This is a genomic window from Bacillus sp. FSL E2-8868 (genome assembly GCF_038005505.1).
In the GTDB taxonomy this organism is placed as follows: Bacteria; Bacillota; Bacilli; order Bacillales; family Bacillaceae_G; genus Bacillus_A; species Bacillus_A mycoides.
The window spans coordinates 1901933-2017275 of the sequence record NZ_JBBOTI010000001.1 but is presented as its reverse complement, the minus strand read 5'-3'; the positions used below and the strand labels follow the sequence as shown (position 1 = coordinate 2017275).

General features: G+C 33.1%; 126 protein-coding genes, 4 pseudogenes and 2 riboswitches (2 of these 132 running past the window's edge). Of the genes and pseudogenes, 27 read left to right on the top strand and 103 right to left on the bottom strand.

Features of this window, described 5'->3' with window-relative positions; translation table 11 throughout:
* From NSS74_RS10595 to NSS74_RS10575, 5 genes are all read right to left on the bottom strand, one after another.
* Window positions 1–344, bottom strand: partial view of a zinc-binding dehydrogenase gene (locus NSS74_RS10595; RefSeq protein ID WP_098636598.1) — the 5' end (the start) only. The gene continues 646 nt to the left of window position 1, outside the view; the window shows 344 of its 990 coding nt (coding positions 1–344); the start codon lies at window positions 342–344; its stop codon lies off the left edge, out of view.
* A gap of 145 nt (window positions 345–489) precedes the next feature.
* Window positions 490–1908, bottom strand: a complete 1419-nt coding sequence (locus tag NSS74_RS10590) for a HAMP domain-containing histidine kinase (protein WP_061690136.1) — start codon at window positions 1906–1908, stop codon at window positions 490–492.
* Entirely contained in the window at window positions 1905–2579 is a 675-nt protein-coding gene (locus tag NSS74_RS10585) for a response regulator transcription factor (protein ID WP_002032425.1), read from the bottom strand. The genes NSS74_RS10590 and NSS74_RS10585 overlap by 4 nt, the downstream gene beginning before the upstream one ends.
* Before the next feature lie 12 nt (window positions 2580–2591).
* Window positions 2592–3122, bottom strand: a complete 531-nt coding sequence (locus NSS74_RS10580) for a hypothetical protein (protein ID WP_061690135.1) — start codon at window positions 3120–3122, stop codon at window positions 2592–2594.
* A gap of 108 nt (window positions 3123–3230) precedes the next feature.
* Complete coding sequence (locus NSS74_RS10575; RefSeq protein ID WP_149190570.1) at window positions 3231–3749, bottom strand: GrpB family protein; 519 nt, start codon at window positions 3747–3749, stop codon at window positions 3231–3233.
* A gap of 126 nt (window positions 3750–3875) precedes the next feature.
* On the opposite strand from NSS74_RS10575, the gene NSS74_RS10570 reads away from it, so the two are divergent.
* Together NSS74_RS10570 and NSS74_RS10565 are read left to right on the top strand one after the other, a co-directional pair.
* Complete coding sequence (locus NSS74_RS10570; protein ID WP_340813518.1) at window positions 3876–4757, top strand: serine/threonine protein kinase; 882 nt, start codon at window positions 3876–3878, stop codon at window positions 4755–4757.
* 46 nt (window positions 4758–4803) lie between these two features.
* A complete protein-coding gene (locus NSS74_RS10565) occupies window positions 4804–6123 on the top strand; it encodes a sensor histidine kinase (RefSeq protein ID WP_002141985.1) in 1320 nt (439 codons plus the stop codon).
* Window positions 6124–6222: 99 nt separating this feature from the next.
* Here NSS74_RS10565 and NSS74_RS10560 read toward each other — a convergent pair whose 3' ends face one another.
* From NSS74_RS10560 to NSS74_RS10545, 4 genes are all read right to left on the bottom strand, one after another.
* A complete protein-coding gene (locus NSS74_RS10560; protein ID WP_000007808.1) occupies window positions 6223–6321 on the bottom strand; it encodes a YjcZ family sporulation protein in 99 nt (32 codons plus the stop codon).
* Between the two features lie 135 nt (window positions 6322–6456).
* Window positions 6457–7257, bottom strand: coding sequence for an energy-coupling factor transporter transmembrane component T family protein (locus NSS74_RS10555; protein ID WP_002189766.1), 801 nt, complete (start codon window positions 7255–7257; stop codon window positions 6457–6459).
* Window positions 7250–8950 carry an ABC transporter ATP-binding protein gene (locus tag NSS74_RS10550; RefSeq protein WP_061690132.1) on the bottom strand — a complete coding sequence of 567 codons (1701 nt, stop codon included), beginning with the start codon at window positions 8948–8950 and terminating at the stop codon, window positions 7250–7252. Before NSS74_RS10550 ends, NSS74_RS10555 begins: the two co-directional genes overlap by 8 nt.
* A 10-nt stretch (window positions 8951–8960) precedes the next feature.
* The gene (locus NSS74_RS10545; RefSeq protein WP_061690131.1) at window positions 8961–9509 is read right to left on the bottom strand and encodes an ECF-type riboflavin transporter substrate-binding protein; all 549 of its coding nucleotides are present in this window, start codon (window positions 9507–9509) and stop codon (window positions 8961–8963) included.
* A gap of 139 nt (window positions 9510–9648) precedes the next feature.
* Window positions 9649–9764: riboswitch (SAM riboswitch) on the bottom strand.
* Window positions 9765–9914: 150 nt separating this feature from the next.
* Here NSS74_RS10545 and NSS74_RS10540 point away from each other — a divergent pair.
* Window positions 9915–10598 (top strand): aspartate/glutamate racemase family protein, encoded by a 684-nt coding sequence (locus tag NSS74_RS10540; protein WP_080449973.1) that lies wholly within the window; start codon window positions 9915–9917, stop codon window positions 10596–10598.
* A gap of 49 nt (window positions 10599–10647) precedes the next feature.
* On the opposite strand, the gene NSS74_RS10535 is transcribed toward NSS74_RS10540, so the two are convergent.
* From NSS74_RS10535 to NSS74_RS10505, 7 genes are all read right to left on the bottom strand, one after another.
* Window positions 10648–11826, bottom strand: a complete 1179-nt coding sequence (locus tag NSS74_RS10535) for a macrolide family glycosyltransferase (RefSeq protein WP_340813516.1) — start codon at window positions 11824–11826, stop codon at window positions 10648–10650.
* A 255-nt stretch (window positions 11827–12081) separates the two neighbouring features.
* Window positions 12082–12612, bottom strand: a complete 531-nt coding sequence (gene lepB, locus NSS74_RS10530) for a signal peptidase I (RefSeq protein WP_002013161.1) — start codon at window positions 12610–12612, stop codon at window positions 12082–12084.
* Window positions 12613–12704: 92 nt separating this feature from the next.
* Window positions 12705–14831: a peptidoglycan D,D-transpeptidase FtsI family protein gene (locus NSS74_RS10525; protein WP_002141994.1), complete on the bottom strand. Its 2127-nt coding sequence runs from the start codon at window positions 14829–14831 to the stop codon at window positions 12705–12707.
* Between the two features lie 219 nt (window positions 14832–15050).
* Window positions 15051–16838: an ATP-binding protein gene (locus tag NSS74_RS10520; RefSeq protein WP_002141995.1), complete on the bottom strand. Its 1788-nt coding sequence runs from the start codon at window positions 16836–16838 to the stop codon at window positions 15051–15053.
* A gap of 353 nt (window positions 16839–17191) precedes the next feature.
* Entirely contained in the window at window positions 17192–18043 is an 852-nt protein-coding gene (locus tag NSS74_RS10515; protein WP_002065648.1) for a Cof-type HAD-IIB family hydrolase, read from the bottom strand.
* A gap of 177 nt (window positions 18044–18220) precedes the next feature.
* Window positions 18221–18799, bottom strand: a complete 579-nt coding sequence (locus tag NSS74_RS10510) for a cysteine dioxygenase family protein (RefSeq protein WP_340813514.1) — start codon at window positions 18797–18799, stop codon at window positions 18221–18223.
* Window positions 18800–18913: 114 nt separating this feature from the next.
* A complete protein-coding gene (locus NSS74_RS10505; RefSeq protein ID WP_002165690.1) occupies window positions 18914–20128 on the bottom strand; it encodes a cytochrome P450 in 1215 nt (404 codons plus the stop codon).
* Between the two features lie 140 nt (window positions 20129–20268).
* Here NSS74_RS10505 and NSS74_RS10500 point away from each other — a divergent pair, with 140 nt between their 5' ends.
* Window positions 20269–20766, top strand: coding sequence for a PadR family transcriptional regulator (locus tag NSS74_RS10500; RefSeq protein ID WP_002141998.1), 498 nt, complete (start codon window positions 20269–20271; stop codon window positions 20764–20766).
* A gap of 102 nt (window positions 20767–20868) precedes the next feature.
* Here NSS74_RS10500 and NSS74_RS10495 read toward each other — a convergent pair whose 3' ends face one another.
* The 6 genes from NSS74_RS10495 to NSS74_RS10470 form a co-directional block, all read right to left on the bottom strand.
* Complete coding sequence (locus NSS74_RS10495) at window positions 20869–21024, bottom strand: DUF1540 domain-containing protein (protein WP_000046089.1); 156 nt, start codon at window positions 21022–21024, stop codon at window positions 20869–20871.
* A 70-nt stretch (window positions 21025–21094) separates the two neighbouring features.
* Complete coding sequence (locus NSS74_RS10490) at window positions 21095–21727, bottom strand: Vat family streptogramin A O-acetyltransferase (protein WP_078203303.1); 633 nt, start codon at window positions 21725–21727, stop codon at window positions 21095–21097.
* The gene (locus NSS74_RS10485; RefSeq protein WP_340813513.1) at window positions 21717–23000 is read right to left on the bottom strand and encodes an MFS transporter; all 1284 of its coding nucleotides are present in this window, start codon (window positions 22998–23000) and stop codon (window positions 21717–21719) included. Before NSS74_RS10485 ends, NSS74_RS10490 begins: the two co-directional genes overlap by 11 nt.
* 267 nt (window positions 23001–23267) lie before the next feature.
* Window positions 23268–24503, bottom strand: a complete 1236-nt coding sequence (locus tag NSS74_RS10480; RefSeq protein WP_061675033.1) for a cytochrome P450 family protein — start codon at window positions 24501–24503, stop codon at window positions 23268–23270.
* Between the two features lie 160 nt (window positions 24504–24663).
* Window positions 24664–25068, bottom strand: coding sequence for a hypothetical protein (locus NSS74_RS10475; RefSeq protein WP_002032464.1), 405 nt, complete (start codon window positions 25066–25068; stop codon window positions 24664–24666).
* A 145-nt stretch (window positions 25069–25213) separates the two neighbouring features.
* Complete coding sequence (locus NSS74_RS10470; RefSeq protein ID WP_061690123.1) at window positions 25214–26218, bottom strand: DUF1835 domain-containing protein; 1005 nt, start codon at window positions 26216–26218, stop codon at window positions 25214–25216.
* Window positions 26219–26516: 298 nt separating this feature from the next.
* On the opposite strand from NSS74_RS10470, the gene NSS74_RS10465 reads away from it, so the two are divergent.
* Complete coding sequence (locus NSS74_RS10465; RefSeq protein ID WP_002142003.1) at window positions 26517–26720, top strand: hypothetical protein; 204 nt, start codon at window positions 26517–26519, stop codon at window positions 26718–26720.
* A 352-nt stretch (window positions 26721–27072) separates the two neighbouring features.
* Here the strand turns inward: NSS74_RS10465 and NSS74_RS10460 are convergent, their stop codons facing one another.
* The gene (locus tag NSS74_RS10460; protein WP_002085220.1) at window positions 27073–27276 is read right to left on the bottom strand and encodes a hypothetical protein; all 204 of its coding nucleotides are present in this window, start codon (window positions 27274–27276) and stop codon (window positions 27073–27075) included.
* 629 nt (window positions 27277–27905) lie between these two features.
* On the opposite strand from NSS74_RS10460, the gene NSS74_RS10455 reads away from it, so the two are divergent.
* Window positions 27906–28097, top strand: a complete 192-nt coding sequence (locus tag NSS74_RS10455; RefSeq protein ID WP_002070042.1) for a hypothetical protein — start codon at window positions 27906–27908, stop codon at window positions 28095–28097.
* A 598-nt stretch (window positions 28098–28695) separates the two neighbouring features.
* On the opposite strand, the pseudogene NSS74_RS10450 reads toward NSS74_RS10455, so the two are convergent.
* The 9 genes and pseudogenes from NSS74_RS10450 to NSS74_RS10410 all read right to left on the bottom strand — a co-directional run.
* A pseudogene (locus NSS74_RS10450) lies at window positions 28696–28986 on the bottom strand (homoserine dehydrogenase); the annotation flags it as partial.
* 70 nt (window positions 28987–29056) lie between these two features.
* Entirely contained in the window at window positions 29057–29473 is a 417-nt protein-coding gene (locus NSS74_RS10445) for a DUF3995 domain-containing protein (protein ID WP_149190574.1), read from the bottom strand.
* Between the two features lie 145 nt (window positions 29474–29618).
* Window positions 29619–30386, bottom strand: a complete 768-nt coding sequence (locus NSS74_RS10440) for a DUF3959 family protein (RefSeq protein WP_149190575.1) — start codon at window positions 30384–30386, stop codon at window positions 29619–29621.
* 210 nt (window positions 30387–30596) lie between these two features.
* On the bottom strand, window positions 30597–32978 hold the full coding sequence (locus tag NSS74_RS10435) for a pPIWI_RE module domain-containing protein (protein WP_340813512.1): 2382 nt from the start codon (window positions 32976–32978) through the stop codon (window positions 30597–30599).
* A 347-nt stretch (window positions 32979–33325) separates the two neighbouring features.
* The gene (gene tenA / locus NSS74_RS10430; RefSeq protein ID WP_002032475.1) at window positions 33326–34012 is read right to left on the bottom strand and encodes a thiaminase II; all 687 of its coding nucleotides are present in this window, start codon (window positions 34010–34012) and stop codon (window positions 33326–33328) included.
* A 124-nt stretch (window positions 34013–34136) separates the two neighbouring features.
* A riboswitch (TPP riboswitch) is annotated at window positions 34137–34242 on the bottom strand.
* 73 nt (window positions 34243–34315) lie between these two features.
* On the bottom strand, window positions 34316–35230 hold the full coding sequence (gene ddlB / locus NSS74_RS10425) for a D-alanine--D-alanine ligase (RefSeq protein ID WP_002013134.1): 915 nt from the start codon (window positions 35228–35230) through the stop codon (window positions 34316–34318).
* A gap of 4 nt (window positions 35231–35234) precedes the next feature.
* On the bottom strand, window positions 35235–36683 hold the full coding sequence (gene pdxR / locus NSS74_RS10420; RefSeq protein WP_137056957.1) for a MocR-like pyridoxine biosynthesis transcription factor PdxR: 1449 nt from the start codon (window positions 36681–36683) through the stop codon (window positions 35235–35237).
* Window positions 36684–36779: 96 nt separating this feature from the next.
* Window positions 36780–37805, bottom strand: a complete 1026-nt coding sequence (locus tag NSS74_RS10415; protein ID WP_012261038.1) for a homoserine dehydrogenase — start codon at window positions 37803–37805, stop codon at window positions 36780–36782.
* 89 nt (window positions 37806–37894) lie between these two features.
* A complete protein-coding gene (locus NSS74_RS10410; RefSeq protein WP_002085203.1) occupies window positions 37895–39136 on the bottom strand; it encodes an esterase/lipase family protein in 1242 nt (413 codons plus the stop codon).
* Between the two features lie 278 nt (window positions 39137–39414).
* Here NSS74_RS10410 and NSS74_RS10405 point away from each other — a divergent pair, with 278 nt between their 5' ends.
* On the top strand, window positions 39415–39756 hold the full coding sequence (locus tag NSS74_RS10405; protein ID WP_061689489.1) for a DUF3914 domain-containing protein: 342 nt from the start codon (window positions 39415–39417) through the stop codon (window positions 39754–39756).
* Between the two features lie 75 nt (window positions 39757–39831).
* Here the strand turns inward: NSS74_RS10405 and NSS74_RS10400 are convergent, their stop codons facing one another.
* From NSS74_RS10400 to abc-f, 6 genes are all read right to left on the bottom strand, one after another.
* Window positions 39832–40503 carry a lipoprotein BA_5634 family protein gene (locus NSS74_RS10400; RefSeq protein ID WP_061689490.1) on the bottom strand — a complete coding sequence of 224 codons (672 nt, stop codon included), beginning with the start codon at window positions 40501–40503 and terminating at the stop codon, window positions 39832–39834.
* A gap of 68 nt (window positions 40504–40571) precedes the next feature.
* A complete protein-coding gene (locus tag NSS74_RS10395) occupies window positions 40572–42506 on the bottom strand; it encodes an ABC transporter permease (protein WP_061689491.1) in 1935 nt (644 codons plus the stop codon).
* Window positions 42481–43251 carry an ABC transporter ATP-binding protein gene (locus NSS74_RS10390; RefSeq protein WP_002013124.1) on the bottom strand — a complete coding sequence of 257 codons (771 nt, stop codon included), beginning with the start codon at window positions 43249–43251 and terminating at the stop codon, window positions 42481–42483. The genes NSS74_RS10395 and NSS74_RS10390 overlap by 26 nt, the downstream gene beginning before the upstream one ends.
* Before the next feature lie 320 nt (window positions 43252–43571).
* The gene (locus NSS74_RS10385; protein WP_049772868.1) at window positions 43572–44066 is read right to left on the bottom strand and encodes a DUF3267 domain-containing protein; all 495 of its coding nucleotides are present in this window, start codon (window positions 44064–44066) and stop codon (window positions 43572–43574) included.
* A gap of 433 nt (window positions 44067–44499) precedes the next feature.
* Window positions 44500–45093 (bottom strand): GNAT family N-acetyltransferase, encoded by a 594-nt coding sequence (locus tag NSS74_RS10380; protein ID WP_340813511.1) that lies wholly within the window; start codon window positions 45091–45093, stop codon window positions 44500–44502.
* Between the two features lie 20 nt (window positions 45094–45113).
* The gene (gene abc-f / locus NSS74_RS10375; protein WP_002136649.1) at window positions 45114–46742 is read right to left on the bottom strand and encodes a ribosomal protection-like ABC-F family protein; all 1629 of its coding nucleotides are present in this window, start codon (window positions 46740–46742) and stop codon (window positions 45114–45116) included.
* A 511-nt stretch (window positions 46743–47253) separates the two neighbouring features.
* Between abc-f and NSS74_RS10370 the strand changes: the two genes are divergently transcribed.
* A complete protein-coding gene (locus NSS74_RS10370; RefSeq protein ID WP_215601108.1) occupies window positions 47254–48243 on the top strand; it encodes an aldo/keto reductase family protein in 990 nt (329 codons plus the stop codon).
* 77 nt (window positions 48244–48320) lie between these two features.
* On the opposite strand, the gene NSS74_RS10365 is transcribed toward NSS74_RS10370, so the two are convergent.
* The 3 genes and pseudogenes from NSS74_RS10365 to NSS74_RS27940 form a co-directional block, all read right to left on the bottom strand.
* The gene (locus NSS74_RS10365) at window positions 48321–49220 is read right to left on the bottom strand and encodes a LysR substrate-binding domain-containing protein (RefSeq protein WP_215586378.1); all 900 of its coding nucleotides are present in this window, start codon (window positions 49218–49220) and stop codon (window positions 48321–48323) included.
* A gap of 345 nt (window positions 49221–49565) precedes the next feature.
* Window positions 49566–49814, bottom strand: a pseudogene (locus NSS74_RS10360) (RNA-guided endonuclease TnpB family protein); the annotation flags it as partial.
* Window position 49815: 1 nt separating this feature from the next.
* A pseudogene (locus NSS74_RS27940) lies at window positions 49816–49896 on the bottom strand (IS200/IS605 family transposase); the annotation flags it as partial.
* 366 nt (window positions 49897–50262) lie between these two features.
* On the opposite strand from NSS74_RS27940, the gene NSS74_RS10355 reads away from it, so the two are divergent.
* A complete protein-coding gene (locus NSS74_RS10355) occupies window positions 50263–50889 on the top strand; it encodes a DUF6518 family protein (RefSeq protein ID WP_215586379.1) in 627 nt (208 codons plus the stop codon).
* A 367-nt stretch (window positions 50890–51256) separates the two neighbouring features.
* Here NSS74_RS10355 and NSS74_RS10350 read toward each other — a convergent pair whose 3' ends face one another.
* From NSS74_RS10350 to NSS74_RS10340, 3 genes are all read right to left on the bottom strand, one after another.
* Window positions 51257–52240, bottom strand: a complete 984-nt coding sequence (locus NSS74_RS10350) for a sensor histidine kinase (protein WP_002189808.1) — start codon at window positions 52238–52240, stop codon at window positions 51257–51259.
* A complete protein-coding gene (locus tag NSS74_RS10345) occupies window positions 52237–52944 on the bottom strand; it encodes a response regulator transcription factor (RefSeq protein ID WP_002127681.1) in 708 nt (235 codons plus the stop codon). The genes NSS74_RS10350 and NSS74_RS10345 overlap by 4 nt, the downstream gene beginning before the upstream one ends.
* Before the next feature lie 166 nt (window positions 52945–53110).
* Window positions 53111–53980, bottom strand: coding sequence for an acetamidase/formamidase family protein (locus NSS74_RS10340; protein WP_340813508.1), 870 nt, complete (start codon window positions 53978–53980; stop codon window positions 53111–53113).
* A gap of 159 nt (window positions 53981–54139) precedes the next feature.
* Between NSS74_RS10340 and NSS74_RS10335 the strand changes: the two genes are divergently transcribed.
* On the top strand, window positions 54140–54568 hold the full coding sequence (locus NSS74_RS10335) for a cell wall hydrolase (protein ID WP_340813507.1): 429 nt from the start codon (window positions 54140–54142) through the stop codon (window positions 54566–54568).
* 73 nt (window positions 54569–54641) lie between these two features.
* On the opposite strand, the gene NSS74_RS10330 is transcribed toward NSS74_RS10335, so the two are convergent.
* Window positions 54642–55568 (bottom strand): NADP-dependent oxidoreductase, encoded by a 927-nt coding sequence (locus NSS74_RS10330; protein WP_061689498.1) that lies wholly within the window; start codon window positions 55566–55568, stop codon window positions 54642–54644.
* A gap of 236 nt (window positions 55569–55804) precedes the next feature.
* Here NSS74_RS10330 and NSS74_RS10325 point away from each other — a divergent pair, with 236 nt between their 5' ends.
* Window positions 55805–56662, top strand: coding sequence for an alpha/beta fold hydrolase (locus tag NSS74_RS10325; protein WP_061689499.1), 858 nt, complete (start codon window positions 55805–55807; stop codon window positions 56660–56662).
* A 280-nt stretch (window positions 56663–56942) separates the two neighbouring features.
* Here NSS74_RS10325 and NSS74_RS10320 read toward each other — a convergent pair whose 3' ends face one another.
* Together NSS74_RS10320 and NSS74_RS10315 are read right to left on the bottom strand one after the other, a co-directional pair.
* Window positions 56943–57278 carry a hypothetical protein gene (locus NSS74_RS10320; protein ID WP_098635764.1) on the bottom strand — a complete coding sequence of 112 codons (336 nt, stop codon included), beginning with the start codon at window positions 57276–57278 and terminating at the stop codon, window positions 56943–56945.
* Window positions 57279–57289: 11 nt separating this feature from the next.
* Window positions 57290–58459, bottom strand: a complete 1170-nt coding sequence (locus NSS74_RS10315) for a ParM/StbA family protein (RefSeq protein ID WP_002013097.1) — start codon at window positions 58457–58459, stop codon at window positions 57290–57292.
* Between the two features lie 209 nt (window positions 58460–58668).
* Here NSS74_RS10315 and NSS74_RS10310 point away from each other — a divergent pair, with 209 nt between their 5' ends.
* Window positions 58669–59073 carry a hypothetical protein gene (locus tag NSS74_RS10310; RefSeq protein WP_012261049.1) on the top strand — a complete coding sequence of 135 codons (405 nt, stop codon included), beginning with the start codon at window positions 58669–58671 and terminating at the stop codon, window positions 59071–59073.
* Window positions 59074–59115: 42 nt separating this feature from the next.
* Here NSS74_RS10310 and NSS74_RS10305 read toward each other — a convergent pair whose 3' ends face one another.
* From NSS74_RS10305 to sleB, 6 genes are all read right to left on the bottom strand, one after another.
* Window positions 59116–59652: a DUF1697 domain-containing protein gene (locus tag NSS74_RS10305; RefSeq protein WP_002013095.1), complete on the bottom strand. Its 537-nt coding sequence runs from the start codon at window positions 59650–59652 to the stop codon at window positions 59116–59118.
* Window positions 59653–59816: 164 nt separating this feature from the next.
* Window positions 59817–60314: a GNAT family N-acetyltransferase gene (locus NSS74_RS10300; protein WP_033709200.1), complete on the bottom strand. Its 498-nt coding sequence runs from the start codon at window positions 60312–60314 to the stop codon at window positions 59817–59819.
* A gap of 27 nt (window positions 60315–60341) precedes the next feature.
* A complete protein-coding gene (locus tag NSS74_RS10295) occupies window positions 60342–60698 on the bottom strand; it encodes a hypothetical protein (protein ID WP_002085167.1) in 357 nt (118 codons plus the stop codon).
* Window positions 60699–60802: 104 nt separating this feature from the next.
* Window positions 60803–61399, bottom strand: coding sequence for a YhcN/YlaJ family sporulation lipoprotein (locus tag NSS74_RS10290; RefSeq protein WP_002085166.1), 597 nt, complete (start codon window positions 61397–61399; stop codon window positions 60803–60805).
* Window positions 61400–61425: 26 nt separating this feature from the next.
* Window positions 61426–62766, bottom strand: a complete 1341-nt coding sequence (gene ypeB / locus NSS74_RS10285) for a germination protein YpeB (protein ID WP_002142029.1) — start codon at window positions 62764–62766, stop codon at window positions 61426–61428.
* A gap of 15 nt (window positions 62767–62781) precedes the next feature.
* Complete coding sequence (sleB, locus tag NSS74_RS10280) at window positions 62782–63561, bottom strand: spore cortex-lytic enzyme (protein ID WP_002013086.1); 780 nt, start codon at window positions 63559–63561, stop codon at window positions 62782–62784.
* A 145-nt stretch (window positions 63562–63706) separates the two neighbouring features.
* Between sleB and NSS74_RS10275 the strand changes: the two genes are divergently transcribed.
* Window positions 63707–64039, top strand: coding sequence for a DUF3889 domain-containing protein (locus NSS74_RS10275; RefSeq protein WP_060751411.1), 333 nt, complete (start codon window positions 63707–63709; stop codon window positions 64037–64039).
* Between the two features lie 56 nt (window positions 64040–64095).
* Here NSS74_RS10275 and NSS74_RS10270 read toward each other — a convergent pair whose 3' ends face one another.
* The 5 genes from NSS74_RS10270 to kynU all read right to left on the bottom strand — a co-directional run bounded on the left by NSS74_RS10270 (window position 64096) and on the right by kynU (window position 68585).
* Window positions 64096–64731 carry a Pr6Pr family membrane protein gene (locus NSS74_RS10270; protein WP_002142034.1) on the bottom strand — a complete coding sequence of 212 codons (636 nt, stop codon included), beginning with the start codon at window positions 64729–64731 and terminating at the stop codon, window positions 64096–64098.
* A gap of 20 nt (window positions 64732–64751) precedes the next feature.
* The gene (locus tag NSS74_RS10265) at window positions 64752–65669 is read right to left on the bottom strand and encodes a serine hydrolase domain-containing protein (RefSeq protein ID WP_340813502.1); all 918 of its coding nucleotides are present in this window, start codon (window positions 65667–65669) and stop codon (window positions 64752–64754) included.
* A gap of 124 nt (window positions 65670–65793) precedes the next feature.
* On the bottom strand, window positions 65794–66633 hold the full coding sequence (gene kynA / locus NSS74_RS10260; RefSeq protein WP_000661975.1) for a tryptophan 2,3-dioxygenase: 840 nt from the start codon (window positions 66631–66633) through the stop codon (window positions 65794–65796).
* A gap of 33 nt (window positions 66634–66666) precedes the next feature.
* Window positions 66667–67296 (bottom strand): arylformamidase, encoded by a 630-nt coding sequence (kynB, locus tag NSS74_RS10255; RefSeq protein WP_002065849.1) that lies wholly within the window; start codon window positions 67294–67296, stop codon window positions 66667–66669.
* Between the two features lie 2 nt (window positions 67297–67298).
* Entirely contained in the window at window positions 67299–68585 is a 1287-nt protein-coding gene (kynU, locus tag NSS74_RS10250) for a kynureninase (RefSeq protein WP_340813500.1), read from the bottom strand.
* A gap of 159 nt (window positions 68586–68744) precedes the next feature.
* On the opposite strand from kynU, the gene NSS74_RS10245 reads away from it, so the two are divergent.
* Window positions 68745–69356, top strand: coding sequence for a TetR/AcrR family transcriptional regulator (locus tag NSS74_RS10245; RefSeq protein WP_002136674.1), 612 nt, complete (start codon window positions 68745–68747; stop codon window positions 69354–69356).
* Window positions 69357–69403: 47 nt separating this feature from the next.
* On the opposite strand, the gene NSS74_RS10240 is transcribed toward NSS74_RS10245, so the two are convergent.
* The 6 genes from NSS74_RS10240 to NSS74_RS10215 form a co-directional block, all read right to left on the bottom strand.
* On the bottom strand, window positions 69404–69643 hold the full coding sequence (locus NSS74_RS10240) for a DUF3953 domain-containing protein (protein WP_002165667.1): 240 nt from the start codon (window positions 69641–69643) through the stop codon (window positions 69404–69406).
* A gap of 22 nt (window positions 69644–69665) precedes the next feature.
* A complete protein-coding gene (locus NSS74_RS10235; RefSeq protein ID WP_000873838.1) occupies window positions 69666–69911 on the bottom strand; it encodes a DUF3977 family protein in 246 nt (81 codons plus the stop codon).
* 115 nt (window positions 69912–70026) lie between these two features.
* On the bottom strand, window positions 70027–71877 hold the full coding sequence (locus NSS74_RS10230; RefSeq protein ID WP_340813498.1) for a sigma-54-dependent Fis family transcriptional regulator: 1851 nt from the start codon (window positions 71875–71877) through the stop codon (window positions 70027–70029).
* 314 nt (window positions 71878–72191) lie between these two features.
* Window positions 72192–72530: an NIPSNAP family protein gene (locus NSS74_RS10225; protein WP_002127705.1), complete on the bottom strand. Its 339-nt coding sequence runs from the start codon at window positions 72528–72530 to the stop codon at window positions 72192–72194.
* Window positions 72503–73099: a GNAT family N-acetyltransferase gene (locus NSS74_RS10220; RefSeq protein ID WP_340813496.1), complete on the bottom strand. Its 597-nt coding sequence runs from the start codon at window positions 73097–73099 to the stop codon at window positions 72503–72505. Before NSS74_RS10220 ends, NSS74_RS10225 begins: the two co-directional genes overlap by 28 nt.
* Window positions 73100–73112: 13 nt before the next feature.
* Entirely contained in the window at window positions 73113–73883 is a 771-nt protein-coding gene (locus tag NSS74_RS10215; protein WP_340813493.1) for a DeoR/GlpR family DNA-binding transcription regulator, read from the bottom strand.
* A 251-nt stretch (window positions 73884–74134) separates the two neighbouring features.
* Between NSS74_RS10215 and NSS74_RS10210 the strand changes: the two genes are divergently transcribed.
* On the top strand, window positions 74135–74626 hold the full coding sequence (locus NSS74_RS10210) for a hypothetical protein (RefSeq protein ID WP_088033627.1): 492 nt from the start codon (window positions 74135–74137) through the stop codon (window positions 74624–74626).
* A 50-nt stretch (window positions 74627–74676) separates the two neighbouring features.
* On the opposite strand, the gene NSS74_RS10205 is transcribed toward NSS74_RS10210, so the two are convergent.
* Window positions 74677–75333 (bottom strand): DUF4085 family protein, encoded by a 657-nt coding sequence (locus tag NSS74_RS10205; protein WP_340813491.1) that lies wholly within the window; start codon window positions 75331–75333, stop codon window positions 74677–74679.
* A 220-nt stretch (window positions 75334–75553) separates the two neighbouring features.
* Between NSS74_RS10205 and NSS74_RS10200 the strand changes: the two genes are divergently transcribed.
* Window positions 75554–76147, top strand: a complete 594-nt coding sequence (locus tag NSS74_RS10200; RefSeq protein ID WP_000914428.1) for a hypothetical protein — start codon at window positions 75554–75556, stop codon at window positions 76145–76147.
* Window positions 76148–76315: 168 nt separating this feature from the next.
* Here NSS74_RS10200 and lpdA read toward each other — a convergent pair whose 3' ends face one another.
* From lpdA to NSS74_RS10165, 7 genes are all read right to left on the bottom strand, one after another.
* Complete coding sequence (gene lpdA / locus NSS74_RS10195; protein WP_016101291.1) at window positions 76316–77695, bottom strand: dihydrolipoyl dehydrogenase; 1380 nt, start codon at window positions 77693–77695, stop codon at window positions 76316–76318.
* Between the two features lie 15 nt (window positions 77696–77710).
* Window positions 77711–78910 (bottom strand): dihydrolipoamide acetyltransferase family protein, encoded by a 1200-nt coding sequence (locus tag NSS74_RS10190; protein WP_340813488.1) that lies wholly within the window; start codon window positions 78908–78910, stop codon window positions 77711–77713.
* Window positions 78911–78937: 27 nt separating this feature from the next.
* A complete protein-coding gene (gene acoB, locus NSS74_RS10185; protein ID WP_340813486.1) occupies window positions 78938–79972 on the bottom strand; it encodes an acetoin:2,6-dichlorophenolindophenol oxidoreductase subunit beta in 1035 nt (344 codons plus the stop codon).
* Between the two features lie 17 nt (window positions 79973–79989).
* Complete coding sequence (acoA, locus tag NSS74_RS10180) at window positions 79990–80988, bottom strand: acetoin:2,6-dichlorophenolindophenol oxidoreductase subunit alpha (protein WP_215600467.1); 999 nt, start codon at window positions 80986–80988, stop codon at window positions 79990–79992.
* Window positions 80989–81157: 169 nt separating this feature from the next.
* Window positions 81158–81637, bottom strand: a complete 480-nt coding sequence (locus NSS74_RS10175) for a DinB family protein (RefSeq protein ID WP_215600468.1) — start codon at window positions 81635–81637, stop codon at window positions 81158–81160.
* A gap of 41 nt (window positions 81638–81678) precedes the next feature.
* On the bottom strand, window positions 81679–82875 hold the full coding sequence (locus NSS74_RS10170) for an MFS transporter (protein ID WP_215600469.1): 1197 nt from the start codon (window positions 82873–82875) through the stop codon (window positions 81679–81681).
* Between the two features lie 123 nt (window positions 82876–82998).
* Window positions 82999–83958, bottom strand: coding sequence for a helix-turn-helix domain-containing protein (locus NSS74_RS10165; RefSeq protein ID WP_215600470.1), 960 nt, complete (start codon window positions 83956–83958; stop codon window positions 82999–83001).
* Between the two features lie 136 nt (window positions 83959–84094).
* Between NSS74_RS10165 and NSS74_RS10160 the strand changes: the two genes are divergently transcribed.
* Together NSS74_RS10160 and NSS74_RS10155 are read left to right on the top strand one after the other, a co-directional pair.
* On the top strand, window positions 84095–84940 hold the full coding sequence (locus NSS74_RS10160) for an oxidoreductase (protein WP_207192355.1): 846 nt from the start codon (window positions 84095–84097) through the stop codon (window positions 84938–84940).
* A 41-nt stretch (window positions 84941–84981) separates the two neighbouring features.
* A complete protein-coding gene (locus tag NSS74_RS10155; RefSeq protein WP_002200267.1) occupies window positions 84982–85491 on the top strand; it encodes a GrpB family protein in 510 nt (169 codons plus the stop codon).
* Between the two features lie 108 nt (window positions 85492–85599).
* Here the strand turns inward: NSS74_RS10155 and NSS74_RS10150 are convergent, their stop codons facing one another.
* From NSS74_RS10150 to NSS74_RS10130, 5 genes are all read right to left on the bottom strand, one after another.
* On the bottom strand, window positions 85600–85983 hold the full coding sequence (locus NSS74_RS10150; RefSeq protein WP_340813480.1) for a DUF4181 domain-containing protein: 384 nt from the start codon (window positions 85981–85983) through the stop codon (window positions 85600–85602).
* A gap of 165 nt (window positions 85984–86148) precedes the next feature.
* Entirely contained in the window at window positions 86149–86466 is a 318-nt protein-coding gene (locus tag NSS74_RS10145; RefSeq protein ID WP_080448074.1) for a DUF4181 domain-containing protein, read from the bottom strand.
* A 63-nt stretch (window positions 86467–86529) separates the two neighbouring features.
* A complete protein-coding gene (locus NSS74_RS10140; RefSeq protein WP_201052268.1) occupies window positions 86530–87372 on the bottom strand; it encodes a PP2C family serine/threonine-protein phosphatase in 843 nt (280 codons plus the stop codon).
* On the bottom strand, window positions 87350–87841 hold the full coding sequence (locus NSS74_RS10135; protein ID WP_201053641.1) for an HIT family protein: 492 nt from the start codon (window positions 87839–87841) through the stop codon (window positions 87350–87352). The genes NSS74_RS10140 and NSS74_RS10135 overlap by 23 nt, the downstream gene beginning before the upstream one ends.
* A 104-nt stretch (window positions 87842–87945) precedes the next feature.
* Window positions 87946–88119, bottom strand: a complete 174-nt coding sequence (locus tag NSS74_RS10130; protein ID WP_002127725.1) for a hypothetical protein — start codon at window positions 88117–88119, stop codon at window positions 87946–87948.
* 215 nt (window positions 88120–88334) lie between these two features.
* Between NSS74_RS10130 and NSS74_RS10125 the strand changes: the two genes are divergently transcribed.
* Entirely contained in the window at window positions 88335–88571 is a 237-nt protein-coding gene (locus NSS74_RS10125) for a hypothetical protein (RefSeq protein ID WP_061674237.1), read from the top strand.
* Between the two features lie 47 nt (window positions 88572–88618).
* Here NSS74_RS10125 and NSS74_RS10120 read toward each other — a convergent pair whose 3' ends face one another.
* Together NSS74_RS10120 and NSS74_RS10115 are read right to left on the bottom strand one after the other, a co-directional pair.
* Window positions 88619–89455: an ABC transporter permease gene (locus NSS74_RS10120; RefSeq protein ID WP_002127727.1), complete on the bottom strand. Its 837-nt coding sequence runs from the start codon at window positions 89453–89455 to the stop codon at window positions 88619–88621.
* Window positions 89448–90653 (bottom strand): quaternary amine ABC transporter ATP-binding protein, encoded by a 1206-nt coding sequence (locus tag NSS74_RS10115; protein ID WP_340813478.1) that lies wholly within the window; start codon window positions 90651–90653, stop codon window positions 89448–89450. The genes NSS74_RS10120 and NSS74_RS10115 overlap by 8 nt, the downstream gene beginning before the upstream one ends.
* Window positions 90654–90826: 173 nt before the next feature.
* Between NSS74_RS10115 and NSS74_RS10110 the strand changes: the two genes are divergently transcribed.
* Complete coding sequence (locus NSS74_RS10110) at window positions 90827–91684, top strand: glycine betaine ABC transporter substrate-binding protein (RefSeq protein WP_002085124.1); 858 nt, start codon at window positions 90827–90829, stop codon at window positions 91682–91684.
* Between the two features lie 53 nt (window positions 91685–91737).
* Here the strand turns inward: NSS74_RS10110 and clpP are convergent, their stop codons facing one another.
* Both clpP and NSS74_RS10100 read right to left on the bottom strand, forming a co-directional pair.
* Window positions 91738–92319 carry an ATP-dependent Clp endopeptidase proteolytic subunit ClpP gene (clpP, locus tag NSS74_RS10105; RefSeq protein ID WP_016101280.1) on the bottom strand — a complete coding sequence of 194 codons (582 nt, stop codon included), beginning with the start codon at window positions 92317–92319 and terminating at the stop codon, window positions 91738–91740.
* A 20-nt stretch (window positions 92320–92339) separates the two neighbouring features.
* Entirely contained in the window at window positions 92340–93026 is a 687-nt protein-coding gene (locus tag NSS74_RS10100) for an RNA polymerase subunit sigma-70 (protein WP_088039528.1), read from the bottom strand.
* 143 nt (window positions 93027–93169) lie between these two features.
* On the opposite strand from NSS74_RS10100, the gene NSS74_RS10095 reads away from it, so the two are divergent.
* The 3 genes from NSS74_RS10095 to NSS74_RS10085 all read left to right on the top strand — a co-directional run bounded on the left by NSS74_RS10095 (window position 93170) and on the right by NSS74_RS10085 (window position 94697).
* Window positions 93170–93490, top strand: a complete 321-nt coding sequence (locus tag NSS74_RS10095) for a 2Fe-2S iron-sulfur cluster-binding protein (protein WP_002189833.1) — start codon at window positions 93170–93172, stop codon at window positions 93488–93490.
* Window positions 93491–93494: 4 nt separating this feature from the next.
* Complete coding sequence (rpiA, locus tag NSS74_RS10090; RefSeq protein WP_002136714.1) at window positions 93495–94157, top strand: ribose 5-phosphate isomerase A; 663 nt, start codon at window positions 93495–93497, stop codon at window positions 94155–94157.
* Window positions 94158–94262: 105 nt separating this feature from the next.
* The gene (locus tag NSS74_RS10085) at window positions 94263–94697 is read left to right on the top strand and encodes a GNAT family N-acetyltransferase (protein ID WP_098635744.1); all 435 of its coding nucleotides are present in this window, start codon (window positions 94263–94265) and stop codon (window positions 94695–94697) included.
* A 212-nt stretch (window positions 94698–94909) separates the two neighbouring features.
* Here the strand turns inward: NSS74_RS10085 and NSS74_RS10080 are convergent, their stop codons facing one another.
* The 17 genes from NSS74_RS10080 to NSS74_RS10000 form a co-directional block, all read right to left on the bottom strand.
* Window positions 94910–96277, bottom strand: a complete 1368-nt coding sequence (locus NSS74_RS10080; RefSeq protein WP_215600471.1) for a lytic polysaccharide monooxygenase — start codon at window positions 96275–96277, stop codon at window positions 94910–94912.
* Between the two features lie 438 nt (window positions 96278–96715).
* Window positions 96716–97276 (bottom strand): phosphatase, encoded by a 561-nt coding sequence (locus NSS74_RS10075; protein WP_215601128.1) that lies wholly within the window; start codon window positions 97274–97276, stop codon window positions 96716–96718.
* Window positions 97277–97352: 76 nt separating this feature from the next.
* On the bottom strand, window positions 97353–98549 hold the full coding sequence (locus NSS74_RS10070) for a macrolide family glycosyltransferase (RefSeq protein ID WP_215600472.1): 1197 nt from the start codon (window positions 98547–98549) through the stop codon (window positions 97353–97355).
* A 92-nt stretch (window positions 98550–98641) separates the two neighbouring features.
* Window positions 98642–99319, bottom strand: coding sequence for a formylglycine-generating enzyme family protein (locus NSS74_RS10065; RefSeq protein WP_016091526.1), 678 nt, complete (start codon window positions 99317–99319; stop codon window positions 98642–98644).
* Window positions 99320–99377: 58 nt separating this feature from the next.
* Window positions 99378–99884: a DNA topology modulation protein gene (locus NSS74_RS10060; RefSeq protein ID WP_016091527.1), complete on the bottom strand. Its 507-nt coding sequence runs from the start codon at window positions 99882–99884 to the stop codon at window positions 99378–99380.
* Window positions 99885–99905: 21 nt separating this feature from the next.
* A complete protein-coding gene (locus NSS74_RS10055) occupies window positions 99906–100292 on the bottom strand; it encodes a ribosomal maturation YjgA family protein (protein ID WP_002136723.1) in 387 nt (128 codons plus the stop codon).
* A gap of 92 nt (window positions 100293–100384) precedes the next feature.
* Window positions 100385–100738, bottom strand: coding sequence for an MmcQ/YjbR family DNA-binding protein (locus NSS74_RS10050; protein WP_016091529.1), 354 nt, complete (start codon window positions 100736–100738; stop codon window positions 100385–100387).
* 15 nt (window positions 100739–100753) lie between these two features.
* Window positions 100754–101158 carry a GNAT family N-acetyltransferase gene (locus NSS74_RS10045; RefSeq protein WP_215600473.1) on the bottom strand — a complete coding sequence of 135 codons (405 nt, stop codon included), beginning with the start codon at window positions 101156–101158 and terminating at the stop codon, window positions 100754–100756.
* A 33-nt stretch (window positions 101159–101191) separates the two neighbouring features.
* Window positions 101192–101608 (bottom strand): GNAT family N-acetyltransferase, encoded by a 417-nt coding sequence (locus NSS74_RS10040; RefSeq protein ID WP_002136725.1) that lies wholly within the window; start codon window positions 101606–101608, stop codon window positions 101192–101194.
* Window positions 101609–101640: 32 nt separating this feature from the next.
* Window positions 101641–102012: a hypothetical protein gene (locus NSS74_RS10035; protein ID WP_002136727.1), complete on the bottom strand. Its 372-nt coding sequence runs from the start codon at window positions 102010–102012 to the stop codon at window positions 101641–101643.
* Window positions 102009–102785: a serine hydrolase gene (locus NSS74_RS10030; protein ID WP_201052281.1), complete on the bottom strand. Its 777-nt coding sequence runs from the start codon at window positions 102783–102785 to the stop codon at window positions 102009–102011. Before NSS74_RS10030 ends, NSS74_RS10035 begins: the two co-directional genes overlap by 4 nt.
* Window positions 102786–102969: 184 nt before the next feature.
* Entirely contained in the window at window positions 102970–103482 is a 513-nt protein-coding gene (locus NSS74_RS10025) for a GNAT family N-acetyltransferase (protein WP_215600474.1), read from the bottom strand.
* A gap of 78 nt (window positions 103483–103560) precedes the next feature.
* A complete protein-coding gene (locus tag NSS74_RS10020; RefSeq protein ID WP_215600475.1) occupies window positions 103561–104562 on the bottom strand; it encodes an HAAS signaling domain-containing protein in 1002 nt (333 codons plus the stop codon).
* Window positions 104549–104896 (bottom strand): PadR family transcriptional regulator, encoded by a 348-nt coding sequence (locus NSS74_RS10015; protein ID WP_002085093.1) that lies wholly within the window; start codon window positions 104894–104896, stop codon window positions 104549–104551. Before NSS74_RS10015 ends, NSS74_RS10020 begins: the two co-directional genes overlap by 14 nt.
* A gap of 168 nt (window positions 104897–105064) precedes the next feature.
* Window positions 105065–105397, bottom strand: a complete 333-nt coding sequence (locus NSS74_RS10010) for a DUF952 domain-containing protein (protein ID WP_215600476.1) — start codon at window positions 105395–105397, stop codon at window positions 105065–105067.
* A 74-nt stretch (window positions 105398–105471) separates the two neighbouring features.
* Window positions 105472–107547 carry a HelD family protein gene (locus NSS74_RS10005; protein ID WP_215600477.1) on the bottom strand — a complete coding sequence of 692 codons (2076 nt, stop codon included), beginning with the start codon at window positions 107545–107547 and terminating at the stop codon, window positions 105472–105474.
* Between the two features lie 232 nt (window positions 107548–107779).
* Entirely contained in the window at window positions 107780–108067 is a 288-nt protein-coding gene (locus tag NSS74_RS10000) for a hypothetical protein (RefSeq protein ID WP_016101269.1), read from the bottom strand.
* A 335-nt stretch (window positions 108068–108402) separates the two neighbouring features.
* Between NSS74_RS10000 and NSS74_RS27935 the strand changes: the two are divergent.
* Window positions 108403–108549, top strand: a pseudogene (locus NSS74_RS27935) (IS4 family transposase); the annotation flags it as partial.
* Window positions 108550–108628: 79 nt separating this feature from the next.
* Here NSS74_RS27935 and NSS74_RS09995 read toward each other — a convergent pair.
* The 3 genes from NSS74_RS09995 to recQ all read right to left on the bottom strand — a co-directional run bounded on the left by NSS74_RS09995 (window position 108629) and on the right by recQ (window position 112075).
* Window positions 108629–109366, bottom strand: coding sequence for a class I SAM-dependent methyltransferase (locus NSS74_RS09995; protein WP_215600478.1), 738 nt, complete (start codon window positions 109364–109366; stop codon window positions 108629–108631).
* A 182-nt stretch (window positions 109367–109548) separates the two neighbouring features.
* On the bottom strand, window positions 109549–109932 hold the full coding sequence (locus tag NSS74_RS09990; RefSeq protein ID WP_002085085.1) for a gamma-glutamylcyclotransferase family protein: 384 nt from the start codon (window positions 109930–109932) through the stop codon (window positions 109549–109551).
* A gap of 25 nt (window positions 109933–109957) precedes the next feature.
* On the bottom strand, window positions 109958–112075 hold the full coding sequence (gene recQ / locus NSS74_RS09985) for a DNA helicase RecQ (RefSeq protein WP_215600479.1): 2118 nt from the start codon (window positions 112073–112075) through the stop codon (window positions 109958–109960).
* Between the two features lie 1090 nt (window positions 112076–113165).
* Here recQ and NSS74_RS09980 point away from each other — a divergent pair.
* From NSS74_RS09980 to NSS74_RS09970, 3 genes are all read left to right on the top strand, one after another.
* On the top strand, window positions 113166–113789 hold the full coding sequence (locus NSS74_RS09980; protein ID WP_215600480.1) for an acetylglutamate kinase: 624 nt from the start codon (window positions 113166–113168) through the stop codon (window positions 113787–113789).
* A gap of 129 nt (window positions 113790–113918) precedes the next feature.
* The gene (locus NSS74_RS09975) at window positions 113919–114275 is read left to right on the top strand and encodes a hypothetical protein (RefSeq protein ID WP_000606233.1); all 357 of its coding nucleotides are present in this window, start codon (window positions 113919–113921) and stop codon (window positions 114273–114275) included.
* Between the two features lie 137 nt (window positions 114276–114412).
* Window positions 114413–114865, top strand: coding sequence for a hypothetical protein (locus NSS74_RS09970; protein ID WP_002142080.1), 453 nt, complete (start codon window positions 114413–114415; stop codon window positions 114863–114865).
* Between the two features lie 51 nt (window positions 114866–114916).
* On the opposite strand, the gene NSS74_RS09965 is transcribed toward NSS74_RS09970, so the two are convergent.
* Window positions 114917–115102 (bottom strand): hypothetical protein, encoded by a 186-nt coding sequence (locus NSS74_RS09965; protein WP_002085081.1) that lies wholly within the window; start codon window positions 115100–115102, stop codon window positions 114917–114919.
* Between the two features lie 132 nt (window positions 115103–115234).
* Window positions 115235–115343, bottom strand: the 3' end of a protein-coding gene (locus tag NSS74_RS09960; protein WP_016101265.1) for a DUF6884 domain-containing protein. Its footprint extends 341 nt past the window's final position; 109 of the gene's 450 nt are visible here — the last part of the coding sequence; its start codon lies off the right edge, out of view — the gene reads right to left on this strand; the stop codon is at window positions 115235–115237.

Genomic DNA, 115343 nt, shown 5'->3' with positions numbered 1-115343 from the left:
TATTCAGCAAATGTTCCATCTGTTGGTCCACCTAGTACTTCAGGTAACTCTGGTATTTCATGAGTATTATTCCATCCAATACTAGGGTTAATAATAACCTCGGTATGTAGTGAAATATTTGAAACTCCTTCTCCTAGTTCTATAACAATACCTGCACCATCTGACCCTAAAACTAATGGTAGTTCCATTTCTTTTCTATTATTCATTATAAATAAATCACGATGATTTAAACCTGCTGCTTTTAATTTCACTTTAACCTCTCCAATATTAGGAGTTATCTCAGGTGATAATTTATATTCTAAACCTTCTAATCCTTTTTTATGTTGATGTACAATAGCTTTCATTAATTATTCCCCCTTAATCCTTTCAATTTACTTTAAATGTCGAAATAAATAAAATAATTTGATTGCTAAGCATCAAAAAAGGAGGAAATACAAAATGTATTCCTCCTTTTAAAGAGTATTTTCAAAAATAATTTTTTACCTTTAACTATTCATGTGTAGTATCCGGAAATGTAATTGTAACAATTGTTCCTTCGTTTTCTTTACTCTCTAATTGAATAGCTCCGTTATATTTTTCTACAAGCCTTTTTGCAATTGATAAACCTAGCCCATTTCCACCTTGTTTTCGGCTTCTCGCTTTATCAACTCTATAAAAACGGTTAAGAACAAATGGTAAATCAGCTTCAGGTATTCCTGTTCCATGATCTATTATGCGGATTTTAATTTTTCCTGACCGCATACTTGATTCAATGCAAATATACTTATTAGCTCCTTTTGTATATTTCACTGCATTATCCATTACAATAATAATTATTTGTTCTAAGTAAGATGATGGTATTGAAACATACGCTTCATCTGCATCCAATTTCATATCAAATTGAAAGTCAGTTTGCAGTACTGCAAAGTTTTGTGTAACTTGTTTTAATACGCTATTAACATGGACTCGTTCAGCTACTATTGGATGTATCTGTTCTGATTCAGCCCTTGATAGCTCTAGCAATTCTGAAACTAATTTATTTAATCGATCTACTTCTTTTAAACTGGATTGAAGAGATTTATCCAATATAGCTGGATCATTTTTCCCCCATCGATTCAGCATTGATAAGTGCCCTTGAATAATTGTTAATGGTGTTCTTAATTCATGCGATGCGTCTTCTACAAACTGTTTTTGCTGTGTAAAAGAAGTTTCCACTTCATCCATCATTTCATTAAAAAGAATCGATAATTTTGCGAGTTCATCATTATTTTCTCGTACTGGAACTCTTTCATTTAGTCCGTTTTTCTTAATACGCTTCATCGTATCCGTTATGTTTTGAACACTTGATAAAAGCTTTTTCGTTATAAGTATTCCGCCTAAAAAACTAAACACTAATCCACATATCCCTGCAAAGACCATTACCACTAAGATAATTTTTAATAAATGATCAAATGTCTCTAAGTTTTTCGTAAGTTCAATAGTTCCCGTGAATTTTTTTGTTTGAATTGGTATGCGCTCAACTAATATTCGATCTTCTATATGTCTTTTTATTAAGGATTCATCTTGGGTAACCTGTTTTGGTTTTATCCAAGCTTCATTAAAATCTCGAGAAACAGTAACAATGGGCTTTCCATCATTTCCGATAATACGAATCATTTGATGTTTATCAATCATATTATTTAGAAATTCTTTACTATTTTCAAATGTTTTGCTCGAGAGCGTTTCGTTTTTATCTTGAAAATATGCCGCTATTTCTGTCAATTGTCTGTTTATTTGTTTCTGTTCATAATCTATAGTCCACTTATTAATTACAATGAATTGTAACGTGCTATACAAAATAAACAAAATGAATACTAGTGTAGTGGACCAAAGTGTTAATTTCCACTTTATAGGTAAATTTCGAATTCGGTGCACAATGTTTTTTATCATTTCATTATATATCCAGCACCGCGAACTGTTTGGATATACTCCTCCTTATCCACACTATGTAACTTATTACGTAAATAACGAACATACACATCGACTATATTTGTCTCAACCATTGCATCATATCCCCATACTTGGTCCAGTAAAATATCACGGGTAAGAACTCGATTAATATTTTTCATAAACATAAGCAGTAGCTCGAATTCTTTATTTGTAAGTTCAATTTCTTCATTTCCTTTAGTTATAGTTCGAGATTCAATCTGAAGCTGTAGATCTTTAAACGAAAGAAATGATGCGTGCTTTTGCTCTGTATTTTCTTCTCTCCTAAAAATCACTCTCATACGTGCTAAAAGTTCTTCAATTGCAAACGGTTTTGGAAGATAATCATCAGCTCCACTATCTAACCCTGTCACACGGTCCATAATACTATCACGAGCAGTCAACATAATAATAGGTGTACTTTTAGTTGCTCTTAGTCGACGACATACTTCCAGTCCGTTTAATCCTGGTAACATTAAATCAAGTAATATGAGATCGTAATTCTTTTCAAGTGCTGCTTCTAATCCCTTTCTTCCATCAAGTTGTATATCTACTATATATCCTTCATACTTTAATTCTAATTCTAAAAAATCTGCTAAGCTTTCCTCATCCTCAATAATTAGTATATGTTGCAACGATACTTCCTCCTATACGATTAAATGAATAAGTAATTCTATTCCGAATATAATTGCAACGATTTGATGTGTTTTTCGATACATTATCAATTTCGTTTTCTTATTAGTTTGTTGTAAAACAAATCCCGCAATCCCTAATGCTATTAAGGTTAAAAGAGAAAATATACCACTGTATACTAGCATAATATGCCGACTTCCTTTTATTAAAAAGTAAACACCGTGAGTAGTCGCAACAGCTATTACAGCGTATCCAATTAATACGTGAAAATGTTTTATAAAAAGATATAGCTCTTTAATTATTTTAAATCTGTGAATATGTTTCTTCTTTAAAAATAACCATATATGACGTAAGAACCATAATGATGCAGCTATAATTACCCCGTATTCACCTAAAGAACCTAATTTCTTATTTAGCCATTGTACATTTAATACATTCCCGTACAAAACATTAATAAATAGCAATTCTACACTACAAACAATAATAGTAATACCGATTATTTTAACATATATATGGAAATATTTATTTCTAAGTATTTTCTCCATTTTATATAATCTCCTTTTGACTCAAAGCTCTATAATCAGCAGTGTATCAAGTAAAAGAGAGAATAACATGAGAGAAAGATTAAAATAAAATGAGAATCTGCAAACTACTTATATTTTATTTATCTCCTTTTTGGCCAATTCTAATATGTTGCAAATAAACGGTGCTTTTGCATTTGTATATGAAACACGATCAAAAGGATATGTAGCAGCAAGCATCTCTTTTAATTTTCTATATTCTTCACGTGCCCACTCATGATTTATTAGAAAGTCTCGAAATAAAAGGTTGTTCCTCCATTCCTCGCTATTATAAATATAAACATGTAAATGGTGGGTACCAGCTCTCCATTTACCTTTCCTAAAAAAACGCCAATTAGGTATTTTTTTAGGAACATATTCATAGCCAATTTCTTCTAGGGCTTCCCTCCAATTTTCGGTAATTTGTAAATTTGTTACGCCGATCATCATATCAATAAGAGGTTTAGCCCCTAACCCTTCTACAGCTGTGCTTCCGATATGTTCAATAGCAATAATTTCTTCATGGAGTAACGGCACAAGTTTATTTTTTTCATTTAAAAACTCTGTATGCCAATATTGTTGGTACGGTTTAATTATGATTTTTCCATCCATTTGCTTTCCTCCTTATAACTATATATTATTATATTTATAAAATTTAAGTTTATAAATATAGGGATTTCACAAAATATGTCGAATACTGTAATGGACAACTTAATTATATTAAATTCGAGGTGAATTATGATAGATATTCCAGTTAAAATTCAGTTAGATACTATAACATTCCAACTAAAAAAACATCATAATTTTGATTGGCTTACAAAACTAGGTACAGTATTTGCGGTTTTTGACCAACAAGATTCCGGTAATATAAGTTTTGGTGTTGAAAAGAATGGGAAAAAGAACTTTATAAAATATGCAGGGGCACAAACACTCGCATATAATGCTTCTACAAATGAAGCTATACAAAGATTAAAAAGCTCAGTTACTATATACAATGAATTAAAACACGTTTCTCTTATAAATTTAATTGATCACTACCCTGTACAGCATGGATATGTTTTAATTTTCGATTGGTTTGACGGTGAATGTCTTCACTCGCACTGGAGTTTCCCACCCCCAGCAAAATATAATGATCCTAACTCACCATTTTATAAATATAAAAAATTATCCGTTAAAAATAGGCTAGTTTCATTAAATTCTATTTTTAATTTCCATACTTACGTTGAACATAAAAACTATGTAGCTATTGATTTTTATGACGGTAGTATTTTGTACAACTTTAAAACTAATGAAACAAAAATTTGTGATATTGATTTATACAGTAACAAACCGTATGTAAATAAGATGGGACGAATGTGGGGGTCATCTCGTTTTATGTCACCTGAAGAGTTTCAACTTAATGCTATGATAGACGGGAAAACTAATGTATTTAATATGGGGGCTATAGCTTTCGCACTATTAGGTGGCGGGCAAGATCGTTCCTTTATGAAATGGGAAGCTAGTGCAGGCTTATATGAAGTAGCATACCGTGCTGTAAATGAAAATCGTAGTGAGCGCTATGCGTCAATGGAAGAGTTTAATAATGCATGGTTAAAAGCCTATAACACTGAAAATCTATAAAAACTAAATACATTGTAAAAGTACATGTAAAACTTGTACTTTTATAATGTATAATACATATGGGATTGAAATTCAGGATAACGGGGCATGTATTATGAACTTTGTTTACATTAATCAAAATGTTTTAAATAATCTTCTTTATATTTTAAGCAGTATATTTGTTTTTTATTTTATTTATGATAGTGGGTATTTTGGGAAGAAATATAAGAAACTACTTATCATTCTTTGTACGAGTATCCCACTAATTTTATGTATGCGGTACCCCATCTATATGGATGAAAATTATATTCACGATTTAAGACAAATCCCCTTTTTAATTGGTACACTTTATGGTGGATTTCCAGTCGGTATTGCATTACTCATGATTTTATTAATAATACGTTTTATGTTTTATGGTTTTAGCCTGTTAACAATCATTGTTTATGGAACGATGTTAATAATTACAGCATTCGCATCCTCAAAATTTAATACATACAATAGGAAAATAAAAGTAACTTCATCTATGTTTTTAACTTTTTTCCTTGCAATATTTACAACAGTAATTGTTTTAACTCTATCAGATTTTGAAGTGAATAATTTGTACATTATTTATTTCATTCTATTACCAACTATTTTAATATTATTTATGGTCTATTTTAATGAGGTTTTAAAAGATGCAATATTTATGCGATCAAAATTAATAAAAGTTGAAAAAATGGAGATTGTCAGCCAACTCGCTGCAAGTATTTCACATGAAGTAAGGAATCCATTGACTGTTGTAAAAGGATTTACACAACTTTTAAAAACACCCAATATAACTCAACAATCCAAAGATGAGTATATTGAACATATTCTTGAAGAGTTAAATCGTGCACAAGCAATTATTGATGATTACTTAACTTTTGCCAAACCGGCTTCAGAAAAACTAGATCATATTTCAGTGGAGCACGAGTTAAATCGAGTTATTAATATGATGTTGCCTTTTTGTAACATGAATACTATTAATATTACAAAAGAGTTCTCAGAGGGAACAATTATTGGTAATACACAGCACTTCCATCAATGTTTTTTAAATTTAATAAAAAACAGTATAGAAGCAATGCCATGTGGCGGTAATCTAATTATTTCTGCAACTGTTAGCAATAATAAGGTCATAATAAGGATTCAAGATAGTGGAGTTGGAATGTCGCAAGAGCAAATTAATCGATTTGGCGAACCATATTTTAGTACAAAAACGAAAGGTACTGGTTTAGGTACGATGGTTGCTGTTAAAATTATTGAAACGATGCGAGGCAGTTTAAAAATCCGAAGTATCGTTAATAAAGGAACTACTTTAACTATTACATTCCCAAAATATAATAATGAGAGCACGTTGCATAATAAATAAAAAAGGAGCATAATGGCTCCTTTTTTATTTCGATACAAAAAGTATCTGCTATGTTTTTTAAATTTACATTTAGAAGAGACTAATTAGAAATTAGTACCCTTAGCTCCAACAGCTACATCCAACAATAATTAATAAAATAAATAACACAACTAATAAAGCGAAACCTCCACCAAAACCACAAGAACCGCCGAAACTCATATTTTTTCCTCCTTTTGGTTTGAAAACTAATAGGTAGTTGATCATTTTAACTGGTTCGTATTATACAGTATGTATATCTCCCTTTTTTGAGCATGTCTTCATAAAAATTAGTAAAAGCACTCTATTGAGAGTGCTTTAAAATGGGTACCAGAAGCTTTGGAATACATTCAACTTTAAGTAAACTGCAATAATCAAAATGATAATACCAACAAAAAGTGTGATGTAATCCTCCTTTTGTGCGTCTTTTGCATAGTACCACGTTCGTTTATCCTTTTTTCCAAAACCTCTTAAATCCATTGCATTTGAAACAGTATCAATCCTTTCTAATGAATGAATAATAAGTGGCCAAAAAATTAAAACACGGTTTTTCATACGAATCCACAAGCTCGCTTCTCCTTTTTCAAAAGGTACGCCTCTTGCTTCCTGCGCGTGTCTAATGATTATATATTCAGATTGAATACTTGGTATATAACGCAGTGCAATATTTATTGCATATGTAATTTTATAAGGAACAGCAAATTTATTTAAGCTGCTTACAAATTCACTTGGATGAGTTGTATAAATAAAAAGAAGTGTAAATGGTAATAACGTAAAATATTTCAATGAAAGTGTAGCTGCATAAAATAAAGTTTCATATGTAATTGTTGCATAACCTATATAAAAAAAAGAGGTATACGATCCCGTTAATTCCGATCCATGGGTGGGCGTAATGAAAAGAATCATAACAGAATTTAATAAACTAAATGTAAATATAACGCTGAAAATAACTATAATTTTACGCAATTGAATTTTTGCAATTAAGAGGCCGATACATCCAATAATAAATAAAATTAGCAATATACGAAAATCAAAAAATAAAAAAGTAAGTGTCATACAAAATATAAATAAAGATAATTTAATTGCACCATCCATACGATACAAATACGTATTATGCATATTCCTCCCTCCTATTAGCTTCAATATAAAGTTTCACAAATGTTTCTGGAGTTGGAATTCCGCTTAATTTAGCTAGTTTTATTAATGAAATCTCCCGTAGATTAGCTCTTTGTAACGTTCCTTTATCCCCTAAAACAGCAGATACAGTATTGTCCGCAATAATTTTCCCTTCATGCAGAACTACCGCTCGATCTGCATATTCTAAAGCAAGATTCATATCGTGTGTGATAATAATAAAGGATATGCCCCTTTCAGCCAGTTTTCTAATAAACGACATAAACTGTTTGTAATGGTAATAATCTTGTCCAGCTGTCGGCTCATCTAATACAATAAGTTTTGGGTTTGTTATAAGTACAGATGCAATAGTAAGCCTCTTTTTTTGTCCATAGCTTAATGCCTGAATTGGCCAGTTACGAAATGGATATAATCCACAAATTTTTAAAGATTTTTCGACTCTTTTCTCAATCTCATCTTTAGAAACCTTTTTTAATTTTAATGAATATGAAACCTCTTCTAAAACAGTAGGCTGTGTAATCATTTGATTTGGGTTTTGCATAACGTAAGAAATAACTTCCCCGCGTTTACGAATAGACCAACAATTTATATTTTCTCCATCGAATGTTATTCTCCCATTCTTCGTTTTATTTATTCCTATAAGAGTATGAGCTAATGTCGATTTCCCTGCTCCATTATGACCCAATAACGCTACTATTTCTCCCTCTCCTATTGAAAGGTTGATATCTTCTAAGGCTGTATGTTTGTTATTGTACGTAAATGATAAATTTTCTATCTTGCATAAAGCTTTTTTAATATATTTGTTTTTTGATGAAACTTGCTTATGCATCCAGTTCTTTAATAGGCTATGAACGCCTGCATTACGAAGATTTTCAATTGGAAATACCCTAACATTATTACTATCAAAATTTAATTTCTTTAGCGCCTCTATATAAATAGGTTCTCTTAGTCCGATATTTGGTAATATATTAGAATTTAAAATACTATCCGGTGAACCAACGGCAATAACTTCTCCCTCATCTATTAAAATAATTTTATCTAAATCAAGGTTTAAAATTTCTTCTATTCGATGTTCAATAATTACAATTGTTTTATTATATTTCTCATGTATATTTTTAATGAGTTCTATTGTATTCAAACTACATGCAGGATCCAAATTAGCTAACGGTTCATCAAATAATAATATATCGGCATTTGTCGTTAGCAGACCTGCAAGAGAGACTGTCTGTTTTTGACCTCCTGATAATTCATGCGGACTTTGTGTATGAAAGTCCTGCATGCTTACCTTTTTTAAAGAATCCGTAACAATCTTTTTCATTTCTATTTGATTTACACAATCGTTTTCTAATGCAAATGCTACATCCTCTTCGACAGTAAGGCCTATAAATTGTGAATCTTGATCTTGTAATATTGTCCCTACGTGTTTACTCTGTTCAAAAACACTACCTTTTCTCGGATCCTTTCCAGCTATTAAAATGTTACCGGTACTTATCCCTTCGTAAGAAAATGGGATTAGCCCATTTATACAATGAGCTAATGTTGACTTACCTGAACCACTTCGTCCAGCGATAAGTACCTTTTCCCCAGGATATATTTGAAATGTAATATCTTTTAAAGTAGGCTGCGTGGTATGCCTATATTGAAAGGTAAATTGTTCAAAAGAAATAATTGGTTGCATGTATTCATCCCTACTTTTCAATTTTTAAATGTGTATGTTTCTTATTTGATTTCGCTAGACCGATCGTGATTGGTAAGCCAAGAACTAAAAATACGATAACGTCTGCAATTGTTGCGCCTAGTACTTGTATAACTATTTTGTCAAACGGTTCTCCCATCACAATAATATCGAATGCTCCAGCAAATATAATTGCTATGACAATACCAATTAACCCTGCAATTGTAAAATAAGAAATATCACGGTTATTATACGTTCCATGTTTTACACTAAAACCAACTCTTTTTTGTATGAGTCCCATTGCTAAACCAATAATACCTGAACTAATAACCCATCCCCACCAAATACCCCAACCAGCGATCGTATCTGTAACGGTATGACCGATGAGTCCTATTAAAAGTCCTGCTACCGGGCCAAATAACGCTCCAAAAACTGTTAAAATAGCCAATGCGGGTTTAATAAATGTATTCGGTGCGATAGAAAATCCCCAAAGCCCTAATACCCCGTATAGAGCTGCTCCAATTCCAATAGCTACTACTAGCTTTGTCGTTAATTTGTTCATTACAATTCCCCTCTCGTATTATTCAACTTTTAATACTCTATATTTATTTTGAAAATGAATTATGCATCTACACTTCCTTTCTATACAACAAAAAATGACCTCTTAAATAAGAGGTCATTTTCTTTCACGTACAAGAATCCCCTTATCTTTCAAAAGACACATAGTGTCCTCTGCGGAATTAGCACCTTCCTATGTAATTACATAGGGGTTGCTGAGGCTTCAAAGGGCCGTTCCCTCTACCTCTCTGGATAAGTATGTATTTGTAATCTGTATTATGGCACTAACAATAAAAAATTTCAATACTTTTCTTACTATTTTTATTTTTCGATAAATAGTTCATTTAAATCATTGTATTCTTATCGGAATTATGAAATAATAAATTCAAAATTGTTACGGGAGGAATGCATGATGAAAGTAATTGGCTTAATTGGCGGACTAAGTTGGGAATCAACATCGTTATATTATAAACATATTAATACACTAACTCTCTCTCAATATGATCAAAATGCGAAGCTTGTTTTATATAGTATGGACTTTGGTGAAGTAACTACATTATTACAAAATCATCAATATGAAGAAGTGAAAAATGAATTAGTCGCAGTAGCAAAAAAAGTAGAACACTCTGGAGCTGAATGTTTACTAATGTGTTCTAATACTGTACATCTATTTGCTGAGGAAGTAGAACAAGCAATATCAATCCCACTTCTTCATATCGGTGATGTAAGTGCTAAAGAAATGGTAGAACAGAATATAAAACGGATCGGATTATTAGGAACGAAACAAACAATGGAAGAAGATTTTTATACATCACGACTAGCAAAATATAACATTGAGACAATCATCCCAAATGACGAAGAAAGAACTTTTATCCATCACGTCATATTAAATGAATTAAGTAGAGGAATTATTTCAGAAACATCAAAAGAAAAACTAATACAAATTACCAATTCATTAGTTAATAATGGGGCTGAAGGAATTCTACTTGGCTGTACGGAAATTCCTTTGCTCATCTCCCAAAATGATCTATCTGTTCCTGTTTTTGATACTGCTTATTTACATGCGAATACTGCTGTACAATTTGCTGGATAATAATATAAAAGCATACAGGTAGAGCCTCTATGCTTTTATATTATCCGAACTATTTATTTAAAAGAGCATCAATAACTGCAATGGCTCTTTTGGAACCACCACACCCTAAAAAACTTTCATTCAGTTTTTGAATGCCATGTTTATACTTTTTATTTGAAAGAACGTCTGTTACCGCCTTTTTTAAAATTTGCACATTAACATGCTCTTTCAATAATCTATGTGCTGCCTCAAGCTCAGTTAATCTTTGCGCTATCATAGGTTGATCTTTATCATGCGGTATTATCACAAATGGGACATTATAATGGATTGCATCGTGCACACTATTCATTCCACCATGTGTAATAAAAACATCTGCTTCACTTAATATTTCTGATTGAGGTACGTAAGGGGTTATAATAAAGTTGTCTGGCGCTTGCTTAATTTTTGAAATATCATTTCTATCACCAATCGCCATTACTACAATCCCTTCGAAATTTGAAAAAGCATCAATACAAGTATTAAAAAATGGTTCGAGCCCTTCGAGAAGTGTTCCCATTGAAATATAAATAACTTTCTTTTTTGAAAGCAATTCAAGTGGAAACTTTACATTTGTTTTGCGCTTTATAATACTCGGTCCAATAAAAACATTGTTTTCTCCGAACGAATCGCTATTAGGTTGAAAATAACGACTTGTATACACGAGACTAATATCTCCCTTATTATGCATAAATTGAAGATTACTTTTGGGCTTTACTCCAAATTCATGTTCCATTTGATACAGTAACTTTTCAGAGAGTTCATCGGGTTGGAATTGTATGTCTGCATTTGGATGAAAAGGCAAGGTTTCCAATAATACTGGTGGAATTAAAAATATAGGAGAGGAAACTATGCCTGGAACTTGTAAATATTCCTTTACTAACTCTCCAGCACCAAATATATCATAAACTATGAAATCAAAATTAATGCTTTTACATAATCGTTTCGTAATTTCTAATATGTATAAAGAAGTTTGAACATGTACATGAAAGAAAGTTTTTAATCCATATGAAGTTTCATTATCAATAGAAATCTCCTTTAATAAATCCGGATGAGTATGTACAATGGCTCCCAAAACTTCAAGCCTTTCCTTAAAACTTTCCGTTGTAATATAGTGTACGTTATCACCTCTTTCAGTAAAGGCCTTTACTAAACTTAATGTAGGATTTACATGTCCCTCTGCAGGGAAATTAACTATTAAAATATTCATCACTTATTTCTCACTCCTACAATTCAATGTTCTTATTAATCGTACTGTTATTATTACAAGCAATCTTCCCTTAATAGTCCCAATATACTTACTACTTTAGGTTGATAAATAATTATCAGACATTGAAAAAGGCATCTACATAAAATGTAGATGCCTAACTGTGATAAGGAGTGTTCTGTGAGGTTAGGATAAGCTTTTCTGCTTGTCCTATGCTATCAATATATGAATTATTTTATAAAACGTGCATATCTAATAGAATTATTTTAACCATTTTATTTGATCAAATGGATAATATACCATTTTCACTTTACCTATTACATGTGACTCATTGATAAGTCCAAGTGTATTCCTACTATCTTTACTATGATTTCGATTATCACCTAATACAAATAATTTATGCGAGGGAACTTTCATTTCTCTAAAGTTTGAAAAACGATTTGATACTTGTGACATATCTAACTGTATATACAACTCATCTCGCTTTTTACCGTTAATATATACCACATCGTTTCTTAATTGTATGTTATCCCCTGGTAATCCAATAATTCGTTTCACGTAGTATGTAGGCTCGTCTTCTTTTTTTATTATTACAACATCACCATGATGAAAAGAAGAAAAATAGACACTAGCCTTATTAACTAGTATGCGATTATTTTCATTCAAAGTAGGTTGCATCGAAATTCCTTCTACCATACAAAATAAAAATGACTTATTAATAATAATAATTCCTATTATAATTAAAATATAGCTACATATTTTTCTCCAATCTTTTAGAATCAATTGCTTCATATATACCTCATTTCTAATATACCTCATTTCTAATCTATTCGTATGTAAAAACGTCTCTAGTCCATATAAATGCTAGAGACGTTTCGTATATTTTAATTCTCTTTAGAGTCATCTATTTTTGGTGCTTCGCCAGTTAATCGCTTATTTTTTAAATCAAAATAAGCATCTAAAACTTCTTTTCCAATATCAGAGTTAATACCAGACTTATCATTTATAACCCATGGTACTACAACAGAAAATGCTACTTCTGGATCATCATATGGCGCATATCCTGCTAATGTTAAATTATAGCATTCTCTACGATCGCCTTTCTCATTTCTCCCAATATCACTTTCTCCACCGTATACAGTCTGTGCAGTTCCTGTTTTGCCAGCTGGTTTATACGGTGCTTTTTGGAACGCCCTTACTCCCGTTCCATCCCCTTCTTGGAATACTTTCCTAAAGCCTTCTTTTACTTGATTGATATATTCTTCTTTCATATCAATTCTATTTAAAACAACGGGTTCTATTGATTGTACTACTTTACCGACCTCATCTTTTTGAACGGTTTGTTCTCTAATTTCTTGAAGAATTTGTGGTTTCATACGATACCCGCCATTTGCAATAGTTGAAATATATTGTGCAAGCTGAAGTGGTGTATACGTATCATACTGACCAATGGAAAAGTCTAATAAGAAACCTGGCTGATTATCTTTTCTCCCAATTTGCCCCGCTGTTTCATTCGGTAAATCAATGCCTGTTGGAACACCTAAACCAAATTGTCTGAAATAATATCTCATCTTATCAAAGTATTCTTGTTTAATATCTAATGAACTGTTCTTTACATAATCCATACCAGCAATTTTTAATGCTGTGTTAAACATATAAACGTTAGAGGAAACTTGTAAAGCTCTTAGGTCATCTATATCTCCAAAATCTTTCCATGACTTTTTCTCCTTAGTTCCTTTAAACTTCATAGGTGCATCATAAAAATGTGTTCCCGGTGTTATAGCTTTTGTTTCAAATCCGGTTAATACTGTAGCACCTTTAACAGTTGATCCAAGCTCGTATGAACTTGTCAGCGTACCTAAAGCATAATCTTCTACTTCCGTTTTTCCGTCTTTTTCTACAAGTCTTTTCCCAGCCATCGATAATACTTGGCCGTTTTTCGGATTCATCATTACAACGAAAGCACGGTCCAACATCGATTCTGAACCTTTATAGGCCTTTAATATTTTTTCTATGCTCTCTTCTACTTTTTTCTGTAATTCCATATCTATTGTTAAAGTTAAATTCTTGCCGCTTTTTCCTTCAGAAACGGTTTCCGTTCTAATTGTATTACCTTGTTTATCTGCAACGCTTCTTACTTCTTTTTTTGTACCATGAAGTACATCTTCATATTGCTGCTCGATATAACTTTTTCCAACCCTATCATTTCGGCTATAATCACGTACCAAGTAGTAATCTAATCGTTCACTTGGTAATCCTTCATCGGAATTAGAAACATTTCCAAGAACAGATCGGAATAATCCATCATTTACATACACTCTCTCCCAATCCACCGATACGTCTACACCTGGGAGATTCGCTAAACCTTCACTAATTATAGTAAATTCCTTTTCACTAACATCTTTTTTAATAATTTGAGGAGCCATTTGATAACCAGAAGTCATCTTACTTTTAATAGCTAACACTTTTATATCTTTCTCTGTTAATTCCTGAAGATTTTTATCTGTAACCCGTTTTCTTTTTAACTCTTCTATTTTTTTATCTAGCTTCTTGCCGCTAATATCCTTTTCTCTAAATGTATCTATTTCTTTTTTCGATACTAGATTTTCAGCCAGTTTCGGATTTAATTGCATCCAAAAATCTTTCTTATCTGTCTCATTTAACTTATCTATATCTTCTTGCGGCATTTCAATTATGTCTACAAGTTGTCTTGCAGTTTTTAATATATCTTCTGATTTTACACCTTTCATCTTTGTGTACGTGATCGTGCGTAAAGATGTATTATCAACAACTGGATTCCCTTCTCGATCAAATATTTTCCCACGTGGGACAGATAGGCTCACAGTTGCATTTTCTCTCTTTTCTACTTCATTTTTATAAGTCTCTCCATCGAAAATTTGCACTTTACCTAACTGTATAATCATTGCAGAAAATAATAAAAATACACATAGAAATAAAATATTTAACCGCATCGGTATTGCTCTACCACTTTTTTTCACTTGCTTTTTCACCTTGTCATAATCTCCTCCTTACAACATTTTTAATAATTTTAAGCTTTCTATATTAAAAGTAATGCACAATTTCCATACATTACTTTGTACGCATATTAATATAACGTTTAAAACTTAATAGAAATTAAAACAAACATAAAGAAAAGGTAAAGTTTACTAAATTAAATATAAAAATACCCAATAACAAAAGCTTAGCTTTGTTATTGGGTATTAAGTATTTTAGGAGTTAATATTAGAACGTATTGAAATACATCTATCATCACAATTTGATAGCGATTGTTTACTCTGAATTTTCGGCAAGTAAATAGTTACAGTTGTCCCGACACCAACCTCACTCATTATACTTATTGTTCCTTGATGACCTTCAATTATTTTATAACTTAACATCAATCCAATACCGGTACCTTTTTCTTTCGTACTATAGAAAGGTTCACCTAATCTTTTAATTCTTTCTTCAGGTATTCCTATTCCTTCATCTATTACACTAATAATGACACCTTTTTTATGTATTTCTTTTATATGGATTGAAATTTTCCCGCCATCTAGCATTGCTTCAATTGAATTTTGCAAAATATTAATAAATACTTGTTTCAATTGATTTTCTGAGCATTCAATGATTATCTCTTTGGAATCTGTAAATAGTTCAACTTGAATATTTGTCATGATTGCTTTTGTATTAATTAATGATACGACATTTTTAAAAATTTGATAAATATTTTTCTTTTCTGTATTTATTTCATCAGTTTTAGCAATCGACAAAAACTCTTGGAGGATTGCTTCTATTCTTTCTATTTCGGAAAGCATAAGGTCAAAATATTTTTCTTGATCTTCTTTATTAATTTGGAATAACTGTATAAATCCTTTAATTACAGTTAATGGGTTTCTCACTTCATGAGCTACACCGGCTGCTAATTGACCAATTGCCGCAAGTGTATCTGATTTATTTAGCAATTCTTCTGCCTTTTTCCGCTCTGTGATATCGCGTACAATGATCATAATTTTATCTTGTAATAACGGTAAACATCTAGCTTCAAAGAAATCGATACTTCCATTAATTGTTAGAGGATATTCTACAATTACATTCTTTCCTTCTTCTTTCAATTGGCGAATTGCTTCTTGAAATTGCTGTGCTACTGAAGACGGTAATATTTCGTAAAACTTTTTTCCCATAAAAGCTTCTGCGGGCACGTAAAATTTTGTAGGAGATCCTGCTTTATAATCTATAATTGTCCCATCGTCCTCTGTTAAAAAACATAAATCTGGTAAAGCTTTGAAAATTAATTCTAATTCAGAGGTTTGTTGTTTTAATTGCCCTTCTATCGCTTTTAAATGTGTAATATCTACCCCAACAGCCCAGTAACTAAATCCTGTTACAGGAAACTGCTTTGATATATTGGACCACATTATCGTTTTAATTTCTCCATTTTTACATGTTAAACGCATTTCCCAATCTCTAAAATTTTTTCCACGAGTCAAAAATTTATTTTGTATTTGATGGCGATAATTATGGTCAGGATACAGTAATTGAAGAGCGTTTGGATTCCCAATTATTTCTTCAGCAGTATAACCTGTTACAATCTCGCATTCTCGATTCCACAAAACAAAATCTCCATTATAGTCAAGCGCATCAACCATAACAGGCATGTTTTGTAAAATCGTATGTAGTTCTTCCTCTTTTCGAGAAAGTAACGATGTATTTTTACTTTGAACTGCTTTTTTCACCCCAGTTATAATGAGGTTAGAAAGCATTTCAAAATATTTTTGGCAATTGAAAATTTCGCTTCGTTTGGACCATACAACAAAAGATCCTAAATATTGATTGTATAAGAAAAGGGGGATTTCAATTTTTGGAAGTTTACATACTTTCATTTCATTAATTCCAAATGAAAATATACATTCGTTTTCAGCATCAAGAAGTTGATGTGATATGTTGGTTAATTTATAAAATTGTTCTGCCATGGTTTCTATTGTACTCACATCAATAAGTTCCATTAGCCGCGCATTCATTCCTTTTTCACCTCGATATGTAAAATTTATACAAATCCAAAATTCATACTTCTTCATTATACGAAGAAAGTGCCCCTAGGTATATAGCTGTAGAATAATTATTCAAACAAATTCTATTTTTCAATTAAAAACAGAAAATAATATGGGATTGTTACGCGCTGCTAGTAGCAGTATAAAAATAAAATAACCGTAAAATTCACAAAAATTTCACAACTCTCATGAAAAATATAAACATTTATTCCAATATATTCTATATAATGAGTTGTAATAAGGCTTCTATGAATCTCATAGAATACCTTACCCCTAATAAAAAGAAAAAAAGAATCTATTTGGATTCTTTTTTTCTTTTTTTATTACATTACATATTTATATAAAGCATGTGCGACACCATGTTCTTCATTTGTTAACGTTTCGTATTGACACATCACTTTTATTTCTTCAACTGCATTTCCCATTGCAATTGATATATTTGCTTTCTCCATCATGGAAACATCATTTAGACCATCACCTATTGCTACAGTATTTTCAACTGGAATATTAAGATGTTCTGCTAAAGTATATAATCCATTTCCTTTTTGAGCATCTCGATGATTAATCTCTAAATTATGCCAATAGGAAGATGTAATAGCTAAATCCGTATTATGCAGAAATGTTTCTTTTAATTTTTTTAATTTCTCTATGTCATAAGAAAACGGTAAAAGTTTATGCACATGTATATCCATTTCTACAATTGGTTTACAACTTTCTGTACTATGAAATGCTGTATGCTCAAGATATAATGCAGCAATCGTTTCTAACTCTTTCAAGTTGAAATTTTCTTTTGAATTCTTTACATACTCGATTTCATTTCGTACACTCTCTACTCCATAATCTGGTACATACACACCTTTATTAGTATAAAGTTGATAATACAAATCATTCTCTTCAAGATATTCTATAATCTCTAGTGCTTGCGTATTTTGAATTGGGTATCTCTTCATCATCTTTTTATCTGTATAAATAAGTGCACCATTTTCAGCAATAATCGGACATTCTAAATTCACTTCTAACAATAGTCGTTCAATATCCACAATAGAACGTCCTGTACAAATTGCTACAACATGGCCAGCTTCTTGACATTTTCGAATTGCTTCTGCATTCTCTTTACTAATCATTTTATTCCCTGAAAGAAGAGTTCCATCTAAATCAATTGCGATTAATTTCATTATTTCTTCACCACTTTCTATAAATACACGAGTTTTTATGAAATATAAGGTATCGTTTTCATACGAATCTCGTGAAGTACTCCTTATTTATAGTTTATGAAAAGCGTTTCAGGTCAAGAAATAATTAAAAATAAAATCCAAAGCTGTTCTTTTTAAAGAAAAGCTTTGGATTTTAAGCTATGAATTATAACTAATATATTTTGTCTCACACATGTATACATTTTTTTCTTCTGTTGGGATATATACTTTAAACTTTTCTAAACGTTTTCCGTATATATGAATAGTGATTACGCTTTCATTTTCAGCTATTTCAAGAATATGACAATCAGCTGGTGGAATTACTTTATCGGTTTCGCCTTCTCCCAAATAAAGATTTCCTATGTGTGTTAAATAAGAAAGTGAATTTCCAAGCTGCTTCGTTTGTACAAAGTTCTGCACCATTATCCTTCCTGAAAAAACGCCTTCTACTCCCCATGTGCCATCATGATCATGTAATGGTGTAGATTGTCCATCTTTCCATACGAGAGCTAATACTTCAAAACGTTTTAACGGATCTTCATACAGTAAGTGTCGTGCATATTGAGCCGAATTCACCTTCTGTTTATCTAACGGAAGCCATGTTTTCTTTTCTAAAAGTTCTTCTAGTAATGTTTCAATTTCACACACGATTTGTTCTTCCAATAAATCACCATCTATTAAATCAGTTACAGCTTTAATAAATATTTGAAACGTTTTACTCCCCTCGCACGTTAACATAAGCATCCTCCTCCACTCTTCTTTCACACACTTCCATACTAAATAGACCACTAAAAATTTACAATTGAGAAATAAAAAAACAAGGTACAGTAATTTTGTACCTTGCTGAACGTTTTACCTAGTTTTCAAAAGAATAGGTAAGTATTTTAATGTTTGTTCATTTTCTAATATACATTTTTCTAAATTGAACGATGGAGATAACTCTATTTTTTCAAAGGCATTTATAAAGGTAGTTAATGCAATCTCAGCTTCTAAACGTGCAAGTGGCGCCCCTAAGCAAAAATGAGGACCTTTACCAAAGGTTAAATGCTTTTCATTTCCTATTCTGTGTAAATTAAATTTAGAAGCTTGTAAGAACTTTTTCTCATCTGAATTTGCTGCACTAACCCACGCAACAATCATTTGATCCTTTTTCATAAAAGGTCCAAATATATTTGTGTCCGCAGTAATCCTCCTAGCTAATGTAATGGGAAAGCGATAGCGTAAAACTTCCTCAATCGCTTTTGAAATTAACGTAGGTTCTTTTCTTAACTCTTCATATATTCCAGGTGAATCTACTAAAAAGCAATAAAAGCTGTTAATAATTAAATTTGTAGTTGTTTCATTACCTGCCGCTAATAAACCTAAAGAAAAAGTAACTATTTCTTCATCGGTTAATCTTTCGCCTTCATATTCAGCTCGTATTAAATCTGAAATAATATCGTCGGTTAAATGATATCTTTTCTCTTGGACAATTGGAAGAAGGTATGTTTTAAATTCATTTAACGCAATTCCTTTTTCTACATCCAAATCGTTAAATTTTTCTTTACTATACGGCATAAATAAAATATCAGACCATTCTTTAATTTTTTTACGATCCGTTGTTGGTACTCCTAATAAATCGGATATGACGGTAACAGGTAAAGCTACAGCAAACTCTTCAACGATATTAACTTCACTATATTTTCTGATATGTTGTACAAGTTCATTTGCGATAGCCTGTATTCGAGGTTTCCATTGTTCTAAACTTCTTGGAGTAAATGCTTTAGAAACAATAGAACGTACATTGCGATGTTCTGGTGGATCAGTAGAATTTATATTTATTCTAGTTTCTAAAGGTGGGATTGCGAATTGTCTTCGTTCCCTTCTACTGGAAAATAAGCGATAATCCGATAAAACTCGATTTACATCATCGTATAAAAAAACATTCCATACATCCTGCTCCTCATCATAATGAACCGGATGGTTATCCCTCATAAATTCATACCACTCATACGGATTCCACAATTCTTCTTTTGTTTTCAGCTTTGAAATTTCATGAACTAAAATCACATTTTCAGGCGAAGCCATAGTTCTTTCCTCCCTTTTCTTTTACAATAAAAGTGATAGGTCGGTAGTTCAAAGTTGTATAATCTAACATATGTTATTTTAACATATGTTAAAGGAGATTTTTCATTGGAGAACTTGAGAAATATATAAGGGGGATTTTTATGTACGTTGATATTTTATTGCTTGCAGAATTAACGTCAGGGCCAAAACACGGTTATGAAATAAAGAAGAATATCCAAAATCGGTTAGGTGAGAATTTCGAATTAAATCATAATACACTTTATCCCGCTCTTCGGCGCTTCGAAAATATGGGTGCTATAATGAAAAAAATACATAAACAAGTCGGAAAGCCAAACCGAAATATGTACGATATAACTGAAACAGGAGAAGAAATTTTTTCTGAAATGTTAAGAGAGTTTCCCGAAAAGATTGCGGCAAACAACGCTGAGTTCCTTGTACGTATCGCGCTATTTGAAAAACTTGATTACGAAGCTAGAAAAGAAATTTTAACAATACGCCAAGATGTACTACATAAACAACTTACTGCTATTCAATCTTTAGATGTTACCTCATCTTTTATTACAGAAGTCATTGAATTTAGTAAATCACGTATTGAACATGAATTGCTCTGGATTGCATCACTTATGAAGAAAATATGAAAAAATAAAAAGAAAAGTTAAAAACAATGAATGAAAATGAGATTTATTATCAATACTATAATTAATAAAAGGGCAACCACGATTTGGCTACCCTTCAAAAATTTATACTTCTGGATCAAAAGTTTTGCAATCTGTTTCTTCAGTTGTAGATGCATGTTTACCTTTATGACTTACTACATAAATCGCATCTGCACTACATTTATTGCCGTTAGCCCAAAATTTACAGTTGTTTACTTCACATAAAACGTCTTGTGCCATAGTATCACACCTCCTTGTTCTATTATCATTAACAAAATTCGGAGGTATGATACTCTTTGACATGCATTTTTTATTCCCTTTTTAGTTTTCTTAATGGTTCAATGTCTCCTTGTACAATACCATCTATATTTTCTGTTATTTTTTCAATGTCAAAATGCCACCATTGAATTTGCAATAACTCTTCTACTATTGTATTTGTAAATCGTTCCTTTATTTTATTTGCAGGGTTTCCGCCAACAATTGTATATGGTGCGACGTCTCTAGTCACAACAGATTTTGCTGCAATGATTGCACCATCCCCTATTTTTATTCCAGGCATAATCGTTGTATCCATACCAATCCAAACGTCATTTCCTATAACTGTATCACCTTTGTAAGGTAAATCAGACAAACTAGGTGTATACTTCTCCCACCCATTTCCAAATATATTAAATGGATATGCCGAAAATCCATCCATCCGGTGATTCGCTCCGTTCATAATAAAGGTAACTCCATTTGCAATACAACAAAACTTTCCAATAGTAAGATGATCTCCAAGAAATTCATAATGATGTAATACTCGATCTTCAAATGTTTCTCCATCTTTCGCATCATAATAAGAATAGTCACCAACAAATATATTAGATTTCGTTATTGTATTTTTTATAAAATGAACGTTTTGATTTCCTTCAATAGGGTATTTGACATTTGGATTAGGATTCATGTTGCACAGCACTTCCTTTACCATTCATTTCACTTTCTACTGCTATTACTGGCTTTAAATTGTATATAGGCAAAATAAACAATAATCCAATAACAAATAGTAGAGCCGTCCCCTCATACATCGTACCTAATGAAAACATCTCCTTTAATGAACCAGCTATACTCATCGTTACTACCATTGAACCGGTGAATAGTGGACTTAAAATGCCATTTACTCTACCAATAAAATCCGTATCACTATTTTGTATAATAAGTGTATTTATCCCTATTTGAATACAAGGTAGGGCTAAACCACTGAAAAGTTGTGCTGTAAGTGTCACCCATAAATTTGTAGAGTATCCTATAATACCAATTCCAATTGCCTGACCAAGCATACCTACAATTAACATTTTTTGCGGAGCAACGTTTTTCGCAAATACCATCGCTAGAGCTCCGCCAACAATCATCCCCGCACCATTTACTGTTAGTAACCATTGTAAACTCTCTTTTGATAACCCTAACTGCTCAGTCACAATAAAGATGCCTAGTGGCTGAATTAAACCTATACCTAGTCCTGCTGCCATAAAACAAAACCCTAGCAAAGTTAATGCTTTTTTCTTTTTTACATATTTAATACCATCCAGCATTTCCTGTAACAGCGTAATTTCTTTCTTCTCATTATCATTCTCAAGATCTTTCGGAAGAAATAACAACACAGCTGCTGCAAGTAAAAAAGCGATACCTGTTATGATGATTGAAATATAAATTCCAAAACTATGAAAAATAAATGTTCCAATAATCGGTCCTAACACCATAAAAATCGCAAATATTGTTTGATATATAGACATCGCTAATTGAATGTGTTCCGTTGATAAATGCTGTTTAAACAACTTCATACCGGATGGTTGAGAAAACTGCGAAAGGATTGCCGAAATAAGCGTCACAAAAAACACGATTTTCCACGTTCCAAACATAAGAGTAATTAATACAGCGAATACGGAAATAGAACTTAACGTCTCACACCATATCATTGTCTTCTTTGGCTTCCACCTATCAGCAAAAGTTCCACCAATGAATGAGAAAATAAAAATGGGAGCAAATTCAGCAACCGAAATCATCGAAATAGCAAAAGCATCACCTTTCGTCATTTCCATAACATAAAGTAATACCGCAAAGTTACGAACCCAAATTCCAACTTGTAAAAATAATGCTGATGCTAGAATCCCTTGCACAAATCGATTTTTTAATACTTGTGATACTCCATGATTTTGTTTCGTTTCTGCAGTCGTCGACATAAAAAAGCCTCCTATTTCGTGTTCTGAACAGGAGGCAGCACAAATCATATGAAAAGACTATATATTCGCAGTGCGAAACACATCCCTTTTCTATACATGCACATACTAATCCTATTCAGAAGAATATTTCGTTTTTTAACGAAGATCTCTTACAAATAGAATTAGTTGATCATTGGGATGTTTTCACCCTTCCGTTTCGAATTTAAATAACACATACATACTCTATGTTAATCATTTGTCGTGTATGCATGTCTCAATATAACTATTCTAAAAAGACAATGGTAATTCCTCTAAAGAACGCATTAAATAATTGCCTTGCCAATTAATTTTTTCACGCTCACCTTTTATTTGTAACGATGGCATTCTTTTAAACAGAGCAGTAATAGCAATCTTTGCTTCCAACCTAGCAAGTGGAGCTCCTAAACAGAAATGGCTACCATGTCCAAAAGCAATGTGACGGTTATTCTCACGCATAATATCAAATACTTCTGGGTTTTCAAATACTGTTTCATCACGGTTTGCTGAAGCTAATGCGATAATAACCATATCTCCTTTTTGGATTGTTTGGTCATGAATTTGAAACGGCTCAGCCGCCCATCTTGCAGTCGTCACCTCAACTGGAGAATAATAACGCAATCCTTCCTCAATAGCTGAATCAATTAATTCCGGATTTTCTTTTAATAACTGTAATTGCTTCGGATTTTCAAGAAGTGCTAATACCGTATTTGTTATTAAATTCACTGTCGTCTCGTGTCCGGCTACAATTAATAACATGATCATTGAATATAGCTCTCGAGCACTAAGTTTATGCCCTTCATTTTCTGCAAGTATTAACGCACTAACCAAATCTTCTTTTGGATTTTTTCGTTTTACATCAACTATATATTGGAGATATGTAATAAACTCAGATAGTTGTTTTTCGGTTTCTTTTATTTCTTCAGGTGTTTCTGGCGATGCAATGACAGCATGAGACCAAATTCTAAATTTCGCTTGATCCTCTTTTGGAATTCCAAGCATCTCACTTATTACAATAATCGGTAATGGGAATGAATAATCATCCACAAGATTTAATGTACCTTTTCGCTCTATTTCACTTATTAAATCATCCGCTATTCTCTGAATTCTTCCGTCTAATTGTGAAATCATCTTCGGTGTAAAAGCTTTTTGAACTAAAGATCGTAAACGACTGTGGTTAGGTGGGTCCGAGTTTAACATGTGCGTTGTTAAATGATCACTATTGTCAACGGAAAGATGCATGTTCTTTGTATCTTGAGGAAACACATTTGCCTGATCTTTTTTTAAGCGATTATCTTTTAAAAGCGGCAGAGCATCTTCATATCTTGTAATGAGCCATTCTTTACCGATTTCAATTTGATTTACAAATAATATAGGCTGTACTTTTCTCGATTCTTTATAAATTTCATAAGCATCTTCTTTAAACTGAGCAGAAGCTAAATTAATGCCATCCTCTATTTTTCGGCCAACCTTATTTTTTATTGACATTACATTCCCTCACTCTCAATTATTTGTGTAAATCAACCTAACATTTGAATTATACTTCAATAAAAACTAGAAAATTGTAAATTTTTAATTAAAATCTTACTTCGTATATTGAAAAATAAAAAAGTGAGAGAGTAAAATTATTCTACTCTCTCACTTCCTATTATGCGAAGCACATAAAATTACTAATTTGTTGATATCGATAACTTACTTTACGACGACGACCACCTTGCCAAGTGTAACCTGAAACCCCGCTTCTTCTTACCTCGGTTGGAAAGAACCATAAATCTCTTCCGAAAGGACCAGGTCGATGTAAACGTAAATAGCCCCATCTTCCTAGACAGTTACACATCCAAGATTTCATATTGCCTGCTTGTGCTGGAGAAGCAAATGTGGACGGTAACGACGGAGCTTGTGACGGTGGTGGTGACGTTGGAGCATCTTCCGCATCATCTGGTCTATAGTCTTCTTGTTCAATATCTCTCACTTCATTTGTAGATTCATAACCGTAGTTTTGTGGATTATAATACATCTCTTGATCATATGGATAGTTTTGTTGGTTATACATAATAACCCATCACCTTCTTTTCATTTGTTTCTTTTAACATTCATATGTGATACGCCATTCATAGGAAGCTTATGTATAGCCTAAATTCATCTAAAAAAAGCTCGTATTTTTAAATACGAGCTTTTTTATAAACAAAATATATTTTTTATTTTATTAACTTCACACTATAAAAACGCATTTGATCTAACGAACCTTCATATTCAAATACTTCTTGCTTAATTAATTCTTTCAAGCGATATTCCAAAAACGTATCCCCAACCAATTGATCCGCAAGTCCAAGTGCTTCACCTATTACTCTCGGAGCTTTATGAAATTCTTTATCTGCTCCTACATTTTTCGCACACTCAATAATGAATTGATCAAAATAATCTTCTTGTACAGAATGCACTTCATCGTCTTTCCAAACTCTTAAAAACTCCGTGCTTTGCGATAATCTATCCCACTCATGTGCAAACTTCATTCGCTTCTCTTCAGGTAAATACGGAAATTCCACAAAACTTTTTTTGAATAGTGCTAAACTTTCAGGAGATAATTCTCCAGTTCCACGAATATCATAATCTTGTTTTAATATTTCTCTACTCGCTTCAGAAGTATTCAGAACACGAATATCTTTCTTATCTTTTAATTGCGCAATTGCAAAACAAAGCCCTACATGCTCATGGGCATTATCCGCCTTCCAAATGGTAATCGGTGTTTCATTCGGAATTGAATGTAGCTCTTCTAAAGTCTCCTTAAATCTTGGTAAATACTCTTCTTCAAAATAACAATCATAAGAAGTTAAGTTATTTAATAACCACTGTGTCCTTGCTAATTGACCTTCATTCGTATGTAATTGATGTATGGGACCAATTGAAAAGAATTCAGAGTATGAAACTACACTCTCCTCGTGTAATCCTTCTTGTTTCAACATATATTTTAAACATCCGGCTGTTGAATCATCAAAGGCAATATGAATGTGTGTGCTTTCTTCTAAATTTTTTTCCTGAGTTGTATGACTCGTCAATTGCTTAGGGATACTCGTTAAATTTTTTATCATATCTTCGCTATAATTCCCGTCTAATACATCTAACTGTATTAGAATACTTTGAAGTAAATGTTTTGCTTCATCTTCATACATATCCTCTACAACATTTTTAATTTTATCTATCATACAAATCCCTCTATTCATTTCTAAAATAACGTAGATTATAGTGTATCATTTTAGCCCAGATGTTTAAAAGTCTTTTTAAAATCAAATCGTTTATTACACAGATTGCTGCAGCCATCTAAGTTTTTAACAAAAGCTTTCTCTATGTTCCTCTCAATCTATAGATCTATAATATTTTTTTCTTCCTCCTTATTTATCTCCCAAAATCACATTAGTTGCTAAATAATTTTTAAACACTTTGTAAATCTTTTTATTTAAATGTATAATTATATAGAAAATAAAAAATACAGGAGCAATATTAATGGCGAAAGTACTTACTAATTATAAACATTATTTAAAAAATTGGAGATTTATATTTATTTGTATATTACCTGCTGTCGCTTTATTGTATACATTCGATGTCATCTTTGAACTACTGTGTCACCAAAATTTCTATTTGTCTAATTTAATTATTGCTATCATATTAATCTTAATATTTATTAACATTAAAGAAAACTATAATTGAAACGAAACCGTTGTGAAGCTACATTTTTCATAAAAAATTAGAGCACCCTGCTATTGGATGCCCTAATGTGATTAGAGGTTTTTTCTGAGTATTTAGTAGGACACGAAGATCTTGTCCTATTACATACTATATGCTTGTACTTATTACATTGTGCACTAGAAAGCACAATGTCTAGATGCCAAATAGATACATACACATTGGAGTAACTAACACGCTAGAAAAGACCTTTCTATATCCATTCATTCTTAATAGCCTACATTATTACTAATAAAATTTTCTCATACTTTCATTGTACAATTGCTTTATTTATAAACAAAAAACATCCCCATGGATGTTTTTTATCTAATTACCTTTAAACTTCCATAAATTTAGCAGGTACACCAATTTTTTCAACTACAGAAGATATATTAGTAGGGTTAATCATTACATTTTCAATACAAACTAATTTATTTTCTAATAATCCATTCTCTGTAGTAATAAACTCTTCAAATCGTTCTAAAGTCATTGAGAATTTGTGCTCACTTCCACCATTCATACTGACTTTTACATACTTCATAGTGTCACCGCCTCTCTTAATTATCTATAATTCGCTAAAAATACGCTTACATCCTTTTATTAAAACGTGGATTTATCACTTTTATCACTTCCCACTACACGTTTGAAATGATTTTGAGAAAAAAGCTACTAAACACCACCTGTTCTTTTCATTAAAATTTCAATAGAATGTTTCTAGAATTATATATCTTTGGAAAAGATTATATAATAGTACTGATTAAATATTAGGAGTGTTATTAATGGTTGATATAATCCGACTCTTAATCATCATACTTATCGCATTTTTTTTATTTTCATCAATTATTATGGAGTTTAAAAAACCTCACAAAAGTATGTTTTGGTTCTCAATTGAAGTCTTGTTTCTGCTAGGAATCGTACTTTTAATGAAAGAATTTTTCATCAAACTTTCCGCATAAGCCCTTACCTTAAGTAAAACATAATATTCCATCAATAACGCAGGATAAATTATGATTGTTATTTTTTTCACTGAAGTTAATAATTTAACTTCCGATAGTTATTTTTTATTTATAACTACTTTATAAGCTTCTGCTAATTACTCTTTTTCGTATATTATCATGAAGACTAGAGCAAGCATGCCTTGTCATATATTAGATAAGGGATGTGATAACATTGGGTAACGATAACAATCAATTTATTTTTCATGTAGTACAAAGTTCGGCAATTAAAAGATTTATAATTATCGATATAATTGCTGGAACAGGAATTTATTGGACCGTAAATTTCATTTCTTCAAATGCATTACTCGCAATTATTAGTTGTTTTTTGGGGACAAAAAAAATGAAAAAAATGCATCATTCATAGAAGCAATAACTAAATCCCAATTCAATTCTTTCAAATTTGTTGCCTTTACTCTTCTTGAAGTGAGAAAGCAATTTTTCACAGTTGGCTAATTCATCCGACTTTCTGGCAGACAATACTTTTGATTGTCTGCTTTTTGTATGAGATTTTTCGTTTGACATATACTACTTTTGAACCTGTATACCAATACAAGCCATTTTGGTGTTTGGGATTTCCCTTCCTGGGATAAGTATTTTTGAACTTATCCCTTTTTTGTATAGGTATGTATATTTGGGATAAAACTAATTACAAGCAGATTTTCTGTTTATTCGTAGTTCTTAACCAAAAGACTTTTCTCCTTTAAAGGACAGTAGGTACGACTGCTTGTCCTTTTTTATTAATATTTCACACACCATTTTTTGCCCCCTTCTAAGCATTCTATTACAGCTCCCAAATAGCCAATGTTTATAGTCATACAAAATAAGCAGTTGCTGATACTTTCCTTTTTGAGTTACACAACACAATAAAAATGTGTAATTATAGATTTGAATCCATGTCCCTCCTATCTCAAAAGCTCTCCTAAGTAACTAAAAAAACACCTTAAGTGGGTGTCCTTTTTTCTTTATGTAAGAGAACATACAGATAACATTAATCCTCCAAATGTCACTGTTCCTAGTAACCCCAATACAACTCCTGTTAAACAAACACAATCAGCAAGACAAATTGAAGATTGCGATAATGGAACAAATGACCTACTTGTGCTCGATCCATAATATTTTATTTTTTCATAATTTATATCCAACATGAAATGTAGACATGATACACAACCCTCAATAGTTTGAAGAGATTCATTTTCTAACCGCTCCAATAACTTGTTATTTAAATCAAATGGTAGAGGGTACTGCTTATCTAATCATCTCTGTTGCCGTATAAATCCCTAGTTTAGTTTGTAATAAAGTATTAAAATAATGCTGGTTATATGTTCACGTTATTATTGCTAATAAGAAGGATAAAGATAAAAATGTACAAAGTGGTACATATAAAACAGTATCCATTCTAGCAAACTGCGTATCTTTTTTTCGTTTAAAGATACCAAAATAATGAAACTCACCAATTACTCTTATGAAAAAAACAACCATACAAACCCAGGATCCCATTTGAACAAAAACATTGGGAAGTGCGGAATGAACAATATTTGCTTGTTGTAATAAAATCATTGCTGCCATACTTAATAATAACGCAATGAACAATGTCATTCCTGTACCTGGTGTAAACGCCTTTTCTCCAGCTCTAGTTGGAATGACACTATTTGTCGCCCACTTACCTCCGAAAGCCCAATAAACATGTAAAAAACTAACTAAGAATAATATGCAAACAGAAATATATGTAATAATAAGCATTTTGTCCTCCCATTATTTTATTTAAATCCTTACCTTTAAAATATGCTATGAATCCTTCATACGCAACCTATATTTAATTACATAAAAAACCCCCTTAATGATTTATCAATTTTACGATAAATCATTAAGAGGTTAGTGAAATTTATTATGCATTATACTTATTTTTTCGACGTTCCATCCTAGTTTGTCCTCGAACAGTACTTTCTTTATATTGACCTATTTGCTCTGCCATTTCATATGTTACAACTGGTTCTTCGTTATTACGCTCATGCATTATTTCTGGCGTTTTACGTTTAGAACCTTTTCCACCAAACTTAAATAATTTCATCTTAAATTTCGGTAATCTTGGAAAGCGGATCTTAAATGATAGCCTTTTACGTTTCTTTTTTTGTTTAAATAGATTTGTATTTTCTTTATTAGTGTCTTTCTCTTTACGGTGTAATAACATCGCAAGTAATCCACCTAATATAAGTCCTCCAACTAAAAGGAGAATATATAAGTAATGGCTTGTCATTAAATTCATCATACGCTCAAGTATGACTAACGACTGGATTTCTTTTATATCCCATAGTAACGCGGCCCATAATGAGAATAAGCCCAAAGTAAGCCCGTATGTACGAAACCGGAATAAACACGGAATTAACGCAATGCAAGCGGCGATTTTCGCGTTCGCTATTATTGAACTTATTGAAATATCCTGATTCCAAATAACTAACAGTAATGTTATAAATGGTGCATATGCTATCCAGCTACATATACGTGAATATATCTTTTTCGCAAAGTAACTACCGAAACTAGTAAAAAATAAAAGTCCTCCAATATATAAAGATTGTTCAAGAGGGATTTGCTTTAACATTCCTGCAATTGGAAAGAGGCCGCTCAGTAGCATTAATAATACATCTAATTTCTTCACAATTCCCCATTCCTTTCAAATTTTCTTTTCAATTAATAAAAATCGCTTTTCCATATGATGTAGTTTTTGTATTTCTAAAAAACATCTTAATCCTGTATGTAAATAAAGTAAATACGTAAAAGAAAAGATACATGACAAAGGATAGCCTTATTTACATGAAAAAATGACAAATCCTACTCATTATTACTAGCAGGATTTGTACACTATTATTTATATTAATATCAATGTATCTTCTTTTTCTAAAATTATTACATCTTCATCTAATTCGTCATTGAATTCTTTAAACTCCCTTGAATCAATATCGGTAGTATAATTTTTAATTAATTTAGCCATATGCATTACATACGTATTATGAATATTTTGTTCTGAGAGCAAAGTTGATTTACTGCACATGTAATGTATCATTTTGGCGATTTCTTCTCTCTCTTCAGATTTTACACCAAGCGGGATAACTTCGAGTATGTACTGCTGTACTATCTCATTACAATCTAATTCGTATGCAGCCGTGCTATAGTAAATTCCCATTTGATCTACAAATAATCTCGTTTCATTCATAACATGTTCTTGGTCTCTAACAATATAGTTCGGTACATCTGAGTTAGTATTAATTCTAATTATGTTTATATCCTCTTTTAAATTTGAGATTATTTCAGGTGAAACCCCAATATTAACGCTTTTATTTTGCAATTCCTCTATCCAATATTTCCTCATATTGGCATCTACAATAAAATAAACTTCTTTATTTTGTTTATGTGCATCTTGTGAAATTTCAACTAATGTTTCTGACATAAATTGTTTAAAACTGACTCCTATATCATTCCTTTTTGATGGTTGTGGTAAAAACACTTTATTATTACCTATATTTAATAAAGTATGATCAATTGTGCCCCATTCTTCTTGACCATATAATTTATATAATATTTCTCTCCCATTTATTTTTGAAAAAATAGGTAAGAAATCATATTTAGACATTTTCTCAATTGATAAATTTACAATTACCCCCGGTAATTTTATCTTATTCCAACTACACTTTAAGAACCCCTTTTGTTCTAACAAACTAAGAATGGCATTAATAATTTCTTTTTTAGATACACTTTGTCCGATAAATAAATTAATAAATGCTGAAATACGTTCCGTTTGAGCGAATCCTTCCCGAATAATTTGCTTTGGATTAATTTTTTCGCGACCATCACAATTTTTTATTGCAATCAATGCTAATTTCATTTCATTTTGCTCACCTGCCGTAGCATGTACAGCTTTTACGACATCGTCTACTAGTTTCTTTTTGTTTTTATGGCTATATTGCATTCTATATGGATTTTGTAACAATTTCCCAATGTTATATCTTACTATTTTTAACAACACCGGATTGTCTGCATTTAATACATAGGAGGAATCTCCGTTTTGAGCTAAAACTATTTTGCTATCTAATAACGCTTGTTCTATCTCTATTACTATATCATCTGACCATACTTCTAACGTAATTGATTCTAATCCCTTTGGGGCAAATAAAGGTAATAACTCATTCTCATTATTAGTTAATACATTTTTACATTCTGGAAGTAATGTGAAATATGGGCATATTCGTTGGAATTCATTAAAAAGTTCCTCTTTTTCTCTTACTTTTATACCAAATTTTATTTTTGTTCCTTGAACTTTATATATATTTTCGTTATATGGAAGAAGCACTCTTATCTTTGTTCCTCTAATATACTCTTTCGGACATTGGAGAATGTTCTCTAATTTAACTTCTCCCCCTATCCTATAATCATCTTTTAAATTTCTAAAACGTTTAATCCACTTTATTCCTTTTACAGCTTGTTGTACTTTTAACTTTACAAATCTTTGCTTTTTATTATTTGATTCAAATTCAGGAGTTGAAATCAGTATTTGGCTCCGCTTTCGCCCTAAAAGTATAGGGATATCTTTATGATTATATTGTTGATAAAACCTCCTAATCCCTACAGATACTTTTAATAGCGGAATATTCTCACCTCCACGAGTTACGTATTCAAACCGATATACATAAGAGAAATAATCATGTGTTTCTTCATCTTTAATTGGCTCAGACATCGCTTCAGAAACATGTTGTGATCGCAGTGGTGAAAAATATATTTCTTCCTCATTTTTATTTTTCAAATGTAAAGGCTGTTCGCAAAAAATATGAGTAATTAGAGCTGGTACCCATTTAGAAAACGTTTTTTTATCATGTAATGCTGGCAAATTACTAATTAAATCATACTGCCATTCTAAATGTGGTGGATCTATTAATTTATTAGGTTTCCAATCATGAATAACCTCATACCAGCTTTGGAAAATATAGTCTAACTGTTCTTGTTTCATTGGTTCTTTTGCTACAATCCAGGGCGTATCTTCCTTTAATATATATGGATTATGCTGAATGAATAATATATCAGAAAACATTTCATACAATCTTTCATTTACAAGTTTTAATTTGCTCGTTAATAAAAATGTTCTATAATGTATCTCTACAATCTCAAGCCATTCAATAGGAAAATAAATATACGATACTTTCTCATTATAGAGGGGTTCTACTATATTTTTAAATGCTAATAACTGTAATTTTTCCATATTATTAATACTTCCTCTCTTAATTTATATTGATCATGAATAATACTAGAAAAGATACCAATTTTTTAAGCATTAACGAATCAAATTTTAACCAAGCACATTAAAGGAAATAGCTAAATTACATTTGATTATACGAATAAAACATTATTAAAATAAAACATTATTAAAATCAAATTAATATAAAGTAACTATTAACATATAACTACCTCCTTATGGGACTTCATATTATAAAATCATTATAATAAATTATTATATTTTTCATCTATGATTTACAAAAAAATTACAGAAACTAAATATAATAAAAGGTATCGCCTCTTTATATAGCGATACCCTTTATACACTCTTAATTAAATAACACCTTTAACTTCTTCATTCACCGGCCATTTTTCTAATGTATATGCCATTTCCCAAAATGAATATTCATATTGACTACTAAAAATAAAATGTTGTCTCATACGATTACGGTCTGCCTCTGTTACTTTTTCAGCAATCGTATCTAATCGTGTGATTTGCTCTTCTACTAGAGTACGGAACCAATCAGATCCATATGCAGAAATCCATTCTTGATAAATTGGCTCTTCTGGTTGACATTCTTTTAACCGTTCACCGATTTCATAATATAACCAATAACAAGGTAAAATAGCCGCAATAATATCTCCTAAATGCCCTTCATAAGCTGCACGATACATATGAGATGTATATGCATATGCAGTTGGCGCAGGAATAAAATTATCTTTTTCTTCTTTTGTAATCCCTAATTTCTTTGCGAAATTCTCATGTAATGATAACTCAGCTTCATACGTATTTTGTGCATGGTGTGCCATACGAGCTGTCGTTTCTAATTCAAGAGCCTTTGCAGCACCTAACGTTTGTACTCTAGCAAAATGACTCAAATAATAAGAATCTTGAAGCACATAATATCGAAAACTAGCTAAATCTAATGTTCCTTCGCCTAGTTTTTTTACAAAAGGATGGTTAAAACTTGCTTCCCAAATTGAATCTACTTCTTTACGTAATGATTGTGAAAAAGTCATTTAAATCCCTCCAAATAATGTAAAAAATATACGTATTTATCCACAATTATTAAAGCTGTAAAATAAAAAAACTTTCTTTACAGGCGTAAAGAAAGTGAAATTGACAGTATTTATTCGTTAAATAGCAACGTCTTTCCCACTTCCCTACGCTGGCATTAACCAGATCAGGTACTAAGAGTCTCAAAATTTCATCTGATCTCAGCCTATAAAAGGCCCCCCTAGTGGATAAATATTTAGTTGTCGTATTGTAATTATCATAGCATAATTCGTGGAACTGTCAAAAGAATTAATTATATAACTACCTTAAAAACCTTCTTCTTTCCTTACCTTTAATGAAGTTTCAATTATCATATCTAATAGTTTGCTATAATTAATTCCCGCTGCTTCCGCACTTTTTGGCAGTAAACTTGATTGTGTCATCCCTGGTAATGTATTAACTTCCATTACATATGGAATTCCTTCCTTCACCATCATATCAACCCTTGCATAAACACTACATTTTAATGCTTTATAACAAGCCAGTGACGCTTTATTTACACGTTCCTTTATTTCAGCTGGAAGTTCGATAACTTCTTCAACTGTACTAGTATCATCATATTTTGCATTGTAGTCAAAGAACACAGCAGCATGTCGAATCGAAATGATAGGTAACTGTTGCCCATCAAAAATTGAACATGTAATCTCGTCACCTTTTATATACTTCTCAATTACTACTTCAGAATCCCATTCGAATACAGTTTCTAGCATAGAGATTAATTCATTTTTATCATAGACAATCTTAACTCCAACACTTGAGCCGCCAGAGTTTGGTTTTACCACTAACGGAAAGCCTAATTTATCTAACTCCTCAAGCTTTAGATCCTCCATTTTTGTAAGTTCAATCCAATCTGGTGTTTCTACTCCTTCATAACGCAAAATCTTTTTCGAAATATTTTTATCCATACATATACCGCTAGATAACATATTGCTGCCGCTATATGGAATACCTAAACTCTCAAGCGTCCCTTGAACCGTACCATCTTCTCCGTATTTTCCGTGTAATGCTAGCAATGCAAAATCAATGTCTTTCGCTTTTTCAATTAAATCCATTTTTTCATTTAACGTAATTGGAACAATTTCATATTTACTCTTATCTAAATGTGCAATCATTTCATTCCCAGTCATAATTGATACTTGTTTTTCAGAGGATACTCCTCCCATAATAACGCCAATTCTCATTTTCTCAACTCCAAGTTTCATTTTTTAAAGTTTCACCAATTATTTGAATCCCGCTAACAATTTCCTGTTCTTTCAAACGTGAAAATCCTAATCGGAATGTGTTCGCTCCTCCTCCATCAGAGTAAAAAACATCTCCAGGAGAAAATGTAACTCCTTTCTCATAACACTTTTGTAAAAGTGTGCGGGCTTGAATTTTTTCTTCCAACTCTATAAACAAATGAAGTCCACCGTCTCCAGTCATTCTTTTAAACGGAATGTACTGATTACACGCCCCAACAGCTAACTCATATTTTTTCTTATAAACAGATCTTGCTTTTTTTAAATATTTTTCAAAATATCCTTCATGTAAATATTGAAACAGAACAGCTTGATCTAACGTAGATGTGTGAATGGTTCTGGCTCTTTTAACACTTTCTAAATAATGTATCAGTTCTTTATCTGCAATGATCCAACCTACACGTAAACCAGGGAAAAGTACCTTTGAAAAGCTACTAATATAAATCACATTATTACCAGCCCCTGCAAAAGTTAATAATGGCGATAAATGTGAACCCGAATAACGTAATTCTTCATTAAACCCATCCTCTATAATAGGGATCTTGTATTTTGAAAATAACCTCATCAATTCCGTTCTTTTCTCCGAACTCGTAACAATACCAGTTGGATTATGATAAGAAGGGATTAAATACGCGAAATCAAAATCCTTTTCACGCAAACTTTTTTCTACTTCATCCGTATCAATACCATCATCATTCATATTAATTCCATGAACTTCAAGTCCATGTAAACGAAAAAGCTTCAATGCAGCATGGTGAGTTGGGTTCTCACAAATAACACGCCCTGATTTCTTCGATAAAGAAGATAGCACAATATCTAATCCTTCTGTAAATCCATTTGTAATTAGAATATCTTTGTTCGAAATATCTACACCTTTCATTTCCATGTAATGAAGTAAATAATTCATTAACGGTCTATAACCTTTTGCATATCCGTAGTTCAATACGATATCCCCTTCAATGGACATACGAGTAAGAAAAGCTCTTTTGAAATTTTCAACATCAAATAGCTTTTCGTCCGGGGCTATACTATTAAAAACAATCATTCCTTTTTCCCAGCGAACTCCATGCTTCATTAAGTCTAATTCATCCGCTAATGTGGTAACTGTATTAAGTTTATTTTTCCAATCTATTTCAACAGACGAGGTGTTACTTATATCCACCTTCGCAACGAAATTTCCTTTTCCTTTAACTGCATAAATGAGTCCTTCTTGTTCTAAATCCGCATATGCAGAGAGTACTGTATTTCTGCTCACTGATAATAATTCACTCAGTTCCCTTGTTGATGGGATTTTTTGGTCCCCCAACAAATGCCCTTTCATAATCATCTTTTTTAAATAATCCTTTAATTGAATATAAACGGGACGATCTTTTACAACTTTAAAATCTTTAAACAATTTCTTACCCCCTGCAATTATTTTTGCATATTTATTTCATTCTCAAAAGGTCCACTACATATGTATTTTTTATTAATAGCGGTATGGTTATAAAGCCTATAAATCATTTCGATATAAATTGATTACATCTTTTAAAGCAGCTGCTGCAGCTCCGCGTGGATTAGAAGCTCCACCAATTGTAGTGACTTGTCCCATTGTATCTGTAAAGAACGTAATTCCTTTTTCCGTGCCATTTATATTTGCTAACGGATGTTCTTTCTCTAAATTACAAGGTTGTACACTAAGGTTTACTTTTCCATTATCATCTTTATATGCTGATGCAATTAATTTAATTGATTTATTTTGTTCCTTTGCATTTTGAATTTGTTGCGTTGTAACGTGCTCTATTCCGTTTATTTTTATATCTTTGAGTGAATAATCGTTTCCCATTAAACGATTCGTCAAAAGTAATAATTTACAAGCGCTATCCATCCCGCTTATATCTAATAACGGGTTAGTCTCCGCAATTCCTTTATTTTGTGCTTCTTGCAATGCTTCTTCAAACGTCTTATATTCTTCATGCATCTTTGTAAGAATATAATTTGTTGTCCCGTTCAATATTCCTTCTATTTTTTCAATATGGCAACCTGCTAAACTTAGTTGTCCAATGTCTAATGTCGGTAACGCAGCGGCAGTTGCACCGCTATATCGAATGCGTGAGCCTGAAATACGTGCTGCCGTATTCAGTTCACTCCAAGCTGTAACAAGTGCACCTTTTGAAATAGCTACTATATCCATTTGATTTTCAATAGCTTGTTTCATATACTGTTTCCCTGGATTTCCATTTTTAAGATTTGTAGCAGTTGATTCAACCAATACAGTACCATTTATATTAATCGTTCCGCGTTCCTCTGGATAATGTTCGATATATTTTTCAATTGCAGCAGAACCATCACCATACGTCAATAAATCATTAATCTGCAAACCTTTTCCGTTATGTATTGCAATATTTCTTCCTATCACTCCACTAACAACTAAGTCAATTCCATATGTTTCATTTATATATAAATATTTTTCGTTTAATAATTTAATAAATTCTTTACCAACTGTCCCATACCCCGATAATACAACTTGAATTTTCATAAGATCACCCCATGTTTTTTTTTGCCAAATCCCTCTTTCAATATAATATAAAGCGCCCTCGAATTCCATCGAGAGCGCTTTATTATTATCTATTTCGGTAACCGTGATAATTTTTCTGCAATTGTTCTATAAAACTCTTGAATATTAGAAAAACCTAACGTGTCTGAAACGCTTAATCCTACCATATCAAGATGGTCCCAATTTGCTTTCGTTTCGATATGATTCCATTTTCCAACCTGTAAAGACTCATTATCATTTGCAGCAATATTAGATGAAGGTGCAATCATAGAATTTGTATTTACTACACCGTCATTTTGCCACCAAGAAGTATCTATTAATGTTCGATTCTCTTCATATCTTGCATAGGAACCTAAGAAAAATGCATTACCCATTAACACTTTATTCATCGTTATATGAGGTAAATGTAAACCTGTTATTGGTGCTGCTTGCGATGCATGTCCACTATAGGATAAGTAATATACATCCGATTGCGTCTTTACCCAATTATTTAACTCCTTTGCTCCATCAGTACTTAAATCCCATTGACTTATATCTTTTGTATTTTCCCAAATTGAACTATTTAAAATACGATCAGTATATTGGAAAAAGGACTCTCCAGTATTCTTTTTTATACCCCATTGATCCAATTTAAAATCATATAATGATAAATTATTGTTTCCACCTAAACTTGCAGCTGTAATGAGTAAATCTTTAACGAACGGCAACAGAAGACTTCCGTCCGCGAGTGTTGTACCGTTATGAGGAGTTGCTAAAGTTGTAACACTATGAACATACGATTTGCCACCTTCAAATAGTGGTGATATCTTTGTATTCGGATGATTTTTCACATAATCTTTTTCTTCATAACTTCCTTCTTTTAATAACTGCACTAATGTTCTTGTCGTTTGTCCACCCATGCTATGCCCAACTAAATGAATTTTATTTGTTTCACTCCAATTCGGTGCAAATCCACTATAAGTTCTACCAAAACGATTATGTCCATGTTTCTCAGCATGTGCCGCACCGTAGTCTACTATTCCACCGTTAATTTGCGCATATAATTCACATGCACGATCCCAGTTACTAGAAACTGGTCCAACAGCTGCAGTATGTACTGTATAACCATTTCTTTTTAAATCTTCTTGTATATCATGAACACCACCCCAATATTTTACCCCTAGCATTTCCTCTCTACCCCATCCAGCAAATCCATTCACTAAAATGATAGGATAATTATTTTGTTGTCTCTCTTCAGCGTATGTTGTTTTCGCTGCGAATGAACAAACAGTCACTAATGCGAAAAAACATACTTTTAAAAATAATTTCCCCACACTTTCTCCCCCTCAATAAAACGTTTACATTTATCTTTGAAAAAAAACACAAAATTAGTTTGCAACTTAAACATAATGTAAAGTATTTTATATACGTTGTATATATAGAAAACATAAACAAATGTTGATAAATATTAATTCAAGTGAGGAATTACTTTTTACAATATAACTTGTAAATCTAGTTATTTGAATTTATAATTAGATTTAGTTTCCTCATGTTAAATAGCTTTAATAATTATAAGAAAACTAATTTTATTACTTAAGGAGGAGGAAAAGGCATGCAAATCGGATTAAATATTCATACGTTATCTCAACCTACTAAAATAACTCCATCTAATCTTGAGCATAATACTATCTCTTCTACTAAACTTGAAGATAAAAAATCAAATGATCCCATCAAATTTGATATTCGTTCATCTGAAAAAGAAATGAAACAACCTGAGCATAAATTTAACGAATTAGATTTATGGAAGATGTTAAAAGATAAAGGTGTTCCTTTATGGATGATACTTGAAATGCTACAAAGGTCTCGTAAGGAAAAAGAATCTCAAAATAATTCAGTTCAAAATTCAAATGCGATTGAAGAACCGAGCGAGACGCGATTAAATGAAGTAATGTAAACTATGTTATCTAAATGGTCTAAAATAAAAAAGAGTTCAAGGCTGATAAAATCCCTATCAACCTTGAACCCTTTTTTATGATTTTTCTCCAATCGTGACAAATTGAACTGATACTTCTTCCTCAAAATCTCTAATTAACTTTCTTACTTTTACATCTTCATTAGTCAATATATTATCTGTCGACATTTTAGGTTTTTCGTCACCTAAAGATTTTTTCAGATGAAGAAGTTGCATTTTTGTTTCATTTGCCTGTATTTCTTTATATACACTATTGCTCGCCACAATTACATACCATAGTGTTCCATAATTTCGATTATTACCAAGCCAAGCATCACTATCATATGTAACTGGTATCACTTTTCCTTCTATTTCAATACTTTTTATATTCTTTTCTTCTTCATTTATAAATAATAGTGAACTTTCTTTTGGAAAATTCGGTAACGTATCTAAAGGTTTAGAATGAGATGAATGATCTCTTTTACGAAAAATTTTTGCTTTAATCATCGCTTTTGCAGTAGATTCATTTAATATCAAAACCCTTTTTTGGTCAAATCTACCTGTTTTCACCGAAAAAACTTCAAGTTCTTTCGTATTTTCCTTATAACGATTCATAATTGTTGAAGTATGATTCTCATCTCCAATGATTAATACGCCGTTAGCTGGAAATCTGTTTTCATTTTTAGAGCATGCACTTAAACTTATTAAAATTAATATACTTAATATGAAAATAGAGAGTGTTTTTTTCATCACAGTTCCTTTCATAACTCAAATTGTTTTTTTACATGCTTTTCTGCAATCTTACTTGCTGATATTCTCTACTGTTCCATAGTTTTATAAAGCTTTTGTAAGTAACGCCAACGAGTTATAAAGAAATATAAAACTTGTATACATATAAATGAAATTAAAATTATGATAGAGCTATTCATAATAGAAAAATCGACTAATTGTTGTAATGCCATATATGCGACCACAGTATGAATCACTGCAACGATAATCGGTAAGAAGAACATTAATACTAATTGTCTTGTTACAACTTTTTTCAACTCTCGTTTACTTAATCCCATTTTCGAAATCATCTTATATTGCTGCTGATCGCGGTCCAAATCAGTATATAACCGGAAATAAATAAAACTAGCAGCGAAAGTAAAGAAGACGATTCCAACTAAAACACTTGCCATAAGTAATAACCCATTCGTTTGTTTTGCACTTAACAACTCTATAGTTAGTGCTCTAAATTCAAAATGTATGTCTCTAGGATCTTGATCGAATATGTCACTTAATTGGTTTGAAATCTCTTTCGTTTTTATCCAATCATCTACAACAAATCCATAAGTTCGATATTGAATAATATTTTCAAAATCTAGATTACTATTAAGCGGAATTTCATCATACACATGATCTTGAATCGCAATATTAATCCCTTCCGTATCGTGTGGCAAAACTAAATTATCTACAGTTTTTTTTACATGAAATGTCTTTGTCCAATCGCCTTGAATGACTTCAATATTCTTTTTATAATCACCATTTTTAAACTCTTGTTTTTGTGATACGACTCCAGGGATTAATAACATTTCATCTTCTTTTTCAATCGTTTCTTGTTGGTACCCAAGTGCTCTCGCAAGTTCGTTATATTCACTTAACTTCATTACATTTACATTACTTTCTGTATAAATATCTGAAGTGGAAGCCATTCGATATGGAATATTAGAATCAGCAAGATGTTTTTTTATAATCGAGAGATGTTTATCCGTTATTTTATTTTTATCAGGAGCTGTATACAGAAATGTATACGGGTTTGTCATCCTTACCAAATCTTTGTTTCCAAGAGCTGCTGTCGTGCCAATTGCTGTAAAAGCAACTGCTGAAATAATAGATACTATAAAAAACATCGTTGCATTATCTTTCATACGGTAAATTAATTCAGAAAATGTTAATATATTTGTTCTCTTTAAAAAGAAAGATTCTCTCCTTTTCGCAAGGTGCAATATATAAACGCTACACTGTGTATATAAAAAGTACGTTCCTATAATTACTAGGAGCACCCCTATTCCAAGCGTAATAAAATTAGTACTTGGGATAAAGCGAAATACTGAAAAATATCCATACCCTATACTAATTAAAGAAAGTAGCGATAATAAAATTGATGCTTTCGGTTCTGGCTTTGGCTTTTCCTCTGCTTGTATAAGTTCCACAAGTTCTGTTACTTTTATCATTTTAAATGTAACGAGCGAAACAATTAAAAATAATAAAAGAAATGTGATAACTGTTAATAATACGGCCTGCACTGGTATATAAAAAGGCAAACCATTACTAATCATTAATACACTTGCGCTTATCAATAAAACTAGTTTAGAAAATATGAGTCCAATGAGAATTCCTATACAAATTGAGCCAAGTCCAATCAACATATTTTCAATTAATAATAATTTCTTAAGCTGTCTCATTGACATACCTTGCATCATTAATATCCCAAATTCTTTCTTGCGCGTTTTTAAAAATGAACTAACTGAATATAGAATGAAGAAGAATGAAAAGACAAAAATCAAGCCTTGCGAAACTGAAAATCCCAATGTACCAAATGCACTTATTGTTGCACTTGTCGATTTTAACTCACCTTGTAAATCAGGATGAAATAATAAAAGAGCATACGTAAAGAAAATCATAATAGAAAATGCACTACTTAAAAAATGAGCTGCATATGTACGCTTATTGCGAAAAATATTATTAAATGCGAACTGACGAAAAGTCATGCCTTTTCCCTCCTAACAAAGAAAGGACATCCATAATCTTTTGATAAAATGCTTGCCTACTTTCACCACAATAAATTTCGTTATATAGTTGACCATCTTTAATAAATATGACTCTGCTGCAAAAACTCGCTGCATACGGATCATGTGTAACTAACATCATCGTAGCTTTTTCTTCTTTATTTAAAGTATCTAGCATCTCCATTACATCATTTGAAGATTTAGAGTCTAAATTCCCTGTTGGTTCATCTGCAAGTAATAATTGCGGCTTATGAACAATTGCACGAGCAATTGCTGTTCTTTGAGCTTGCCCCCCTGAAATTTCAAAAGTTCTTTTACTCAATATATCTGTAATATTTAATTTCTCTGCAATTTCTTCAACTCGTTCGTTCATTTCTTGTACAGAAACACCATCTAATGTCATCGGCAATACGATATTTTCCTTTACTGTAAGTGTGCTAAGTAAATTAAATGATTGAAAAACAAATCCTAATTGTTTCCTACGGAATAAAGCCAAATTATCTGATGTCAACTGGAATGGATTTGTACCATTTATTAATATTTCTCCCGATGTTGGAGAGTCGATAGTAGATACCATATTTAATAACGTTGTTTTCCCGCTCCCTGATGGCCCCATAATCCCTATAAATTCACCTTCTTGAATTGATAAATCAATATCTACCAATGCTTTAAAAGGTACTTTCCCTTTATATACTTTACTAATACTTTTTGCATGTAGAATTTCCATTTATATTCTCCCTTCATTTGCACTTCTCACAATATAGTGTAAATGAATTGTTTTATAGCACATATTGATTCATCTTTCATTTATCTTACACGCTTGTAAGATTTCTGAAAAAACTGATAACAAACCTGTTTTCAAACTATAATCAATTTATATCTATCTTATAATATTCGCAGGGTAGTATGAAATACAATGCTATTTATTTCTAATCTTTATTATATTAATGAAAAAAGACCGATTGTATTATCGGTCTTTTTACTTTCAAATATTATATTTTTAACTAATTTCTTAAATTGAAATATAATTAAATAATACTTTTAATACTATTTCACTTGATAATATCCTCTGCAAAATACTGAGTTTTTCGGTTTCATTACAATTAAAAATGAATTGTAAATATCTGAGGCGGAAATTATTGCGTTTATCCAACATACAAATAATATGATTGATTTAATATTTCCTGATACATAGAACGACATAAATGCAGGGGCTACCGATAATACAATTATGGGTAAGCTCATAAAGACCCAAAATCTCGCTTTGGATAGGGTTGCATTTGTATTTAGCCAAAAAAATATTCCACTACATGTTAAGCTAATATCACCTTTGTTACTTATGACCAAAATGTGTAGACATTCGTGAATGATGAAGACAAAGATACCTATTATGATTAGATACAATATATTAATATGAGTGAAACCTACTCCAAAGTAATTTGGTATCAGAAAAATGATTATTTGAAGTAGATATACAAACTTCATATAATGCTTTTGATACCAATTATTCTTAATAAAAGGAGTCCATTCTGAAAAATCCATACTTATCTGTGGCAATTGACGAAACCAAATTATGATATGCGTTCCCCTCCCTCATTTAATCTATTTCATAACTTAAAACTTTTAATCCACTAACACTCAACCGTAAGTTTTATATGCAAAACTTCGCTCACCTTCACTTTTGCCGTTCGTTCTTCTATTTGAGATCAAAATGATTCATTTTTAGGATAATTTGAGTAAGAAAGTGGTGTTTTCATAGATAAATGCATTCGACAAAATTATCCAAACCCCTTTTCATATATGATTTTTTATAAAATGATTATCGCATGTACAGCTTAATCCCCTTGTTTTTTGATGAGAAAATCCGGTAAGAAGCCATCCAAATTGTCTCTTTGATATGGTAACAGGTAGACTGGAATGTAAAAAAGCTTAGAGTTTTAGCTCTAAGCTTTTTTACATTCCATTATAGATTCTTTTAAAGAGCAATATTTTTTATCCACTCTGATTTGCTTAATAAATAATGATTATATAGTTGGTTTTCTATCGTCTGTTGGCTCAAATAAGTAAATCCACATTTTTCAATAACTTTATTTGATGGTACGTTGTTAATTAAAGCAATTGCGTTGAGGACATCTACATTTGTATTTTTAAACAAATAATCAATTAACCCTTTAGTCGCTTTCGTAGCGTAACCATTGCTTTGATACTCGCTTGAAATAGCATACATTATTTCTCTATTTGGTGAAGGGAGTTCTTCTTTAATGCTTGTGCAGCACCATCCAATAAATTCATTTGTATCTTTATTAAATATTCCTAGCTTTAATATATGATCATCTATGTTAGACGTTTTTGTCACTGCATCAAGAAATGCTTTGTTTGCTGGTATTTCATCATTAATAACCCAGTCAATCCTTTGTTCTTTCGTTGATTTCCAGTCTGGTAAAAACTGTTCTATTTCCGGTTGATTCGATATTTTATAAATACTCTCCACATCTTTGATAGTAAACTCTTGCAAGTATATATCTCCACAGTCTATTCTAAATAAATTAGTCGAACTCTCTTCTCCCATGTTAATCCCCCTTAATTACATTAAAGCGCCTTAATCTGCTTCGTAAGTTCTATAAATCGTTCATCAAGTTCTTTATATTCTTTATCGTTAGAAGTTAAAAAGCTTAATTTACCTAATACTTCTTGTCTCTCTGTTTCTAATGTTAAACGTAGCTCTTCAATATCATCTCTTGTTTTAATAAGTTCCTCTAGCTGCTTTTGTATCGTATTATTTAAAAACACGAGTTTCGTGTTAGTTGTTTTCTCCAGAAAATATCGATCGTGAGAAACTATAACGAGTGTTCCATTATACTCAGCTAATGTATTTTCAAGCTGTTCACGTGAAGGGAGGTCAAGGTGATTCGTCGGTTCATCTAAAATAAGTACATCTTTTTCATCTAAAATATAAGCCATTAACTTGCATTTTACTCGTTCCCCCATACTCATATGCTCAATCGGTTCTTTCCATTGAGAAGCTTGGAATCCTAAATGTTTCATTAAATTTTGGACTTTTCCTCTTTCTTCAAATGTCTCTTTAAAAAATAAATCTTCTGGTGTTTTATCCAGTGGTAAATCAAATACTTCTTGTGTTAAATAACCGATGTTTGCAGATGGTGAAATCCATACTTCTCCTTGTACAGTTTCCGTTCCCATAATCATCTTCAGTAATGTTGTTTTCCCGCTACCGTTTGGTCCAACAATCGCAACCTTCTCACCGTGCTGGATTGTAAAATTAACGTTTTCAAATAATGTCTTTCCATGAAAGTCTTTTTTTAATTTCTTTACTTCTAAAAAGCGTTTTCCTACTTTTTTATTCGCTTGAATAGAGAACTCCACTGAATACTCTTCTTTCACACGTTCTACTTTCGTTTTCTCCAGCTCTTTTTCGAGACGTTTTCGTTTTGACTTCACTTGCGCATCCATTCGCTTCGCTTTTACACGATAAAACTCTTTAACTCCTTCTTGTTTTGTAGACTGTGCGTGTGCCTTTTGTGACCATGAACTTAATTCTTTTATATGTGTTTCTACTTGTTCTATCTTTTTTTGTTGTTTTTCATATTCACGTTGCTGCGTCATTCTTGTATGCTCACGTGCTTTCATATAACTCGTATAATTACCGCTATGCTCAATTAGTTTCTTTTCCTCAATTGACCATATTTTCGTTGCGACAACATCTAAAAAGTATCGATCATGCGATACAACGATAACTGTACCCTTCATATTTTTTATTTGCTTAATGAGAAATTCCGTACTCATCTCATCTAAATGATTTGTCGGTTCGTCTAATATTAATAAATTAGGATTTTCGGCAAATCCTTTTGCTAGTCGAACTTTTAGCTTTTCACCACCACTTAAAGTAAGAAAATCGTTCGTTGGCACGCCCCATTTCGCAAGAAGTTCTGCTTCTTTTGCAATCATATCATTACTAATAAAAGATTCTATTTCTTGTTCAACATATGCCGTTGTCATATTCATTTGCTGCCATTCAACAATCCCTTTTGATGGCTCAATCTTCCCATTTATTAATTGAAGTAACGTTGATTTACCGGCACCGTTTTTACCAATTAATCCGATAACATCCCCTTGTTTTACTGTAACATTCATTTTCTCTAACAAAGTATTTTCCTTTATCTCAACATAAACATCATTTAATTTTAAAATTTCTTTCATATTACCGATCCCTTTCATTAAGGGAGAACAAAAAAATCCTCCCAAATTAATTTGGCAGGATTAGTCGTTAACATATTTATACCCAAATAAGCTATTACGCATAATAAATAGCAATACCGTTGTAAGGAAATTGGGCAGACTAATCCTATTTTTTATAAATTGAAATTTATTGAATTTCAACATTTAAAAATAAGATTAGTTAATCATCGTCCACCCATCATTCCTTTCCGTCGTTAGTAACCATATTGTACCATAGTAGTACTGTATGAGTAAATGCGATTATACGTGCTGTGAAAATGATTGCTTTCTTTTAGGTCTATTTATCTTCACTTCATATCGATCAAACACAAACAACATCTGTAATACTACTGGCTTTAGATTTCCTTAATAGTAAACTTCTAAGCACTCTCTCTTATATAATTTTTATATAAATGTATCATTAATTATATATTATACATATTACATTTCAGTTCTTATAATAAAGATATCATTTTAAAAGGAGGATACTACAATGGAATTTAGTAAACTAGGAAACAGTGGATTAACAGTAAGTAAGATTGCATACGGGAACTGGATTAACCATGGTGGAAAAGTAAACGAAGATACTGCAAATGATTGTGTGAAAGCCGCACTAGATGTCGGAATTACTACGTTCGATACTGCTGATGTTTATTCGGACACTATAGCCGAAGAAGTACTTAGCCGGTCTTTGAAAGGTATACGCCGAGAAAGCATAGAACTATGTACAAAAGTATGCCATCCGACCGGACCTGGAAAAAATGATCGTGGATTATCGAGAAAACATATTATAGAAAATTGCAATGCATCGTTACAGCGGTTGCAGACAGACTACATTGATGTCTATTATGCACATAGATTTGACTCAACAACTCCTCTTGAGGAAACGATGTTAGCTTTTGCTGATCTTGTAAGACAAGGTAAAGTCCTTTACTTAGGCGTAAGTGAATGGACATCAGAACAAATTACCCGCGGTGCAGCACTTGCACGAGAATTGAACATTCCACTTATCGCTAGCCAACCTCAATATTCGATGTTGTGGCGTGTTATTGAAACTGATGTAATACCAACATGTCAACGTGAGGGGCTTGGTCAAGTTGTTTGGTCTCCCCTTGCACAAGGTATTCTCTCAGGAAAATATCAACCTGGTAAACCCTTGCCGACTCAATCACGTGCTAATTCAGATGCTGGTAAACCATTTTTCCACAAACTCGTACAACGTTGGATGAGTGATGATGTACTCACTGCAATTCAGAAACTCAATCCCATCGCGCAAGAAACTAATCTTACCCTACCACAACTCGCAGTTGCTTGGGTACTACAAAATCCAGCTGTTTCCTCTGCAATTATTGGCGCTTCAAACCCGGAGCAAATAAGAGAAAACGTAATTGCTTCTAGTGTTAAATTGCAACCTGAAATTATGGATCAGATTGATAATATACTAAAAGGTTTCGCTGAGTACGATCCGAGTAAAACAGGTTGAATCTTCAGTGACTTTAAAATAAAAATCGAAGTTTTCCTATCCAACTTTCCGACTGCCCATCCCATCAAGATGGGCCTTTACTTTTCAAATTCAAATTGTGAAGTCGTATAAACCTCTCTAACAACTGTTAAGAAGTTCTCTAATACGACAGACTTTTCATCTTGTCTCCATCCAACATATAAATTTATTTTTGGTGTATTTTCTTGAATGTCTTTATACATGACACCCGATTTTTTATAGCTTTCCACCGATGATGGAACGACAGAAATCCCCATTCCTGCTGCAACTAAATTCACAATAGTTTGCATTTGGATCGCCTCTTGAACAATATTTAAACTTACTCCATGTTCCCAAAAGTAACTAATAATTAAATCATAAAAGTTAGTACCGAAATGACGTGGAAATAAAATAAATGGTTCATCAACTAATGATTTGATTGAAATGTTACGTAACGAAACTAAAGGGTGATCTTCATGCAAAACTAATTTTAAACATTCCTCAGAACAAACTTCGGAAACTAATATTTCATTATTCTGCTTGGAACGAATAAATCCAATATGAATTTGTTTTTCATATAGCGCTTTTATTTGCTGGTCTGTTGTCATCTCGCGTAATATAAGCTGTATTTTAGGAAATCGTTCTCGAAATGTTTTTAATATGTCTATAACTGTTTCTGTAGAATCGACAAAACCGATTATTAAATGTCCTATCTTCCCTTCATCCGCGAGCTGTGTTTCTTTAATGGTTCTATCTACTTGAAGTAACGTTTGTCGCGCACCTTCTAAAAAGATTTTCCCCGCATCGGTAAGTTCAACCATCCTTTTTGTCCTGTGAAGAAGTTGAATACCTAATTCTTCTTCCAACTTTCGAATTTCTTGACTTAAAGGCGGTTGTGCCATCATAAGACGTTCTGCCGCACGGCTAAAGTTTAATTCTTCTGCCACTGTTATGAAATATTTCATTTTACGAATATCCATTTCAATCCCCCTAACATTCACAACTAGCAAAAAAGCCATCCTTCTAATAAATTATAAGTCAACTACCCCCACTGAGATGAAGCTTTTCAATGGGGGCTTGAGTTAGAACGCTAGGTCTTTTCGTCTATCGCTAGACAGTTTGACGCTCTAGCATTCATGCCACCTTATGGTAACACCCCAAGTAAGTTTTTGGTTGGTACTGGCAACGAACGATTGTTTTCCCACTTGCACCACCCTTTCGAAAAAGAGCAATTCTTCCTTATGGAAGAAGCCACCACTCAGATGAATCCGGCGTGTGCTACAAGCCCCGACAAGTCGAGTACACATGGATGGTTGACGCACCCACTAAGCTCTGCGCGAAGCAACAGCCTTACGTTTTTGTACTTCTAATATAATCGGCGTTTTCACTTTGAGATTGTCATCTAATTCTACAACTTTTGATTTTTCCAATGTATTCAACGCACCATTAATATCAGCGTGAATACATTTCCCTGATTTACTTCGATACAGACCACGAGTAATCCGTTTGCCGCTAAAACAATAATGAGTTCTATCATCCTTAGGCCAAACCGGAATCGGATCTTTATCAAGAAATTTTGTAACTGTTAATTACTTTTGACAAATCAATATTTGGAACGCAATGGAACAAAATGTGAACAGGTTCTTCATCGTAATTCCTTTTGGCTCAAGTAACCGAATGATGATTATTCTCCAATTTCGTTATCTTACGATATATTCCCTCCTTATCTAAGGGCGGATTATATCACAAGACAAAAAGAAACAGATATTCGCCCTCAAAAAATTATTATGAACCAAACAAAAGTGTTTGGTCTATTGACTGATAGCAATTCATCACCACCTGAATTGTTGGGTTTCACCCGTAACACAAATCAGATGGAGTCTTTTTGCCGAAAAGGATAAAAAGAAAATGTTATTCGCTATCCAATAATCACTTATTGTTTTTCGATAAATTTTTATTGATTACTCCCCTTTAATAAGCTATTATATGTTTGTAGAAAATATTAATGTAAGGATTGAATTTATGGACAGGACATTAAAAATCACAAAGTTAAATATGTTTTTAAAGATTTTTCTCATCCCGATTATAGTAGGGATAATTGTTGGTGTACTAACTAAATTAGGGCAAGGTATACTTCCAGGACATTGGCATTCATTAGCTAATCTAGGAAGTGTTTGGTTAGTTCCATCCTTTTTTGTGGCTAGCTTTAGTTATTCTAAGCGTACAGCTATACTTTCTGGTATCCTTGCACTACTCGGTATGGTATTAGGCTATTATGGTTATGCAATAGTTATTAAAAATGTAGCGCACTCTATTTATTTTATATCTGTATGGATTGTATGTGCATTTATAGGAGGAACTATCTTTGGAATTGCAGGTTTTCTATGGAAAGATACTACAAATCCACTTCATAAATTCGGAAGCGCGCTTATTAGTGGAGTTTTTGTAACGGATGGACTTCACATTCTTTTAAATTTTGAAGACTATAGTCACATGTTACCTGTTGGATATACCGAAGTGATAGTCGGAATTATCTTGATTCTTGTATTAGAACGCTCTAATGCTAATCGAATTTCTTCTTTCTTAATGATGGTTCCTATCATTATTTTAGGATTAATTGGATATAAATTATTAAGTTTGTTTACTTAATTACAATACTGTATCATGAAAAAACAAAAGATTAATTCTATTATAATCCACAAAACATATCACGAATTCGAACATTATACTTATTAATGTTGATACACTTATTCATAGGATGGATTCATGAAGCTATCTCTTTCAAAGGGGTGGCTTTTTTCTTATAAAAACTATTTATCAGTTTTTTATTAAATCCTTCTAATTTAACAATCGTATTTATTAGCGTGTCATTATACATACTAAGATGACCTTTTACCATTTCATATAATCGCTATAAAGTGAAACTTTAATCAGCGGGGGTCTTACTGCCCATTAAAGCGGGATAAAGTAAGGCTAAAAAACTTATCTCCAAAGTTCTTTAGCCTAGTTCACTTATTTACACATTAAAAAATATAATTCGTACAACGGTACCTTTACCAACCTCTGAATGGATTCCTACACTATGTCCTAATTGTTTCGTAATTTCATATACAAGATAGAGCCCCATTCCAGTTGATTCTTTAAAATCTCTACCGTTTTCTCCTGTAAAGAAAGGTTTGAATACTCTCGGTAAATCTTGCTTCGGTATCCCTACGCCACTATCGGTAATTTCAAGTACAACTGTATTACCTTCCTTACGTACTTTCACTTTAATCTTTTCTCTACTACCTGATGAATATTTAATCGCATTCGATATTATTTGTCCAATTAAAAATTGTAACCACTTCGCATCACTTTCTACAGTAATACTCTTATCAATTTCAAGCTCTGGGTATACAAAATTCCGAATAAAAAAGCGTTTATGTTCATGCACGGAATCATTCACTATTTTATGTAGTTGTACTCTTTCTACATAAAAATCTTGTGTAAATGCTTCTAAACGTGCGACATACAGTGCCATCTCTAACCCCTTTTTCAACCTATCTGTTTCCTCATTAATGCTTTCAAAACGTGAATCCACTTCATCTTGTGTAATTAATTCTATTACAGATAAAGGTGTTTTCATTTGATGAATCCACTGATTCATAAAGGTTAAATGATCATTATTTTTCCTCTCTTGTAACTGGAGCTGATTTTGATAATGTCGATATTGTACTTCGAGCAAATCTTGGAGAGCAGTAGATAAAACTGCAAAATCAGATTTTTGAACAGATTCATCCAAAGATTGCAACGGATTTGCTAAACGTTCATAAAAAGAACGATGTGTAAAATAACGAAATACTAAATAACTTACCATAAAAAAAGCACCTAAAAACATTGCATATAATGCCGTTGAAATATGATTATGCCCATCAAACCAATAAACTAAGAATATGGCTAGTAGTTGGATCGCAGTAAAACAAATAAGTGGTATATGATCACGTATAAATAACCTTATCATTTTTCCATACCATTATCCCAAGTAATATGTAATCTATATCCAACACTACGAATTGTTTCAATTGCTCCTTCAATTTGTAACGTTTTTAACTTTTTACGCACACGTGTTGTATTTACACTTAATGTATTATCATCAACATAAGATTCACTATCCCATAATTTATTTAATAATACTTCCCTACTCACAACACGCGGATAGTTTTTCATTAACATCTCTAATAAAATGGCTTCGTTTCTCGTTATATCAATCTCTTGGTTCCTAAGTTTTAATACAAGTCTTTCGGGATATAAACTAAGACCTTGTTGCTCAATCATTCGTTCTTCTAGTTTCGGTGCATAGTCTCCATAAGCACGTCTTAAATGACTACGAATTTTCGCCATTACAACTTCATAATGAAACGGCTTCGGAATAAAATCATCGCCACCATTTTCTAACGCCATAACTTGATCCATCGTACCTTCACGGGCCGAAATAAATAAAATCGGACATGTGGAAACCCCGCGAATTTGACGACACCAATAGTAACCATCAAAACTTGGTAAATTAATATCTAATAAAACTAACTCCGGTTGTTCTTCTAAAAATATGTCTAACACATTTTGAAAATCCGTTACAATAATTCCTTGGTAACCGTATTTCGCAACATATGTTGATAATAACTCCGCAATTTTCATATCATCTTCAACAATCATAATTTTAACCATCTCTGAACTCCTTTTTGATCCACAATCTCAAATATACTTATATAAATACTACCTCTTTTCACAAAATCCGTAAAATAGAAAAAGGATACTTTTATACAAAAGTATCCTTTTTCTATTTTTCTTATTTAATATGAAATGCATTTAGAGAAAATCCTAACTTCTCCACCTATTTCCTTCCTAGTTCCATCCGCGCCGTTTTTAGTGGATCCACAACTTGGCAAATTTTTAAATTACCTGCTGCTGATAATAAAAGAGTTGCATCAGCTTTAGACATTTCTAATTCTTCATGTAAAAATGTCACCATATTACGTACAGCACGACTAGCTGCATCATCTAACAATTTCTCAGAAGCGATTGTCATTATTTTTTCTTTTTGGATAGCCATTGGTATTGGCCATGTCTTTTCTTTTATAATTTGAACAGTTACAGTTACTTCACCAGCAACCTCTACTCCACTAACACCAATTTCACCATCACCCATCGCAGCGTGTAAATCGCCTAATGCTAAAAGAGCACCAGGAACATTTACAGGTAATAATAACGTTGTACCTTCTTTGATTTCTTTACAATCCATATTCCCGCCGTGATCATGCGGTGTACCACATGAAATACTCTCTTCTTTCGGTGCAGTACCAATCACACCAATCATTGGATTAATTGGAATTTGCAGTTCATTTGAAAATGAAACATGTCCATTATGTATTGGGACAATTTTTACTGTATTTTCATTTAGCTCATCACCCATTACACCTAGGTTCGCACCTGTAGTTAAAACACCCTGCTCTGCAATTTTAATCTTTTCAATCGTTACGACTAATATATCACCAGGTTCTGCACCTTTAATATGTACAGGTCCGGTCGCTGGATTTATTCGATTCCAATCTAATTCTTGAAACACAACATCTTCACAATCAATTTGATTTTCAAAGCAATCATATGTTTCAAATACAAGACGGCTCCCAATTTCTACTTCAATACATGGATTATTTTCTGGTGACATTGCGTAAATGATATGTTCTTTATGTATACGATGCATAGTACCGCTCCTTTTTCGTTTTTATCTTCTATATAATAATTAGCTTTTATCTGTATAAGCTCCTTTTTAAAATCAGTAGTTATTTTCAAGAAAAATGCACTTAGCTCATTTTGAAACATACACTCTTTACTATAACAGGTAAAGAAAGGTGGTATTACAATGCCCCTTATTCCATACAACGAAAGTGACGTTGATTTATTAGCACGTTTAATCAGTGCTGAAGCTGAGGGCGAAGGACGACAAGGTGAACAACTTGTTGGCTGTGTTGTCGTAAATCGTGTGTTTTGTGATTGTTTAGATTTTAAACAACTTCGATCTGTGCGTGATGCAGTATATCAAAGCCCTGGCGGATTCGAAGCAGTTCAATACGGTTACTTTTATCAACGTGCCCGTGAATCAGAAAAAGAAATCGCAAGAAAAGTTTTACAAGGTGAATGGCGCTGGCCAGCACGATGGGCTCTTTGGTATTTTCGTCCAGTTGGAGCTTGTCCACCCGAATGGTATAATCAGCCGTTTGCAGGGCAATTTAAAAGCCATTGCTTTTACGAACCAAGTGGTGATGAATGTCCAAAAATGTATTCACGATAGCAAAAATTGTAGTTTATATGAGTGGTGACAATTTTTATTTTTTATAGTCACCACTCGTATATTTATGTAAATATCATTCCATCGTAATTACAATTTTCCCTCTAACATGCTGACTTTCACTTAAAATATGAGCTTCTCTAATTCCTTCTTCATTAAACGGAACAACCTTACTGATGATAGGTTTAATTTTTCCATGCTCAATCAAAACAGATAATTCGTCCAATTGCTTCCCGCTTGGTTTCAACCATAAAAACCCTGATTTTATGGCCTTTACTTCATGACGTGGTTCATGAACGATAGAAACTAGAACACCACCAGATTTAATAATTTGAAAACTTTTTTCTTGTACTTCTCCGCCGATTGTATCTAACACAATATCATAATCTGATAGTAGCTCTTCAAATTTATCTTTTTTATAATCAATAACAAGGTCAGCACCTAAAGACTTTAAAAACTCTTCATTTTTACTACTTGCAGTTGTTGCGACAAAGGCCCCAAATGATTTTGCGATTTGAATTGCAAAACTCCCTACTCCGCCCGCTCCAGCATGAATTAACACTCGGTCATTTTCTTTTATTTGTGCGTAATCAACAAGACTTTGCCAAGCTGTTAGTCCTGCAAGAGGTATAGATGCTGCTTCTTCAAAATTAAGATTATTAGGCATTTGCGCTACTAAATTTGATTTCACTGTAATGTATTCAGAATAAGAACCTTTCCCTATATTTTCAGGTTTCGTAAACACTTTATCTCCTATTTTAAAATGATTCACATCTTCTCCAACTTCTTCAACTATTCCAGCAACATCTAATCCTAATGTAATTGGAAATGAAAATCGCAACTTTTCTTGTAAGTCTCCCTTTCTTATTTTCCAATCAATAGGATTGACAGATGTTGCGTGTATACGTATTAATACTTCATTACATTTAACAACTGGTTTAGGAACTTGTCTTTCTTGTAATTCTTCAACACTACCATATTGATCAATAACAATTGATTTCATTTCCTCTCCCCCTTGCTGTTTATTTTAATAACAAACAATTATTTTTCAAAATTTTTCGCCTTGAATGAAAATAAATATGTTTGGAGGTGATATTTATGCTACTCTACTAATTAAGCATCATGAGTGCAAAAAACATTTATTTCACTTAAATACAATCTAATTTACGCCTAAGAAACACCCAAAGTTATATTTCTCTTTATTTATTAATGACCTTTAAATGAAACGGAGAGTGTGCTATGAGTGAACAAGTTTTCAAAGTAAACGGTATTGATATATGTACAGAAAGCTTTGGAAATCCTAATAACCCAGCAATATTATTAATTATGGGAGCTACGTGTTCAATGGTTTATTGGGATGAAGAATTTTGTGAAAGGTTGGCTAGCACAGGAAGGTTTGTCATTCGCTATGATAACCGTGATGTTGGGCGTTCTGTTACATATGAGCCTGGGACTTCCAATTACACTGTAGCAGATATGGCTGAAGATGCAATCGGAGTACTCGATGCGTATCATATTGACAAGGCACACCTTTTTGGCATGTCATTAGGAGGTATGATTGCTCAAATTGCTGCAGTAAAACACCCAGAAAGAATTTTGACCTTAACATTACTAGCAACAAGCGTTATTGGATCTGATAACAATACTCGTGATTTGCCTCCAATGGATGAAAGAATTTTGACACATCATGCTAATGGTGCAAATTTAGATTGGACAAATAAAGATGTTATAGCGAAATATTTAATTACAGGATCACGTCTACTCTGTGGATCAAAGCGTATATTTGATGAAGCAAGAACTTTAAAACAAGTAAAGCAAGAAATAGAACGTGCTAACAATCTATTAAGCATGTTTAATCACGCCCTCCTTACAGGTGATGATTCTTATGAAGGTATACTAAAGTCGTTACTAGTACCTACTTTAGTAATTCATGGTACGGACGATACAGCTCTTCCACTTGAACATGGACTCGCACTTATTGATGAAATTCCGAACTCAAAGCTATTATCCCTTGAAGGTACAGGGCACGAGATTCATCCCGATGACTGGGATAAAATTATTAAAGCAGTTTCAGAACATATATCCAGTATAAGATAAGAACAACTATTAGAAGGGGCACAAATTGTTTTACCCCTTCTATTTATCCCGCTATTTGTGGGCAGTAAAACTCCCACCTCAAAATTCAGCTGAAGCAAAGAAATTAGGTGGGAGATAAACTGCCCGTAAACGCCCGATTGGTGAAGGCTAATAATCAGTGGGGGATGAACAAAACCCCCACTGATTATAGTTTCACTTTATAAAGATTACGATACAATATCAAAAACCCATCACTGCATTCGTATGTATAGTGATGGGCTCTACCTATATTTTTTTATGCTTAAAAGAATGGACAATCTAACTGGTCAACAGATTCCCACGATTTTTTTTTGAAATTTTCTGTGGATTTACTATTTTCTAGTGGTACGTGTTTAAATGGATTCATTTCAACTTTTAATAGAGATGATGGTTCTATATATAAAGAAAAAACATGGCTACTTGGCAAGGTTTTTGATACATCAATATCTCCTACTTGTTTAAATAATTGCTGGGCCGCAAAGAAAAAGAAATTAGTTGGATTAGATTGTTTATTAAGCCAAGCAATCATTTCAGGCGATACCGATTTATTAATATTAATTTTCACTCGATCACCACGTTTATATCGCCTAGATCGCATACTTCCACCAACTAACTTATCGTTAAGTTTGTAAACCCTAACTCTTTTTGCTTATGCTCTCTATATTTTGGCGAGCATGTATATACTAATAACCCACGAGCATTGGTGAATAACGGGTTATCTACAAAGATCACATTTTTCAAGCGTCCTTTTTGTTTCAAAATCATTTTTAAGCTATTTTTAATAATAACTGCGCCCCCACCATAAATAAATACATATGGATCGTCTTTCATATCATCAATTTTGTTAATAATATCCGTTGCGACACGTGCTGCTAAACCTAAAAACGCTGGTTGCGATTCCTCAACTAACAATGCATTTCTTGGGTGCTTTTCATTTAAATAAATTTGATTAAATTCTGTAATACTATCAATCGTTTTCGTAGGATATTTTCGATTCCATCTCGTAATAATTTGTAGTAAAGTTTCTTTTACACCGTACGATAATCCTTTACTTAATTGCGGACGGAAATTTACCCCTAATGAAACAACTTCTTCCGTTGTCCCCGCGCCAATATCAAAAGACAATAAAGTTTTATCTACAAAATCAATTTCTGAAACTTGATTTTGTTCACATTCTATTTTATGTTTCACAACATTTCCTTCCTCATCATACACAATCCCCCACGTCCCAGAAGCGCCTTCAGGTAGACATTTACAAAACTCAATAGAAACATTAATCGTAACATCGCGTCCATTTGGATAATGGAATATGACCTTGTGATTACCCATATACCGTTTCGCATTTTCAGCAGCAATTTCCTGTGTAATAAGTTGCATTGGAAGAGCAACAGATAAATCATAACGAATATTAATATGACTTGAAGTAGGGCTTTGACGCATAGCACTTATCGCTAAACCTGAAAGGATTGTAATGACCATTAACTCATCAGTAGATTTATTTGATTTTTTCTCCACTTCAGTACCTTTTAATTGATCTTGAATCACTTTTTCTCCAACGATGTATCGTACATTATTTAACATTAGCGATGGAGAACTAATGGTCACATCAATGTGATTCTCTAATTCTGACGATGAAACTTCACCCTCATCTAACAACCCCGTAGACTCACCTATATATAAGGAATAAATACTCGGAATAAAAATAGGTTCCTGCCCTTTCACCATTAACTTCAAACCATTATTTCCTGCATCTGCACCAGCCTTTAAAAGAATAGACATAACTACCCCCTAAATTAATCTGACATCCCTTCCAAATATATGCGAGCCCATTCTTTTACATTCAAATGTAATTTAATTTTTTATTTATCCCAAAAATAAAAAATTATAAACACTCACTTCATATGTAAAAAATATTTGACATAAGACTTTTCCAATTTTATACTATGGATGTAAAGAGTTTTTTACAAAAGTGGAGGTGCAATTATATATTGAATACTAAAAAAATTATTTTTGTAATCATAACTTTATCTTTAATCGCTATACTTGTACATGGCACATACAAATACATAACTGAAGGTTCAATTTTGGGCGGGACTATTTTCGCTGCCTCTTTAATACTTAGTAATTTAATAAATCATATTACATGGGGAGATCCAAACGGAGTATCGGAAGAAAGTCAAGATGAGATGGGACAACAAATTACCTATAAAAGCTTTAAAATCGCGTATTTCGTGCTTGTAGGTGTTATGTTCCTTATATTACTCTGCTCGGAAGGATTTTCTATGGGTTCCAATTTGGATGGTGTAAAAAACCTTCCACTCTTTATTGCACTCTGTTCTTCCTTTCTTATTTTCCCAATTGTTGAACTCATTGTCGCCAAACAATATAAATAAAAAAGGTGGTTTTCTAAATGCAGAAAACCACCTTTTTTATGTTTAAATACCTTCTGCTATTGCTTTCAGCTTATTCACAGTCCGCCAGTTCCTTACTGTAGCTGGCGTATGTAATTTTTGAAACTGGTTCATTAGTTTAGAATTCCGAATGCTTTTTTTGAAAAATAAATACACTACTCTTCCTTCGATATGGCAATCTTCTATGTCACTTTTGTACATAAGTAACCGCTTACTGTCTTCTTCAGAAAGTGGATTAGCTAAAAAGGCCACATGTACACTTTCTCCTTCTAATAACGAATGGGTCTCGTAAGGACACTTTTTAATAATATTAATAAATTCATCATTTGCTCTTAACATGACTGGAACATTGAAATCAAAAACGTTCTTAATTTCACATTCAATTCGTTCCTTTAAAAAACTTATCTCTTCTTCTGACTCAAACACTACATTTCCACTTTGAATATATGTTTTCACTCTTTTTAACCCTATTGATTCAAACATTATTTTCAAATCTGCCATTTTGATTACTTTATGTCCACCTACATTAATTCCCCGTAGTAGTGCAATATAAATTGTCATATGATTACCCCTCACGTATTTAAATGCTTAACAATCGAATTGTTTTACACCTTCATACTTCTCGAATACTTACTTTAATACATCTAACATATCATGTACGGAAAATATCTCAAATTAAAAAACTTACTACATGATTTTTTTCAAGAGTAAGCTTTGTTATCTCATTATCTCGTTATAGGTAAATGTAATATGAATTGTTGTCCAATTGGTCCCATTCTTCTAAACCCTTTATCTTGAAATCCAACTTTCTCATATAACTTTTGTGCCGGAATATTTTTTTCATTTACAGCAAGAATCACTTCATTTTTTACTGGATAATAATATTTTACAAAGTCTTGTAATAACGCCAATGATTTTTTAGCATATCCTTTATTTTGTTTATTGTGATTAACGGAAAAAGAAGTTAAAAGTATGGCATCCTTATTTTCTGTAAACTCTTGTACCCTATCACCTGTTTGTAATATAAATACACCAACAGGTACTCCGTTATAGTCTAAAATAACAACTACATTTTTCGTTCGATCATTTTTCGCTTTCTCCAGTAATTCACCTGGATTCGCCGTAAATTGAACTTGTTCACTTGGTAAAGTAAATGATTGTATTATCTCTTTATATTGCTCCTTATACGGCACTAATTGTATTTCTCCTGTATGTATGTTCATGCTTAACTCTCCCATTCCTTCAAGTTATTAACTTAAACCTTGCTGTGTTTTAGAATGCACTTTTCCATCCAAAAATGTTATTTTAGCAAATGATTTTGGATCGTTTCCTTTCCAAGCAAAAATTTGCTTAATTCGTGTAGAATGTTCTTCCCCTTCTTCTATGAGTAAATCCCCTTCAAAACCGATTAAATCTTTCACTTCTAAATAAGTCATTCCTTCATTAATATTTGAGAAATGATTTATATTAATGGTCTCTTGCTTTTTATTTTCCGTTATAGTAGAAGACATAGCTGTTTTCTTCTTCACTTCTTTCTTCTGGTCACACGCTGTCATACTAAAACCTATGCATAAACTACCTAATATGAGTGCACTTTTTTTAATCATAACGGCTGTCCCTCCCCTCATTATTAAACCATATATTCCCTTGAAAATAAACTGAATATTTAATCTTACAGAAAAACCCCGTACAATTTAGTACGGGGTTTTCACTATTTTTTCAAATGGTTATTTGACTGATCTTCTTGTTCTTTTCGTAGTTCTTGTTCTTCATCTTTTGGTAATTGTTTATCATTATCTTTAATCGGATTCGTTTCTCTATTTTCAATCATATCATTTGGAACTTGCGGCATTACTCGGCCAACAATTGCTGCTAATTCATCAAGTATGCCTTCACCAGTTTTACCTTTTTTAATTTGCTTGCCTATTTGTTTTAGTCTTTCATACGTATCAACATCTGCTACAACGACTGCATTTGCACCGTTCGGGTCATTCTTCAAACTCTCTGCAACAGAATACTTAATTGACTCAACGCGAGTTCGATCAAGTTTCGCTTTCACATCAATACCTACAACAGCATACTTCCCAACTACTACTGCTGTCGCATCGTTTACACCAGGTATACTTGCAGCTAAAGATGCCAGATGATCAGCTGCTTTTTCATTTGGCTTATTTGATTTATTTGTATACGTAACATTTTTCATCGAGACATTTTTTTGTTCTGGCTTTTCATTAGGATTGTCTTTTTTTCCAATGCTACATCCAGTAATAACGAAACAAAGCATTAACATATATATAATGATTTTCATTATTTTCACCACTTTATCATTGATGTTTAATCATAAATTTTCTCAACAGCTTGCATCTTCTTCACTTTTTCTTCTGCACCGCTATTTGCGTTAATGAAAATTTGGTACGTATCTTTCCCTAAAGTACCAATATATTCATAACAAAGTACTTCATTATGCAAGTCATTTACTACTACAGCTTTACGTTCTTCCATAACTTTTACATCGGGGTTAATTTTCTTTCTCGCCTCAGCAGCGGTTAGCTTCGCACTCGGAATCGTTCGTTTTTGATGTGATGCTAAATATTCCTTTGCGGAAAAACCAACAATCGACCCATCATCTAAGGCAATTTTCATTTGGATTGCTTCTGGATAAATACGCACTCCATTTTCATTTACAACGTACGTAAACACACCGATATTATCATATTGAGAACTATCAAACAGCTCCATATTTGTAAACTTGTGATCCTTTAAAAATGTTAATCCTTTACTTCCTGCATCATTTAAACTGATTTTTTGCTCTTTAATTTCTCGGTTGTTCATTACCCAAATTGGATATCCACCTTTTCCGGTAATATCCATATAATACTCATTGTTCGTTGCTGGATCTTGAATTTTCACACTGTAGAATGATTCTTTTGCACCTTTTCCACTTTTCTCAACTTCTACTTTTTCATTCCCTTTTAAGTTTAAAAATGATTTCGCGATTTTTTCCGCTTCCGCTTTCGAAATCGCCTTTCCTTTTGCTTCAAATCCGCCTTTTTTATTCTTTTGTGCACTTGTAAAAGTCGGTCCAAAGTTTGTGGACGAGTATGATGTTACATTCTTTTCTACCGTCTTTAATCCATCGATAATTGTGTTATCTGCTGGATCTTGGTTTGACGCAAGAGCCATTTCTACATCCATCCAGCGAAGGTTATTTTTCAATACAAGATGCTGCACTTTTCTCAGTTCATCTTGTATATTTCCTGCATTTGAATATAAACCTTGTAACGTTTTATATTCTTGATCATTTAACGGATCTTTTTCTAAATCACGAACCGCTGCACGATAACTAAAATCACCGATATTCGCAAGGAACTCTTCCGTTTTATTAAATGGCATTAATGTTAAAGGTAATTGTCCTACATCAGAACGAGCCTCTGATGTTAAACGCCATACATCTACTAAAGCTGGCGATAATGAGGACCGTGAATTCATCGCCAGTGTTGTTCCAATTTTATCGTGTAATAAATCAACTTCATATGCTAAATCATGAAACGCACGCTGATAACTATTTTCCGCTCGAATTAATACTGCATTTTTCTCTTGATGCTCTTTATAGCCCCAATACCCTGTTCCGACTACACCTACTGTTAACAATACGATGATAATACCTCGTAACATGTTTCCACCTCCGCTCTATTTACAGAAAATATGCTTACCAATTTTTTTAATTTGTGGACGAGTCCAAATCCATTTACTTGTCGCAGTATCTGGGTTGAAATAATATAATGCATTCCCAGTTGGGTCCCATCCATTGATCGCATCTAATACGGCTTTTTTCGCATTTTCATTTGGCGTTAAATATATTTGTCCATCTGCTACTGCTGTAAATGCTCTCGGCTCAAAGATTACTCCTGAAACAGTATTTGGAAATGATGCACTTGTGACACGGTTTAAAATAACCGCAGCTACTGCAACTTGTCCTAAATACGGCTCACCACGGGATTCTCCGTATACAGCGTTTGCCATTAACTGAATGTCATTTTGAGAATAACCGTTTGGAACATTTGTCCCTGTACTTTTTGGCGGCTTATTTTCCTGTGTACCTCCACCACTGTTCCCTTTATTAGTTGTAGTATCTTTATTAGCGGTCGACTTATCATACTTCGTTGCCTTTACAAGCATTTGCTTCGTTTTAGCACCCGCTAAACCATCAACTGGCAATCCGAATTTTTGCTGAAAGTTTCGAAGCGCCCAATATGTACCCCATCCGAAAACACCATCAACTTTCCCCGTATAAAATCCGTTATATTTCAAACGAGTTTGCAGTTCAATGACATCTTCTCCAGATGCCCCTCTTTGAATCACTTGATTAGAAAAGGCTTCCACATTTTTGGTCTGTATACTACTTACCATTAAAGATAGCCCGATAAAGACAAGCAAAATCGCTATCTTAAAAACAGCTTTTTGACGCATGTATTTCCCTCCTTAATTACGGAAATGATTTCATGGTTATGTTTTGTAAAACCCTCGCTTTTATGTAAAGAAGACAAAAAAATCCAAACTTATATGCTTGAAGAAATATGTAAACAATATACAAAAAGAATAAAAGGAGCTTATTATGAAGCGATTCTTCTTACGTACAGCATTTATATTTTTTTTAATAACAACATGTTCAAATATACATACCGATCCATCTATTGTTCACGCACAGCCGCCATATGCAAAATGGGGTAAACTAGCCGTTGAAAAAACGAAAGAACAATATCCGAAAGCTGAGATTATCGATTACCTTCATATAGGTAGACAACCAAAAACTGTTCAAATAACAGTTGAAAAGTTTAAATTATGGCTACGTGAGGGTGGAAAAGAGTATGGTGTTTTTGTGGATGTAGAGTTTGATACGAAAACAGAGGAATTTTTAAAGATGTCCTTTCAGAAGACAAGTCGGTAAAACAAAAAAACCTCCGTCTTTACATACAGACAGAGGTTTCTTTATGTACTTCTTCCTTAATAAGGAGGATTATTTTTTATATGCAAAGATCGATTCCCTAACATTTTTACTAATCCGCAAATAGCTCCAATAACAACGGATATCCCTATACTATATAAAAATACTCTCCCATATCCACCTATTCTCGGATCTAAAAACGGATATGGGTACCAATTCACGAATGGCCCGCGTATTAAGCTATAGACAACATATAAAAGCGGGAAAACAAGCCAACTCGCAGCCTGTTTCCATGTAATGGTCTTCGTAGGTGGATTTATAACCCAATCTAAAATCATCGCTAACGGCATGATGTAATGAAACACAGTATTGACCCACGGTATCGGTGTTTGAAGTGACTCTTCTAATCCCCTTAATAACAAAAAATAAATAAGTCCTGTTGTCAGTATGTATACTGTAGCTGCGCCGCGAAGAACTCCAAACTGCTCGGAACGTCCAAATAGGGCTGTCCCCAAGCTACTAAATAGTAGAATTACCGCCACTAAAATATTACTTTCAATTGTGAAGAAACTAAAAAAGTTAACTGGATTGAACGGTTTCACTTGTGCCCTTGTAACAAATTGAGTAATAAGTGCACTAAACGCTAGAAGACTTAATAACAGTCTATAAATCGCTATCATTTTTGCACTTCTCATAAAACACCTCCTGTCTCTTCTTATTTATGATCGGAATTCTCTTTTATATGCTCTATAAATAACTTTAATGGTACGAGGCCACGTTTGGGCATGTGACTACTAATAACAGCTACGAGCTCTAACTGCGGAATGATAATAATGTATTGCCCTCCGTATCCCATAGCAAAATACATACAATACGGTATGTGAAATCTTTCGTTATTTAACACCCACCAGTGATATCCATATGCCCCGACATGTTCATACGTTTCAAATAGAGCTGTACTTGATTGCTCTAACCATTTCGATGATATAATTTCATTTCCCTTCGAATATCCATTCTGCAAACATAATTTTCCTAACTTTAATAAATCTATAGATTTCATTTTCATACCGAATCCCCCGACATATACACCTTGCGGGTCTTGTTGCCATTCATATTCCGTAATGTTTAATGGATCAAATAAATACTTTTTCGCGAACTGCTCCGTCGACATTCCAGTTGATTCTTGAATGATGTAACTAAGTAAGTGAGAAGAACCTGAGTTATAATTCATTTTCATACCCACGTCTTCAATGAACGGCTTTTCTAAAATGAATTGTGCCCAATTGTCTGATTCCACAAAGTCATTCGGGAAAACAACCCCATTGCCGAATTCTTGCCAATCTTCTCCTGTTGTCATTGTTAATAAATGATACAGTGTTAATTCCCTTTTTTTCTCCGGTACATTGGGAATCCATGTTGTGATTGGTGTATGTATATTATTTATAAATCCTTTATCAATTGCGATACCAATTAATATAGATACGATACTTTTTGTAATCGAATTAATTTTAAATAAGTCATTTGCACAGTCTATCGTTTTATAGTACTCAGTCGTTAATTCCCCCTTTTGATAAACAAGAAATGTATTAACCTTTTTCTTTTCAAATTTATTTTGTAATTGCTCGAAATTCAAGAAATCTTCCTCCATCTAAATGGTTATGTAATATTTGTAGTTCATCTCGTTCTCTCTATTAAATCATATTTGTTATTAAAACAAAAAATAAACTTGCCAGCATTTAATAGCTGACAAGTTTATTTTATAATTTCGTTCGAACGTTCCAAAGCTCTGGGAAGAAGCATTGATCAAGCACTCGCTTTAAATAAGATACGCCAGAAGAGCCACCTGTTCCCATTTTATGACCAATAATTCGTTCTACCGTTTTCATATGACGGAAACGCCATTGTTGTAGCCAATCTTCAATATCGATTAATTTCTCTGCAAGCTGATATAAATCCCAATATTTCTGCACGTCCGCATATACTTCTATCCAAGCCGCTTCTACAGTTGCATCCTCTTCGTAAGGCTGCGTAACATCACGATTTAACACATCTTTATGAATTGGAAATCCTTCTTTAACAAGGGCTTGTATCGCCACATCATACAAACTTGGTGCATGAAGTGCTTTATGAAGACGAGCATGTAATTCTGGGTCCTTTTCATAAATCTTTAATGCATGTGGTGTTTTATAACCAAGTGCATATTCAATCATTCGATATTGATACGATTGAAAACCTGAAGCCTGACCAAGTGAATCACGAAACTCAATATATTCTGATGGCGTTAATGTCGCAAGAATATCCCAAGATTGAATAATTTGCGACTGAATTTTTGATACACGTGCTAACATTTTAAAGGCTGGTGGTAATTTATCTTGTTTAATAGATTCAATTGCAGCATTCAATTCATGTAAAATTAGTTTCATCCAAAGCTCACTCGCTTGGTGGATAACGATAAATAACATTTCATCATGATGATCTGATAATCTTTGTTGACTAGATAATAAGCTATCTAGCTGTAAATACTCTCCGTACGTCATATTCTCCTTAAAATCCGTATGAATCCCTTTTTCCATAATTACCTTTTCATTTTCTTTCATATTAGCCAAACGCCCCTTTGTGTTCATTTCTACTTATATTGGTCTAATAACAGCTCGAACTGGACTCCCATCCGCATCTGTTAATGCAAGTGGTAATGCAATAAGTTCATAATCGCCGTCTACTACGTGATCGAGTACGACATTTTCTAAAATGTGAATTCCATGTTTAAATAATTGATGATGTGCTGCAAGTTCTTTATCATCTAAAGGATCAACAGATGGTACGTCCACCCCGATTAAACGAATTCCCTTTTCAGAAAGAAAGGCTGCAATATCTGCGCGTAAATGCGGGATTACATCTGGGAATTCATTTGCTTTACCATGTGAAGATGTACGTAATAACAATCGTTCTACACCTTCTAAATGAAAGTTTTCTAATTCCTTTTTCCCGATGCTTTCAAGATTAGAAACGTCAATGATTCGCGCTGGGCCAACATAAACTTGAATATCTAAATCCAACACCTTCTTACCGTCATTATCAAAATGAAAAGGTGCATCAATATGAGTACCTGTATGGATACTCATCGTTAACTTCCCGACATTTACTGAACCACTGTTTTCTTTTGACCATGAAACTTCATACGAGAACGGTGTATCCCCTGGCCATGTCGCGATATCATTATTTAGCGGTTGTGAAATATCAATCCACTGCGATGTTTTCATGCTTACGCCACAACCTCTCGCTTATTTTCAAAGTTTTTATATTCTTCATTTTTCATAATTTTCTTTAAGATTTGTACAGAGTTCCATACTTCCTCATACGTATTGTATAAAGCAACAGGCGCAAGTCTAACTCCATTTGGAGCTCTAAAGTCTGGAATAACTCCATTTGCTTTTAACGCTTTACAAATACGCGCCGCCTCAGTATGTTCTAAATAAATATGCCCGCCTCGTTTTTCATCCTCTAATGGATTTCCAATTGTAAATTCAAAGCCTTTTAATTCATGTTCAATTAAATCAAGCATATATCTCGTAATATGTAATGATTTTTCACGTAACTTCTCAATACCAGCTTCTTTAAAAATTTCAAGAGAACCGATTAATGGTGCAGTACTTAATACGTGAGGTGTCCCTATTTGATAAGCTCCAGCATGGTCAGCCGCAGTTAATGAATGCTCCATATCAAATTGCTTATCTTTTCTAGAACTAAACCAACCAGATAATCCTGGGAGTCTATTAAAGTGTTTATTATTTACATAAAGGCCCGCAACACCACCAGGACCTGCATTTAAATATTTATAATTACACCATACAGCGAAATCTACATCCCACTCTTTAAAATGATGCGGAATGGAGCCGATTGAATGACATAAATCAAAACCGATATGAATACCACGTTTATGAGCTTCAGCTGTTAATCGCTTCATATCAAGAATTTGTCCACTTCTATATAGTACAGAAGGCAATAATATTAAAGCGATATCATCGGTCATCGCATGAATAATATCATCTTCAGAAAGTGTTCTTCCATCTCGGCTTTTCACTCGTACTAAATGTTCATCTGGATCTAAGCCTTTTAAACGAATTTGACTCTGAAGTGCATAAATATCTGACGGAAAAGTTAATTCATCCGCAAGAATTTTTGTTCGTATTCCTTTCGGCTCATAAAACGTCGCAATAACTTGATGTATATTCGCAGTCGTGGAACCGGTTACAATCGTTTCTTCCGGTAAAGATCCAATAAGAGGTGCTGTCAATTCACCCAATTTCTCCGAAAGGAAAAACCATGGATGCTCACCTTCAGTCCATCCATCAATCCCAAACTCTTTCCATGAATCTAGCAAGGTGAGTAACGATTTCTCTGCTCTTTTTGAAAGCAACCCTAAAGAGTTACCATCTAAATATATTGTTCCTTCTTTTTTATAAAATTCAGATTGAAAATCTTTCAGTTCATCATGTTTATCACATTCAAGCGCATACTCATAAGTTGGTTGAAATGGTTCTTTATACATGGTGTCACCTTCTTTTAATTTTCTTTTTATTCTAACTAATTGAAATATATCACTTAAATTGATATAACGTCAATGATATTATGTCAGTTGACTTTATATACAAACTTCTTTTACAATACAATTATATTTTCAGATATTTCAGTATAAAGAGGTGATTCCTTGAAAAATTCTACTCTTTCAACAAGAAAACACCGCTCCTTAGAAACAAAAAAGAAACTATTACATTCCGGTTATACTATGTTTATAAAAAACGGATTTCAGAAAACTACAATCACGCAAATTATTAAACATGCAGAAACTGGTTATGGAACAGCATATGTATATTTTAAAAACAAAGATGCTCTCCTCGTCGTTTTAATGGAAGATGTTATGAATCGCTTTTATGATATTGCTGATCGCTCTTTTTCCCCTCAAACAAAGGCTGAAGCACGAGATATGATTCAGAATCAAGTACGCGCTTTTTTACAGTTAGCACAAGAAGAAAGAGCTATATTACAAGTTGTTGAAGAAGCAATAAGAACCTCAAAAGAAATACGTCAAAAATGGGATGAGATTCGCGAACGCTTTGTAACACGGATTATACAAGACATTACTCATTCCCAGGAAAATGAATTAGTACGAACTGAGTTAAATAAAGAGATTGTCGCATGCGGCTGGTTCTCTATGAATGAAACGTTTCTTTGGACAATCGTGCAAAATGATAAAGAACTAGAATTAGAAGAAATTGTACATACTTTAACGGTAATGTATACGACGGGGTTATATAAATAGCACATTATAACCTCAATAAACCGTTACTCAATATGCTTAGTAACGGTTTATTTAAAATATTTTATTAACGATACAATAATACAAAAAAGTGATGTAAGTAATAGCAAAAGCCCCATATTCTTATTCTCTTTTTCATCCTTCTTAACGTTGTGTATCCCCATACCGGCAAGCATAAAACCTAAAAGTAATTGTAAAATGAGCATACTTTGCTTCGAATCATCATTCCAACTGTAAATAGAATAGCCCATTATAATAAAAGCGAGTATGAATGTGATAATTCTAATCATAAAAACACCCCCCTGTGTGATTCTATTGTTTTAACCTACTCACCATTCCAACAATAAACTTATACTCAGCTCTACTTTTTCTTACTTTCTTAAAGCCCTCTTTCGTATCAAAAATAAAACACGTTTTCCGAAACCAAATCCGTACATATAAAGACTCAAAATAAATAGGTTTAATAATTCCTCGTTCCTCGAATTCAGTTCCATCTTTATTTTCGGTTTCCGTTCGAATGAACCACCTATTCCCGATTCCAATTTCAATATACTTCACATGCTAACCCCCTTCAGGAAATCTTCTTTCTAATTATTCTATTATTTCCCTGGCAAGCGCACATTCCGACAGAACGTGAGCCCATAAAGAAAAAGTAGATTACAAAAATCTACTTTTATAGCCTAAATTTTTGCATACGTTTATAAAACGTACTGCGTGGCACATCTAATAGTTTTGCAGCTAATGAAACATTTCCGTTCGTCTTTTCTAGCGCTTCAATCATGCTATCACGCTGTATTTTTTCACGGAAATTTAATGTATGCTCCGTTTTATTTTCTGCTTGCAATTCAAGTTGATGTTGATTTCCAATCATTGTTTGTAATAAAAAAGAGATTTGTTTTTCGCATATTTCCCGTCCTTGCGACAAAATGTATATGCGTTCTAATACATTTAATAATTCTCGAATATTTCCGGGCCATGTATGCTGTAAAAATTGATTACAAATACTCTTTGGAAATACAACATTCCAATCCTTTCGTTCACAAAAATGTTGTATGAAGTACGGAATATCCTCTTTTCTTTCTATTAACGACGGAACATATAGCGGATAAACATGTAAACGATAATATAAATCTTGACGGAATTTCCCTTCTTCTACTAATCGTAGTAAATCTTTATGTGTCGCAGTAATAATACGAATATTTACTGGTACCTCTTTTGAACTACCAATTGGGGTTACTGTTCGTTCTTGCAAAACACGCAATAATGCCACTTGCATCTCTGGCGGCACTTCACCAATTTCATCTAAAAATATTGTTCCTCCGTCTGCTTGTTCGAATTTCCCTTTATATCCTTGGCGCCGCGCACCTGTAAATGCACCTTCAGCATAACCGAATAATTCACTTTCCATTAATTCTTTCGGTAATGAACCGCAGTTAACAGCTATAAAAGGACCGTTTTTTCTTGGACTATTTTCATGAATCGCTCTCGCTACATATTCTTTCCCTACACCTGTTTCACCACATACATATACACTAGCGTCAGTTGGTGAAACAAGCTTAATTTCTTCTAAAGTATGTTGAAATACGCTGCTTGTCCCAATAACTCCAGGGAAAGTAATTCCGTTTATAAACGGATAAGGAGAAAATAAATTTTCTTGTTTATTTTCCTTTAAGTAAATACATTTCCCAATCATTCTATCATTACTATATACCGGTACCTCTAATTTAGGTTTCAATCCATTGTGCATTAAATCTTCAAGTTTCATTCGTGACCAATTACATACTCGTTCACGAACCCTCTTGCTCGCAGAAACGATAACATCACGATGGTTACAAATAACAACTTGTTCATCACTGTCAATTACATCTAAAAAACGATGGATTAAATGCAGTTCATTTTGATGTACTCGAATACTACATTCACGTTCAATCGCATGCGCGATCGAAGTTACCATTCCGAGCATATATGGATGTGAAAACTCAATTGGACAGGAGAAATCTAGAACACCAATTAATTTCCCATCATCATTATGAATCGGGGAGGCCGCACAGCTCCAGCTATGAGATGCGACAGAATAATGCTCTGTACCACTTATCATAATAGCCTCTTCAATCTGTAACGCTGTTCCTATCGCATTTGTACCAACAGCTGCTTCCGTCCATTTCACACCTTCAATAAAATTAATATGTTTAGCTCGTTTCAACGTTTGCTGATTTCCACTTAATGATAGAACATAACCATCTGGATCAATTAATAATGCCATCATTTGCAGTTCATCAATGGTTTTTCTCATATTTTGTATTTGAGGTATTGCTATATCAAGGAAGATTTCACTCTTTTTCTTTTGATCCTGAAAAATATCAGAAGACAAAATTTTCTGACCTTTATTCATATGAGGATTCACATTTGCTTGTTTACATCGATGCCATGACTCTGAAATTCTTTCGTTTATACGGTTCGAATCAAGGACTCCTTCATCAACAAACTTTTTCCATGTATGTAAGTAAAACGGTGAAGCTAACATTGTATCATCTCCCCTATTAATTGTTTTGGAGATTTATAAAACATACTTTTATTATAAAACTGAATAAAAGCGTTTTCAATACAACTAGAAAGATGACACAAATATGTTAATAATTTGAATATCTTAATGAACTTCTTTATTCTTTTTTAGTAGAACTATATTTTGTATAATGGACGCAAAGAAAATACATAACCAAAACCACTTTTGTGGATTTCCGTTTATAAAGAAAACTATCACCGCTATTGCAAATAAAATGGTGGATGCTAAACTAAAATATAATTTTGTTTTAATTCCCATTATTCCCCACCCCTCTATCACTTTACAGTACATACTAACTCTTCATTTTTTAACTCTAATATGTACTCCTGTAAAACATATTCTTTCCCGCCATGTTTTTCATACCAATCGTGTATTCTTTTAACATGTATCTTGTCGCTTCTAATTTTTGATTCAATTTCTTTATACTGTTCATAACTATCATATTCCCAAATTGCAAATACTTCAGTCGTACCATCATTATTATCTTTCATCCAGCGCCCTATTAAACGAGAACCATATTTTATTTGATTAGGTAAATTAGTATCATTGAAATGATCATTAAATATTTCTATGAATTCATTTTTTACTACATAGTATTTCCTTCTGTAAAACATACTTCTTCACCTCTTTTATGAAAAGTATCAGTAAACCTTCCCATTACTACCGTATTATAATACTTACCATCCGACAGTTTTTTATCATTTTTTAGAATACCTTCTACCTCCAAACCTAATTTTTTATAAAGTTGGATGGCTTTTTCATTTGTCTCTAACACTTGCAATGATATCTTTTTCACTTCATTTTCATCAGCCCACTGAATAGATTGTTGCAATAGACTCTTACCCATTCCATATCCCCAAAACTCTCTTAAAATACAAACACCAAACTCTACTTTATGAGATAATCTCTTCAAATTTGATCCTTCACATCTCGAAAATCCTACGATTCGATTGTGCACTTCTACAACTAAAAAAAGATTCTTCATCTCTTCACTATCTGTTTTTACTATTTTTTGAAACCCTATCTTATCAATAAACCCCTCTCCAGCTTCTCTATCCATATTTTCAGTTTCGCCATCGATCTGAACTCTAATTTCTGATAACTGCTCAGCATCCGTTTGAACTGCAGAACGAACTGCATAAGTTAATCCATTTATATGAAACTCTTGTCCTTTTATAATCATTTCAAACTCCCTTTTAATTGAGGTCTATTGACGCTATTACAATTTCTTTACCTTGTTTCTCAAATTGTTGAATCGTTTCTTTACTAGCCCCTTTATCTGTTATTATAAGGTCAATTTCTATTAGTGACTCTCCTTTTATAAAGCAGTCTATTCCAAGTTTATTATGAGGAGCTAAACAAATATTTCTTCTAGCAATTTTACTTACTGTTTTTCCAAAATAAGCAACTTCCGGTGTCGCAGTACTTATACCATTCAATGAAATACCGCCACCTGTAGAGAAATAAAGATCAATAGAGAATCTACCTATCAATTCAGAGGCCAGTGTATCTGTCATATTTCCTGATGGTTTCACTTTTCCACCAATTAAGTACGTATCAATGTTCTTATATTCCCGTAACTTACTAGCAATTTCTAAAGCATTCGTAATAACTGTAAATGATGTTTCAGGTAAATACTTTAACATGGCATAATGAATGGAAGCCCCGCCAATAAAAACGGAATCTCCTTCTTGTATGTAGGATACAGCAACTTTCGCCATCGCATCTTCATCTATTGAACTATCACGATAACGTTTCGATGGTTCGGCAGCTAAGTTTCTCACTCGCGTAAGTTCAACTGCACCTCCGTGCGTTCTTTTTAATAAACCATCCTTCTCCATAATAGACAAATCTCTTCTTATAGAATCAATAGACATATCAAAACTTTCCGCAAGATCCTTTGCGATTACTCTTCCATCTCTCTTAAGTAACTCTAAAATTTTCTCTCTACGCTCTTCAGTGAACATGTTATCACCACCATTATTGAAGATTCAGAAATTTAATCTTTATTTTAATTATATGCATGCTTTTTCTGTATTACAATATTTTCAATTCTTATTTATTCAGCTTTATACAGTTTTTCTCCCTCTTTCTATCCCATTAACTTGAAAACGAAATAAATGTATATTTGCATATTCCACAAACATACTTCCATTTCCCTTCCTACTGATGTAAAATTATTCCTATATTTTACTTTTTAATACAGAAAGGGATTACTATGAAATCTATAATTAAAGTAACTTGTACAGCATTATTATTTACAGGAATAATGGCAGGATGTAGTGGAAATACTGCACCAAAACAAGAAAAGAGCGCTTTTGAAAAGAATGCAATGCACTATGGGGAAATATTTAAAAACGAATACTATAGAGCAACTGTTGAAAATGCAAAATTCGATAAAATAGACAAAGAGTGGCGTCTCACAGCTCGCGTTACTATAAATAATGCTCGTGCTGACGGACAAACGATAGATCTTTCAGAAATAAAATATTTCATAAAAGATGAAAAAACGGGTGAAAAATACGAAGGTGAATTTATACAAAATGAAAATGCTAAAAAGGTTCCATCTGAGTTTTCTTTAACTACCGACATTGTATTTAATATGAAAACTTCTCCAAAAGATTTAAATAATATGTATTTATACATAGATAGCAAAACTGCGCCGTTAACAGATACATATTGGAAACTTGATAATTTAGCATCTAAATAAAAAACAGTCATATAAGACTGTTTTTTTTGTTTGTAAAGTTATAAAGTTTACTAGTTACCTTTCTCAAACAATATATCTTTTGCACAAATCGTCACTTCTTCAAATGGGCAATCAAATAAAACACCCAATTCGAAACCTTCATTAGTAAGATCTATTTCATGATATAACCACCAAGCACCTTCAAAATTTTCCAGAATAGAACATTTCGTTACGCCTGTAAAAGTTACTTCCAGTTTGTCAAATTCACTGAAAGTACCACTGCAATCTAAAGTAATAATTAGCGTATCTTTTGATCTTCTCTCTACTGTTTTGACTACACTGTCATGTAGTGAGTATTCATGTAGTTGAACGACATTCTGCGTGAGCTTTTCTTTTATAGCATTATAATTATCTATATAAGCTTGTTCTAAATCATTCATTCTTTTCTCATAATCTTCTGTCCAATCAAGCGTAAGTTTCTTTAACTTTTCTGATGGGTATTCTGACTTAATTGTATTGTCATAAATGTATGGATGTAGTGACTTAGGTAGAAACTTTAATAAATCTTCTTTCTTTTCTTCCACGTCTTCTCTCAAACTTTTCTTATAATTCATTCCTACCTTTTCGCTCTCTCGCAAAATCTCTTCCCATTCTTCTAATGTTTCTGAGAAAATTAAAAATCCAGATACTTGCATTTCTTTATACCAATCTTTATTGAAATACTTCAATGGCTTTCCTCCTAAAACATTTCAACATCCAACAAAAGCAATATATCTATTTATTATATCATTCCAATAGCTATTTTTTCTAAAGAATAAATGCAAAAATGTAAATATTCCGCCTATTATTTCTAAAACTTCAGAATATTTACAAAAATATGAAATTAGAATACATTTTACATGTACAAGTTTTACCTGTACAAAAATCTAAACAAAAAGGGATGGTTATATGTTGAAGAAATTAGTAGCAGGGGCATTAGTAGCAGGTTTTGCATTAACTGGAGGATTAGGAGTAGTAAGTGCTGCAGAAAAAGATAATACAATTAAATCATTTGATTATTTAAAAGTTGATGAAAAGAATGTTAATTCATTCACAAAATTAAGCGATCAATCAAAAAAAGACATCCAAATTACTATGGTACTACCTAAGCAAAATGAAAATGGAGATTGGTTAGCTTATGGCTTTACTAGCAGAGAAACATTGAATGCTTTTATTGAAAAGGATAAAAAGGCACTTAAAAATCAAATTAACCCTTTAGGTAGTGGTGCTGGTAGTACCGATTTTTATGAGCATCAAAATAAAGGTGGACAGTATATTTATTGGAGCAGTGGTTTTAAAAACCTACCTTCTAGCTGGAACGACAGAATTTCTTCTGTAAGTACAGCTTCACCTTCTGCAAGTTATTCAACAACACTATGGGAACATTCTTCAACTCAAGGATATGGAAAAGGTGTCTCCTTTAGACACTCTGATTGGTATGGTCAAACTGCTAATTTAGCTGCAGATTGGAACGATATAACTTCAGCTATTGAAATTAAATAGTAACAGCGCATTTCAATTAAATAAGTGAAGAAGTTTCAAAATCACTATACTCTCATCGATTAAAAAAACATGAGAGTATAGTGATTTTTCTAGTATCTTTTTATACATATTGCTACTTAAATATTATTTACTAAAAAGACCAGTCCTATTAGACTGGTCTTTTTACCTTCAAGCATGTACAGCATGTCCTACTGCCTGCAATAATGCTTCATGGATTGCTTCAGATAAAGTTGGATGTGCTGCAATATAATCTCTCATTATATCAGCGGTTACTTCTGTATGAATCATCACCGTTCCTTGTCCGATTAGTTCGGTTGCACGAGGACCGATAATAGAAATCCCTACAATTTCTTGATATTTAGGTTCCACAATAACTTTTACTTTCCCCGTTTGTTCTCCAATAATAAGCGCTTTTCCGTTCGCTGTAAATGCGAATTCTCCGATGAGGATGTCACCGTATTGCTCTCTTGCTCCTTTTTCTGTTAAACCGACACTAGCAATTTCTGGAGCTGTATAAATACAGCGAGGTACAGCATGATAGTTTACTTTCACATCTTCTCCGCTCGCGTGTAATGCCGCTGTCGTTCCTTCATGGAAGGCAACGTGAGCAAGCTGTATTCCACCAATCACATCACCCGCTGCATAAATATGTGATCTGTTTGTTTGCATATGTTCATTCACAGAAATTCCTTTATTTGAAAATTGAATGCCTGCTTTTTCTAAAGCTAATTCTTGTACACGTGGTTTTCGACCTACAGAAACGAGAATGAATTCCGGGTTGGCTTCTTGGATACTTCCTTCATATTCAAATGAAGCCTGCTTCTTATAATTATTTAATCCTTTTAAAGCCGCTCCTGTAAATATTTTTACGCCATCATTTTCTAGTTTCTCCCTTAAAATTTGTGCGATATCTTCATCTTCACCAGGTAATAATTGCGATGCCATTTCAACAATCGTAACTTTTGTTCCAAGACGACTATAAATGCTTGCAAACTCGCAACCTATTACACCACCACCAACGATTAATAATGATTTTGGTATATTTTCTAGGGACATTGCATGACTACTATTTAAAATCCACTTCCCATCAAATGGAGCAAAAGGTAATTCAGTTGGTTCTGATCCTGCCGCTATAATGAACTGTTCTCCATGTACTACATCTTCTTTATCACCGTGTGTAACTCGCATACGGTGATCCGTTTCAAATTTCGCTTTACCTTGTATAACTTTTATTTTATTTTTCTTCATTAAATATTGGATTCCTTGGACGAGCTGCGTTACGATTTGTGATTTTCTCGTCTGTATTTGTTTCCAATCAATTGATATATTCTGCTTATCTACTAATACTCCAAAACGATTCGCATGATTAACAATATCGTATACTTCCGCACTTTCTAACAATGATTTCGTAGGCATACAACCGACATTTAAACAAGTCCCGCCAAGATCAGCTTCATCAATAAGAGTGACATCTTTTCCATTTTGAGCCGCGGTAATTGCCGCTACATAACCAGCAGGTCCGCCCCCAATAACAACTAAATTACTCATTTTCTCACCTTCTCTTTATAAAAGAATTGTTACAGGTTCTTCTAAATAACGTTTAATTGTGCGTAAAAATGCAGCTGCTGGTGCACCGTCTAGTACACGATGATCGAATGTTAAACTTAAAGGTAACATACTTCCTTTTCTTAATTTTTTCCCTTTATATACAGGAACATGTTCAATTGCACCTACACCTAAAATACCAGTTTCAGGTGTATTTAATACTGGCGTAAAATATTCAATACCGAAGCTACCTAAATTACTAATTGTAAATGTTGTCCCTTGCATATCATCACTACTTAAACTGCCTGCTCGTGCCTTTTGTGCCACATTTTTAATCTCTTTAGATAACTCTACTAAAGATAGATTATTAGCAAAGCGAATAGCTGGAACGACTAATCCTTTTTCTAACGCGACCGCCATACCTAAATGAACATGTTCAAATTGATGAATGGCATCATTTATATACGCGCTGTTCATTTCTTTATGCTCTCTAAGCGCTAATACAACAGCACGAGAAACGAAATCAGTAATAGTTAGTTTGTTATCGTATCGTTTTTGTACAACTTCCGCTATTTCTTTATGTAAAGCAACTAAATCTGTAACATTTACTTTCATCGTTAATGTTAATTGCGCACTATTTTGTAGGCTTGCATGCATACGGTTCGCAATTGCTTTTCGCATACCAGTAATAGGAATGACTTTACTTTCTTCTTGTTCAAGTACTTCTGGAATTGCTACTCTTTCTTCAAGCGCCTTTAATACATCTATCTTTGTAATTCTTCCGCCAGGTCCTGTACCAATTAATGATCTAATATCGAGATTTTCAGTTTTTGCAATTTTCTTTGCTACTGGAGATATTTTAACTCTTTGCTTCGTCACATCTATCGCATATGGTTCTGGATGTTGTACCTTTTTAGGTTCTGGATTAGATGCTTTTTCTTCTACAACATGTATGTTTTCATGAACTTCTACTTTTTCGTTCGGTTTACCGATGTAGCAAATTACAGTACCCGGCGGCACTCCCTCATCTTCACTTACAGCTATATCAAGAACAGTTCCATCAGCTGGTGCTTCTATTTCAGTTTCGATTTTTTCCGAGTTAATACTAGCAATTAGTTCACCTTTTTCTACATTATCACCTGCTTTAATATTCCAGCTCGTAATAATACCTTCTTTCATCGCCATACCTAACTTCGGCATTACAACTTCTACAGCCATGTTTCTCTCTCCCTTCTCATCGTTTTATTACACACGTAATAAAGATTGGTCTCCGATCATTTCTGATACAGTTTCAATTACTTTCTCCGGCGTTGGTAAATATAACTTTTCAAGTGGTGGCGAAAACGGAACTGGTGTATGTGGTGCTGTAATTCGTTTAATAGGTGCATCTAACAAATCGAATCCTTTATCCGCTACAATTGCCGCAATATCTGTTGCGATACTACATCTTGGATTTGCTTCGTCAATAACAATTAGGCGATTCGTTTTTTCAACAGATGCTAAAATCGTATCTTCATCAAGTGGTGATAAAGAACGCGGATCGATTACTTCTACTTCAAGTCCTTTTTTCGCTAATTGCTCAGCAGCAGCGAGCGCTGTATGAACTTGTTTTCCAATTGCAACGATTGTTACATCAGAACCTTCACGTTTAATATCTGCTTTTCCTAAAGGAATTGTATAGTACCCTTCTGGTACTTCGCCTTTCATATTGTAAAGTGTTTTATCTTCAAAGAAGATTACTGGGTCGTCATCTTCAATTGCCGCTAATAATAAGCCTTTTGCGTCATAAGGAGTGGAAGGAACGACAACTTTTATACCTGGAATGCTCGTAAATAACGCATATAAACTTTGTGAATGCTGTGCCGCTGCGCTAAATCCAGCACCGTGCATCGTACGTACTGTAACTGGCACTTTCGCTTTTCCACCGAACATATAGCGGAACTTTGCACCTTGGTTTAATACTTGATCAAGACAACTACCGATAAAATCATTAAACATTAATTCAGCTATCGGGCGTAAACCTGTTGCAGCAGCTGCCATCGCCGCTCCCATATAACCCGCTTCTGAAATTGGAGTATCTAAAATACGATTTCGACCAAATTCTTGTACAAGTCCTTTCGTAACACCGAGTACACCGCCCCATGCTTCATCATCTTGCAAGTGATCCAATTGTGCACCGCCTGCAACATCTTCTCCGATTAAAATTACATTTTCATCACGACGCATTGATATTTTCATCGCTTCATTAATTGCAGTTGACATACTTACTGTTCTAGTCATTATTTTTCACCCTCCTCTTATTTGTAAGAAACGTATACATCTTTTAATAATTCTTCATCCTCTGGATATGGACTGTTTTCACTAAATTCAATTGATTTTTGTACTGCTTCATCTACTGCCTTTTCCATATCCACAAGTTCGGATTCCGTTAATAAAGCTTCATGAATTAAATGCTTGCGGAAATGCACAATCGCATCTTTTTCATTTAAATGTTCTTCTTTTTCTTCCGCTGTTTTATACGTTTGTGCTTCTCCTTCAAAATGACCGTAATTACGATATGTCATGCATTCAATTAAAGTTGGGCCACCGCCATTACGTGCACGCTCAACAGCCTCTTCCGCCGCTTTATATACTGCTAATAGATCTTTTCCATCTACTTGAACACCCGGAATGTTATATGCTTTTGCACGATCAGCAATAGAGTTACAACTAGAAGCATATTCAAATGTTGTTGCTTCACCGTAACCGTTATTTTCTGCGATAAAAATAACTGGTAACTTCCAAATCGCTGCTAAATTAACCCCTTCATGGAATGTTCCTTCATTATTTGCTCCGTCACCGAAGAAGCAAACACTTACATCTTTCGTTTCTTTATATTTAGCTGTTAATGCCGAACCACAAGCAAGTGGAAAACCTCCGCCTACAATCCCATTTGCACCAAGCATTCCTTTATCTAAATCGGCAATATGCATTGAACCACCTTTACCTTTACATAACCCTGTCGCTTTCCCAAAAAGTTCGGCCATCATGCCATTTAAATCACAACCTTTTGCGATACAATGGCCGTGACCTCTATGCGTACTTGTAATACTGTCACTATCTGTTAAGTGGGCACATACACCAACTGCTACTGCTTCTTCACCAGCGTATAAATGAACGAAACCTGGCAGAACGCCTTGCGCGAACAATTCATGCACCTTGTCTTCAAACTTACGAATTTCTAACATTTTTTCATACATCCAACGAGCTTGTTCTTTCGTAATTTCATTCCCTTTACTTTCAGTTGTTTTTAACATGTCCAGCCCTCCTATTTTCTTGTTCATCTTTTATATTGCAAGTACTGTGCCAAATTCTAATCCCTGATTTAATAGGTTTTCTCTTTTCTTTCATAATAAAAAAGTGGACAAAATGAGACATCTGTCTCGTTTTGTCCACTTTTGTTCACCTAATTTGAGAATTATTATCTTATTCATTATCAAAACTCTTCTGTAATTTCCGGATGTAAATAATTTGACCAATGTGATACGCGTTATGAGTCGTTACATTAGCTAATATTTCCCACCACTTCGCAGATACAGGAAATCCAATTACATCACTTTCAACCTTGTCTTCATTTATGAGACTTTGCCATTGTAACAGTTTCTCTAATAGTTTTTCTCTTAACTCTTCAAATGTTTGATTATCTGATAGCATAAAACTTTTGTTATTATCACCAATAGCGGGCACAGCATTAACATTTGATTCTTTGTACCTAGTTTGCCACGTCGTATTCCAATACAGTAAATGTTGTACAATTTCAGCTATACTATTACACTCTTCATTCGGTTTCCAGAAAGCTTCTCTCTCAGATAAATCCTTAACTGCATCTGAAAATGGAATATACCAACTGGGATCATTCGCATTTGCTAATAACTGATCTGCTAATACGTCTTTAACATGGAACACTTTGCTTCCCCCCATTAAAAAGATTCATTTCAAGACAATACTCACTTCTCTATATACGCTGAGTTTGCCAGATCCCCTCTTTTTAGCCTTAATCCCAAACATATGCACATAAAGAAACCGAAAGCACCTAATCCATAAGCTGTTGTATATCCACTTTCCCCGATAATCCATCCTGCAAGTCCTGGTCCAATCATTTGACCAACTGCATAGAAAACGGATATAAAACTAATTGCCATTGAGACATATTTCGGAGATACTTGCTTTGAAGCAGCAACTTGAATTAATAAAAGGATACCTCCGAGGCTGGAACCCCAAATAATTGCCGACACGATAAAGCCAATGGTATGTCCAAATATAATTGGAATCATATCACCTATTACAGCTAATAAAAGTGCAATACATAACGTCTTCTTTATACCAATCCGATCCGAAATCAATCCCCAGACAGGAGCTCCTACGATTGAAAACATTCCTGCAATCGCATAAACAGTTCCCGAAATTGATGCCGAAATACCATTATTAATCATAAAACTAGTTTGATATAAATTTGGAATTAAATAAACAACGCCCACAATAAAATACATCCATGCAATGATGTATAACTCTTTCGTTTTCCATAAAAACGACTTATTATTCCTTTCCCCCTCATCTTCAGTAACTTCTGGATTTTTCAAAACAATTGAGGAAACGAATACAACAATACATGTAATAACGCCAAACAAAAGCCATGAACCACGCCAACTATACTCTGGAAATGTACGTACTATATAAGGAACAATTATTCCACTAAATAGCATACCTATGCCAGCACCGCTTAATAATAGCCCCATTGCAGTTCCTCTTTTTTCTGGAAACCATCCTACTGTTATTGACATGAGTGGTGTATATACAAGAGCACTTCCAGCTCCAGAACATAGCATAAAAATAGCAGCTATCCAAACTGAAGGAACAAATGATAATCCTATTAAACTTATAACGACGAGCCAACTCCCTATTAATAAAACTGATTTTGCTCCAAAACGGATAGTAAGTATTCCAGATGTTCCGACTGTTAATAAATACCCTAAAAAGAGTATAGTTCCTAACATACCTGCTTGAGCTGTAGATAAATGGAGTCCTTCTTGCATAAACGGTAATATAATTCCATATGCCATACGTGCAAAACCCGTCGTTGTTATAATAAGAAACATTCCTGTTAATACAAATATCCAAAAATGACTTTCATTCCGTTCTTTCATTTAAATTCCTCCATAAAAAGTTATTTCCAATTGGATGTTGTTTGTAATTATAATGACCATTACAAAAAGCAACTACCAAATGACGGAGGAATTTACGGTATAGCGGATTATTCCTTTTTTACGTTAATAAATACGTAAAAGTTCTGATGGATTCATTCCATACTTTTTACGAAATAACTCTGAAAAATGACTGACATTATTGTATCCAACTGCAAATGCCGTTTCGGTCACATTACTATTTCCCGAACGCAGTAAATCTATCGCATGTTCCATACGCTTTTCTCGTAAATATGCAAATGTGGACATCCCAAATAATTCTTTAAACCCAATTTTTAATTTATAATCATTTAACTCTACTATTTTAGCTAATTCTAATAATGATGGGGGTGATTCCATTCGTTGAAGTAAAATTTCTTCAGCCTGTTTTATTTTATTCAAATCCTGTTTTGATAATTGACTCCTTTTATTTGCGTCACAATCATTAAGCAACACTCTCCCAAAATGTATAGAAAGCAATTCGAGCGCTTTACTTTCTAATTCTAGTTGACTAATACGATCCTTTTGGGGATGCTCTATCATTCTCTTAATAAGACTAGATGTTATAGAGTCGATTGGATTTTGAAACTTTTTAAAAGATTGATTTCCTAATATAGAATGAAAATCAAGACTTTTTTCAATAGCATTATTCATCATGAAATGATTAAACAATTGTACAGGAATCCCAATCGCTAATGAATATAGAGGCGTTTCTTTTTCATATTCAAATACTACATCAAAATCATTCATAAAATATAAATAGCTATTTCCAGTCATTAATTCATACGAAGAATGACCAACTTGCACTTCTCCGAACCCTTGTAAACAAAAATTAAGCTCCACCATTGCTGCATCAGATGCAAACTGGATGCGATGGTTATTATGAAATTGATAATTTGATAACACAATTTCCATACCTGAAAATGAAGTCCATCTTCGTATTTCACCCATACCTATTGTTTTTGGAACATTCATATGTCTTTCCTCTACAACTTGTAAACCATAAAAATATTTATGAAAAATATCATGAAAACCGTTAGTCTCCATGAACCCCACACTCCTTTTATGTAAAAATCAAAATTTAATTGATAATTATTTTCAATTATATCAAATATCTTTATACAATAAATAGATTTTCTCTTTATAACTCGTTATGATAAAAGAAAAAGAAAGCGAGCGAACAATGAATAAAAAAATCGCGATTATTACAGGAGCATCAAGTGGATTCGGACTTTTAACGACACTTGAACTTGCAAAAAAAGACTATTTTGTCATTGCTACAATGCGCAATCTTGAGAAACAAATAGACTTAATATCTCAAGCTACTAAACTCGACTTACAACAAAATATAAAAGTTCAACAATTAGATGTAACAGATCAAGGTTCTATACATAACTTCCAATTATTTTTAAACGAAATAAACAGAATAGACATTCTCATAAATAATGCAGGATATGCAAATGGGGGCTTTATCGAAGAAATCCGAGTGGAGGACTACCGTAAACAATTTGAAACAAATCTTTTTGGAGCTATATCCATCACGCAACTTGTCTTACCATATATGAGAAAGCAGAAAAGCGGAAAAATCATTAATATAAGCAGTATTAGCGGGAAAGTAGGATTCCCTGGTCTATCTCCTTACGTTTCTTCAAAATATGCATTAGAAGGCTGGAGTGAATCCCTTCGCTTAGAAGTAAAGCCTTTCGGAATAGACGTTGCCTTACTTGAACCTGGTTCTTATAACACGAACATATGGGAAGTTGGTAAACAATTAGCTGAAAACCAATCTGATACAACCTCTCCTTACAAAGAATATATGGATAAAATACAAAAGCACATAAACAATGGCAACGATACACTTGGTAATCCGATGGATGTTGCAAATAAAATCGTAGAAATTGCTGAAGCAAGGCGTACTACATTACGATACCCAATTGGGAAAGGTGTAAAATTTATGATCTTTGCGAAGAAGGTTCTTCCTTGGAGATTGTGGGAGTTTCTTGTATTGAGGAGTTTTAAGAAGATGTAAAGTAACTTTATTGAAAAAATATGTAAGGGGGTGCTAATTAAATGCTAGGTTTACCCTATGGTAAAGTGTTTTTAGTTCCGTGGTCCGAAGAGTGGGAATTTGAGTTTTCAAAAGAAAAACAATTAATTGAGGAACACATTGGAAAATATATTTTAGCGATACACCATATTGGAAGTACTTCCATCCCGCATTTAAGCGCAAAACCTATTATTGATATTGCGATGGAATTAAGAGATTCCAAAAGTGGTCTAAAATGTATTACGAACCTAGAACAATTAAATTATAAATATAGAAAAGATGTATTACCCGAAAGGTATTATTTCAATAAAGGTGAGCCAAGAACTCATCAAATTCATATGTATGAACAAGGGAATCCATATTTAATAGAACAATTAAAATTCAGAGATTACTTAATAGACAATAAAACTTCTCGTATGCAGTATGAACAGTTAAAGATTCAACTTTCAACAGCTAACCCTAATGATAAGCATAAATATGCAGAGGATAAAACAAATTTCATTAAATCCATATTGGCTAAAATAAATGATTAAATTGCGAAGACCGAACTTCGTACACATAATAAGAAACCATTCATGTATAGATAAATGGTTTCTTATTAATTAGTTATTTCATTATTTATACCTTCAAAAATCATTTTATTATGCAGCAGATGGGAAGAAGTAAAATAGTATTGAAGTCATAAAAATAAACGTGAATATCCCAATTATCGAAAATATATATTCTTTCGATTCTCTATCATACTTCCATTCCATCAATGCTCTTAAGATTATCGTCCCCCCTAAATAAGTAAAAATGACATAAGCAATATTTACACTTTCGAATTTAAAGATAAATATAAAGCTAGTTATTAAATAAATAAAAAGTAGTCCTATTTCCAATTTTTTATGTGAACTATTTACATGTTTCTTATATCCCCAAAATCCGCTCTTTGGCATATTCAATTTTTTTCTTAAAAATCGATCCAAAAAGTAGCCCGCTATACAAAAAACAAAAATTATAATCCAAAATGTATAGGTTCTCAATATCATTCCTCCTATTACTTCATTGAATTGTTTAAAATAAAGTGGACTATAGTAACGGTTATTGAACGAGTATTCTTGAATGATCTTCATTAAAAATGATCGATTCTGCACGTAAGAAAGGTTTTTTCATTTCTTCTCTTCTTCTTGCTTTAAATTTATACTATATTAAAGGAAGAAATATAGTATGAACCCTGTTATTATTAATGCTGCAACTCCTAATAATGAAATCAAAAACTCCCGCGATTCCTTATCATATTTCCACTCCATATATGATTGAAATCCATATAACGTAATAAAAAATAAAGGAGGTACATAGCCCATAAATATACGATTTGGAAGAAAAGTGCTTATAGCAATAACAACTATATAAGAGGAAATAATAATTCTATTTCCCCATTTATGTGTATCATTCACATATTGGTTATTCCATCCTTTTTGTTTCGGTATATTTAACTGTCTTCTCGCTATTCTTTCAAAAACCAATAAAGATAGCACCCATAAAATTAATAAGGATATTTTTGTAACTGACAGAAAACCCTCTCCTTTTTATTTTTTCACTTTAATTTTCTCCGGCTGATCACTCGGATACGTAGCATATGCATCATTTTCATAATCCCAACTAATAATGGTCGCACTATCTCGTCCGAATTGATGATGAACATGTTCTAACACATTATGAATATTTTCTTTTAACTCAATATTTTTTCCATTCATATCATTATAAAGATTTAATGGCGTTTCATAACGGCGTTCCCCGCATTCTAATACCCCATCTGTCACCATTACAATTCGATTCTTTCCAGTACGTAGTTCACGAATTCCTGAAGAATAGCAAGGAACGGGTAAATCAAATGTGTTTACATTTCCAATCCATTCGTAAAAGTGGCGTTGATTCAATGTATATTGTCCTAATTTATGTAATTCATCATGAAATACATAAACTAAGCAATCACCTATGGAAAGCCACCATATGTAATTTTCTTTTCTTACGCATATTAAGCAAGCAGTTTCACCTTTTACTCTTTTACAGTTTTCTTTAAATGAGGAGGATTGAAAAATTGTAAGTATATGATTTTCAACAGATCGAAATACTGTTTTAATTGATTCTTTCATAATCGCTTTTATATTTTCATATTCTTTTTGGATTGTATTTACTACTAATTCAACACTTTTCGCACTATTATGCCCGTCTAATATAACAGCGAATTCCCAATCACCATTCGACCAAACTAATGCACCGTCTTCATTCTTTTTTGCTCCGGCACTTATATTCCCGCCGTATTTACCAAGTACAATATCACCATATTGCTTGACTGAAACTTCGTCTAAACACATTTCTCTACTTCCAACCCATGAATATTGTGTATTATTTGTTGTATGCATACTCATTTACCATATACTTTCGTATTCTTTCGCATAGTTTTTTTATTTTCTCTGAATCTCCATGTGGTACACCAGTCCAATTTGCTACTTCAGTCGGTGACCAAAACTCTTTTGGTGTATTTGGATAACGTGGAATAATGTGCATATGCAAATGTGGTACACCATTACCTGAAACGAAACTGTAAATATGTTCTGCACCTTTGCTTTCTTTAAGCGCTTTACTTACTCTACTTGTTATCAGTCCGAATGCCTTTGCCTCATCTTCAGTTAATTCAGCGAGACCAGGTACATGTCTCTTTATATCAATCATTACATAACCAAGATATGTTTCTTCTGCATCCCAATGGACATGTCCAACGTAAATGAGTTCATCTTCGTAAATAGCTCCACCTGAAACTGTAATGTTCCCTTTATGTTTTTCACAAATGAAGCAGTTTTGTTCTGCTTGATTGTTTATTGGCATATCCATCACCATCCTTTGCATATATAATATCATAAAAAAAGGAAAAATAGGTTTTATATTCCGAAAATTCAATCTTTTGAAAGTAGAATTTTCACATTAAAATAATTTACAACTCATTATTTCTTCAAAAGCGTAATCCCCATTCCAACTGCAATCCCAATCGCTATTCCGATTGCTATATTATCAGTAAATACACCAGGAATTACACCGATTACAACACCTATAGCGACACCAATTGTCATAGCATCATTTCTTTTTTTATTATTAGCCAAAATAGCATCTCCTCTCATAATTTCTCCCCATATAATATCCATTTACATGAACGTTGCTGTCTACTAATATATTTGCTATTCCGCTTGAAAATTTCCAGAAAATGTACTTTATTACTTTTCCATTCCCCCTACATAATCCTCTTCGTTTGAAAGAATTTTTAAGTCACCATTACATATACATAGGCATTTACTATAAGAAAGATCAGTAATTTATTGAAGGAGGAACGATTCAAATGTATCCTCATTGGAATCCAAATATAAATCAACAATATGCTTACCCCCCCCATCCAGTAAGGAATACACTGCATTATGATTCGCAATACATGATGCAGCGCATCGCAAGCCTTGAAAGCCAATTAGCTAAATTAATCTCATTAATCGAAGAAAATAATCAATTAATAAAATCAATGGAACAACAGCAAAACCAAGTTTGTGCACCAGCTGGAGGTTCTGTTATTGTTCGGATGTAATTCGAATTCAAAAAACACACTTTGTAGTATAAAGTGTGTTTTTTGAATTATTTTCTTTTTGTATAAAACCCTTGCGTAATTCGGTCTAATATAATCGCAATCACGACGATAGCTAGTCCAGCTTCAAATCCCATTCCGATATTTACTTGTGTTACAGAGCGATATACATCGACGCCAAGTCCTGGCGCTCCTACAAGTGAAGCTGTTACAACCATTGATAACGAAAGCATAATACTTTGATTCACGCCAGCCATGATCGTTCCCGTTGCGAGCGGTAATTGTACTTTAAATAATTTTTGTGATGCGGTAGAGCCAAACGCATTCGCAGCTTCAATTAAATCTTCTGGAACTTGTCTAATTCCTAAGTCTGTAAATCTGATTGTCGGTGGCATAGCAAAAATAACGGAAGCAATAATGCCTGGTACGACGCCTACTCCAAAAAATGTTATCGCGGGAATGAGATAGACGAATGCCGGCATTGTTTGCATAAAATCTAATGTCGGTTTTAAAAATTTTGAGAAACGTTCATTTTGAGATGCTAAAATGCCAATGGGAATTCCGATAATAATTGAAATAATAACTGACGTAAGTACGAGCGCTAATGTTTGCATCGTTTGTGCCCAGTAGTTAATATTTAAAATAAATAATAATCCGATGAGCGTAAAAATGACTAAAGATAATTTCCTCGTTGTGTACCAAATGAGGAAACATAAGATGATAATCATCACTATGGCTGGTATTATTGTTAAAAAATTAGTGAGTAAATCAACAAATCCACCGATAATATAGGAGAATCCTCGGAACAAGCCTTCAAAGTGCTCATATAAACTTGCAACAAATGAATCGACCCATTCGCCTAATGGAATGCGCGGAATATTATTCATCGTCTTTCACCTCTTCCTCAATGTTACCTGCAAGAGCTTGAATGACACTTTCACGTTTAATAATTCCTCTCAACCTTTTCTTTTCATCAATTACGGGTAATGGATATTTCATCTCCACCATTTTTGCATACGTTTCTTCCAGTAATGTATCTAGATAAACGTGTGGAATATCGTTAAGTAATAAATCAGCAATCGGCCACTGTTTTTGTACTGCTTTACTTGCATCATCCGCAGTTAATATACCTAAAAATTCATACTTTTTGTTTACAACATATACGGTAGAAACACCTGCATTCCTCATAATTTGAAGTGCTACACGTGGTCCACGATCAATTAATAAAGTCTCCGGTCGTTTTAATATAGATTCCGCCGTAATTACTTTTCCTAAATTCACGTCCGCCACGAATTTCTCTACAAATTCATTGGCAGGACTCATCATAATTTCTTCCGGCGTTCCAATTTGAACGATTTCTCCATCTTTCATTAATGCGATACGATCACCAATTCGAAGAGCTTCATCTAAATCATGTGTAATAAAAATAATTGTTTTTTCCATTTTATCTTGTAACTCTAACAATTCATCTTGCATTTCTTTTCGAATTAGTGGATCTAATGCACTAAATGACTCGTCCATTAGTAATACATCTGGATTATTCGTTAGTGCCCTTGCAATTCCAACACGCTGCTGCATACCACCACTAAGTTGACTAGGGTAATTATCTTTATGATGATCGAGTCCTACTAACTGTAGCGATTCTAACGCCTTATTTTCTCGTTCCTCTACTGGAACTCCTTGAATTTCTAACCCGTACGCAACGTTTTGTATTACCGTACGATGTGGAAATAAAGCAAACTTCTGAAAAACCATACTCATTTTCGTCCTTCTTACTCTTCGCAATTCTTCTTTTCCCATCGTTGCGATGTCTTCACCATCTATGTATATATGCCCGGCTGTCGGTTTGATTAATTGATTTAGCATTCGAACTAGCGTTGATTTCCCACTACCAGACAAACCCATAATAACGAAAATTTCTCCAGTGTATACTTCAAACGTTGCCTTTTTCACACCAACGTTCATTCCTGTCTCCTTTAAAATTTCCGATTTGCTTTTTCCTTCTTTTAATAAGGTAAGCGCTCGTTGCGGATGTTTCCCAAAGACTTTTGTTACATTTTCAACACGTACCTTTGTATTATCCATGTCACTACTCCTTTTCTACCCATCTATTTACATAGTGTTGCGATTTTACAGAGAAATATTACATAAAAATGACATATATAAGATTTCTTTAAAAATTCTTGTTTCCGTTCATAATAAGAAGGTTCACTTATAGATTAATTTATAAAAAGCAAAAGCTTCACAGGAGGTTTTGAATGCGAAAAAAAATATGGATTATAAGTCTGTTACTATTTATTAGTATGATTTTCACTTCTTGTAATGCAACAAATGCAAATTCGAAAGGAAAAATTAAACTTGGTGTAACAAGTTGGAAAGAAAATATCGCAACCGCAAATATGTGGAAAGTTTTATTAGAAGAAAAAGGCTATAAAGTTGAACTCATGTATTTAGAAAAAGCTGCGATATGGACTGGCGTCGCACGTGGTGATGTTGATGCGAATCTAGAAGTATGGCTTCCTGTTACAGATAAACCATTAAATGCCCGTTACAAAGATGACTTCGTCTTAAAATCAAAATGGTATGAAGGTACTGGGCTTGGTTTAGTCGTCCCTTCTTATGTGAAAAACGTTAACAGTATTGAAGATTTAAATGCACATAAAGATGAGCTAGATAATAAAATTGTTGGGATTGAACCTGGTAGTAGCCTAATGAATTTAACGAATAAAGCAATGAAGGAATATGATATAAAACTAAAACTTGTCCAATCTTCAGAAGCTGCGATGATGAGCGAACTAAAGAAGGCATATACGAAAAAGAAACCAATTGCTGTTACGCTTTGGAATCCTCATTGGGGCTTTTCAGAATTTGACTTAAAATATTTAAAAGACCCTAAGAAAGTATATGGTGAAAAAGATGACATTTATTACTCAGTTCGTAAAGGTTTCGAAAAAGATCATCCGGATATTGTGAAATACTTTGATCAATGGAAAATGAACGATGAACAACTAGGTACTTTAATGGTCATGCTAAATAAAACGAAAGATCCAGAAGAAGCCGCGCGAAAATGGATTAAAAAGAATCAAGCTTTAGTTGATGAATGGATAAAAGAATAAAGAATGACAAAAACAGGCTAGAGAATTTAGTATATTCTCTAGCCTGTTTTATGTTATTTTTTCTCAATAACTGCATCGACAATTCCATATTCCTTCGCTTCTACTGCCGTCATAAAATAATCTCTTTCTGTATCATGTGCTACTTTTTCAACTGGTTGCCCTGTTCGCTCTGCGATAATTTTATTTATATCGTGTTTTAACTTTAAAATTCTTTTTGCTGTAATTTCAATCTCCGTCGCTTGCCCTTTTACACCGCCAAGCGGTTGATGAATCATGATTTCACTGTTAGGGAGCGCAAATCTTTTTCCTTTTGCGCCAGCTAATAGTAAAAGCGCACCGAATGATGCCGCAAAGCCCATACAAAGTGTTTGCACATCTGGTTTAATAAGGTTCATCGTATCTAATATTGCAAATCCCGCTGTCGTTGAACCACCCGGACTATTGATATACAGGAATATATCTTTTTCTGCATCTTCCGCTTCTAAAAACAATAATTGTGCTACTACACTGCTTGCAACTTGATCGTTAATTTCTGAACCAATCATAATAATTCGGTCTTTTAATAATCTTGAATATATATCATAGGAGCGTTCTCCTAATTTCGTTTGTTCTATTACGTAAGGAATTACACTCATTATAAATCCCTCCATCTGTTTTATGCCGCATTAAGCATACAACTGTAAGAAGAAGATTGTTTCATACTGAAGAATAACACTGGTTGTATTGATGGTAACTTAGTGAAATCTATTGTTGGGAGAAGTTTCGTCAACAATTCAGGTCTTTCTTCTCGAATAGAAGTTACAACGATTTCAACATCATCCGTGTACTCCACTATTTCAATGCCTTCTTCATTTACAGTTTTCAGCCTATTTCTACTCCTAAATAAAGATGCTTTCACTGCCCCTTCTGATACAGAGCATATCTTTGCAATATCCGCGATACTATATTGAAAAACATCCTTCAATAATAAAATTACGGATTGTTGCACATTTAACGAAGACAATACTTTCCCTACCATTTCATGCAAATCTGCAATTTTTCCATGTGGTTCTTCAAATGTATTTTGCTGTTCTAACTTTTCTTGAACGGATTTTGATTTCATTTGATCTAACCATTGATTTCGAGCAATTTTATACAGAAGCGTTATACAAATTTCCTTCTCACTATACTTTTGAAGAACTTTGCAAATTGCTTCTTGGGCAAGGTCTTCCCCATCCCATTTGTTTTTCGTCAAAAACGTACAGTATCTTTTTACCTCTGCATAATGTGTAATTAAAAAATTTATATTTGAATGATTCATATCGATATGATTCTTTAAAACCTGAGTTACTTTTGTGCACAAAATAACCACTCCTTTTCAGCGCTTACTTATTAAACGATTGAACAAATAAAAAAGTTACGGGGCTTATAATTAATTTTATGTTTATGTTCATGAATACGGGTCATAAATATGTTATATAGCATTTTACATGAGGAGGAATCAATTTGCCAAAATTAACAGTGGAAGGTACCGGAACTTTCGATATTAAAGAAGGAACGAAATTAGTATTAGCACTTGAAGATAACGGTGTACACATTCTTCATCGTTGCGGTGGCAAAGCAAGATGTACAACTTGTAGAGTTGAAGTCATTGCAGGTGATTTTTGTGAGGCGACAAATGATGAAAAACAAGCTATTACGGAAAAAGGAATTGAAGACCACTTACGATTATCGTGCCAAATGCGTGTACATAAAGATATTACCGTTCGCCCTATACTTACAGTTGAAAATTCCGGTTTAGATGCTGGATCACGCCCGGCGGAGTAAAATGATGAATTTAAAACAGCTTGCAGGCGAATATGCTGCTGGCTTTGTAAGAGATGGTATGACGATTGGACTTGGTACGGGTTCAACCGTATATTGGACGATACAAAAGTTAGGTCACCGTGTACAAGAAGGGTTATCTATTCAAGCTGCACCGACATCAAAAGAAACTGAAGTATTAGCAAAACAATTATCTATTCCGCTAATCTCTTTAAATGAAATTGATATACTTGATCTCACAATTGATGGAGCAGATGAAATCAATAATGATTTACAATTAATAAAAGGTGGTGGTGGTGCATTACTTCGCGAAAAGATTGTTGCCACCTCCTCTAAAGAACTTATTATTATTGCAGATGAATCCAAACTCGTTTCACATTTAGGTACCTTTCCACTTCCTATTGAAATCATCCCCTTCTCTTGGAAGCAAACTGAAAAGAGAATTCAATCTTTAGGATGCGAAACGCGTTTACGTATGAAAGATGGCGGACCATTTATAACTGATAACGGCAATTTAATTATTGATTGTATTTTTCCAAACAAAATATTGAATCCAAATGATACACATACAGAGTTAAAGATGATTACCGGTGTAGTTGAAACAGGATTATTTATCAATATGACGAGCAAAGCAATCATCGGAACAAAAAACGGTATAAAAGAATATTAAGCATTTTAAAGGCTGACTTTTGCAAGTCAGTTTTTTCTTTTATAGCATTACAGTATGATATACTATGAAAACACATTCATATCACACTAGAAAGGGCTGAACAATTTGCAATCCAAACTCATAACAGAACTTACAGATTTAGAAACTGCCTTTCACATTCGAAAAGAAGTCTTTGTAAAAGAACAAGGTGTCCCACTTGAAGATGAATTCGATACATATGACCAAATTGGCGAGGCATGCAAACATATATTAATTTATTATAATGAACTTCCTGTAGGAACTGGCCGTATACGATTCGTTGACGGAATGGGTAAACTAGAAAGAATTTGTATTTTAAAAGACTATCGCAAATACGGATTAGGCAAAGTAATCATTCAAAAGTTAGAAGAGATTGCTCGTAACAAAGAAGCAAACAAAGTTAAACTACACGGTCAAACACAAGCTGAAGGGTTTTATGAAAAATTAGGCTATCAAACTTCTTCCGACGTATTTATGGAAGATGGAATTGCGCATATACTTATGACGAAAGTGTTATCATAATAGAAAGGTTACTATATGATTCTACATTATGTATTCGTATAGTAACCTTTCTGTAGCTTATTCGTTTGAAAGTCTCTTTGATGAATATTCTAGATTAATACAAAAAGACGACGCTGAATACGTCGTCTTTTTTATAAGTAGAAAAGTTAACTCTCAAACTTCCTTTTTTTGCATCAAAGCCCATCATCTTTTATTTCATTTTGAGGTAAAGCTTACACTGCTTTCCATAAGGATAAAGCAAAAATCCAGTTTGGATCCCCATGTCCTTCATAATTCTGGACTGCTTCATACACTTTTCCCTCGTGTAAAACTCTATCTCCCTTTTTATATGCTTTCTTTGCATCCCACGCTTCATATGAAGCGCTTTCAGTTTTTGTAGTAATTGTGAACGTATCACTTTGTACGGATTCATTTCCAACTACATCCACTGCTTTCACTGCATATTTATAAGTAGTATTAGCGAGTAAATTTTTATCCATATAAGAAGTCGTATTGGATGTTGCAATTTTTTTCATTGTTCCTTCTATTTCTCTATAAATATCGTAATAGTCTACTCCAACGTTATCATCAGATGGGCTCCACATTAGATCCACACTTGACGCTGTTGTTCCCATGCCATGTAATCCTTTTGGTTGTGTTGGTGCTTCTGTATCAGGAGCTTCAACTGTTGTTTTCACTGTAAGCGCTGTACTTTCTTTCGATACATTGCCAGCTGCGTCAATTGCTTTTACAGTATAAGTGTATTCTGTGCTTGGTTGTAATTTCTTATCAATAAAATAAGTGCCTGGTACTGTGTCAATCATCTCTCCGTTACGGAAGATTTGGTACCCTTTTACTCCTACATTATCCGTAGAAACGTTCCATGTTAGTTCTATACTATTCGCTGTTACTTTTTGCGCCTGAATTCCATTTGGAATACTTGGCGCTTCTGTGTCTGGTTTCACATTATTGATGAGATTCACATCAATTACATTATAGAACGCATTTGCTGTATCAGCTACATCCCATACAGCTAAAATCACATGATATCCACTACGGTCAGTAGGTACATTGATTTTATGAGTTAAATTATTTGAAGCTGCAGAACCATCATGTTGTACAGTGCCAATTGGCTCAAAGTCTGCTCTTGTTAGTGCTTTATTTGGATTCCATCCTTTTTTTGTAATATAGTAGTGCCATTTGCTTGTTAAGTGAGGTGCTGTATACTTCCAAGTAAATGTATTTTCCCCACCAGTGATTATATTTTTAAACCAACGATTTGTTGTTTGTTGATCTAAAATACCGCCAAATTTTCCACCTGCAGAAGCGATTTGCCCATCAACTGGGCCACCTTGTGGGAATCCTTTTGGAGCTTCTAAACTTTGTGGTTCATACATAACACTTCCGCAGTTTACATTTAGAGCACCATAAGTTGGGCTACATAAAGCGGAACGGCTACCAGGCTTTTCAACAAAGCCGTGCGCGTATGCATTTTGAGGAATAAGTGTCGTGCCGATAATTCCAGCTGTTAATGCAACAGCTCCTATACTTTTTTTGTTCATTTTCAAGTTTTGTAGTTGTTTTAAAAATCGATTATTCATGTTCCTGTCCCCTTCTTGTTATACTTCGTAGTGTAATGTGGGCTTTGATGTAAAAGAATAACAAGAGTCAATCTTATTTCGTGTATGCGTAAATATGCATACACCGTCGTAAAGAAACATTTCATTTCTTGTGAAATATTTCACTTATGGAATATATCATGACATAGAAATCACCTAAATGTGTGCAGAAGTTGTGCAGAAACAGTGAAATTACTACTAACACGTAAAACTACATCCTAAATTTATAAAGTAAAAGTGAGCAATAGAAATTGTAGTACTTGTAATGAAAAATTTTAGGTATATATATGGATGAATTGCACCAAGTCGTCTTGAAACCCTTCATCGTTAACTTAAAACGCATGGCAATGTGAGATCACATTATTTTAAAACAACGTGCCATCTCCATTTTCCATATATCTTTCTATCAATACTTTGAAATTACTTATCACTTGTAAACATTTCCGAATCCGTCAATATAGTTTCATAAAACTTATCATATTCTTCACTGTATTGAAGTTTTAACTTTTCTATTAAACTTGTATCTGGTGAAACAATGTCAATAACGTCTGTACTTATATACAATAAATAAGTATCGTTATAAAAAGAAATATACGCTTGCTGACCACCATTAACGACATACTTGCAATACTTATATACTTCATCTTCATGTACACCTTTAATCGTAGTAAATATGATTGTACTTTCAAGATCATCAACGTCTACTTTCGTTTCTGTCCAATTCTTAATCTTCATGAACCTTCCAATTTTTATTTTCTCATTTATTCTCTTACTTTTACCATATGTTATGTAACCGGAAATAAATGAAACATCAATCGTATCAGGACTTTTAAAAAGTTCAGTCAAAATCCCTCTTAATCCTCTCAAATTACCTTCAAATAATTCTATATCGAATCTAATTCTATTTTTCGCCTCCACTTGAAAAAATGGTGTAGCTGTCATATCAGCAAAATTTACATCTAGTATTTTCATTCTTTCCATTTCATCAATTCCTCGCTTCATATAACATAAAAGTGTCTATATCATTTAATATAGACACCCTTTCACATGTATAGTTTTAATAACAGCCTGTAAATTTAAAAATTTCATCAACTGCTTGCTTATACCCACCTGATTTTAGGAAAGACTCCTTCATATTCAAAACAGTTTCTTTGAATGAAGAGTTATTTAATACTAGATCTACACTCTCACGTAGTTGACTCTCCGTTAATCCTTGCATTTGTAATGTAACCCCTGCTCCGAGATTCTCAACTTGCCTTGCGATTACTGGCTGATCTGCACTTTGCGGAATTACAACGAGTGGAACACCGTTATATATCCCTTCATGCGTACTGTTCATACCGCCGTGTGTAATAAATAGTTTCGTATATTTGAGAAGTTCAGTTTGTGGTACATAGTTTTTCACAATGAAGTTTTTAGGGATATTACCTAAATCACTTATTTCCATTTTGTTGCCAATAGACATAACAAGTGTATGCTTACTATTCTCGAACGCCTTCATACAAAGTTTATAAAAATCAAGCGCTTCATTAAAAACAGTACCTAATGAAATGTAAATCAGGCTTTTTTCTTCAATTGAAGTGTAATCAAAACCTTCATTTTTCACTTGTGTAGAGATAGATGGACCCACAAATTTGAATGTTTCATTAAATGTATCCCCAAAAGGTTGGAACTCCTTAATTGTATACACAATAGTAAGTGAAGCTGGATTACAGAAAACTTCATACGGTGAGTTTATATTAACACCATATTTTTCTGTAATTCCATTAGTTAATTTTTCAAAATCATTATGTATTCTATCCTGAACTTCCAGTGGGATATTTTTAGAAAGATGGTCTAACATTTGTTTAAATGATTTTTCATCTTGTGCAAAAGATGTGCATGAATTTATGGCTGGAAGATTAAGAATTTGGGCAATTAAGCGACCACAGCCAAACATCGAATCATGAATAATATAATCAAAATGTTCACCTTCGATTTGTTCTAGAACACTAGGTATTACAATATCAGCTGTATGTAGAAGGCCGTTTATTCTTTCCTGTAAATAATTTCGACCACCGGAAAGAAATGCTTTTATAAATTTTTCATCATCAATCGTTCGTACAGTAGCACCTGTCTTCTCAATACGCTCCCTGAAAGCCTCTATTGAAAAATAAACTACCTCTTCACCGCGAGAAATCAGTTCTTCTACAACATGTAATGTTGGATTTATATGTCCTTCTGATCCAGCGTTAATGAATAAAACACGTGCCATTCAAAACACTCCTTAAATTTTAAAATTTCTATGTTGTAAAGAGTATGGATACTTTCCATACTCTTTACGGAGTTATATGTATCATTTTCCTGCTAAATTGACCTAGCAAGCCTAAAACCGAGATCATCTATATGAAATGTAGGATGACTACGACGGCGACAAGTAGCACCGCACCCTCTCGCTTCTTCAGCCCAGCTACCGCCTCGGAAAATTCGGTACGATCCATATACCTTTTCATCATACAAATCATAACACCATTCCCAAACGTTCCCTAACATATCATATACTCCCCATGCATTCGGTTCTTTTTTACCGACCTCATGAATTTTCCCATCCGAGTTTTTATTATACCAAGCTATCTTATCAAGTTCTCCATATGTATACCCAGTAGTCCCTGCTTTACATGCATATTGCCACTCTGCCTCAGAAGGTAATCGGTAGCCATTTGAATGTAAGTTACAACCAACAATTTGACCGCTATCACTAATAGAATAATACTCTTTTAATCCCGCTTTTTTTGAAAGTAAATTACAAAACACAATTGCATCATTCCATGAGATATTCACAACTGGTTTATTATTATCTTTGAATATATTTGGTGTATTATTCGTAATAGCATCATATAATCCCATCGTTACAGCATATTTCGCAAGAAGAAACGGTTTAACTTGAACTTTCCATTCTTTTTTTATTCGATCATCTCTTAATACTACCTCTCCTGTTGGAACTTTTACCATAAAAGAATCAGTTGAGCGAATGATTTCATTCAATATTACCCCTCCATTCAAAATGGAACATAATTTAATTCTTTTAATGCCCAATTTATACTTACCGTACTTCCTTTAAGAATCGTTGAACCTCACTTGGTGTTTTTAAAATAATAACTCTTTTATCCTTATTGAATTGTTCCAGTCTTTTTACAATTGCAGGCCTTTTTGTCTTAGGATATTCCCATATCCATTTGAAAAATTGCAAGTCAAACCTTTCTTCACATCCAGCACCCATATCTGGCCTTGTTTTATTCCGATATTGCACAATTCTTTTAAAAGCACGATAAACACATATTGTTCTATGAGTATCAAGGAAGATAATTGTATCAGCTGCGTTAATTCTTATGTCCATTGTCCCGCCATAATTCCCATCAATAATCCACTTTTCCCCTTTAACTAATTCATTTTGAACCGTTCTTTGCTCCTCTTTCGGTACACCCTCCCAATTTGGTTTCCAAAATAGTGCATCAAGATGATGCACCTTAATATTTAATTTATTCCCTAACTGTTTTGCTAATGTAGATTTTCCTGAACCACCAGAACCTATTAATATTATTTTTTTCATAAATACCCCTTTTTAAATCTTTTATTTCTTCCGTAGCATAAACTCACCAAGCATTCCTACTCCAACACCAATTGTGTAAGCCACTAAATCACTCCATAAAAATCCGTAACCTAATACGAGTCCACCTAAAGTCGTTGCTCGAATGCTATCTATCCATTCCGCATGGTACAATTGACTAATTTCAATCCCGTAGCAAAATATCAAACTAATAAAAGCTAATTTCCTCGTTTCTATTTTAGGAAACAAAAATCCAAATCCAGTGAAAATCATTAATGCCCATAAAGCATCACCTAAGTACCCATTTAACAAATCTGGTAACGCAAAAGCAAACTTTCTGGAACTAAGACCTAAAATAATAACAACTATAGTAAACATTACATATAGTAATCTATTTCGTTTCGTATTCATTTCAAAAGCTCCTACTTCATAATTTAAAACTGCAAATAGCTAGTAAAATATAGTCATTTTACTAGCTATTTATAGTCGACTTCACTTTGTATTTAATCCAATAACTCTTGCTGCTTTTTCTTTGAAAACGATTGTAGTACTAAATCATACGACCAATCTATCATCTTATTAATTTGTTCTTGTCCTACATCCTTATGTATGTACACTGTATTCCAATGCTTTTTATTCATATGATATCCAGGAATTATTGTTTCTGGGTAATCTTCTCTTATTCGTAAAGCGAGTTCTGGATCACATTTTAATGTGATCGCAGCTTTTTCCCCTTCTTCATGGTTTACTATCGCAAATATTTTATTATTTAATCTCATACATGTTGCACTCCAGCCATCTGGAGAATCTTCTGTCGCTTTTCTTTTCGATAAACAATATGCTCTTGTTGCATTCATTCTAATTGGCACCTCTTATTCTTTCACTATTTGATTACGATGCATCACAATTTGCTTCGTCGCTTTAAATTGCTGTTCACCATAGAACTTTATTAGTTTCTCTCCGCAAAATAGACTAACAATATCAATATGGGATACCTCTTGAAGTAACATTGTAAGCATCTTCTCACCAATTCCCTTGTTTCTTACAATCTCATGTACGACAACATCTTCAATATACGCCCGAAAAACACCGTCAGTAACAACTCTAGCGAATCCAATTAATTCGTTTTCTTCCCATACTCCAATTGCTATACTATTCTTTAACATTTTTTGAATATCGACTTCTTTTCTTTCTGGCCACCAGCCTACAGAATCGTAAAGTTTCTTTATTTTTTCTACACAGATTGGTTGTTCATGTTGTAATTTATACGTGTACATTTTTTCTCCCCTCAACCAGTATACATAATATTATTATAATCTCTTTTCTAAAAAGTGTTGACTATGCCCTTTAGGATGATCTTCAACAACACCATATTCTCGGTATCCGTGCTTTTTATAAAAATCTGGTGCTTGGAAACTAAATGAATCTAGTAAAATGAGTCTACATCCTTTTTCCATCGCAATTCCTTCTATTTTATGTAATAATTGACTACCATAACCATCATGACGAACAGATTCATCAACCCATAAAAAATCTATATGAAGATGATAAAAATACATCGTTCCTGTTACCCCGCCAAAGATTTTTCCATCTTCATCTTTCACTACGAAGCTTACTTGTTCCATCGGCTGTTTTACTTCATCTGACAGCACAGACATGTTATATTGAATTAATTTATTTTTAATGTATTCTCCTTCAGTGCGTGTACCGTTCTCTATGCGTTTCATATATTTCTTCCTTTCAACTTAGTAAGCTATATTTAATTTTTATTTCTTCTCTTTAATATACTGATGAATACAAATCCACCATATGTAACAAAGCATGAAAAACCAATTATTCCTGGTACAGAGACATAGCCTATTCTTACATAACTTATAACTGCAAAACTAGCGATTGATAATAAAATAGATGGCCAAAATATAAGAGCTGTTTTTCTTCGTCTCTGTTTCGATGTACTTTCTTTCTCTTCAGAAACACGTGTGCCAAAAAGCAATACAATACAAATGAGAATCGCTGCAAAATAAATTGTATCTAATGACAAAGTGTGATCGTATAGTGCAATTCCAACTTCAAGAGCAATAATCGTAATGATTAAAATAATGATTGTTGAAGTCTTTAAGTTTCGTTTCAATCACTCACCCCTAATATACTTTTACTGTATTCTTTGTACACGTACCTCAAAGCTTCTATAACGGTTTCATCAACTTGTTTATTATCAAATCGATTAGGTAAATCTCTTCCCCCAATTACATAAAGAAACGGAAATTTATGAAACATTCCTATTATACCAATATTTATTATAGCGGTGGATAAACCACCTGTCATATGAGCTAAATGATAATACGGTATCCCTTCATAATCACCTTGTTGCCTTACCATTCCATTAATAATGGGTTCCCATAATTCTGGTTCTGATTTATATCCTTGAAAAATATGTACTAAAAGTGAAAGAACTTGATTTAACTCTCCGACATTTTGCTCATCTCTAGGGTTTTCCTGTATATGAATCTTTGAAAAGTACGTTAAAACATTTTCTCTGACAGTTTCCCATCCTCCGCAGTGCATAACAATTGACTGAGCTATAGAGCTGTCGTGACATGCTATCATTACTTCAACCGCTTTACTAAGTGTTAATGTAGCTCTGTCTTGTAAGTGAGGATATAACTGCGCACTATCCTCATTTGGATTATACTTAATGTGATGAAGTGTATCACTCCAACTAATTAGTTTATCCTTTACCATCTTTGCTACTGTAAATCCAATTGCCACTTTTGCTGCTGATGCTAAAGGAACGTATAGCTCATTGTTATGGGTAGCAACTATATTTCCATTCTTTGTTGAATAAACAAGTATTCCAACTTGACCAATTTGTATTTCTTTTATTTTTCTAATGACAGCCTGCATATTCATCCCTCTTCTTATATCGTTTTATCATCTTCTCAAAATTCGATATAGAATATAAGAATCCTTTTTTGTTAAATGATAATCATGAATACAATAAGAAAAAGATAGCATGAGATTTCTTCATACTATCTTTTGTAATATATACAATTTCTTTTTAAAATTATTTTTACAGTAATAGATACAGCTATTCTTCAGTAGGATTTTTAGGACCATTAAGCTCCAATTGATAAAAAGCTAAATCTAGCCATCCATTGAACTTATAACCAGCCTTTTTTATTGTTCCCGAATAAACAAATCCGAAGTTTTTATGCATTGCAATGCTTTTTTCATTTTCCGCATCAATTCCAGCAATTAAGGTCATATATTCTCTTTCTTTTGCAATTGTAATTAATTCTTCCATTAAAGAGGACCCAATTCCATTTTTTCTATATTCCTTATCAACATACACAGAATGTTCAACTGAATATTTATAGGCAGGCCATGCCCTAAAGGGGCCAAATGTCGCAAATCCTACTACTTTATTATCCAGCTCGTAGACTAAAATTGGATAGCCATCAGCCTTTTTTTGTTCATACCAATCTATTCTATTTTCAAGGGTTACAGGTTTGTACGCATATACAGCTGTTGAATTAAGGATTGCATCATTATAAATATCTAAAATAAATGTTACATCTTTTTTTATTGCTTCCCTTATCATTGTTTTCTTCCTTTCATAATGATCTTTCTCTGTACCTTTCTTTCAACTGATCTACCTAATAATAATACAAACTTATTTTTACAACCGAATTCTAGATTTTCGAAAACCATCAATTGCATTTAGTACCGCAGATAATATGAAGATAATTATCCCTCCACCAATTAACCACGTTTTAAATTCCTCTGGAGAAATTGTAAACACATTTGCCACATACGTAATGAATCCTTCGTTAAATAAATGAGGATTTACTACGATTACAATGAATACTATTGTTGCAGCTAGCTGTAGTATTGCATTCCCAATTGCCACTCTTTTCGTCCATTGTCCTTGCACTAACTTATAAAGAGATATACCTATTTCGAAAACAATCATAATTACAACGATTGGCCAGTACTGAAGTAAAACATCTTGATTAAAAGTTGGCGCGACAAACTTCAGTCCGTTTTCTGTACCATGATATACACCTACAAGATGATTCGCATAAAAATAAAGTGTTGCCCATATTGCCGTCCACATTAACCCGCCAAATACTTCGAACTTTGAGATCGACTTTTTCTTTGGAACATACGAAGTATTTTTCAAATCATCAGGCGTCCATTTTTTTAAACTTGTCGTCAACGGTTGGGTACCTTTGTCTTTATCTGTTCTTTCTAAAATTGCAAATACAAGTGTCAACCAGAAAAACACATGGAGGACTACTTCGATTATTTCCCCAATTCCTTTACCTATCAAATTTAAAATAACGTTTAATACCGCTTGCTCACCATTATATCCTACAAAATTTTCTGCAACCATTGCAATGAGTGCGATAACAGCTGCAATTGGTATAATCATTTTTAATAACGTCGTATATACATCAAAATAACGTGGTCCAATTAAATGCATCGGTCTATCCAAATATCCATTAGCCAATGAAATGGGACTTCCTAATTTTTCAAGAACTCTTTTTTCGTCGTTTTCACTATAATCATCAGGTAACATATCCTCGATTGTTGACCGTAATTCAAGAATAATATCTTCACGATTTTTTTCAGGTAATCTCTTCGCAACTTCATGGACATACATATCAATCAAACTCATTCTCGTCCTCCTCCTTTAATAGGTTATAAAGTTCTTTCGAATCCTTTATCCACTCCTTTTTCAATTGTAAAAATATCTCTAATCCATATTCACTTAAAACATAATACTTACGAGGTCTACTCTCCGTTTTATCCCAACTACTCGTCACTAGCTCCTGCTTTTCTAATCGGCGAAGTAGTGGATATAAAGTACTTTGATCTATCATGATTCCTGATTGCTCCAATAATTGGACAAGCGAATATCCATATTGCGGCGTTCTTAGTTGACTTAAAACCGCTAATGTCAATGTCCCTCTCCTTAGCTCAGTAATTAATGAATTTAATAAAGTATCCATTCACCCACCTCATTCCCATTACTATATGTCATACAGTATGTGTTTTATACTATGTATCGTACAGTATTATTGTGACAAAAACAATAATTTTCCAAAAAATATATACAATAAAAAGCACAAACTATATAATTTGCGCTTTTCTAGCTAACTTAAATACCTATAACACTCTTAACTTTGTCCCTCTGGTAATAAAAAATCTCCCTTTTCTTTAAGAAATGGAACAACACCTACAATTGCCTCAAAATTGATTACGCCATATACATGCGGGTATTCTTGACCGTTAGAAGCAAGTTCATATTTTATTTCTGCTTTTACTAGGGATGGATCAATTGTAAGTAATAATACATCTTCTTCATGACTGAAATGTTTTTGAGCAACTTTTAAAGCTTGGTCTAATAATGAACAATGAATGAACCCCTCTTCTTTAAGTGAGGCTTCATTAATCTCTCTAGTTGTTTTTGCGATTTCCCAATTTCTTTTTGTTATTACTTTTGTAATCATATCCATTCCTCCTATATCTTTATATAGAAAAAAAGAGGTTTTTCTGTTTATTACTAGAAAATCCTCTTTTTTATTTATTTTAATCCCTTAATTAATGGCGACGCTTCCCCACTATGGAAAATCCATAAATCATGAAGCGATCTCGTACATCCGACATACAATAATTTCGCATCATGTTTTGTATTTTTGTAATGTTCCTCATCAACGTCGGTTAGAAGTACGGCATCAAATTCTAAACCTTTCGCCAAATATACAGGTACTACCGAAATACCACCTTCATATTTGCTTTGATCTGCTTCAATGACATTAACAGTCAACCCTGCATTTGTTAACTTCTCATATATATCACGGCATTCATCGTCTGTTCTTCCAATTACCGCGATTGTTTTCACATCTTCAGTTTGCAAATGCTGTAATGTCTTTAAAACTTCAGTAAATTGGTCCTCTGCCGGAATTACTTTCACGTCTTCACCGCTACGGAAAACTGGAGTTGCGAGTCCCACTGGAATCTCTGCATTTTTAATTATTTCATTCGCGAATTCAATAATTTCTTTTGTAGAACGATAACTTCTCGTCAATTCATAATAACCTGTTTCTTGGAATACTTCCTTAAAAGCACCCCAGTCTTCAATTCCTTGATAATCATAAATTGCTTGAGATAAATCACCTAATATAGTGAAAGAATTACCTAGTGTAATTTCTTTTAATACATATACTTGGAATGGCGAGAAATCTTGCGCTTCATCAATAACGACGTGATGGAATTTTTGTCCAATTTCAATTCCTGTTATGCGATGTTGTATGTAAATTAAAGCTGGTAAGTCTTCTACATACACTTCTTTTTTACGACAATTCTTTTCTGTTTCTTGAACAAGTTCTTCAGGTAATACTTCGAGTATTTCTTTACTCTTTATCATTGAATTATATAGTGAAAGCGGGCTCATTTTCGGCCAAAAATTCATATATGTGTTCAATCTCTTTGTCGCTTCTTTTTTTAGTAATTTTTTCTCGTTTGTTTCTCCAAACTTTTTAAGCTCAATTTCAATCCAGCGCTTCATACGGCCGACTAAACGTTCTCTTCTTTTCTTTAATGGATAGTGTTTATATTCAACCTGCATCCATTTTTTAACGTCTTCCACTGGAATAACAGCTTTATCCCATGCCTCAAAATCTTTTGTTGGCACTAAATCTTTTTCAAATTGAATCATTCTTTCTTCAATAAACGACTTAAATTCCAGCGTGCCTTTCAATTTACCTAGCATAACCTTTTTTTCATCGCGATTAATTGAGAAAGCTTCTTTCAATTTTTCTTCTGTCTGCTTCAGTTTCACCGAACCATCTAACGTACGTAATGCCCAATCTGGAAACGTTGTTTGACTAATATTTCCTACCCCTAACTCAGGAAGTACACTTGAAATATAGTCTAAAAACAAACTGTTTGGAGCGAATACGATCATTCTCTCCGCTTCAAGTTGTTCACGATATTCATAAATTAAAAAAGCAAGGCGATGTAAAGCGATTGTTGTTTTTCCGCTCCCTGCAACCCCTTGAATTAATAACGGTAAGTTTCTTTCCGCACGAATAATATCATTTTGCTCCGATTGTATAGTCGAAACGATATCTTTCAATTTATTATCTTTATTCTCACCTAATCGATATAGAAGAAAATCATCAGCATGTGAGACATCTTCATTTCCTTTCACATATGTATCAACAACACGTTCTAGTTCTCTCTTTCGAATCGAAATGTTTCGTTTTAAATAAACATCGCCTTCTACTAATCCGTCTGGTGAATGATAAAATGCTAATTCTTCACCACCGGTAAATGAATAAAACATACTTGCGACAGGTGCACGCCAATCAATTACAATTGGTTTCATCGTATCTTTATCTGAAACACCTACTTTACCGATGTAAATCGGCATTACGTCTTCCTTGCCATCCTCCTGAAAGTCTAATCTTCCAAAATACGGCTCATGTACACCAATACGTAAGCTTTGTCTATTAGACTCCCTCATACTTTCAAGAATTTGCTCTTTAAAATCTTCTCCATAATAAACCGGGATTTTTTCAAGCTGTTCTAATTGCTCATCCATCGTACATAAAATATCTTTCATTTTTTGTAATTCTTCTTCAAATATGTTACTCATTTGATGATTCCCTCCTGTCCGTTCCAATTTTTTCAGTCGAGATACAATTGTATTAAAAATCCATTCATAAAGTCAATAGTTCGATTGAGAATTTTCCAAATTAAAGAAAAACACAAAAAATATACCTCTTTATCTAAGCTTTTGAAGTATCTTTAAAACAAAATTTTCTCTCTCTTTATTTTTTCATTTCATAGATTGCTTACACAAGGAACTGTATGTAAAAATAATCATTCTAGTTATCCGAATCATTCCACTGACGACTTATTTCTAGGCCATAATCCATATCGTAAACTTCTTTTATAGCTTTAACTTTTTCAAGACTTTCATCACTAAACACAGGTTTATTTTCAAAAGAATGTAGAACGATTCTTTCAAGAAGAATGCCCAGCGAAATATCATGATATTCTGCCATCGCTTTCAAAACTTTTACCATTCTTTTTTCCATCCTAATACCAGTTTGCACACGTTCAACTTTAATTTTTGTGTTTTTTTCATTTATTTGTTCATTATTTTGTTTCATAATTTCACACCCTTAATGCAAAAATATTATTTTGTTACCTTGGTAACAATTTATCATTATAACACCGATGCGTGTTTTGTCAATTGTGTCATTTTATTATTGGTTAAACATAATAGGTTCTCGCCCTATTACTATTATCAAGATAATGTAAATTTGTATCCATATAACGAAAAAAACGCTATTCTTTTTATAGAAATATACAAAAAGGATGGCGTTTTAATATGAATTTATCGATTTTTAATGAACTAGTATTAGTTTTCAAATAATCACAACGATATATGCTGCCTAATAATTTGGAGTGATTAGTTAGAAAGATTTGATTCGCTTAACAAACTAGTGAATATATTTCACAAAAACTAGTATACCTTTGTGTTTTATTTAGCCAAAACATAGCTCATTCTTCATTAACCCAACCTTTCAGTCTTTTAGAAGCTAACAAAGATATTTATATGAGTATAGAAGCACTCAACCAACTATTTTCGTTATTAGATTCTATAAATTTGAAATTCCCTTCACATAAATTCAGCTTAATGTGTACGAGGGAGACGCCCAATCTATTCTTTATTTCTTTTTTACTTTTATACGATACGATAAGCACTCATGTAAAGAAGCTTGCTCTTTATATCGCGATTTCTCAAAATCAAATGCGCCACCCGGGAAAATTGCTACAATATTTAAATTTGCTTCATCACATAGATCGCTAATCTCTTCAACTGTATAGCAACGTAAAGACTGTGTTACAATCTCATTAGGCTGATTAGGATTCCACCAATGATCTAACATTCTTTCATTTATACTATCATATTCATATTTTCGCATCGCTGAACTTAATGGCATTTCTTGTCCACTTACCTTTTTCCAATACAAAGGTTGATAAATATCAATAAGTGCACATCCATCTTCCTTCATCCAATTTTTAATCCGTTTTAGTAGAAACAATTGCTCATCATTTGTTCCTACACCAAATCCATCTAAATAACTAACCACATCAAATTTTTCTTCAAAGTTAATTTGATAAAAATCTCCACAATGAATGGCAATATCACTACTAGAATGTTCTTTTGCAAAGGAAACCAGCTCTGATACAAGTTCAACAGTTGTCATTCTCACACGTAACTTAGACATCGCTCGTGCAAATCCACCATTTCCCGCACCAAGTTCTAACATCGTTTGAAATGGATGACCAACTTGTTCTTGAACTTCTTTAGCAACCTGCTCTAACCAGCTTTCTGTATTGATATCGTAATTCGACAGTTCGAATTGTTTTTGGTAAAATTCCTTCACATTTAATTCGTTCATTATTATTCTCCTCCTGCACTAGATTTTTCTGCTACAGGTGAGAAACTAAATTTCTGACACCCATGAAAAAAAACCATTCTTATTTCTCTATATTTACAATTTATCAAAATAATAGGAATTTTGAAAGTACCAATATAAAAAGCAGATAATGGTCGATTCCACTATCTGCTCTATAGCTGCTTTTATTTTCCTTGTTGATACTCCACCCAATCACCAGAAATGATAACTTTCTTTAGCATCTCTTTATCTTGAGCAATATACACAAATGCACGTATTTCTCTATCACCTAAATAAATCGTTTCGGTGATTCGGTCATATAAATCACTCTCTGCATTACCTGTGTATTCTTCAAGTTCATCTAACTTTTGCAGAACATCATCATTTACTTCATAAACTTCTCCGTATACCTTTTCCCCATTTGAACAAATCATCGCAGGATACCCTTCGTATGTATCAAATAATTTACCATACGTCCATGCTTCGTCTGCGATGCATATTGCACCTTGCATAATATGAGCATTCGTTTGCTCTTTTCTTAACGTGCCATACACGAAAACGTGATGCATAAATCCCTATCCCCTTTATATGTCTCTACTTTCTAATTTGTAAATAAGCACGAATCATAAAGTAACTCACTTCATTTGGAAGTTGGTCCTTAATCGATTTCAGACCACCCTCTGCATTTTGCACGGCAGTTTCAATTAGAGCTTCATACTCTGCTGGAACAAAGCTATTCCAGTCTACTTCCATTCCATCTTCAAAGCAGCGAATTAAATGATTTTCAATTGTTTGTCTTGATAAGCTACGTTCTTTAGCAATTTCATCTAGATCAATGCCTTGTTTATACATTTCATACGTTTCTAAATGAGAATTCGCTGACGCTTTTCCTGATTTTTTACTCTCTGAAACAACTTCAGTCTTAATTGTTTCCGCATAGTTTGGGTTATCCTCAATAAAGTGCTGAACTGCTTGTAAGAAGTGAGACCCGTACTTCACAAGTTTGTGTTCTCCGATTCCTTTTACAGTTAGGAGTTCGGAGTCACTTTGCGGCATTTTCACACACATATCTTTTAACGTTTGGTCAGAGAAAATAACGAACGGCGGTACACCTTCTCCTTGTGCAATTTCTTTACGTACTTCACGAAGCACTTCAAATAAAGGATGATCTTGAACAATTTGTCTCGTTTCTACTCGTTCTTTACGTAAAACATTCTCTTTACCAAGTAATACTTCTTTTCCTTTTTCCGTTACTTTTAATGTTGGATACGTACCATGTTCAACTGCAATTAACTCATCTGAAATTAAAAACTCAATAAACTCACTGACTTCTTTTACACTACGGTTTGATAAAAGACCGTACGTTGGCAAAGTATGAAAATTAAATTCAATGACTTTCTTATTTTTAGATCCAGTTAATACTTGTGCAATCATTTGCTTTCCGAATCGTTGGTTCGTCCTAATCATACAAGATAGTACCATTTGGGATTCTCTCGTCACATCGATACTTTCACGGTCGTCCGTACAATTACCGCAGCGACCACAATCTTCCTTCGGCTCTTCTCCGAAGTATTGCAAAATAAATGATTGTAAACATTGTTCTGTATGACAGTAATCGGTCATATTTTGGAGTTTTTCAAGCTCATTTGAAAAACGTGATTCTCCAGTTGATTGATCGATTAAAAAGCGTTGTACTTGCACATCTTGAGAAGAATATAACAAAATACATTCACTATCTAATCCATCACGACCAGCACGTCCTGCTTCTTGATAGTAACTTTCCATATTTTTTGGAAGTTGATAATGGATAACGTAACGTATATTCGATTTATCTATACCCATTCCAAATGCAGATGTTGCCACCATAACACTTATTTCATCTCGTAAAAAGAGTTCTTGCTGTTCATTTCGATCGTGGTCGCTCATACCAGCATGATATTTCGATACCGAAACTCCTGCTTTCCCTAAATCTTCATATAACTGATCGACTACTTTTCTTGTCGCTGCATAAATAATCCCAGATTCCTTCTGATTTTGACGAATATAATCTGCTAAATACGCATTACGATCCTGTCCTTTAATTACTGAAAACGATAAGTTCTCGCGCTCGAACGTTGTCATAATTGTATTTTCTTGATTAATTTCAAGCGTATTGCAAATATCTTCACGAACTTGTGGTGTTGCCGTAGCAGTTAACGCTAATACGAGCGGCTTTTCTGGAAGATAATCTAATATGCGATGTATATGTAAATAACTAGGACGGAAATCATGTCCCCACTGCGAAATACAGTGCGCCTCATCAATTGCAATCATCGGGATTTTCATATCGATAAGTTGATCAACAAATTCCATTGAATCAAGACGCTCAGGCGCCACATAAAGTAACTTATAATGGCCTTGTTTCGCTAATTGAATTCGTTGATTTGCTTCTGTAATAGAAATAGAACTATTAATATAAGTAGCTGAAATACCGTTTTGTACTAATGTATCTACTTGGTCTTTCATAAGTGAAATCAAAGGTGAAATAACTAATGTCGTTCCTTCGAATACTAATGCGGGAATTTGATAACAAATTGACTTACCACCACCCGTAGGCATAATACAGACTGTATCTTTCCCATCTAATACATTTTTAATTGTTTCATCTTGTCCTCTTCGGAATGACGAATAACCGAAATAAGACGCTAAAAGTTCTTGTGCTTTTGTAAACAAAAAAGAGTCACCTGCTTTTCTTTATCTTTCATCTATTCCCATTATATCATCAAACTGATTCTCGCCACTTTGAATTTTATAAGTATTTGAGTTCTATTTGCTTCCTACGTTTTCCAACATAAAAAAACAAATCTAGTACACAAGAAGAAAGAATTTCAAAATGAATATTCATTTAATTTACCTTCCTAGAATACTACTAAACGTATACATATGAATTTGAGGAGGTTAAATTATGAAGAGTCGTTACAATAATTCCAACAAACCTAAAGCATCAAATAAACAACTCCAATTCTCTAATAATGATGCGTGGAAATATGAATCATTTTATAAGTATCAGCCCATATTTTCTTATAGCAAGCTTATGAATTTCCTTTCTCAACTTTTTAAACGTTAATACATGTGCCAAATATATATCATTCAAACAAATTTTCTCAACATATAACTTATAGACTTACTACAATACAGTTGTTACCATATATAATAATCTGTTAGATAAACCCCTTATGTTGACCTGCTTAAATTAGCAGGTCTTTTTTTATACTTACATATTGCAATGAATCGTAGCCTGGCTGAAAAGTCTTTTCTCCATTTTAGAACCCTATTCCGCTCTCCACAAATGATTATAATTCCAAAAAGCAAAATATAAATCCGCTACATTCATACAAGCAATTCATTTTTTCTCAATACACAAAGTGAATTTCATTTGTTACTATAAAAGTACTCTAGACGAGTTTTTGCTCATCAACATTATCTAGTTAAAGGGATCTGCCGCGGGAAGCAGGTCCCTTTGACTTTATTAAAGCCCCACTTTCATTTGGACACATTTACCAGGTTTCTTTAAAAGAATTTTATGATAATATTACGTAGTCGAGTCCGACATCTCGGCAATACCCTTTTGAGGTCCTGCAATTTCCCTTGCAGGACCTCTATTATTTTAAAATTCTTTTTATTCATATATATCATAAGTGTGTTTTTTATTCCCCTTCAACTTTCTCCTTTTCCAACTCTCAAAAAAACTCTTGGACACGTAACTTAAAAATAACGTTTATCATATTGTGAGATATACATGTTCAAAGGAGTGTAACTATTTATGTATACTTATTGGCAATCGTATTACTCCCCTTATCATATCACTAATGGAAACTTCGATTCATTTGCACGAAATTACCGAGTTAGTAAAAATGAAAACTTTCTAAAAGGATATATGCGTTCTTTATGGGAACAACACGTTGCTTGGACACGATTAGCCATTATAGGCATCATCTTTAACTTGCCCGACGTAAACGTTACCGTTGGACGTCTTCTACAAAATGCAACACACATGGGGCTATCACTTGAACCATTCTACGGAGAAAATGCAGTAAAAAAATATAGTGCATTAATTAAAGACCACTTAACAATCGCTGCTGATCTTGTTAAAGCCGCAAAAGCTGGTGATCAAAACGCAGCGGCCGCTATAGAAAAGAAATGGTACGCTAATGGTGATGAAATCACTGAATTTCTTAACAGTATCAATCCATATATAGAAAAAGAAGAATTCAGAAAAATGTTTTATGAGCATTTAGCGTTAACGAAAGCGGAAGCACTTGCCTTCCTAAATAAAGATTATGATGCCAGTGTAAAACTATACGATAAAATTGAAAAAGAAGCATTAGAAATGGCCGACATGATAACAAACGCAATCGTAAAACAATTTCCGCAAGTATTTCAATAAAAATAAGCCGATTTGAAAAAACAAATCGGCTTATTTAGTTTTCTATCAATGATATTTCACCACTCCTCTTTACATTTAACCTATATCGATATATTTTATTAATATCCGTTTTTTATAGGAGGAAATAGTTTGATTAACGCAATTGGTCTCGTATTTATTCTCACAAATAAGCACGAGAAAAAGAAGAAAGTTTATCTGAATGAAAAATTCGCATTAATAGACATTATTGATTCTAAAGAAGTATTTGATGATGAAGGTAACTCATTAGTAGAACTAACATGTAAATACAGCATATACTTAGACGAAAAATACTATTGTAAATCTCTCGATGATTATACTGGACAAGTATTCCCCTTCTTAAGCGCAAAAATAGGAAAGGGACTTCTTAGAAACTTAAATTATTACTTTTCTTACGTTGATGCCTATGATAAAAAACCACCTGTTAAAGAAATAAGACCTCTTATGAAACAAGTAACTAACAGATAGCGGACAGTATTCAAAAAGAAAGCACCTAACTTCAGATGCTTTCTTTTTTTGAATCAGTAACTCTCTAACTTTCATCTCCTTCTAAATATATATACCCAAGCATACTTTAAAATAAAAACATTGGAGGATTAGGCTGAATGAAATATTCAGAATCAATCGTAAGTAAACGGCTTCGAAAACTTAAAACAACTGGTATGTTTTTTATACTATTTTTAATCGCATGGCTTGGATATACAAAATTCCTTTATGGAAATGGTTTTCTTCTAGAAAAGAAAAATTCAGTTGAAGTAATGAATACTAGCGTTACTGGAGAAATAGAAAAGAATTTCGATGTAAACTTACAAGGTTTTCGTAAAACGAACCTTGATACACTTATAGATGCTAGTAAAACCGATCTTAGCGAACTATCCTTAATTGAACTTATCAACACATCTTGTTCTAAAGATTGCATTGGCGAACCTTTAACTTACGTTAAATCAAACCACGGATATATCTTTTATAAGGAATCTAATGGTACTAATGTAGCTTTAAAGATTATAAAACAAGATTCATGGGAAATTGAAAAAAAATCTGTTCAAGATGGAATTTAAAAGGTTTATACACAAAAAGAGTACTTACTTCAAAGTACTCTTTTTAAAATATTACCACTTACGACATTTATCATCATCGTCGTCACGTTTACGATTGCGACGGCAATCATCACAATCACAGTCACGTTTACGTCTACAACCACAATCATCACAATCTCTGCGTCTACATCTTCCAAACATTAAATCATCCCAAAATCTATTACAATCTCTGCGTCTACAACCACAATTATTACACATGAATATGACTCTCCCCTAATATAAAATAGAATTCATCATATTCTATGTTTAAAAAGGTAAAAATGCTTGTTTACTAGTCTATTTTAAATGTATTAATTTGGCATAATTTGAATCTATATTACTAATTTATCCCTATACTTCCTTCTGCGCTTCCACAGCCCCCTTCAATCTCTGCAACATATACCCAATTCCTTTACACCCTTCTAATGGATATGTAATGATTTCTTCTGGATATAGCTTC

What these genes read in the sequence shown, in the direction of transcription:
- NSS74_RS10590 (WP_061690136.1), bottom strand. Translation starts at nt 1,908, where the DNA reads ATGATAAAAAACATTGTGCACCGAATTCGAAATTTACCTATAAAGTGG.
- NSS74_RS10580 (WP_061690135.1), bottom strand. Translation starts at nt 3,122, where the DNA reads ATGGAGAAAATACTTAGAAATAAATATTTCCATATATATGTTAAAATA.
- NSS74_RS10575 (WP_149190570.1), bottom strand. Translation starts at nt 3,749, where the DNA reads ATGGATGGAAAAATCATAATTAAACCGTACCAACAATATTGGCATACA.
- NSS74_RS10570 (WP_340813518.1), top strand. Translation starts at nt 3,876, where the DNA reads ATGATAGATATTCCAGTTAAAATTCAGTTAGATACTATAACATTCCAA.
- NSS74_RS10565 (WP_002141985.1), top strand. Translation starts at nt 4,804, where the DNA reads ATGTATAATACATATGGGATTGAAATTCAGGATAACGGGGCATGTATT.
- NSS74_RS10560 (WP_000007808.1), bottom strand. Translation starts at nt 6,321, where the DNA reads ATGAGTTTCGGCGGTTCTTGTGGTTTTGGTGGAGGTTTCGCTTTATTA.
- NSS74_RS10555 (WP_002189766.1), bottom strand. Translation starts at nt 7,257, where the DNA reads ATGCATAATACGTATTTGTATCGTATGGATGGTGCAATTAAATTATCT.
- NSS74_RS10550 (WP_061690132.1), bottom strand. Translation starts at nt 8,950, where the DNA reads ATGCAACCAATTATTTCTTTTGAACAATTTACCTTTCAATATAGGCAT.
- NSS74_RS10545 (WP_061690131.1), bottom strand. Translation starts at nt 9,509, where the DNA reads ATGAACAAATTAACGACAAAGCTAGTAGTAGCTATTGGAATTGGAGCA.
- NSS74_RS10540 (WP_080449973.1), top strand. Translation starts at nt 9,915, where the DNA reads ATGATGAAAGTAATTGGCTTAATTGGCGGACTAAGTTGGGAATCAACA.
- lepB (WP_002013161.1), bottom strand. Translation starts at nt 12,612, where the DNA reads ATGAAGCAATTGATTCTAAAAGATTGGAGAAAAATATGTAGCTATATT.
- NSS74_RS10520 (WP_002141995.1), bottom strand. Translation starts at nt 16,838, where the DNA reads ATGAATGCGCGGCTAATGGAACTTATTGATGTGAGTACAATAGAAACC.
- NSS74_RS10515 (WP_002065648.1), bottom strand. Translation starts at nt 18,043, where the DNA reads ATGAAATTAATCGCAATTGATTTAGATGGAACTCTTCTTTCAGGGAAT.
- NSS74_RS10510 (WP_340813514.1), bottom strand. Translation starts at nt 18,799, where the DNA reads ATGTTAACGTGCGAGGGGAGTAAAACGTTTCAAATATTTATTAAAGCT.
- NSS74_RS10505 (WP_002165690.1), bottom strand. Translation starts at nt 20,128, where the DNA reads ATGGCTTCGCCTGAAAATGTGATTTTAGTTCATGAAATTTCAAAGCTG.
- NSS74_RS10500 (WP_002141998.1), top strand. Translation starts at nt 20,269, where the DNA reads ATGTACGTTGATATTTTATTGCTTGCAGAATTAACGTCAGGGCCAAAA.
- NSS74_RS10495 (WP_000046089.1), bottom strand. Translation starts at nt 21,024, where the DNA reads ATGGCACAAGACGTTTTATGTGAAGTAAACAACTGTAAATTTTGGGCT.
- NSS74_RS10490 (WP_078203303.1), bottom strand. Translation starts at nt 21,727, where the DNA reads ATGAATCCTAATCCAAATGTCAAATACCCTATTGAAGGAAATCAAAAC.
- NSS74_RS10485 (WP_340813513.1), bottom strand. Translation starts at nt 23,000, where the DNA reads ATGTCGACGACTGCAGAAACGAAACAAAATCATGGAGTATCACAAGTA.
- NSS74_RS10480 (WP_061675033.1), bottom strand. Translation starts at nt 24,503, where the DNA reads ATGTCAATAAAAAATAAGGTTGGCCGAAAAATAGAGGATGGCATTAAT.
- NSS74_RS10475 (WP_002032464.1), bottom strand. Translation starts at nt 25,068, where the DNA reads ATGTATAACCAACAAAACTATCCATATGATCAAGAGATGTATTATAAT.
- NSS74_RS10470 (WP_061690123.1), bottom strand. Translation starts at nt 26,218, where the DNA reads ATGATAGATAAAATTAAAAATGTTGTAGAGGATATGTATGAAGATGAA.
- NSS74_RS10465 (WP_002142003.1), top strand. Translation starts at nt 26,517, where the DNA reads ATGGCGAAAGTACTTACTAATTATAAACATTATTTAAAAAATTGGAGA.
- NSS74_RS10460 (WP_002085220.1), bottom strand. Translation starts at nt 27,276, where the DNA reads ATGAAGTATGTAAAAGTCAGTATGAATGGTGGAAGTGAGCACAAATTC.
- NSS74_RS10445 (WP_149190574.1), bottom strand. Translation starts at nt 29,473, where the DNA reads ATGCTTATTATTACATATATTTCTGTTTGCATATTATTCTTAGTTAGT.
- NSS74_RS10435 (WP_340813512.1), bottom strand. Translation starts at nt 32,978, where the DNA reads ATGGAAAAATTACAGTTATTAGCATTTAAAAATATAGTAGAACCCCTC.
- tenA (WP_002032475.1), bottom strand. Translation starts at nt 34,012, where the DNA reads ATGACTTTTTCACAATCATTACGTAAAGAAGTAGATTCAATTTGGGAA.
- ddlB (WP_002013134.1), bottom strand. Translation starts at nt 35,230, where the DNA reads ATGAGAATTGGCGTTATTATGGGAGGAGTATCCTCTGAAAAACAAGTA.
- NSS74_RS10415 (WP_012261038.1), bottom strand. Translation starts at nt 37,805, where the DNA reads ATGAAAATTCAAGTTGTATTATCGGGGTATGGGACAGTTGGTAAAGAA.
- NSS74_RS10405 (WP_061689489.1), top strand. Translation starts at nt 39,415, where the DNA reads ATGCAAATCGGATTAAATATTCATACGTTATCTCAACCTACTAAAATA.
- NSS74_RS10400 (WP_061689490.1), bottom strand. Translation starts at nt 40,503, where the DNA reads ATGAAAAAAACACTCTCTATTTTCATATTAAGTATATTAATTTTAATA.
- NSS74_RS10395 (WP_061689491.1), bottom strand. Translation starts at nt 42,506, where the DNA reads ATGACTTTTCGTCAGTTCGCATTTAATAATATTTTTCGCAATAAGCGT.
- NSS74_RS10390 (WP_002013124.1), bottom strand. Translation starts at nt 43,251, where the DNA reads ATGGAAATTCTACATGCAAAAAGTATTAGTAAAGTATATAAAGGGAAA.
- NSS74_RS10385 (WP_049772868.1), bottom strand. Translation starts at nt 44,066, where the DNA reads ATGGATTTTTCAGAATGGACTCCTTTTATTAAGAATAATTGGTATCAA.
- NSS74_RS10380 (WP_340813511.1), bottom strand. Translation starts at nt 45,093, where the DNA reads ATGGGAGAAGAGAGTTCGACTAATTTATTTAGAATAGACTGTGGAGAT.
- abc-f (WP_002136649.1), bottom strand. Translation starts at nt 46,742, where the DNA reads ATGAAAGAAATTTTAAAATTAAATGATGTTTATGTTGAGATAAAGGAA.
- NSS74_RS10370 (WP_215601108.1), top strand. Translation starts at nt 47,254, where the DNA reads ATGGAATTTAGTAAACTAGGAAACAGTGGATTAACAGTAAGTAAGATT.
- NSS74_RS10365 (WP_215586378.1), bottom strand. Translation starts at nt 49,220, where the DNA reads ATGGATATTCGTAAAATGAAATATTTCATAACAGTGGCAGAAGAATTA.
- NSS74_RS10355 (WP_215586379.1), top strand. Translation starts at nt 50,263, where the DNA reads ATGGACAGGACATTAAAAATCACAAAGTTAAATATGTTTTTAAAGATT.
- NSS74_RS10350 (WP_002189808.1), bottom strand. Translation starts at nt 52,240, where the DNA reads ATGATAAGGTTATTTATACGTGATCATATACCACTTATTTGTTTTACT.
- NSS74_RS10345 (WP_002127681.1), bottom strand. Translation starts at nt 52,944, where the DNA reads ATGGTTAAAATTATGATTGTTGAAGATGATATGAAAATTGCGGAGTTA.
- NSS74_RS10340 (WP_340813508.1), bottom strand. Translation starts at nt 53,980, where the DNA reads ATGCATCGTATACATAAAGAACATATCATTTACGCAATGTCACCAGAA.
- NSS74_RS10335 (WP_340813507.1), top strand. Translation starts at nt 54,140, where the DNA reads ATGCCCCTTATTCCATACAACGAAAGTGACGTTGATTTATTAGCACGT.
- NSS74_RS10330 (WP_061689498.1), bottom strand. Translation starts at nt 55,568, where the DNA reads ATGAAATCAATTGTTATTGATCAATATGGTAGTGTTGAAGAATTACAA.
- NSS74_RS10325 (WP_061689499.1), top strand. Translation starts at nt 55,805, where the DNA reads ATGAGTGAACAAGTTTTCAAAGTAAACGGTATTGATATATGTACAGAA.
- NSS74_RS10320 (WP_098635764.1), bottom strand. Translation starts at nt 57,278, where the DNA reads ATGCGATCTAGGCGATATAAACGTGGTGATCGAGTGAAAATTAATATT.
- NSS74_RS10315 (WP_002013097.1), bottom strand. Translation starts at nt 58,459, where the DNA reads ATGTCTATTCTTTTAAAGGCTGGTGCAGATGCAGGAAATAATGGTTTG.
- NSS74_RS10305 (WP_002013095.1), bottom strand. Translation starts at nt 59,652, where the DNA reads ATGACAATTTATATTGCACTACTACGGGGAATTAATGTAGGTGGACAT.
- NSS74_RS10300 (WP_033709200.1), bottom strand. Translation starts at nt 60,314, where the DNA reads ATGAACATACATACAGGAGAAATACAATTAGTGCCGTATAAGGAGCAA.
- NSS74_RS10295 (WP_002085167.1), bottom strand. Translation starts at nt 60,698, where the DNA reads ATGATTAAAAAAAGTGCACTCATATTAGGTAGTTTATGCATAGGTTTT.
- NSS74_RS10290 (WP_002085166.1), bottom strand. Translation starts at nt 61,399, where the DNA reads ATGAAAATCATTATATATATGTTAATGCTTTGTTTCGTTATTACTGGA.
- ypeB (WP_002142029.1), bottom strand. Translation starts at nt 62,766, where the DNA reads ATGTTACGAGGTATTATCATCGTATTGTTAACAGTAGGTGTAGTCGGA.
- sleB (WP_002013086.1), bottom strand. Translation starts at nt 63,561, where the DNA reads ATGCGTCAAAAAGCTGTTTTTAAGATAGCGATTTTGCTTGTCTTTATC.
- NSS74_RS10275 (WP_060751411.1), top strand. Translation starts at nt 63,707, where the DNA reads ATGAAGCGATTCTTCTTACGTACAGCATTTATATTTTTTTTAATAACA.
- NSS74_RS10270 (WP_002142034.1), bottom strand. Translation starts at nt 64,731, where the DNA reads ATGAGAAGTGCAAAAATGATAGCGATTTATAGACTGTTATTAAGTCTT.
- kynA (WP_000661975.1), bottom strand. Translation starts at nt 66,633, where the DNA reads ATGAAAGAAAATGAAAAGGTAATTATGGAAAAAGGGATTCATACGGAT.
- kynB (WP_002065849.1), bottom strand. Translation starts at nt 67,296, where the DNA reads ATGAAAACATCGCAGTGGATTGATATTTCACAACCGCTAAATAATGAT.
- kynU (WP_340813500.1), bottom strand. Translation starts at nt 68,585, where the DNA reads ATGTATAAAGAACCATTTCAACCAACTTATGAGTATGCGCTTGAATGT.
- NSS74_RS10240 (WP_002165667.1), bottom strand. Translation starts at nt 69,643, where the DNA reads ATGATTAGAATTATCACATTCATACTCGCTTTTATTATAATGGGCTAT.
- NSS74_RS10230 (WP_340813498.1), bottom strand. Translation starts at nt 71,877, where the DNA reads ATGTTAGCTTCACCGTTTTACTTACATACATGGAAAAAGTTTGTTGAT.
- NSS74_RS10225 (WP_002127705.1), bottom strand. Translation starts at nt 72,530, where the DNA reads ATGTTTTACAGAAGGAAATACTATGTAGTAAAAAATGAATTCATAGAA.
- NSS74_RS10220 (WP_340813496.1), bottom strand. Translation starts at nt 73,099, where the DNA reads ATGATTATAAAAGGACAAGAGTTTCATATAAATGGATTAACTTATGCA.
- NSS74_RS10215 (WP_340813493.1), bottom strand. Translation starts at nt 73,883, where the DNA reads ATGTTCACTGAAGAGCGTAGAGAGAAAATTTTAGAGTTACTTAAGAGA.
- NSS74_RS10210 (WP_088033627.1), top strand. Translation starts at nt 74,135, where the DNA reads ATGAAATCTATAATTAAAGTAACTTGTACAGCATTATTATTTACAGGA.
- NSS74_RS10200 (WP_000914428.1), top strand. Translation starts at nt 75,554, where the DNA reads ATGTTGAAGAAATTAGTAGCAGGGGCATTAGTAGCAGGTTTTGCATTA.
- lpdA (WP_016101291.1), bottom strand. Translation starts at nt 77,695, where the DNA reads ATGAGTAATTTAGTTGTTATTGGGGGCGGACCTGCTGGTTATGTAGCG.
- NSS74_RS10190 (WP_340813488.1), bottom strand. Translation starts at nt 78,910, where the DNA reads ATGGCTGTAGAAGTTGTAATGCCGAAGTTAGGTATGGCGATGAAAGAA.
- acoB (WP_340813486.1), bottom strand. Translation starts at nt 79,972, where the DNA reads ATGACTAGAACAGTAAGTATGTCAACTGCAATTAATGAAGCGATGAAA.
- acoA (WP_215600467.1), bottom strand. Translation starts at nt 80,988, where the DNA reads ATGTTAAAAACAACTGAAAGTAAAGGGAATGAAATTACGAAAGAACAA.
- NSS74_RS10170 (WP_215600469.1), bottom strand. Translation starts at nt 82,875, where the DNA reads ATGAAAGAACGGAATGAAAGTCATTTTTGGATATTTGTATTAACAGGA.
- NSS74_RS10165 (WP_215600470.1), bottom strand. Translation starts at nt 83,958, where the DNA reads ATGGAGACTAACGGTTTTCATGATATTTTTCATAAATATTTTTATGGT.
- NSS74_RS10160 (WP_207192355.1), top strand. Translation starts at nt 84,095, where the DNA reads ATGAATAAAAAAATCGCGATTATTACAGGAGCATCAAGTGGATTCGGA.
- NSS74_RS10155 (WP_002200267.1), top strand. Translation starts at nt 84,982, where the DNA reads ATGCTAGGTTTACCCTATGGTAAAGTGTTTTTAGTTCCGTGGTCCGAA.
- NSS74_RS10140 (WP_201052268.1), bottom strand. Translation starts at nt 87,372, where the DNA reads ATGAGTATGCATACAACAAATAATACACAATATTCATGGGTTGGAAGT.
- NSS74_RS10135 (WP_201053641.1), bottom strand. Translation starts at nt 87,841, where the DNA reads ATGGTGATGGATATGCCAATAAACAATCAAGCAGAACAAAACTGCTTC.
- NSS74_RS10130 (WP_002127725.1), bottom strand. Translation starts at nt 88,119, where the DNA reads ATGAGAGGAGATGCTATTTTGGCTAATAATAAAAAAAGAAATGATGCT.
- NSS74_RS10125 (WP_061674237.1), top strand. Translation starts at nt 88,335, where the DNA reads ATGTATCCTCATTGGAATCCAAATATAAATCAACAATATGCTTACCCC.
- NSS74_RS10120 (WP_002127727.1), bottom strand. Translation starts at nt 89,455, where the DNA reads ATGAATAATATTCCGCGCATTCCATTAGGCGAATGGGTCGATTCATTT.
- NSS74_RS10115 (WP_340813478.1), bottom strand. Translation starts at nt 90,653, where the DNA reads ATGGATAATACAAAGGTACGTGTTGAAAATGTAACAAAAGTCTTTGGG.
- NSS74_RS10110 (WP_002085124.1), top strand. Translation starts at nt 90,827, where the DNA reads ATGCGAAAAAAAATATGGATTATAAGTCTGTTACTATTTATTAGTATG.
- clpP (WP_016101280.1), bottom strand. Translation starts at nt 92,319, where the DNA reads ATGAGTGTAATTCCTTACGTAATAGAACAAACGAAATTAGGAGAACGC.
- rpiA (WP_002136714.1), top strand. Translation starts at nt 93,495, where the DNA reads ATGAATTTAAAACAGCTTGCAGGCGAATATGCTGCTGGCTTTGTAAGA.
- NSS74_RS10080 (WP_215600471.1), bottom strand. Translation starts at nt 96,277, where the DNA reads ATGAATAATCGATTTTTAAAACAACTACAAAACTTGAAAATGAACAAA.
- NSS74_RS10075 (WP_215601128.1), bottom strand. Translation starts at nt 97,276, where the DNA reads ATGGAAAGAATGAAAATACTAGATGTAAATTTTGCTGATATGACAGCT.
- NSS74_RS10070 (WP_215600472.1), bottom strand. Translation starts at nt 98,549, where the DNA reads ATGGCACGTGTTTTATTCATTAACGCTGGATCAGAAGGACATATAAAT.
- NSS74_RS10060 (WP_016091527.1), bottom strand. Translation starts at nt 99,884, where the DNA reads ATGAAAAAAATAATATTAATAGGTTCTGGTGGTTCAGGAAAATCTACA.
- NSS74_RS10055 (WP_002136723.1), bottom strand. Translation starts at nt 100,292, where the DNA reads ATGAATACGAAACGAAATAGATTACTATATGTAATGTTTACTATAGTT.
- NSS74_RS10050 (WP_016091529.1), bottom strand. Translation starts at nt 100,738, where the DNA reads ATGAATGCAACAAGAGCATATTGTTTATCGAAAAGAAAAGCGACAGAA.
- NSS74_RS10045 (WP_215600473.1), bottom strand. Translation starts at nt 101,158, where the DNA reads ATGTACACGTATAAATTACAACATGAACAACCAATCTGTGTAGAAAAA.
- NSS74_RS10040 (WP_002136725.1), bottom strand. Translation starts at nt 101,608, where the DNA reads ATGAAACGCATAGAGAACGGTACACGCACTGAAGGAGAATACATTAAA.
- NSS74_RS10030 (WP_201052281.1), bottom strand. Translation starts at nt 102,785, where the DNA reads ATGCAGGCTGTCATTAGAAAAATAAAAGAAATACAAATTGGTCAAGTT.
- NSS74_RS10025 (WP_215600474.1), bottom strand. Translation starts at nt 103,482, where the DNA reads ATGATAAGGGAAGCAATAAAAAAAGATGTAACATTTATTTTAGATATT.
- NSS74_RS10020 (WP_215600475.1), bottom strand. Translation starts at nt 104,562, where the DNA reads ATGAGTTTGATTGATATGTATGTCCATGAAGTTGCGAAGAGATTACCT.
- NSS74_RS10015 (WP_002085093.1), bottom strand. Translation starts at nt 104,896, where the DNA reads ATGGATACTTTATTAAATTCATTAATTACTGAGCTAAGGAGAGGGACA.
- NSS74_RS10010 (WP_215600476.1), bottom strand. Translation starts at nt 105,397, where the DNA reads ATGATTACAAAAGTAATAACAAAAAGAAATTGGGAAATCGCAAAAACA.
- NSS74_RS10005 (WP_215600477.1), bottom strand. Translation starts at nt 107,547, where the DNA reads ATGAGTAACATATTTGAAGAAGAATTACAAAAAATGAAAGATATTTTA.
- NSS74_RS10000 (WP_016101269.1), bottom strand. Translation starts at nt 108,067, where the DNA reads ATGAAACAAAATAATGAACAAATAAATGAAAAAAACACAAAAATTAAA.
- NSS74_RS09995 (WP_215600478.1), bottom strand. Translation starts at nt 109,366, where the DNA reads ATGAACGAATTAAATGTGAAGGAATTTTACCAAAAACAATTCGAACTG.
- NSS74_RS09990 (WP_002085085.1), bottom strand. Translation starts at nt 109,932, where the DNA reads ATGCATCACGTTTTCGTGTATGGCACGTTAAGAAAAGAGCAAACGAAT.
- NSS74_RS09980 (WP_215600480.1), top strand. Translation starts at nt 113,166, where the DNA reads ATGTATACTTATTGGCAATCGTATTACTCCCCTTATCATATCACTAAT.
- NSS74_RS09970 (WP_002142080.1), top strand. Translation starts at nt 114,413, where the DNA reads ATGAAATATTCAGAATCAATCGTAAGTAAACGGCTTCGAAAACTTAAA.
- NSS74_RS09965 (WP_002085081.1), bottom strand. Translation starts at nt 115,102, where the DNA reads ATGTGTAATAATTGTGGTTGTAGACGCAGAGATTGTAATAGATTTTGG.